The organism is Gilliamella sp. B2824 (assembly GCF_026536245.1).
Lineage (GTDB): Bacteria > Pseudomonadota > Gammaproteobacteria > Enterobacterales > Orbaceae > Gilliamella.
Genome location: NZ_JAFNON010000005.1, coordinates 115,343 through 198,346, shown reverse-complemented (window position 1 = coordinate 198,346; position 83,004 = coordinate 115,343). Strand labels below are relative to the sequence as shown.

72 protein-coding genes, 1 CRISPR repeat array and 1 other annotated feature are annotated in these 83,004 nt (G+C 35.3%); of the genes, 40 read left to right on the top strand and 32 right to left on the bottom strand.

Annotated elements, in window-relative coordinates:
• Positions 1–747 precede the first annotated feature (747 nt).
• The 17 genes from J3U56_RS06825 (at position 748) to J3U56_RS06745 (ending at position 18,917) form a co-directional block, all read left to right on the top strand.
• Positions 748–1,053: a phage holin family protein gene (locus J3U56_RS06825; protein ID WP_267334192.1), complete on the top strand. Its 306-nt coding sequence runs from the start codon at positions 748–750 to the stop codon at positions 1,051–1,053.
• 2 nt (positions 1,054–1,055) lie between these two features.
• A complete protein-coding gene (locus J3U56_RS06820; RefSeq protein ID WP_267367164.1) occupies positions 1,056–1,496 on the top strand; it encodes a D-Ala-D-Ala carboxypeptidase family metallohydrolase in 441 nt (146 codons plus the stop codon).
• Between the two features lie 708 nt (positions 1,497–2,204).
• A complete protein-coding gene (locus tag J3U56_RS06815) occupies positions 2,205–2,432 on the top strand; it encodes a phage tail terminator-like protein (protein WP_323849457.1) in 228 nt (75 codons plus the stop codon).
• Between the two features lie 20 nt (positions 2,433–2,452).
• A complete protein-coding gene (locus J3U56_RS06810; RefSeq protein ID WP_267334194.1) occupies positions 2,453–3,112 on the top strand; it encodes a phage tail protein in 660 nt (219 codons plus the stop codon).
• Positions 3,113–3,124: 12 nt separating this feature from the next.
• Complete coding sequence (locus J3U56_RS06805; protein ID WP_267334195.1) at positions 3,125–3,436, top strand: phage tail assembly chaperone; 312 nt, start codon at positions 3,125–3,127, stop codon at positions 3,434–3,436.
• A gap of 62 nt (positions 3,437–3,498) precedes the next feature.
• The gene (locus J3U56_RS06800; RefSeq protein ID WP_065798292.1) at positions 3,499–3,741 is read left to right on the top strand and encodes a DUF1799 domain-containing protein; all 243 of its coding nucleotides are present in this window, start codon (positions 3,499–3,501) and stop codon (positions 3,739–3,741) included.
• 377 nt (positions 3,742–4,118) lie between these two features.
• The gene (locus J3U56_RS06795) at positions 4,119–4,325 is read left to right on the top strand and encodes a hypothetical protein (protein WP_065798291.1); all 207 of its coding nucleotides are present in this window, start codon (positions 4,119–4,121) and stop codon (positions 4,323–4,325) included.
• A gap of 140 nt (positions 4,326–4,465) precedes the next feature.
• Positions 4,466–7,153: a phage tail tape measure protein gene (locus J3U56_RS06790; RefSeq protein WP_267367162.1), complete on the top strand. Its 2,688-nt coding sequence runs from the start codon at positions 4,466–4,468 to the stop codon at positions 7,151–7,153.
• 15 nt (positions 7,154–7,168) lie between these two features.
• Entirely contained in the window at positions 7,169–7,510 is a 342-nt protein-coding gene (locus J3U56_RS06785; protein WP_065634665.1) for a phage tail protein, read from the top strand.
• A 61-nt stretch (positions 7,511–7,571) separates the two neighbouring features.
• Positions 7,572–8,306 carry a phage minor tail protein L gene (locus J3U56_RS06780; RefSeq protein WP_267367161.1) on the top strand — a complete coding sequence of 245 codons (735 nt, stop codon included), beginning with the start codon at positions 7,572–7,574 and terminating at the stop codon, positions 8,304–8,306.
• 1 nt (position 8,307) lies between these two features.
• Entirely contained in the window at positions 8,308–9,030 is a 723-nt protein-coding gene (locus J3U56_RS06775; RefSeq protein ID WP_267367160.1) for a C40 family peptidase, read from the top strand.
• Complete coding sequence (locus tag J3U56_RS06770; protein ID WP_267367159.1) at positions 9,020–9,622, top strand: tail assembly protein; 603 nt, start codon at positions 9,020–9,022, stop codon at positions 9,620–9,622. Before J3U56_RS06775 ends, J3U56_RS06770 begins: the two co-directional genes overlap by 11 nt.
• Before the next feature lie 7 nt (positions 9,623–9,629).
• Positions 9,630–13,544: a phage tail tip fiber protein gene (locus tag J3U56_RS06765; RefSeq protein ID WP_267367158.1), complete on the top strand. Its 3,915-nt coding sequence runs from the start codon at positions 9,630–9,632 to the stop codon at positions 13,542–13,544.
• Positions 13,545–13,590: 46 nt separating this feature from the next.
• Complete coding sequence (locus tag J3U56_RS06760) at positions 13,591–15,435, top strand: hypothetical protein (protein ID WP_267367157.1); 1,845 nt, start codon at positions 13,591–13,593, stop codon at positions 15,433–15,435.
• Position 15,436: 1 nt separating this feature from the next.
• On the top strand, positions 15,437–15,967 hold the full coding sequence (locus J3U56_RS06755) for a tail fiber assembly protein (protein ID WP_267367155.1): 531 nt from the start codon (positions 15,437–15,439) through the stop codon (positions 15,965–15,967).
• A 507-nt stretch (positions 15,968–16,474) separates the two neighbouring features.
• Entirely contained in the window at positions 16,475–17,875 is a 1,401-nt protein-coding gene (locus J3U56_RS06750) for a hypothetical protein (RefSeq protein ID WP_267367154.1), read from the top strand.
• Positions 17,876–17,903: 28 nt separating this feature from the next.
• A complete protein-coding gene (locus tag J3U56_RS06745) occupies positions 17,904–18,917 on the top strand; it encodes an SPFH domain-containing protein (RefSeq protein ID WP_267367153.1) in 1,014 nt (337 codons plus the stop codon).
• Between the two features lie 405 nt (positions 18,918–19,322).
• Here the strand turns inward: J3U56_RS06745 and J3U56_RS06740 are convergent, their stop codons facing one another.
• The 3 genes from J3U56_RS06740 to J3U56_RS06730 form a co-directional block, all read right to left on the bottom strand.
• Complete coding sequence (locus J3U56_RS06740; RefSeq protein WP_267367152.1) at positions 19,323–20,849, bottom strand: glycoside hydrolase 43 family protein; 1,527 nt, start codon at positions 20,847–20,849, stop codon at positions 19,323–19,325.
• 41 nt (positions 20,850–20,890) lie between these two features.
• Positions 20,891–22,276 carry a glycoside-pentoside-hexuronide (GPH):cation symporter gene (locus J3U56_RS06735; RefSeq protein WP_416379606.1) on the bottom strand — a complete coding sequence of 462 codons (1,386 nt, stop codon included), beginning with the start codon at positions 22,274–22,276 and terminating at the stop codon, positions 20,891–20,893.
• Positions 22,277–23,493: 1,217 nt separating this feature from the next.
• Positions 23,494–24,906, bottom strand: coding sequence for an EmmdR/YeeO family multidrug/toxin efflux MATE transporter (locus J3U56_RS06730; protein ID WP_267367151.1), 1,413 nt, complete (start codon positions 24,904–24,906; stop codon positions 23,494–23,496).
• A 367-nt stretch (positions 24,907–25,273) separates the two neighbouring features.
• Here J3U56_RS06730 and J3U56_RS06725 point away from each other — a divergent pair, with 367 nt between their 5' ends.
• The 4 genes from J3U56_RS06725 (at position 25,274) to J3U56_RS06710 (ending at position 32,506) form a co-directional block, all read left to right on the top strand.
• Positions 25,274–26,233, top strand: coding sequence for a phospholipase D-like domain-containing protein (locus J3U56_RS06725; protein ID WP_267344029.1), 960 nt, complete (start codon positions 25,274–25,276; stop codon positions 26,231–26,233).
• Between the two features lie 165 nt (positions 26,234–26,398).
• Positions 26,399–27,118, top strand: coding sequence for an epoxyqueuosine reductase QueH (locus tag J3U56_RS06720; protein WP_065634654.1), 720 nt, complete (start codon positions 26,399–26,401; stop codon positions 27,116–27,118).
• Positions 27,119–27,410: 292 nt separating this feature from the next.
• Complete coding sequence (locus J3U56_RS06715; protein WP_267367150.1) at positions 27,411–31,685, top strand: acyl-CoA dehydratase activase-related protein; 4,275 nt, start codon at positions 27,411–27,413, stop codon at positions 31,683–31,685.
• 557 nt (positions 31,686–32,242) lie between these two features.
• Positions 32,243–32,506 carry an HPr family phosphocarrier protein gene (locus J3U56_RS06710; RefSeq protein WP_065634652.1) on the top strand — a complete coding sequence of 88 codons (264 nt, stop codon included), beginning with the start codon at positions 32,243–32,245 and terminating at the stop codon, positions 32,504–32,506.
• 114 nt (positions 32,507–32,620) lie between these two features.
• Here J3U56_RS06710 and J3U56_RS06705 read toward each other — a convergent pair whose 3' ends face one another.
• Positions 32,621–33,982 (bottom strand): APC family permease, encoded by a 1,362-nt coding sequence (locus J3U56_RS06705; protein WP_267334211.1) that lies wholly within the window; start codon positions 33,980–33,982, stop codon positions 32,621–32,623.
• 364 nt (positions 33,983–34,346) lie between these two features.
• Here J3U56_RS06705 and J3U56_RS06700 point away from each other — a divergent pair, with 364 nt between their 5' ends.
• Both J3U56_RS06700 and J3U56_RS06695 read left to right on the top strand, forming a co-directional pair.
• Positions 34,347–34,781, top strand: coding sequence for a PTS sugar transporter subunit IIA (locus J3U56_RS06700; protein WP_267367149.1), 435 nt, complete (start codon positions 34,347–34,349; stop codon positions 34,779–34,781).
• Entirely contained in the window at positions 34,774–36,183 is a 1,410-nt protein-coding gene (locus J3U56_RS06695) for a PTS fructose transporter subunit IIC (RefSeq protein ID WP_267349002.1), read from the top strand. The genes J3U56_RS06700 and J3U56_RS06695 overlap by 8 nt, the downstream gene beginning before the upstream one ends.
• A gap of 66 nt (positions 36,184–36,249) precedes the next feature.
• On the opposite strand, the gene J3U56_RS06690 is transcribed toward J3U56_RS06695, so the two are convergent.
• On the bottom strand, positions 36,250–37,932 hold the full coding sequence (locus tag J3U56_RS06690; RefSeq protein ID WP_267367148.1) for an amidohydrolase: 1,683 nt from the start codon (positions 37,930–37,932) through the stop codon (positions 36,250–36,252).
• Between the two features lie 148 nt (positions 37,933–38,080).
• Between J3U56_RS06690 and matP the strand changes: the two genes are divergently transcribed.
• The 3 genes from matP (at position 38,081) to cysB (ending at position 42,311) form a co-directional block, all read left to right on the top strand.
• Complete coding sequence (gene matP / locus J3U56_RS06685) at positions 38,081–38,545, top strand: macrodomain Ter protein MatP (protein ID WP_416379607.1); 465 nt, start codon at positions 38,081–38,083, stop codon at positions 38,543–38,545.
• A 30-nt stretch (positions 38,546–38,575) separates the two neighbouring features.
• Entirely contained in the window at positions 38,576–41,176 is a 2,601-nt protein-coding gene (gene topA / locus J3U56_RS06680; RefSeq protein ID WP_267367146.1) for a type I DNA topoisomerase, read from the top strand.
• A 163-nt stretch (positions 41,177–41,339) separates the two neighbouring features.
• Positions 41,340–42,311, top strand: coding sequence for an HTH-type transcriptional regulator CysB (gene cysB / locus J3U56_RS06675; RefSeq protein WP_267367145.1), 972 nt, complete (start codon positions 41,340–41,342; stop codon positions 42,309–42,311).
• 88 nt (positions 42,312–42,399) lie between these two features.
• On the opposite strand, the gene hisIE is transcribed toward cysB, so the two are convergent.
• The 9 genes from hisIE to J3U56_RS06630 all read right to left on the bottom strand — a co-directional run bounded on the left by hisIE (position 42,400) and on the right by J3U56_RS06630 (position 50,219).
• Positions 42,400–43,029 carry a bifunctional phosphoribosyl-AMP cyclohydrolase/phosphoribosyl-ATP diphosphatase HisIE gene (hisIE, locus tag J3U56_RS06670; protein WP_267334218.1) on the bottom strand — a complete coding sequence of 210 codons (630 nt, stop codon included), beginning with the start codon at positions 43,027–43,029 and terminating at the stop codon, positions 42,400–42,402.
• A complete protein-coding gene (gene hisF, locus J3U56_RS06665) occupies positions 43,023–43,799 on the bottom strand; it encodes an imidazole glycerol phosphate synthase subunit HisF (protein WP_267334219.1) in 777 nt (258 codons plus the stop codon). Before hisF ends, hisIE begins: the two co-directional genes overlap by 7 nt.
• On the bottom strand, positions 43,781–44,533 hold the full coding sequence (gene hisA, locus J3U56_RS06660; RefSeq protein ID WP_267334220.1) for a 1-(5-phosphoribosyl)-5-[(5-phosphoribosylamino)methylideneamino]imidazole-4-carboxamide isomerase: 753 nt from the start codon (positions 44,531–44,533) through the stop codon (positions 43,781–43,783). Before hisA ends, hisF begins: the two co-directional genes overlap by 19 nt.
• 2 nt (positions 44,534–44,535) lie before the next feature.
• The gene (gene hisH / locus J3U56_RS06655; RefSeq protein ID WP_065634642.1) at positions 44,536–45,123 is read right to left on the bottom strand and encodes an imidazole glycerol phosphate synthase subunit HisH; all 588 of its coding nucleotides are present in this window, start codon (positions 45,121–45,123) and stop codon (positions 44,536–44,538) included.
• Positions 45,123–46,190, bottom strand: a complete 1,068-nt coding sequence (hisB, locus tag J3U56_RS06650; protein WP_267367144.1) for a bifunctional histidinol-phosphatase/imidazoleglycerol-phosphate dehydratase HisB — start codon at positions 46,188–46,190, stop codon at positions 45,123–45,125. The genes hisH and hisB overlap by 1 nt, the downstream gene beginning before the upstream one ends.
• Before the next feature lie 8 nt (positions 46,191–46,198).
• Positions 46,199–47,257 (bottom strand): histidinol-phosphate transaminase, encoded by a 1,059-nt coding sequence (gene hisC / locus J3U56_RS06645; protein WP_267334222.1) that lies wholly within the window; start codon positions 47,255–47,257, stop codon positions 46,199–46,201.
• Positions 47,258–47,272: 15 nt separating this feature from the next.
• Positions 47,273–48,568 carry a histidinol dehydrogenase gene (gene hisD / locus J3U56_RS06640; RefSeq protein ID WP_267334223.1) on the bottom strand — a complete coding sequence of 432 codons (1,296 nt, stop codon included), beginning with the start codon at positions 48,566–48,568 and terminating at the stop codon, positions 47,273–47,275.
• A gap of 4 nt (positions 48,569–48,572) precedes the next feature.
• The gene (gene hisG / locus J3U56_RS06635) at positions 48,573–49,472 is read right to left on the bottom strand and encodes an ATP phosphoribosyltransferase (RefSeq protein ID WP_267334224.1); all 900 of its coding nucleotides are present in this window, start codon (positions 49,470–49,472) and stop codon (positions 48,573–48,575) included.
• A 37-nt stretch (positions 49,473–49,509) separates the two neighbouring features.
• Positions 49,510–49,635, bottom strand: a sequence feature (His leader region).
• Positions 49,636–49,826: 191 nt separating this feature from the next.
• The gene (locus tag J3U56_RS06630; RefSeq protein WP_267334225.1) at positions 49,827–50,219 is read right to left on the bottom strand and encodes an AsnC family transcriptional regulator; all 393 of its coding nucleotides are present in this window, start codon (positions 50,217–50,219) and stop codon (positions 49,827–49,829) included.
• Positions 50,220–50,326: 107 nt separating this feature from the next.
• Between J3U56_RS06630 and J3U56_RS06625 the strand changes: the two genes are divergently transcribed.
• Positions 50,327–50,878 (top strand): cysteine hydrolase family protein, encoded by a 552-nt coding sequence (locus J3U56_RS06625; protein ID WP_267367143.1) that lies wholly within the window; start codon positions 50,327–50,329, stop codon positions 50,876–50,878.
• A gap of 122 nt (positions 50,879–51,000) precedes the next feature.
• The gene (locus J3U56_RS06620; RefSeq protein ID WP_267334227.1) at positions 51,001–51,558 is read left to right on the top strand and encodes a hypothetical protein; all 558 of its coding nucleotides are present in this window, start codon (positions 51,001–51,003) and stop codon (positions 51,556–51,558) included.
• A gap of 458 nt (positions 51,559–52,016) precedes the next feature.
• Here J3U56_RS06620 and J3U56_RS06615 read toward each other — a convergent pair whose 3' ends face one another.
• Positions 52,017–52,430, bottom strand: a complete 414-nt coding sequence (locus J3U56_RS06615; RefSeq protein WP_267344049.1) for a DoxX family protein — start codon at positions 52,428–52,430, stop codon at positions 52,017–52,019.
• 140 nt (positions 52,431–52,570) lie between these two features.
• Here J3U56_RS06615 and J3U56_RS06610 point away from each other — a divergent pair, with 140 nt between their 5' ends.
• From J3U56_RS06610 to J3U56_RS06600, 3 genes are all read left to right on the top strand, one after another.
• On the top strand, positions 52,571–53,473 hold the full coding sequence (locus J3U56_RS06610; RefSeq protein ID WP_267367141.1) for a LysR family transcriptional regulator: 903 nt from the start codon (positions 52,571–52,573) through the stop codon (positions 53,471–53,473).
• Positions 53,474–53,602: 129 nt separating this feature from the next.
• A complete protein-coding gene (locus J3U56_RS06605; protein ID WP_267367139.1) occupies positions 53,603–54,484 on the top strand; it encodes a DUF4261 domain-containing protein in 882 nt (293 codons plus the stop codon).
• A gap of 74 nt (positions 54,485–54,558) precedes the next feature.
• On the top strand, positions 54,559–55,449 hold the full coding sequence (locus tag J3U56_RS06600; protein ID WP_267367137.1) for a DUF4261 domain-containing protein: 891 nt from the start codon (positions 54,559–54,561) through the stop codon (positions 55,447–55,449).
• Between the two features lie 133 nt (positions 55,450–55,582).
• On the opposite strand, the gene J3U56_RS06595 is transcribed toward J3U56_RS06600, so the two are convergent.
• The 3 genes from J3U56_RS06595 to J3U56_RS06585 form a co-directional block, all read right to left on the bottom strand.
• Entirely contained in the window at positions 55,583–55,867 is a 285-nt protein-coding gene (locus J3U56_RS06595) for a hypothetical protein (protein ID WP_267367135.1), read from the bottom strand.
• A gap of 233 nt (positions 55,868–56,100) precedes the next feature.
• The gene (locus J3U56_RS06590) at positions 56,101–56,928 is read right to left on the bottom strand and encodes a phosphoenolpyruvate hydrolase family protein (protein ID WP_065634629.1); all 828 of its coding nucleotides are present in this window, start codon (positions 56,926–56,928) and stop codon (positions 56,101–56,103) included.
• A gap of 12 nt (positions 56,929–56,940) precedes the next feature.
• Positions 56,941–58,149, bottom strand: coding sequence for a Tm-1-like ATP-binding domain-containing protein (locus tag J3U56_RS06585; RefSeq protein ID WP_267367134.1), 1,209 nt, complete (start codon positions 58,147–58,149; stop codon positions 56,941–56,943).
• Positions 58,150–58,332: 183 nt separating this feature from the next.
• On the opposite strand from J3U56_RS06585, the gene J3U56_RS06580 reads away from it, so the two are divergent.
• Complete coding sequence (locus tag J3U56_RS06580; RefSeq protein WP_267367133.1) at positions 58,333–58,965, top strand: TetR/AcrR family transcriptional regulator; 633 nt, start codon at positions 58,333–58,335, stop codon at positions 58,963–58,965.
• Positions 58,966–59,502: 537 nt separating this feature from the next.
• Here J3U56_RS06580 and J3U56_RS06575 read toward each other — a convergent pair.
• Positions 59,503–59,964, bottom strand: a complete 462-nt coding sequence (locus tag J3U56_RS06575; RefSeq protein WP_267367131.1) for a MarR family winged helix-turn-helix transcriptional regulator — start codon at positions 59,962–59,964, stop codon at positions 59,503–59,505.
• A 3-nt stretch (positions 59,965–59,967) separates the two neighbouring features.
• The gene (locus J3U56_RS06570; protein ID WP_267334234.1) at positions 59,968–60,399 is read right to left on the bottom strand and encodes a hypothetical protein; all 432 of its coding nucleotides are present in this window, start codon (positions 60,397–60,399) and stop codon (positions 59,968–59,970) included.
• A 763-nt stretch (positions 60,400–61,162) separates the two neighbouring features.
• Between J3U56_RS06570 and J3U56_RS06565 the strand changes: the two genes are divergently transcribed.
• Positions 61,163–61,492: a hypothetical protein gene (locus tag J3U56_RS06565; RefSeq protein WP_267349019.1), complete on the top strand. Its 330-nt coding sequence runs from the start codon at positions 61,163–61,165 to the stop codon at positions 61,490–61,492.
• A gap of 222 nt (positions 61,493–61,714) precedes the next feature.
• Here J3U56_RS06565 and J3U56_RS06560 read toward each other — a convergent pair whose 3' ends face one another.
• Together J3U56_RS06560 and crcB are read right to left on the bottom strand one after the other, a co-directional pair.
• Positions 61,715–62,113 carry a SulA-like leucine-rich domain-containing protein gene (locus J3U56_RS06560; RefSeq protein WP_267334236.1) on the bottom strand — a complete coding sequence of 133 codons (399 nt, stop codon included), beginning with the start codon at positions 62,111–62,113 and terminating at the stop codon, positions 61,715–61,717.
• A gap of 104 nt (positions 62,114–62,217) precedes the next feature.
• Positions 62,218–62,595, bottom strand: coding sequence for a fluoride efflux transporter CrcB (gene crcB, locus J3U56_RS06555; RefSeq protein WP_065634622.1), 378 nt, complete (start codon positions 62,593–62,595; stop codon positions 62,218–62,220).
• A gap of 428 nt (positions 62,596–63,023) precedes the next feature.
• On the opposite strand from crcB, the gene J3U56_RS06550 reads away from it, so the two are divergent.
• Entirely contained in the window at positions 63,024–63,638 is a 615-nt protein-coding gene (locus tag J3U56_RS06550; protein WP_267344054.1) for a riboflavin synthase subunit alpha, read from the top strand.
• Between the two features lie 104 nt (positions 63,639–63,742).
• Here the strand turns inward: J3U56_RS06550 and mmuM are convergent, their stop codons facing one another.
• The 4 genes from mmuM to mfd all read right to left on the bottom strand — a co-directional run bounded on the left by mmuM (position 63,743) and on the right by mfd (position 71,167).
• Positions 63,743–64,684 (bottom strand): homocysteine S-methyltransferase, encoded by a 942-nt coding sequence (gene mmuM, locus J3U56_RS06545; RefSeq protein WP_267367129.1) that lies wholly within the window; start codon positions 64,682–64,684, stop codon positions 63,743–63,745.
• Positions 64,677–66,074, bottom strand: coding sequence for an S-methylmethionine permease (gene mmuP / locus J3U56_RS06540; protein ID WP_267367128.1), 1,398 nt, complete (start codon positions 66,072–66,074; stop codon positions 64,677–64,679). The genes mmuM and mmuP overlap by 8 nt, the downstream gene beginning before the upstream one ends.
• Positions 66,075–66,166: 92 nt before the next feature.
• A complete protein-coding gene (locus J3U56_RS06535; protein WP_267367127.1) occupies positions 66,167–67,672 on the bottom strand; it encodes a YdgA family protein in 1,506 nt (501 codons plus the stop codon).
• 36 nt (positions 67,673–67,708) lie between these two features.
• Positions 67,709–71,167 (bottom strand): transcription-repair coupling factor, encoded by a 3,459-nt coding sequence (gene mfd, locus J3U56_RS06530; RefSeq protein WP_267367125.1) that lies wholly within the window; start codon positions 71,165–71,167, stop codon positions 67,709–67,711.
• Positions 71,168–71,323: 156 nt separating this feature from the next.
• Here mfd and lolC point away from each other — a divergent pair, with 156 nt between their 5' ends.
• The 3 genes from lolC to lolE are packed head-to-tail and all read left to right on the top strand — an operon-like array spanning position 71,324 to position 74,479.
• Positions 71,324–72,526, top strand: coding sequence for a lipoprotein-releasing ABC transporter permease subunit LolC (gene lolC / locus J3U56_RS06525; protein WP_416379668.1), 1,203 nt, complete (start codon positions 71,324–71,326; stop codon positions 72,524–72,526).
• On the top strand, positions 72,519–73,235 hold the full coding sequence (lolD, locus tag J3U56_RS06520) for a lipoprotein-releasing ABC transporter ATP-binding protein LolD (RefSeq protein WP_267367123.1): 717 nt from the start codon (positions 72,519–72,521) through the stop codon (positions 73,233–73,235). Before lolC ends, lolD begins: the two co-directional genes overlap by 8 nt.
• 2 nt (positions 73,236–73,237) lie before the next feature.
• Positions 73,238–74,479: a lipoprotein-releasing ABC transporter permease subunit LolE gene (lolE, locus tag J3U56_RS06515; protein ID WP_267367121.1), complete on the top strand. Its 1,242-nt coding sequence runs from the start codon at positions 73,238–73,240 to the stop codon at positions 74,477–74,479.
• A 54-nt stretch (positions 74,480–74,533) separates the two neighbouring features.
• On the opposite strand, the gene J3U56_RS06510 is transcribed toward lolE, so the two are convergent.
• Positions 74,534–75,292, bottom strand: a complete 759-nt coding sequence (locus tag J3U56_RS06510; RefSeq protein WP_267367120.1) for a rhomboid family intramembrane serine protease — start codon at positions 75,290–75,292, stop codon at positions 74,534–74,536.
• Between the two features lie 49 nt (positions 75,293–75,341).
• Positions 75,342–75,836 carry a GNAT family N-acetyltransferase gene (locus tag J3U56_RS06505; protein ID WP_267367119.1) on the bottom strand — a complete coding sequence of 165 codons (495 nt, stop codon included), beginning with the start codon at positions 75,834–75,836 and terminating at the stop codon, positions 75,342–75,344.
• A 314-nt stretch (positions 75,837–76,150) separates the two neighbouring features.
• On the opposite strand from J3U56_RS06505, the gene J3U56_RS06500 reads away from it, so the two are divergent.
• Positions 76,151–76,786: a hypothetical protein gene (locus J3U56_RS06500; RefSeq protein ID WP_267367117.1), complete on the top strand. Its 636-nt coding sequence runs from the start codon at positions 76,151–76,153 to the stop codon at positions 76,784–76,786.
• Positions 76,787–77,028: 242 nt separating this feature from the next.
• A CRISPR array of direct repeats spans positions 77,029–77,355; the repeat unit is 28 nt; unit sequence GTTCACTGCCGTGTAGGTAGTTTAGAAA.
• A 602-nt stretch (positions 77,356–77,957) separates the two neighbouring features.
• Here J3U56_RS06500 and J3U56_RS06495 read toward each other — a convergent pair.
• Entirely contained in the window at positions 77,958–78,539 is a 582-nt protein-coding gene (locus tag J3U56_RS06495; protein WP_267367116.1) for an IMPACT family protein, read from the bottom strand.
• A 60-nt stretch (positions 78,540–78,599) separates the two neighbouring features.
• Between J3U56_RS06495 and nfi the strand changes: the two genes are divergently transcribed.
• Both nfi and J3U56_RS06485 read left to right on the top strand, forming a co-directional pair.
• The gene (gene nfi / locus J3U56_RS06490) at positions 78,600–79,265 is read left to right on the top strand and encodes a deoxyribonuclease V (RefSeq protein ID WP_416379741.1); all 666 of its coding nucleotides are present in this window, start codon (positions 78,600–78,602) and stop codon (positions 79,263–79,265) included.
• Entirely contained in the window at positions 79,255–80,001 is a 747-nt protein-coding gene (locus J3U56_RS06485; protein WP_267334250.1) for a tRNA1(Val) (adenine(37)-N6)-methyltransferase, read from the top strand. The genes nfi and J3U56_RS06485 overlap by 11 nt, the downstream gene beginning before the upstream one ends.
• Before the next feature lie 24 nt (positions 80,002–80,025).
• Here the strand turns inward: J3U56_RS06485 and J3U56_RS06480 are convergent, their stop codons facing one another.
• The 3 genes from J3U56_RS06480 to J3U56_RS06470 form a co-directional block, all read right to left on the bottom strand.
• The gene (locus J3U56_RS06480; protein WP_267334251.1) at positions 80,026–81,426 is read right to left on the bottom strand and encodes a basic amino acid/polyamine antiporter; all 1,401 of its coding nucleotides are present in this window, start codon (positions 81,424–81,426) and stop codon (positions 80,026–80,028) included.
• 51 nt (positions 81,427–81,477) lie between these two features.
• Complete coding sequence (ddaH, locus tag J3U56_RS06475; protein ID WP_267334252.1) at positions 81,478–82,248, bottom strand: dimethylargininase; 771 nt, start codon at positions 82,246–82,248, stop codon at positions 81,478–81,480.
• Between the two features lie 410 nt (positions 82,249–82,658).
• Positions 82,659–82,892 (bottom strand): PTS glucose transporter subunit IIA, encoded by a 234-nt coding sequence (locus tag J3U56_RS06470; RefSeq protein WP_267349035.1) that lies wholly within the window; start codon positions 82,890–82,892, stop codon positions 82,659–82,661.
• Positions 82,893–83,004 lie beyond the last annotated feature (112 nt).

The window sequence follows — 83,004 nt, the reverse complement described above, 5'->3', positions numbered from 1 at the left end:
AACATTGCAGTGAAAATGCTTGACATTGCGCAAATAAGCATATATAATTAGTCCATAATCAAAATTTAAACGCATAAAAAAGCCCTCTAGCAATAGACGGGCTTTTTTGTTATGTGAAATATTTGCAAAATAGGATATTTGGCTAATTAAATTAATTTTGAATTTGAGTCGTTCGAAATAGGGTAATGCAAATATTTAGAGATTAATTAGGTAAATAATCAATAATATATTAAATTTTATTTGATAGTGTATTAATACTCTTAAATGATACCAAACATCTTAATTCATCAAGAAAACAAGATAATCTTTTGCGTATCAATCTTATTATTTACCTTTTATCGATTTCTACTTGCTACAACAGTAGCAATGATTTTGATGTAAATTAGTCTAATTGACATTATAAAAATGTTTATTGGTAAATATTTTATAATTTTGTCAATTTGTTATATGAAATTACTATTAAAAAAAGGAGGCGGCAACTATTTTTGATATTGCATGATTAGAAAATAGTAAAATATTAGGGATATTGGGTTCAATCGTTTATTACTCATTAAAATTAAATAATTTGTCTAATAATGACAAGATAAAGATTAAGAAATTCATAGTATTATGCATTATTTCTAATACATGTTCTTTTCAATAAAATTAACCTATCACATTGTTTTTATTAATTATCTTTCCTATTTTAAATAAACAAAATCAGCGGTTAAATTCAATTACCGTTGTTAACTTATATAAAGATTTATTATGCCTATAAAAGATCCTAACAACATTAATTGGTATGTTGTCATTTATTTAATGATTGTCACCTTATTGGGCTCATTAGCGAGTTATTGCTATCACGTGCTCAATGGCAACAAATTCAATGTCTGGGTGTTATTTGCACAAATATTTATTTCAATATTTGCCGGTCTATTGGTTGTACTGGGCGCAAGTTATTTCAACTGGGAATTTGAATTAGCAGGAGGCGTAGCTGGTCTAGCTGGTTGGTCTGGTGCAACCCTAATAAAAATACTCGAAGAAAAACTGTTAAAAAAAGCTAAAGGAGAATAACCGTGAAACTTACAGCAAACTTTAAATTAGAGGAATTTACTAACTCTCTATTAGCCAGCAGATTAAAGATAGATAATAGCGTGCCTACAGAGTTGATGCCTAATATTAAATTCACCGCTGCAAAGTTGGAATTAGTCAGACAAGCTTTAGGAAAGCCCATTATTATCACTTCTGGTTATCGTTGCCCTGCGCTAAATGCGCGTGTTGGTGGAGTCGCAACCAGTGCCCACACGCTAGGATTAGCCGTCGATTTTCATTCGTCTTTTGGTACACCTAAAGAAATTTGTCAACGATTAATCGATGCAAGAGTTGAATTTGATAAGCTTATTCAAGAACATAATCAATGGGTGCACATAAGTTTTAGTTCTACATCTAACCGTCAACAGGTGTTAACCGCGATAAAAAACAGTGGAAAAACAACATATGTAAATGGGTTAATCTAGTTACTACTCTTACTTTAACCTTATCAATTTTGCTCAGTGCTTAAATGAATTTTGTTAACAATAGATGTTGGTTATGTCTAGCAACTACAAAATTTTTTGAATGGAATCAATTAGTTTATTAATCAAGGGAAAGATAAGCCTGATACGCTGGTAAAACAAATAAGTATCGATATTTTACAAGACATCGTCTTCTACCCCCTTCGAATAACTCATCTCAAATTTCTTGAATTAGAAAATCATCAGACAGATTTTAGTCGACAATTTGAGTCCAATTGGCACGTATCATCTGATACTACAGAAGTAGAATTAGTTGATAAAGAAAATGTCAATTACATTGATTCTACTAACACTTCAAAATACTGCATGGCACAAATAAAAATATGTTTTGTGATGTGCAATTCATTTATATCACTAATCACATTCAAAATATTACTCGATTGGAATTTGATAATGTAAGACATACACCAAACAAAACGATCAGAAAAGCAATATTGAAAGCATAGATATATTCTAATAATAAACTTAGTAAAGAGGTAAAAATTGATTTTTGCCTATTTCGGCACGGCTTGAATCATATCTTGAAATAGTTGCAAAATAGGTACAATTATCCATTTTTGATAAAAATGTTACTATTCAACAGAACGATAATGCTTATTTAAGATCAACTTTATTACCAGCGATCACAACCTGTTTCGATTTGGACAGTGAATCAAGAGTTTATTAAGGTGTTTATCAGTACCAATCAATACGGGCAAATCAGATGCTTTGCGTATATGTGATGCGATTATTGCTCACTTCCCACTTAATTTAGAGTTAAAAAAAGACAATTTTGCGCTTTATATTAATTCTGTACCAAGTGCTTATCCTACTATAACGGATAAAACCACTTACACTATTCCCGTCAGTATGAATTATCTTGCTGACACTTTAATGTAATAAAATAAAGGAGTTAACACATGGGTTTTGCTTTACCTAATGGTGCACGAGTTTACGTGCAAAAATCAAAAGATGCTAAGCTTGATTTTAATCTAATTACTAACGATAAAGAGGCTGTCGTGACATTAAAAGCTGGGCATGGACTTAATGTTGATGACGAAGTTGTTATTGCTTCGTCATGGAATAAACTAAATAATGTTGTGGCACGAATTGTACGTGTTAATAATACCGATGTCACTTTAGGTAATATTAACACAAGTAATGTTAATGTATTCCCAGCTAACGAAGGCTTTGGTAGTCTTACTAAAATTACCGATTGGGAACGATTGCCACAAATTAAAGAAGTAGCCAGCGAGGGCGGTGAACAACAATTTGTACAAATTCAATTTTTAGAAGATGAAACAGAACGTCAATTACCGACGATAAAATCAGCTAAAACCAAAACTTTTACCATTGCTCATGATAGCTCATTACCGATTTATCCTTTACTACAAAGCTTAGATCAAACCAATGAAGTTGTGGCTATGAAAATGTATGTACCAAAAGCGAATGAAACACGTTATGACGCGGTGCGGGTTTCATTTGATCCAACACCAGAAACCACAATTAACGAAGTTGAAACAGTAAAAATTAGTACCACTGTTGAATCACCCGCTATTACATTTTATAAAGATAAATAAGGTGAATGGTCAATGGCAAAATTTAAATTAATTGCAGATCCCACTTTTAAATGCAAAGTGTTAATTGCTCGGCCTGGCCAAGAAGACGGATCAGTTGAGTTTACTTTCAAACATTATCCAGTCAATGAACTTGCTAAATTTGAAGATGAACTGAAAAATAATGGTGTTATTGATTTTATCATGAAAATTGTCGCTGGTTGGAGTTTAAATGATGAATTTAATCAAGACAATATGCAAATTTTATTAAATAACTATCCATCTGCTTCACAAGCAATTACAACAACTTACTATAAAGAATTATTTGGTCAACGCGAAAAAAACTAATTGAGCTTGTCACTGCGTTATATACGCCTGAACCTTCTCAAGATGAATTAGCTGCTTTTGGTTTGTCTGAGGATGATTATGATGGCGAATTTATAGAGATATGGCAGGATAATTTAGATTCATTTCGATTATTTAAAGCCATGTCAACGCAATGGCGTACAAGCATGAGTGGACTAATCGGGCTTGATTATAATTGCCTTCCTTGGGTGATGAAAGTGAATAATATTTTAGAAAGCGAAACGATTTTTCACGATATTCAACTAATGGAAAGCCAAGCCTTAAAAATAATTCATAAAACCAAATAACCGACGAAAGTCGGTTATCTAACACTTGTTATTTTTAATCTAAATAAGATAAGCGATAAGTCACATCTATTTATTCATAAATGAGCAATGGAAAAACGAATCGAAACGGATTTATTACCAATAAAAAATAGCATAATAAATTAATTTATTGATATTAAACAAATAAAGATTGTGATAACAAAATTGAAATAATCATATTAAAACAGCCTAGTGAAGGTGCGCAAACAAAAGTTATTGATTAATTTGCAATTTGTAAAATTGCAATAAACAATCAAATCTAAATTACAAATAGCAAAGTAAGCATACATAATAGAGCCATTAATGAATCAATCCATTTATTAGATTTATAGAAAATTAAGTTAGTTAAGGAAATAGAGATGAACAGAAATATTATTATTGCCGAATCAGATTTTGATAAGTTATATGCAAAATTAAGTCATATCACCGCTATATCTGAGTTATTAATTAGTGATATGGGCAATTCGCATTGGGCCGATGAGACTGTGCTAAATAGCATTTCAGCGATTTCAACCATATCAAATGAAATGCAAGATATAATAACCAAAAGACAAGAAATAAAGTAAGCACTATTATTGTTGGTAATAAATTCCTTAAATAATATTTAGCAACAGATTTAATTTAAGATTGGCTTCTCTATTTTAGTAGAACAACTTATTACTTAATAAACTCGCTTTGGCGGGTTTTTTTATGCCTGGAGAGTATTATGGCAGAACAAATTACATCGCTAACGTTAAAAATTAATGTTAAAAGCGTTACAGAAGTAAATAAAAAATTGGATGATTTTACGAAAAAAGCTGATGCAGCTACCGTAGCATCAGATAGATTCAGTAATGCACAGTTAATGATGAATAGTAAATTTTCTCAAATAACTAAAAGCATTGACTATAGTCGAATTAGTTTAAATGAGTATCAAAAAAGCTTAATTTTTAGCAGTAATACAACAAGAAGTTTAATAGAATTTAATGATAAATTATTTAAAAGCTTTAAAAATCAGATTGATAGTGTAAGAAATCTAACCTCAGCTTCGAAAGAGTTAAAAAATGCCAGAAAAGATCTTTCGGTAACAAACACAAATCAGAGCAAAGAAACCACTCCATCAGTCGGAAATAGTTTTGCTAATAAAATTAAAACCGAAATAGGTAAGTCATTTAATAACTTATTGACCACGATTAACCCAATAAATATTGGTATTTCTGCATTATCTAGTTTTTTAACAGGTTTAGTACCAAAATTATTCGAAACTGAATCAGCAACAGAAAAATTAGCCGCAGCACAAGATCGTTTAAATAAAGTATTGGACACAGATAAAAACACAGGATTTACTTTTTTATCTGATGAAATGATGAATTTACTTGGAAGAAATAGAGCGTTGGTTGAAGCCATGGTTAAATCAAGTAAAATAGATTTAGATACCATTATTTCAGTTATCAAACAACAATTGCATCATGATATAGAAAACGCGACAGATGGCTTAGTTGATCTGGTTAATTCAGCGAATTCAATGGGAATGAGAGCTGAAACAAATTTAAATTCAGTACTTAATAGTATAGATAAACTCAAATCCGGAAGCAAAATTGATTTGGATGAAATTGAAAATATTGAACTAAAAACAAAAAAATTAGCTGAATATTATGGAATGACTTATGAAGGCGCTAGAAGAGTATTAGAACAATTAGCTGATATAAGGTCTGAAACTGATTCAATCAAAGTAGAAGAAAAAATTAACAATTTAATAGAAGAACTAAGCCATCTTTACCTTACTTCCGAAAATAGTTCAAATAAATTCAAAATGTTGATTGATAGTTTGTTTGAAATTGAAAAAAAAGCGAACAATGCATCACTTAAACTAAAATCTTTAAAATTAATTACAAATTTAGAACAAGCACAAGATCCTAAAAAAAGCCCATTCTATCAATACGAAAGAATGATCATGAATCCACGTCAGCGTACAAAAGCTGAACTTGATGAAATGAATAGACTGGCAGATGCAGCTAATAAAATTTTTAAAAAAGATCAACCTGGTTATGTGACAGAAGATAAAAGAAACGCTGTAGCAGCTGCAATTGAAGCGAGTAATTCGAGCAGAGGAAATTCAACAACAAATTTATTACAAACATCCCAACAGCAAGAAATAAGTCTTAGAAATCAACTTCAAGAATTACAAGAGCAAAGTTTAGCAGTAGAAGCAATTACATCTGAACGTAGAAAATATCTGGATCTACAAAATCAAATTCAAGTATTAGAAAGCAGTAATAATAAAAAGAGACTTACTGAAGAAGAAAAATATGTTTTAGCGCACAAAGAAGCATTACTAACTCAGTATGCTAAAAATGCGGCTATTGGTGATGAGATTGCACAATACGAAGCAGCAGCCAAAGCTATTCAAAAAATGAAAGAATATACAGCAAATTTAACTGTTGAAGCGCAAATTAAACAAGCAACATTTGGTATGTCATCAAAAGATGCTGCAAGACAAGGTCAATTACAGCAACTTGATATAAATAAACAAAATGAGTTAGATAAAACAGCAGATCCAAGCCAGATAGAAAATTTAACAAAACAATATGATCAAGCTAAACAGACGTTACAAGAAAGTTGGCAGCAGGAAGATGCTAATCAAGGTAATTGGTTAATGGGGTTAAAAGTAGGACTTTTAGACTATGCCAACACTGCACAAGACGTATTTAGTGCAGCCAAAGGGTTTGCTCAAAATACAATTGGTTCTATGTCAGATATGATGACTCAATTAGTCACCACAGGAAAAGCAAACTTTAAAGATTTTGCGCGGACTATATTAACTAATCTCATTGAAATCATTAATAAATTAATACTTGCTAAAATTATTCAATCAGCAATGAGTTGGATGGGGTTTAGTGATGGTGGAGTAGGTAAAGCAACAGGTGGTCTCCAAAATGCATATAGTGGCGGTGAGATTCGCGGTTATGCAACCGGTGGTAATGTCGGATATGCACTTAAACCAGGTGGTTTTACCGGTCGAGGTAATAAATATCAACCTGCAGGAATTGTCCATAAGGGTGAGTTTGTTTTTACTAAAGAAGCAACAAAACGCATTGGCGTCGGTTCACTTTATGCTTTAATGAATGATAAAAAACAAGAGTATGCTAGCGGTGGATATGTAGATGTTGGTCAGGCTTCACCCATTGCTTTTACTCGTCAATCAAATCAATCAACAAGTGCTGTAAATGTATCGGCAAATATTGCTGTTAATATGTCATCAGAAAACAACTCAGCAACAACTACAACAAATAATATTGATGCAAAAGCTGTTGAGGCTCAAGTTGGTGCCGTTATACAGCAGCGCATGAATGAGATGATGAAAAAACTTGTTTCACCTGGTGGTGACTTATATAACGTGATGCATGCAAGGTAAGTGATTGGAGAGGTTATGGCAGTAGATAAATTTCAATGGAAAACAATGGGAAATCCAAAAGTTTCGGATCTATCCAATATTAATGAAATTAGTTTTGGTGATGGTTATACACAATTATCAAGTACGGGCATTAATAGTACTACAGAAGAGTGGCAATTGACTTATATGGGGCAACAAAGCGAAGTTAAACAAGTTCGCGCTTTTTTAAATTCTCATATTATCAAATCTTTCAAATGGACTAATCCCTATGGTGAAGAAAAGTTATACCGAGTCGTAAATAAATCTATCGAATCAGAATTTATGGGGGGAAATGTTATTTCACTATCATTCAAATTTATTCAGGCTTATGCACCATAAATTATTATTACCTATTCAATTAACCACCTTTAGGTGGTTTTTTTATGTCTGGAGAACATAAATGCCAATAACACAGGACTTACAAGCACTTGAAGGTAACGAGCTAATTCAACTTATTGAACTTGATGGAACAAAATTTGGATTAGATGAAGTCCTTCGCTTTCATGCGCATAATGTCTCATCAGAGGGTTGGGCCTCTTTTGTTGTTGATAATTTACCTTCTATTAAATGGCAAGGAAAAGAATACTTACCTTACCCTTACGAACTAAAAGGTCTTGAGTTAAGTAGCACAGGCGCCCAACCGACACCAACGTTATCAGTTGGCAATATTGAAGGAAAAGTGACAAGGCTTTGCTTGGATTATGCAGATTTAGTTCAAGCAAAAATCAAAATCCATACCACAATGGCTAAGTATCTGGATGCGGCCAATTGGATTAAAGGTAATCCAAATGCAGATCCAGCTCAAGAACGCGTACAACTATTTTATGTAAATAGTAAAAAAACAGAAACTAAAACTATGGTTGAGTTTGAGTTATGTTCACCTTTTGATATCCAAAATCTACAGCTACCAACAAGGCAAATTACCACTGTTTGCACTTGGTGTATGCGTGGCTGGTATCGAAGCGGTACTGGTTGTGATTATGCTGGTAATAAATATTTCACCCAAACTGGTGATCCAACGGATGATCCAGCAAAAGATGTATGTGGTGGACTTTTAAGAGATTGTAAAGCAAGGCATGGTAATGCTTCGCTTCCTTTCGGTGGTTTTCCAGCAGCTAATTTACAGAGTAAGTAATATGAGACAAAAATTATTAGATGCCATAAAAAATCATGCAGAGAGTCAATACCCAAATGAAGCCTGTGGATTGATTATTGATACGGGTAAATCACAAAAATATGTTCCTTGTCAGAATATTTCTGATAATCCTAAAGAACATTTTTTGATTGCTGCTGACGAACAGTTACAAGCCGAAAAGTTGGGCGAAATTATCATGATTATTCACTCTCATCCTGATGTTGTATCACTAGTTCCATCTGAATTTGACCGTATTCAATGTGATCATTCAGGTATTGAGTGGGGCATTATATCTGTACCCGATGGTGATTTTTGCACAATATCACCGCGCGTAAATCGAGATTATACCGGACGCCAATGGCTACTCGGGCATGCTGATTGTTGGTCACTGATTATGGATTATTATCAGCGAGAATATAATATTGATTTAAATAATTATTCGGTTCCAAGACAGTGGTGGGAAAGCGGAACAGAACATTTTTATGATGAAAATTGGCAAGCTGAAGGATTTGTTGCAGTCAACATCACTGAAATGCAAGTTGGCGATATCATCATGATGCGTATTGGTGCGCAAGTGACCAATCATGCTGCTATTTATGTTGGTGACAATCTTATTTTACATCATTTATACGGTCAATTATCGACTCGTACACCTTACGGTAAATATTTTCGAGATAGAACAGTTCGCATAGTACGACATAAGGAGTTATTTCATGCTCAGTAATTTAACACTAAAAGGTGCAATGGCTAAGCAGTTTGGTAAAAATCATCAATATGATGTACAAAATCTTAAAGAACTATTACGCGCACTATGTGCAACGATCAAAGGATTTGAAAAGTACATGTGTTCAGCACATTTAAAAGGTATTAAGTTCGCTTTTTTTGTTGATGGCAAAAATATTGGTATTGATGAGTTTGATATTAATGCGAATGGTAAAAACTATACGATTATGCCAGTCATACAAGGTGCAAAAAGTGGAGGCATGTTTCAAATTATTATTGGTGCAGTTGCATTAGTTGCAGCGTTTTGGACTGGTGGCGCCAGTTTAACTTTATTCGGTGCAACAATTGAAGCTGGAACAATTCTTGCGGGAATCGGGGTTAGTATGATGTTAGGGGGAATTGTGCAACTGTTGACTCCACAGCCTAAATTTAATGCAGGTAAATCATCGAGTGCCGAAAATAAACCCAATTATGGATTTGGTGGGCCAGTGAATACTAATGCTGTTGGCTATCCAGTGCCTGTTTTACTTGGTGAGCGTGAAATTGGTGGCGCGGTAATTAATGCCGGTATTTATTCAGAAGATCAACAGTAGGGGAGTTATGCAATTGATAGAAGGGCAAAAAGGCGGAAGTAAAAAACAACATACGCCATATGAACACCCAGATACTTTACTTTCAAATGCCAAACTTAAGGTATTATTGGCATTAAGTGAAGGTGAAATATGCGGTAATTTAACTGAACAAAATATTTTTATTGATAATACACCACTTGCTAATCCTGATGGCTCGCGAAACTTTAACGGTGTTTTTTGGGAGTTTCGTAACGGTTCACAAACACAAGACTACATTCAGGGTATTCCAGAAATTAGTAATGAACTGCGAGCTGGTTTTACAGTCAAAGCCGATAAACCGTGGGTGCGTGCATTTTCGAATTTAGATCTGGATGCAATTAGGATTAAATTAAGTTTACCAAATCATGTTAAATATCTCGATAATGGCGATACTTATGGCACTATTACACAATATGCAATTGATTTATCGATTGATGGTAGTCCTTTTATAACCGTTGTTAATGGGACTTTTTTTGGAAAAACAACATCCGAATATCAACGAGACCACCGGATTAATTTACCGAAAGCTGTCGATGGTTGGGCCATACGCGTTAGACGACTAACCCCTGATTCTAAATCGAATAAATTAATTGATGCATTTGGTGTTGCATCTTATGCTGAAGTGATCGATAGCAAATTACGTTATCCTAATACTGCATTATTATACGTAGAACTTGATGCAAGTCAGTTCAATGGCTCAATACCAAAAATTAGCTGTAAAGTTAAAGGTAAACTTATTCCTGTTCCCGATAATTATGATCCTGTATCAAGAACGTATTATGGTGTTTGGACAGGTGGCTTTAAAATGGCTTATACCAATAATCCCGCTTGGCTAGCTTATTACTTAATGCGCGATGAAATCACTGGAATGGGATTAAGAATTGATGCTAACATGCTTGATAAATGGACTATTTATCAACTGGGTCAGTATTGTGATCAGATGGTATCTGATGGACGAGGCGGTAAAGAACCACGTTTTGTTTGTAATGAATATATACAGAGTCAGGAAGATGCTTATACTGTTTTAAAAGATCTGGTGGCTTCATTTCGTGGCATATTATTTTGGGGTAATGATCAAATCTGTTTAACGGCGGATATGCCACAAGATGAACCTGATTTTATTTACCATCCCTCAAACGTTGTTGGAGATTTTACCTATTCAAGTGGTTCATATAAAAATCGCTATACATCATGTTTAGTGGCCTATTCAGATCCGGATAACCACTACTGTGACGATGTTGAACCCGTCTGGGATTATGACTTGATGCGTCGTTATGATGTTAATGTCATGAAGTTAACCGCTATAGGCTGTACATCGCAAGCCGAAGCCCAAAGGCGTGGCCGATGGGCTTTGCTTTCAAATGCGAAAGATGAAGTGGTTGCGTTTACTGTCGGATTAGATGGTTACATTCCTTTACCAGCTAGAATTATTGGTATCGCCGATCCCTCACGTTCAGGTAAAGAAAACGGCGGACGAATACAATCAGTTACCGGTCGAAAAATCACACTTGATAGGAAGATAGATTATCAAGCAGGAGATCGTTTAGTGATTAATTTGCCCGATGGTACCGCGCAAAGTCGAACGATTAGATCAATTAGTGAAGATCGGCAAACAATAACGGTGACTGCAAACTATAAAATAACACCTGTCGCTGGAGCGGTCTGGTGTATTGACAGTGATAATGTTGCTATTCAATATTTTCGGGTAACCTCGATATCTGCTGGCGAAAATGGTAAATTTAATATTACAGCAGTGCAACATGATCCGAATAAATTTAAATTTATTGATGAAGGCATTAGAATTGAGCCTAAGCCAATTACTGTGGTACCACCAACAGCGGTGTCACCGCCAAAAAATATTAGTGTTTTTGAAAGTAGCTATATCTCACAAGGGCTGTCTATTTCATGTTTAAATGCTCAGTGGGATGCCGTTGAAGGTGCAACAAATTATATTGCTCAGTGGCGAAAAGATAATTCATCTTGGAAAAATATTGGCAAAACTAATGGAACTAATTTTTCCATTGAAGGTGTATATTCTGGTACATATGATGTGCGTGTTCGCGCTGTTAATGCGCTTGATACATCATCACCTTGGGCATATTCACAATCAAAATTCATTAAAGGCAAAGTTGGAACACCTGAAAAACCTGTCGGCTTTAGCGCAAGTGATGATGTGATATTGGGTATAGATTTAACTTGGTCCTTTCCTAAAGGTGCGGGCGATACCAGCCATACTGAAATTCAATATTCCAACAATGAAAATGAAGAAGATGCAAGATTACTTTCTAATGTCAGTTATCCTAGTTGCAGCTATTCACAAATGGGACTTGCAATTGGTCAAACCTTTTTCTATCGTGCTCGTTTAGTTGATAAAATTGGTAATGTGAGTGATTGGACCGATTGGGTGCAAGGTATTTCTAGCACCAATACCAATGACTTAACCGATCACATTTTTGAGGAAATAAAAGAGACTGACGCATGGAACTCATTAGTTGAACAAACAAATAATAACACCAGCTCAATCACAGACCATACTACTATGCTGGCTGAAAATACACGTTTATCAATCGAAAATGCTAAGTCCATTATTGAAAACGCTTTAGCAAATGATGTTGATTCTCAAAGGTGGCGAAAAGAAATCGGTAATGCTCATGCTGAAATAAAAGAAACGAAAGCTTTGGTTGTAAATGAAAGTGAAGCAACCGCAGTTAAATTGACCGAAATCTCATCAAATTTAAATGGCGCGAACGCTTCTATCAATGAACTTAAACAAACGACTGTAAAACAAGGTGAATCGATTGAGTCTCAAAGTAACATTCTAACGCAATTATCATCATCAATAGATAGTGTAAATAATAGTGTTAAAAATAATGCAACAGCTATTAATCAAATGGATACAAAAGTTACCCAGCAAGGTAATGTAATTACTTCACAGGCTAATAGTATTAGCTCAATTAATACCCATATTGGTAATGTGTCTGCGCAAGTTAATGATGTGTCAAAAGCCATCCAAGACACCAACGGTAAATTATCTGCCTACCGCACAATGAGAGTGGAGATCGATAATAATGGTAGGCAGTATGTTGCAGGGATGACTATGGGCGTTGAAAATACCTCAGCAGGTATGCAATCAAATGTTATCTTCTTGCAAGACCGATTTTCAATTATGAACCATGCCAACGGTAACCCTCAAATGGTATTCACCACACAGGGCAATCAGGTAGTTATTAATGATGCAGTAATCGGTAATGGAACGATTACTAATGCAAAAATTAGAGATGCGTCAATTGATAGTGCAAAAATTGGTAATATCATTCAATCTGATAATTACCAATACGGAGTTTCTGGTTGGCAATTATTAAAAAACGAAGGGAAACTCACTGCGGTAAATGCCGATATAACAGGAAAGTTAAAGGCAACCTCAGGGGAGTTGAATAATGTTGTAATTAATGAAAACTGTAACATAAAAGGTGTTCTCAATGTTAATCAAATTAAAGGAAATATTGTTTCTGCTAAATTTTTCCAAAAAAAAGTTGGTTTGTACGAGCGTAATCCGAACGAAAATGAATTCGTTATGAGTATTGAAGGTAATGGATTACCGCAAACTTTAGCATTTCTTGGTGACATTAAAATTAATGTATACGACCAATTTTCCAGACCCCAAAATTATATCAGAGGTAATATCCGATTATTATTTAATAACCAATACCCATTTAGTTTAAATGAATTTTATCGTGATGGAAAAATTGAAAATTTATGCCTATCAATTCCTCCGTTTAGTTTAGGTGAACGGATCGATGTATCAGTAACAGTCAATAAACCAGATCAAGGAACATTCACATATATTTTTGGCTTTAATTCAGTGGTGTTGCTGACAAATAACTCTAGCGGGTTTATTGATTAACTAACAAAAATTATTAGATTTTTATATTCAAATTTCGAGGAATACTATGTCTTGGTACAAAACAGGTACAATCAATGTAACAAAAGGCAGTAACATCGTGACAGGGATTGGCACTAAATGGGCTAATCAGTTGTTGGGTATTTCTGCTGGTAGAATGTTATTGCTACAATCATCTAATCAAATTGAAATTTATGAGATAGCATCCGTACAGTCTGATACGCAATTAACGTTGGCAGATGATTATGGTGGAGAAAGTAAAACAGGGGTAATATATCAAATCCCTACATCACCAACTGTTTCAATTGAAAGTTTAGCATTACGTATTTCTGAAATGCTAAATTATTATCAAACACAACTTAATGCTTGGCAGACAATATTAACGGGTGATGGTAAAGTTACATTGACAGCACCTGATGGAAGCGTTGTTACAATAATTTCGCAATACTCTATTCAACAAGAACTTATTAAGCTTATTGAAGAAAGTAAAGTTTATGTTAGTGAGTCAGCAAAAAATGCAAGCAGCGCCCAAAAGGCAAGCACATCAGCAACAGATAGCGCAAATACAGCCAAAACAAGTGCTGATTCAGCTAATAAATCAGCAGCAGCAGCGAGCGTATCAGCTAAAAACGCTAGCGATAGCGCTAATTTAATTAAAACATCCGAAACTAATGCTAAAACATCAGCGAATGCAGCGGCTAAATCAGCATCAGATGCAAAGCAATGGGCTTCAACAGTAGATACATCGACATTTGTGAAAAAAACCGGAGATACCGTTACAGGTCAACTTACCTTTGAATACAAAGCGTGCGGTATCAAATTCAATTATGAAAATCCTGATAATGTAACAGTAATTCGCCCAACTGGAGACAATTTCTCATTTTATTTTTATGATGCAGGAAAAAAAGATTGGTTTACAAAGCTTAGGTATACAAAAGATGGAAACGCGTGGAGATTTGAAAATATTGATGATGTTGCAATTAATGGTAAATCCGCATTAAAAGTAGGCGACTATGGTATCGGCGGTCAAACGGGTGCTACTGTCAACAATTTTGATGAACGCTTGGTAGGAGGGTTTTATCAATGTAGGACATCCAATTTTCCTAATTTGCCACTTAACGGTAGGGATGATTCGGCAACATTACTTGCGTATCCTAGTAACAGCGAGCATTGGAAAGTCGAACAATTAGCTGTAGTTAATAACAAGATTCCTCGCATTTATTATCGCACAGATTCAAAAGATGATGGTAAGCAAAATTGGTATGAGGCAATAACGACGGCGAATGCTTCTGCCGATATTGTGGGAGCTATTCCAGCGGTTAAAACAGTTGTTAATAATACACCTACTTATATGATAGGTAGCCATGTGGTATTTAAAGATGCTATTGGTGACCAACGTTTAATGCCATTTCGACGTGATGAATTGCCATTTGGATGGTATTTTCGTAATGGCGATAATTACTTATTAAGTTCACCGCAAGGCAAGGTTTTAAATGGTTTATCTGCCAATTATAAAAACGACCATCGCATTACGATTAAAACTATAAATGGACAACAATATATTAATGTGCCAACGGCATTTTCTGCCGATGGGCGTGGTTTTTTTGAGCGAGCCGCTGATGGAGCTAGCCGACAAGTAGGTAGTGTTGAAGATGATGCTATCAGAGAAATTTGGGGACATTTCGACACTGGTGTTGTAACTAATCATTATAAATACGCACAAGGTGTATTTTCTGGGGGGGATGCAGTGAATCCAGAAAATGGTGGTGCATTTGCAAGTATGCAAGCCAAGACATACGGATATAATTTCAATGCATCACGAGTAGTACCAACAGCAAATGAAAATCGCCCACTTAACATTGGTATGACACCTGTAATTTACCTTGGAGTTTGATATGATTAATTATTATTATGATAATACAGCTGAACTAAAACCGTACACACATCAATTAGAGGCTAACGACGACACAATGCCACCTGACAATGCATTACGGATTGCTCCTGAGTTTAAAGATGGGTATTGTCCGTGTGAGCAAGATGGTAAATGGGTTTTAGTCAAAGATAACCGCGAAAAAACAGCCTTTAATATTGAAACAAAAGACGCTGTTAAAATTGACTACCTTGGTGAACTTAAAGCAGGGTTTACGTTACTTGAGCCATTCGAATTTTGTAAATGGAACGGGAAAAAATGGGTAAAAGATAAAGTGGCCGAAAATAACGCTACCATTGAACAAAATCAAGTTATGAAAAATTCACTAATAAATCAAGCTAACGAAAAAATAGCTATTTTGCAAGATATTATCGATCTAGATATGCAAGAATCTAATGAAGAGGAACAGCTAAAACAATGGAAAAAATATCGCATATTATTAACTCGCATTGATGTATCTGATACGAATATTTCCTTTCCAACTAAGCCCGAATAAATTAAACAAACACTACCAATTTTTTTCCATTCATCTTATCCATCCTTTTCTATAATTAAGCAGATAAGCTTTCTTTTAGATTACTCCTATAAATTATCTCGCTTTATTCATCCATATTTTGATGATAAACAATTGTTTGTAAGTGTCAGGGCATCATTCCTTTCAAAATTGGTAGTGTATTATTTGTTATCATTCATTTTTACACTTAAAATTCTCTACTACACTAACAGAATAATTATTAATTGATTTACTTGATCTCAATTGAGTCTCTATTTATCGATGTTTTGAATAACGTTACTTGTTTTTGTGATTAATTTTGTCACTTTGTTATTAAAATAAAAGTCATCGTTATTGCAGCAACTTTATTCAATCTGTTTTACAAATTTGCTGATGAATTAGGCAAGTTAGCGTTAAATTTAAACCTATATTTCAAGTGACACTCCCTTATTTAATCGATAAAATAGCCGATATTTATCCAAAATTAAATAATGATAAGAGTAAATAGGAATGGCAAAGCAAATCAAAATAATCAAGTGCCCAAATTGTGGTAGCATACAAAAAACTGAAATTAAACCCGATCATTATCGTTGTGAAAATTGTCATACTGAATATTTTTTAGATAGTGATGATATTAATGTTAATGTCACTTATGATAATAAACAAACTAATTTAGATAATGAGTATTTTGGTGATTTTAAATTAAAAATAATTGTTATTCTAGGCTGTATCGTGGTTGGTTGCGTTTGTGTTGGTTTGCTCAATATGTTTTTTAAATCGAAGCCTTCTTATGATGCCCCAGCCGCAACTACGCAAATACAACAAAATCAGACTACAACCACTAAATCAGTGTCGGCCAATCCGCAAATTGCGCAAAGTAGTGGTACATTGCGTGTTAATTATAATTTTTGCTCATTAGTTTTAGTCGATAATAAACCTTTTGTGATAGGAATCATTAATCGTTCCAATGGTTTACCCTATGAACAAAAGTATTATTTTACTGTGTATGATTTGCTTTCCGAAAAAATTGTGCAAGAAAGCCCAATTGCTAATGTGAAATTTGATAAGTTTGGTAAAGTTAATTGGACTTCATATGACTTTACTAAAGATAAAACCTATCTAGTTGCAAGCAAACGCACTGTTTTTTTACTTGATAAAAGGAATTTTACCCTAACTGATGTGACATCTTCGTTATTGCAAAATTACCCTCAATTTAATAAAGGCATTGCCTCAGTCAATATCACGACCGCACAAGGCGCCGTTGGTCACGTTTTACATATACTGACTGATGATGGGCAAAAGATCTATTATTTCCCTTTGCAGGATAAAGCTTTTGTTGATAATAATGATTTTTATATGACAATTAAAGATTTTGAGCGGAGTGCAGATGATACCAGTAAACACACTGCTTTTAGCTTTGCCAATAATTATGGTGAGGATTTTAAGTTAATTAAATTTACTTTTATTAGTCCTGATGGTAAAAGCCATTACACTTTTACATCAGCTAAAGTTGGTAATCAAAATACTGATGGTTCAGGCAAGTTTACTGATGCGGCAAACGCCTATAATTACAGTCTTCCTTATTACGATAATCCAAAATATCAACTGGTTTCTCATCAAAACCTTACTCCGGATAGACTTTATTTTAATCCTGAAATTATCTATTTTGACGATAATACATTAATTATAAAAACCAGAACTAGTGCAAGTCCCGATTCAAATTATAATTATCAACGATTGGATATTAATAACGGTAAAGTGATTTGGACATTATCAAGTGATGATATCACCATAAAAGAGATCATGCCTTTTAATGATGGATTTATCATTAAACAGAGTTGCGATAAGTATGCGCAAATAGCTTCTGATGGTACTATCATTAAAAAACTAACTTTAGTAAATGAAAAATAATAAGTATGACTAGTATAAGGAATATGATATGGGATTAGGCAACTTTTTTAAAAGACAACTAAAAACAGTAATAGAGTGGAAAAACCAAGAGCAAAATGTTTTATTTTATGAGTTTCCAACGCCAACTAATGAAGTAAAAAATGCCAGTAAATTAATTATCAATCCAGGACAAGGCTGCATTTTAGTTTATAAGGGTGAAGTGATCGATGTGATGACTAAATCGGGTATTTATGAACTTTCTACATCCAATCATCCTTTCATTACTAATTTAGTTAAAATACTGCAAAGCTTGGAAAGCGAACACAAAATGTATGTGTATTTTTTCCGTTTAGCAAGTTTGGTTAATCAAAAATGGGGCACATCAACGCCGATAAAATATATTGATAGTGTATATCAATTTCCAATTGAACTTGGTGCTTATGGAACCTATGCAATTAAAATTGAACAAGCTCAGCATTTTTTTACCGAAGTAGTAGGCAGTAAATCAGTTTATACCGCAAACGATCTGAGTCAATTAATGATTTCGCGTATCATTCCAACTATCACCTCACAATTAGCAACAGAAAGTTATTCTTATCAAAATATTGATTCACAATTAGTTAAATTATCGGACCAAATTAAACAGAGTTTGCAATCTATCTTTGGCAAATTAGGTCTTTTGTTAGAGGATTTTCAAATTGAGTCCGCCACATTTAGTGAAGAGACTTTAGAGCGCATTAGTAAAATAGCTAATTCAAGAACGGATGCATTATCTGCCAAAGAGGTCGGTTTAGATTATGTCGAGCATGAAAAACTCAAAGCATTACGCGATGCAGCTCAAAATGAAGGTGGACTGGCTGGTGCAGGTTTACAACTTGGTGCAGGTTTAGATTTAGCAAAATCGTTTGATTTAAATAAAAATAATGCCACAAATACCGCAGCGACGGCTAATAACGAACAAATTATTAACCAATTAAAACAGCTCAAACAACTGGTTGATGAAGGTATCTTGACTCAAGAGGAATTTAACGCGAAAAAGGCACAGTTATTGGATAAGCTGTAAACTAATATACTAATTACTAAAACTAGCATTTAATTTACCAATCATTTATGACTAAAATTTAATGATAAGAATATGCATTGGCCACTGGTTACTATTACACTAATCAGTGGTCAATTTATAAATAAGTGGTACTTAACGCATTGTTATTGCTTGCTATTTAAACAAGTAGTAATAATGATCGTTATAAATCGTGATGTTGATAATAGGCTCAGAATTTAAATTAAGAAATATTAGTCATTTATGCTTATTTAGCTGTAATAAATTTTATAACTCAATTACAATTTTTTGTATCATAAAGCTATAAGTTCATCTAGCTATATCGTTGTTTAACAGTGGTCTAATTTGACATAAATAGGTAATATCAAAAATAGTATATTTACTTTTGATATTACCTTGCATTGTGATCTATTTGGCAATAATTTCAAAATACTTGAATTTACCTTTACCACTTATTGCTTGTTTTGCTTCGCTGGCAGCAAAAATACCTACTTTCGCGCCAACCCATTTGCCTTTGCCTGCCGCAAAATCACGGCTGATCTTTTGCCACACTTTATTGGTATCTTGATAATAAAATTTGCAAATACCGTTTAATCCGACCTCAACTTTTAATTGGCAATTCGGTGAATCCAGTTCAGTAATTATTTCTTTATTTTCATCAACTATCCCAGCATCTTTCATCCAACCATATCGATAACATAAAAAATAGTGATGATTTTTATAACAAAGGGTTAGGGCCGCATAACGTTCGCCATAAATGATCAAACCTGCAAAATCACCCGAATTGTTTGTATTGAGCTCTAATGCAGTTTCAGCAGTAAATTGCCATGACGAAAATTTTTGTAATAACAAATTAGGAGCAAAATAGAGTGTTTGTTGTTTGTTATGTATTGGTAGTGGGTAACAATTTAACGTTAAGCCATCGCTCTGTTCTGCAAGCCAATTTTTTTGAGGATTGGCTTGCCATTGCCACTGTAAACCGATCTTGCCTTGCTTGAAGTCATCGCTCGTTTGCATGGTATAATCATCTGAATTACAAGTGGTTAATGGTTTTGGATATGACACAACAGGTTGACCGCAGTTATCATCGATGGCGGTTCCGATTCTTGGCCAATCATCATCACCCCAGTGCATTGGTTGTAGATGTACGATTCGTCCATATAAATTGGCATCCTGAAAGTGTACAAACCAGCATTGATTATTATCAAGTTCAACCCAGCCGCCTTGATGGGGACCGTTAATAGTGGTATTACCTTGAAATAAGACATTACGAGCAGTCCAAGGCCCCTCTAAGTGTTGGCTACGTAATACGGTTTGCCAACCGGTTTCAACGCCGCCAGCTGGCGCAAAAATATAGTACCAACCGTTTCTTTTATAGAGTTTTGGACCCTCAAGTGTTGGTAAGTCGGCTGTGCCATCATAAATAATTCTTCCATCGTCAATTAAAGCCGTGCCATCATTACTCATACGAAACAGCTGTAATTTATGCTTGATGCCAGAACGGCTTTGTGCAAAAGCATGAACTAACCAGGCTTGACCATCATCATCCCAAAATGGACAAGGATCTATCCAACCTAATGCGGGTTTTACGCAATGTGGTTTACTCCATTGCCCCCATGGGTTATGCGTATTACACATAAATATTCCTTCATCGGGCGTACTAAAAAATACCCAAAATTTTTGGTCATGATATCGAATAGATGGCGCCCAAACGCCTTTCCCTGGTTGCACACAATCATAACCCGGTAAATCAAGAGACGAAAATACATGATTTATAATTTGCCAATTCACTAAATCTTTAGAATGCAAAATCGGCAGTGCTGGCATATGATTAAAGCTAGATGAAACCATGAAAAAATCGTCTTTGACTCTGACAATATCTGGATCTGAATAATCAGCACAGATAATGGGATTGTTATAATAATCAAAACGCATATAATTACCTTTTACATTACGTTATTAACGTAACTTTTATCCTAGTTATTGTTTTCAATATTTTTTTGTTTGGCAAGTAAATCTTGTTGAATTTTTTCCATCATTTTGTCATCTAATTTATAAAAACGCATAAGCCACCAAAGTAACAAATATGAAAACGCAGGTCCTATAGTTAACAGCCCAATAATGCCCATCGTTGCAAGTGGCGTTTGCACATCCACACCAGCTTGATAACCCAATAAGCCTAAGCAAATACCAACCAATGCGCCCGCTATTGCCATACCCAATTTAAGTGCAAATAAGTTTCCAGAAAATGACAAGCCTGTAGCGCGTCGACCAAATTTCCATTCACCATAATCGGCTGCATTCGCCATCATATTCCATTTGAAGGGTTGATACATTGAATGGAAAAAACCGATTAAAAAATAAAGAGGGAATACTACAGCTAACCAAACTGGTGGAATAAAAAACATAATGACGCCAATTGCAAACAAAATTAAATTAATATTTTTAAATAATTGAATCGCGGTAAAACGTTTAGCAAAATATCCAGCAGCCATTGCACCTAAAATAGTGCCAATTACTGAGGTTGACACAAAAGCTGATTTCATCGCTGTTCCCGCTGCCGAGCTAATACCGCCCATCATTAAATAAGTTGCATAATAGAGTGTTGCTGAGCTACGCATCACCCCAGCCATGCTAGAAAAAAACGTAATAATAGCAACAATGCACCACTGATCGTTAGCTAGCAGACATTTTAAATCTTTTTTTATGCTGACATTTTTATCTTCAATGGGTGTTACGCGTTCTTTAGTGGTTGCAAAACAAAACACTAACATCGCAATAGCAATAATGCCCATTACTGCCATTGTCATTTGAAAGCCGAGTTGTTTATTCTCTTTACCAAACCAATCCACCAAAAATAGAGTACCGATTGACACCATTAGTCCAGCTGCTGATGAGATGGTAAAACGAAATGATTGTGCAGAAAGACGATCTTTTTCATCACGCGTAATGACCCCTCCTAGTGCACAATAAGGGATGTTAATAAAGGTATAGCATAGCATCAACAACGCATAAGTAATGTAGGCATATAAGAGTTTACCAGAGTAACCAAAATCAGGTGTAGTATAGGTCATGACTGCAAGCACAGCATAGGGAATGGCAAACCAAATTAACCAAGGTCGAAATCTTCCCCAGCGAGTTTTAGTTCTATCGGCTACCATACCGGTAATAGGATCGATAATGGCATCAAAAATTCGTGTTGCTAAAAACATGATTCCGACTGCGGCAGCTGATAGTCCATAAATATCGGTATAAAAGTAGGTCAAAAACATGGTGACTGATGAATAAACAATTCCACATGCTGCATCACCCATTCCAAAGCCTATTTTTTCCATGACTGATAATCTTTTATTATCCATCATCATCTCCTTATAATTATATATAAACACACTGTTTTCTAAACAGTTTTTAAGCATATTTGTTTCTATTTCGAATTATTGAAAATAAACAACGATGGATTGAGTGTATAAAATTCATTATCAAAACAATATTATGATTTTGCGTACTGAAATTACGATATATGGTTAATGTGATAAATATCACAAATTTTATTGTGATATTTAATTATCTAACCAATGATAAAAAGTAAATCTATGGAAAGTCATCTAATAAACAATTTGGTAATCAAAGGAATAATCGCACTTTTTTAACGCTATCAATCCTTGAAAATGAGTTATTACAAAAGTTAATTATTATAAATTTATGCTATTACAATTTTGGGGCATTATATTAATGTAGAAAAGTTTAGCTGTAACGATGCCTTGTGATTTAAAGTTAACCAATTCAATTGTTTAGGTAAATTACTTTCAAATTAACAAACAACCAAAAATTTTTGCCCATTTCTTGCTTATGCCAGACAATATGTTTTCAGTTGTTTCATCGCCGTGTATAAAATAGTTGTTTTCGACATGCTTATTTACAAGCCAATAAATACAGTCGGTAATTAATTTATTTTTTATTACTTAAAAGTTTTATTCAATTTATTTCACTAACAGTAGCAAGATTTTAATATCAACATTTGATTGGTAATGAAATACTAGAATTTTTTTAGAGGTTTATGGTGTTGTTAATTTTGAAACTCTTGGTAATGTACAGATAGTCGAAATGATGCCAAGATATAAACACAATTTGATATTGATATGATAACTCAACGTTAATCGATGTCTGCCATACCATACTTCGGATATTATTCACAAAAAATAGGGGTATTCATTGTGCTGCGTTACTAATGATATTTTGTTGGATTTTTATAATTTGAGTATATAAATTTGGTGGACTCCTGATCAACTTGTTACTCACGCAAAGCCCAAAACGATATTAGATTTAGATTGTTATTAACATGATGAAATTAAAATAGTAACAATACGCTTGATGAAAAAAGTTATTTAATTAAATAGTAATTTATTCAAAACGATAACTTATGCTACCTTCAAATTGGTTTTTACTCGTGGTAAATAATAAATTTTTGATAATAAAATTTAAACACCTTTAGCTAATAATTGTATAGTCGATGGTTAAATCCTAATTAAACCACTCGTTATCATGAACAATTAAAAAAGCTCAATGAGAAAACTTATAGTTAATTGTGTTTTTGATGTCGCCATAGCCATTTACCACTGACTAAGCGGTAGTAGAAGAATATACTTCTAATGATCCAATCAAGAAACATTCCAAACCACACGCCAATTACACCAAAGCCAAGATAAACACCAAATAGATAACCAACGACAATTCGGCACATCCACATACTACCAATTGCCACCCACATAGTATAACTGGCATCCTTGGCACCTTTAAACCCATAAGGTAACACAAAAGACGAAGCCCAAAATGGCGTAAATAGAGCATTTAACCACAGTAAATGTTTTGATATTTCGATAACTTCAGGATCATTGGTATAAAGTGAACTGAGTAGGCCAGCAAAGGGCATTGTCACAAATGCAATCAAACAGAGCAATATATTGGTAAATTGAAAAATAAATTTTAGTTGTCTGGTTGGTTGGTAGATTTGCCCCATACCAAGGCGTTTTCCAACTATAATGGTTGAGGTTGCACCTAAAGTTCCACCCGGTAAATTAAGCAGTCCTGCAATGGAAAAAGCGATAAAATTTGCTGCAATCGTTGACGTGCCCATACCGGCAACAAACGTTTGCGTCAGTAATTTGCCAACATTAAACATCACTGATTCAACACTAGCTGGAATACCGATGCTAAGAATATCAACCAAAATTCTAGCATTAAATGAATGAAAGTAACTTCTCAATGGAATAAAAAGCGCACGACTAGGTTTTATCGTCAAGACTAATAAGATAAAAAACATGCCACAATAACGCGATGTTGTTAAACCAATACCTGCACCAATAAAGCCAAAACCTTGCCAACTGCCAATTCCATAGATAAGTACATAACTAATCGAGATATTTAAAATATTCATAATGATGTTTAGGTACATGGGCAGTTTGGTATTGCCTGCGCCTCTTAATGCACCACATCCCACCAAAATAAACGCTAATGCAGGGTAGCCTAATACTGTTAATCGTAAAAATGTTAAGGTTAAATGTTTAACTTCGGGATCGGCTTTTCCAGCAATGATATCAACAATCCAATAGCCCGAGAATTCGACAAATCCAAATAATAGCACGGATACTAATACTAATAGGGTAATGGATTGTCTGGCAGCAAAAACCGCTTTTTTACGATTATGACGACCTAAGCTAAACGCAACTACTACAGAGGTTCCTAATGCTACTGCCATAAAAAATGACATGATAATCATATTAAAGCTTTCAGCTAAACCGACAGCCGCCATTTGCGCTTTACCTATCCAGCTAACTAAAAAGGTACTAAAAATACCCATCAATATCACTGAAAGATTTTCTATAAAGATTGGCATAGCTAATGGATAAATTTCACGCCATAGTAGCACACTATTTGAATGTCTTTTTTTATATAATTGCAGATTTTTTAAACGGTTAATGAGTTGAACATTCAATTGGAAGCCTAAATCTTATAACTGAAAATTATTGTGATAATTATAACTCCTTTATTGAACAAAAATGAATGTGTGTTTTAAAAAATAACATATTATAAAACTAACCTTTAATATATTTGTTGATGCTAAAAAGAATTAAATATAAGTTTGGATTAAGAACGCTATAGTTTAAATATGTTATTTTTTTCATCTTTTATGCTATTTTGATGACTGGTGAGGTAATAACACAGAGGGTAGCTGTTAATCAGTGTTTACTATTACTGATAACAGTTACCGATTTATTTCTAGCTCATTGCCAGTTAAAGTGTGGTAGTCTTGCTAGTTTTAGGGTAAAGCGCGTTAAGTCGAAAAAAAGATAAGGAAAAGTATGAAAATTCTTCATAATGATGATTTAGAGAATGCGTTATTGAAAAAGGGCAATAAAAAAATCAGCATTGTTTCTGCTTTTGCCAGTCATACCGAAATGATAGTAGAACAATTACTAGAAGATAATAGTATTAAGTTGGAACTGATTATCAGCACCATTAATGCTTTTAACTCGCCAGATTTTATTAAGTTTTGCCAGCAAAAAGCGCAAAATTGTGATAAATTCAGTTTTTATGTCGATTTTCGCTATAACCAAAGTGTCCATTGGAAACTCTATTTGATTCAATCTGAAGTAGAGACGGAAAAGGTGATTATTGGTAGTGCAAATTTTACTAACATAGGTATCGGCCTCAATCGTGACACATGTGTAATGATACAAAACAAAAATCTGTATGCAGATTATTTAGCTGATATCGAACAACTCAAACAATTACCAGAAGTGATAAAATCTAGTGATCAAAAATTTGATCGATATTTACAGAATTATAAAACCCTACATCAACGTATTACAAAAGCATCTATTCCAACTTTAGCCAATTATTTAGCAATAAATCCTATGATTGAATTAGGACTTTTGGTTTGGGATTCTTATTTAAGCGATGAGGATGAACAACTGGCTGAAGAAGTCGTCGCCAGAAAGCATCCAACTATAAAATTTGATATGAATCGCGATTGCTTACTGGTAGAAAAAAAATATGAAAAGGATTTTAGCGTAGATCAGCTAATTTTATGTATGAATAACCAAGGTAAAGAGATTGCGTTTTTTTATTGTCTAGGCATCTATCCTAGCCAATCACAACAATATGTGTTTCTTTTTAATTTTTCAAAAAAGGTCATTCGTCCATTTAAATTAAGTCGGTCACTTAAAGCTGCAATGGCAAAGCAAGCGGCAAGCTGGTGTAACAGCAATAAGCATAAGTTAACTTATGAAGATCTTTTAGCACTATGCGAAAATAGTTAACAAATATTGAACTCACTTTAGGTAATAAACTTGCCGGAAAGTTTAAGGGAATATATGTGTTTCAGTATAAAAATTGGCGCGTTTATCTTGACGTAAATCTATAACGCTATATTATAGCGACCAATAATGACTACTATCATCAAAATAATAAATAAATGAGCCCTCATGTTAATTAATGCGAAAACAATTCTTGATAAATTAAACCCACATAATAAAGTTAATTATGATTCCGTTTTAAAAGAAGTCATTGCCGATTGGCAGTCGGGTGCGGTTCGTCCTAAATTATTGATTCACAGCTGTTGTGCACCTTGTAGTACTTATGTATTGGAGTATTTAGCACAATATGCCGATATTACTATTTATTTTGCGAATTCTAATATTCATCCACGCGTTGAATATGAGTATCGAAGTGTGGTGCAACAAAAATTTATTGCTGATTTTAATCAAAAGACCGGAAATAACGTACAATTTTTAGAAGCACCTTATCAGCCAGCAGAGTTTATTAAGCAAGTTGGTCATTTGCGCGATGCCCCCGAAGGCGGTGAGCGTTGCCATATTTGTTATAAAATGCGTTTAGATTTGGCGGCAATTAAAGCGCAAGAGTTAGGATTTGACTATTTTGCAAGTGCATTGACGCTCAGCCCTAAAAAGAACAGTCAAAAAATTAATGAATTAGGATTTGAGATCCAAGAGATCTTTTCTGTTAATTATCTCCCTTCTGATTTTAAAAAGAACAATGGTTATAAACGGTCTATTGAACTTTGCAAAGAATATGATGTTTATCGTCAATGTTATTGTGGCTGTATTTTTGCTGCTAAAGCTCAAGGTGTCGATCTAAAAAATGTGATTACCATTGCTAAACAAGGTTTAGAAAAAGCACTTTAAGCCGTTGCAAACTCATTAGATTACTGATTATTTTATAATTGTTATGACCTATATTTGTATGATATAGGTCAGATTCCAGTTAGTTTTAGACAGAATTACAAATCACATCACGCCTTCTTAAGATAAATTATTATTGTGTATCGCTTTTGTTTTAGGGGATTTTTTATCCATCCCTATTAAAAAGAACTAAGATCTGGTTATAATGATTTATATAAAAATAAAATTAATAATTTGAGATTTATTACCAATTTTGTAATAAATTAAATCTAAATTAATAAAATGTGAGTTTATTATGTCAAAAATATATAGGCTCGGATTGGATGTGGGTTCCACTACAGCAAAATGCGTTGTGTTAGATGAACATGACAATTTTGTTTATACTAATTATGTACGCCATAATACGCATATTGTGGCAACAGTACTTCAATTGCTCAGTGAAATTAAACAGAAGCTTGGTGATGATATACGCTTGTCTGTAAAAGTGACGGGTTCTGCCGGAATGGGCATTTCCGAAAAAGCCGATATCGCCTTTATTCAAGAGGTGGTTGCAGCATCGGAAGTGGTACAACGCAAATATCCTGAAGTACGGACGTTGATAGATATTGGTGGTGAAGATAGTAAAATGATCTTCTTTTTTCCCGATCGACCACCCGATATTCGAATGAATGGTAGCTGTGCAGGGGGAACCGGCGCATTTATCGATCAGATGGCAACTTTGCTTAATACTCCCGTTCAGCAGTTTGATGCGCTTGCTCAAAATCATGACCAAATTTTTCCTATCGCTTCTCGTTGTGGTGTTTTTGCCAAAACCGATGTCCAAAATTTAATTAGCCGCAATGTCTCGAAAGAAAATATCGCTTATTCAGTTTTACATGCCGTATGTATTCAGCTAGTCAACACCTTGGCTCGTGGCTATGATATTGTGCCAAAAGTGATGTTAATTGGTGGGCCTTTCTCATTTATCCCAACATTAGGTAAAGCCGCACTAAATACGCTAAAATTAACAGATGATCAGGTTGTTACCACCGAACATCCGACCTTACTGTCCGCTTGGGGTGCTGCAATTCACATTATTGAGCGAACCGAGCTTTCGTTGACAGATTTTATTGCACGATTAAATGCTTCTACTCAAATTAAAGTTAATGAATCATTTAGATTAAAACCGTTGTTTAATGAGTCGTTGTCATTTGATAATTGGAAAAAGAAGCGCAAATATATCGAAATTGCTAGATGCAATTTAGCAGATTATCAAAAACAGAATGCTTTTTTAGGCATTGACAGTGGCTCTACTACCACCAAAATTACGCTTGTTAGTGAAGATAATGAGCTGTTATTTACGCATTATGCACCCAACAATGGTCAGTCAATTAGCGCCTTAATTCATGGCTTAACTAAATTAAACGATGAAATTACTGCATCAGGTAAGGAGATTATTATTGCTCGCACCGGTGTGACAGGTTATGGTGAAGAACTATTAAAAGCCGCTTTTGCTATTGATGACGGTTTGGTCGAAACCATGGCGCATTTTGCCGCAGCTAAACATATCGATCCTGATGTCAGTTTTGTGATGGATATTGGCGGCCAAGATATGAAAGCCATTTTTATTGCTAATGGTGTGGTTAATCATATCGAATTAAACGAAGCTTGTTCATCGGGTTGTGGATCGTTTATTGAGACTTTTGCCAAATCACTTAACTCTAATACTATTGATTTTGCTGATGCCGCGTGTCAATCTTCTAATCCATGTGATTTAGGAACGCGCTGCACTGTTTTTATGAATTCTAAAGTGAAGCAGGCATTGCGTGAAAATGCCACCATGGGTGATATTTCGGCAGGACTGGCGTTTTCTGTGATTAAAAATGCCATTCATAAAGTGCTGAAACTGCATGATATGCGTAAACTGGGCGATCATATTGTGGTGCAGGGCGGTACTTTTAAAAATCCTGCGGTATTTCGTGCGTTAGAACAGTTAACCGGTGCGCAAATTACCAGTTCTAATATTCCTGAGTTAATGGGAGCTTATGGCGCAGCGTTGGTCGCTAAAAACCATTATTTAGCGCACCCTACAGCTTCGCAATTTATTGGTTTAGATAATCTTCACAAAGCAAAAGACAATAAAGCTAAACCGTCTCGCTGCAAAGGTTGTGAAAATAAATGCGATATTATCATCTACCGATTTGCCAACGGTCAACGTTACTATTCGGGTAATAAATGTGAACGTTTTTTAAGTAATAATCAATATCGCGATAACAGCTCGTTTAATATGTTTGATTATAAAAATGATCTGCTATTTAAACGAACTAATGTGGTTAATGCCGAAGCTAAAATTAATATTGGTATTCCTCGTGTATTAGGGCAATATGAAAACTTCCCTTTTTGGCACACGTTATTGACTCAAAGTGGTATAAACGTGACACTTTCACCTTTTTCAACACAAAGTATTTATGAAAAAGGGGCTGGAACGGTAATGTCTGATAGCATTTGCTTTCCGGCAAAATTAGTGCACGGTCATATCATGGAGTTGATTGAACAGAAGGTCGATCGTATTTTTATGCCGATGGTTGTGTTTGAATCAGCTCAGTTTGACAATGCGGTTAATAGCTATAATTGTCCAATTGTCAGCAGTTATGCTGAAGTGATCCACAGTGCGATCAATCCCGAAGAAAAATTTCGCATTCCATTAGATTATCCCGTTATTAACTTTACCAATAGTAAGTTACTTAAAAAAGGCTGTATCAATTATTTAACTTCGTTAGGTATCGACAAAAAAGTTGCCGACAAAGCGTTTGAAGCTGCATTAATTGCACAAGCTGAGTTTAAACATGATTTATACAGTAAAGCGGTTGAAGTACTTAATAATGCCAAACAAACTGGGCGCTATGTGTTTATTTTAGCTGGACGGCCATATCATAGTGATAGTTTAATTAATCACAAAACGCCCGAAATTTTAAATGCGCTAGGCTGTGATGTTATTACCGAAGATTCGGTATTAGGTGCCATTCATCAATTATCGCCAGAACTGCAAATTTGTTCACAATGGAGCTATCCAAATCGTTTATATGCTGCCGCTTCATTTGTTGCACAGCAACCGAATAATATTCAATTTGTACAGCTCAATTCATTTGGTTGTGGGCCTGATGCGATTGTCACTGATGAGTGTAAAGCAATCTTAGAATCGAAGGGTAAAACTTGTACGATCATTCGTGTAGATGAGATCACCGCAACGGGTTCTGTCCGTTTACGCTTACGATCGATTATCGAATCAATTCGTATGAATCAACATCAACCATTGAAAATGATGGAACGTAAAAAAACGGCAGTTTTCAGTAAAAAGGATAAACAGCGTCGTACTATTTTAGCGCCATTTATTTCTGATTTTTATTCACCGTTATTACCGCCGATTTTTGCATTATCAGGTTATAAGCTAGAAACGTTACCAAAACCAGATAAAAGCTCGGTTGAGTGGGGATTAAAGTACTGTAATAACGAAATTTGCTACCCAGCAACGATTATTGTTGGCGATGTGATTAAAGCGTTACGATCGGGTAAATATAATCGTGATGAAGTGGCAATTGGTATCACGCAAACCGGTGGGCAATGCCGTGCGAGCAGTTATCTGTCGTTAATCAAAAAAGCCATGATTAGTAATGGTTTTGAAGATGTGCCGATTGTGTCACTTAGTACCGATAATATGAATGCAAGTGAACAACCTGGCTTTAAAATTAATTGGCTTAAAACTCTGCCAACCACCTTTTTTGCTATGTTATTTGCTGATTCATTATCGAAAATGTATTACGCGGTGGCACCTAGGGCCAAAGTGAAACAACAAGCTAATCAACTTAAAGAGCTGTACATTAGAAAGCTACAGCAGCTACTTAATGAGCAAAAAGGGCATAGAGCGATTTATGCGTTATTGGCTCAAGCTGTTGAGCATTTTAATCAGGTTGAAACCGTCAATAAAGATTGCCCACAAATAGGGATTGTTGGTGAAATCTATGTAAAATATAACAGCTTTGGCAATCAGCATAGTGTCGAATGGTTAGTCGATCAGGGAATTGAGCCAGTAATTCCACCTATGATTGAATTTTTTGCTCAAGTGTTTGTCAATTATGACAGTAATATTGATAATCATCTTTTACCAAAAAGTTATCTATCGTCATTACTGTTCTTTTTTGAAAAAGTGGCCCAACGCTATATCAATAAAACTAATCAGATTTTATCGGATTTTAAATATTATCAGCCGTTTCATAATATCCGTGATATCGCTAAAAAAGCCGAGCAAATTCTTAATTTAGCCAATCAATTTGGCGAAGGTTGGTTGATTCCAGCCGGTATTATGACCTTTGCTGAATATGGTATTAATAATGTCATTAGCTTTCAACCATTTGGTTGTATTGCTAATCATGTAGTATCAAAAGGGGTAGAAAAACGGATGCGTGATCTTAACCCTAAACTTAATTTGCTCTATTTAGATTTTGACGACGGTGCTGGTGAAGTCAATGTACTCAATCGTTTGCATTTTATGGTCAGTTCGTTAAAGTATACCCAATTGCAACGAATTGTTTAACTGATATAAATAAATTGTTATTAAGGGCTTTTAATATTAAATAAAGCCCTTATTAAGCATTCAAAACCAGAAACACTTTAGTTTTATTCTATTCAAAATCGTTATTCGCCTCTATCTATGATGAAATCATACCTAATTATTGTAACGTCATTTATTTAGATAACATGTTAATTTTAATTGTGTTAATTTCAATTATCGCGTAAAAATGAACAAATAGCTTCAATACAATTATTTGTATAGCTTTATTTAAGGAGCTGAAAAAGGATTGATCATATATGTTGATATTTAAAATTCTGGCAAAAATACAATTATAATCGATATATTACAGAGTCTATTCGTTTCTCTTTTTTGGGTGAATTGAATTTAACAAAATACTAAAACACAGATAAGCGTACAATTTCGCTATATAATTAATGTAAATTTCAGCCGATCATCGTGTAGTTAATTTTTTAATTTTTTTATCGAAATTTGTATGCAAAAAAAGAGCAAAATAACTCAATTTATGATATAAATACCATTCATTGTATTAACGTAAAGATATAAATAAGGACTTTAGTATGTTAAAAGAACAAATGGTAGTAAAAAATTCAACTGGTCTTCATGCTCGCCCTGTTACCACACTTGTTAAATTAGCAGGTCGTTACAAATCATCAATTGAACTTGTTTATAATGACAAAGCAATCAAATTAAAAAGCATGATGGGATTACTTGGTGCTGGCGTTAAAGGTGGTTCAACTGTTGAAATTATTTGTGATGGTGAAGACGAACAAGCCGCAATGGATGAAATTCGCGAATTATTTGCTAGTGGTTTTGGTGAGTAATCGGTTAAACAAATAGCCACGCTTACAAGATTATTATTCCGTCGACTTAGGTCGACGGAGTTGTTTTAAAAGGGCAGTAACTAGATACTTTAAAGTAGACCAATTTATAAGAACTTAATCTTTGATGATTGAATTTAATTCATGATGATCAATCGATGGCAATAAAGCAGTAAAGCCTTTAGTTAGATAAAGTAGATAGAAAAATCCAATTGCTAACCAAACTAAACCAACAATCATCGCCGTTGCATCAAGGCTGGTCCATAGCCATAGTGAAAGTAAAACACCAATCGCAGGCAATAATCCATATTTAAATAGCAGTAATGCTGTTTTCGCTTTTGAATCCCCTAAGTAACTTTTAATCACGCATAAATTGACAAAAGTAAAAGCCACTAATGCGCCAAAGCTTATCATCGACACCACTAAACTAAGATCTAATACCAGCGCTAACAATGAAAAACAGGCGACAAAAATAATCGATAAATAAGGTGTTCTATAACGAGGGTGAATTTTATAAAAGATTTTTTTAGGCAAAACACCTTCACGTCCCATAGCATAAAAAATTCTTGATACACTGGTTTGCGCTGTCATGGCTGATGCAAAAACACCAGTTAAGTATGCCGCTTGGAAGAAGTTATACATAAAATTACCGCCTAATTGGCTTATATCACCCACTCGACGAACGACGACTAAACTGGCTGTATCTTTATTATCTACAAAATCTGTCCACATAGGATATGCCAGATGAGCACAATACGATACGACTAGAAAAATACAGCCAGCAATTAGAACTGTCCAGATAATTGCTCTTGGTAATGATTTTTGTGCATCGTTAGATTCTTCGGCTAAAGTCGCTATGGCATCAAAACCTAAAAAGGCAAGACATAATATTGCCGCTCCAGACATTAAGCCACTAAAATCTCCTGCATTAACTTGCAGAGGTTTCATCATTGCCTCAGGGGTAAGATTAACATTAGTTAAAGTTAAAAAGATAAATAACCCTATAAAAATCATTTGTACAATAATCAATGTAAAGTTTACAGAGTTAATCAGTTTAATCCCTAAATAATTTAAAAAGCTTACACTGATTAATGAACCCAATACAAAAACATAAGCAGGAATGCTTGGAAATGCTTCATTCAGGTAGATACCTAAAACCAAATAATTCAATATTGGTAAAAATAGATAATCAAGGATTTGTGCCCAACCTACCAAAAATCCAACTTTTCCACCAAAAGTATGTTGTACATACGAGTAGGCAGATCCAGCAATCGGCAGTTTATTTGCCATTCGACAATAACTCAATGCTGTAAAAAAGATCATGGCTAAGGTGATGATATAGGCTATAGGTAAGTGACCATTACTATCAACAGTGACTTCCCCATAAGTGGTAAAGATCCCCAAAGGAACCATATAAGCTAAACCAAATGCAATCAATGCAGGTGTGGTTAAAACTCGTTTCATTTTTATTGCGGACATGACTTTGCTCCTCTGTCCCAAAAAACAATAAAAAACTACTAAGTATAGTTTTGCCTTTTTACCCGCTTAAAGCGGCAAGGAATTCTGCCACATTATGATAATTATGCAAGCTAATTTTTAGTAAAAAGGTACTAAAGCGAGCGATTTATAGACTTTAACACACATTAGTCATTATTTTTGAGCTGTTTACACTGGAATTGCTCGTTAAAACGTAAAATTGAATTGTGCATATTTGTGATCTTGCTCTAACTCTTGATAAGACAAAATTAGTGTCACCGAAAATAATTCATTGTATATTTAATAAACAGAGATCATAAAAATCAGTAAATTTAAATATCTATTTTTAATTAAAGAGGAGCGGTATATGCAGTCAATACCTGTTTTATCGGTTGAGCTTACCAGTGATATCGTTAATCAAAAATCATCGGTTATTCATTTAATGTCCAATGCCAGTCAAAACTATTTAACTAATGTTGAAACTTTTTTTGATGATGTGATGGCTCATGAGCAAGAGATGGAAACCGATGTGTTACCCGATGTTGCTTTGCCTCATGCAAAAAGTAGCGCAGTAAAAACGCCATTTATTGTGGTGGGGAAATATCTTGATGGCATCATTTGGAATAATGGTAACCAAGTGAAGTTGGTGATTATGATTGGTGCGCCAGAACATGCCAACAAGGCGCATTTAGCGATTATTGCTAAATTAGCAACTCATTTAGCGGATGATGATTTTATTGCAACTTTACTTAATAGTGATACCCAGTCATTAGTAGATAAAGTTCGAGGTTTGTATGAATAATAGTGCGATTGACAAAAAGAAGATTGTTGCAATTTGTGCCTGTACTGCTGGTATGGCTCACACTTATATTGCTAAACAAAAGATTGAAAATGAGGCAAAAAAACGGGGATGGGATTGTAAAGTAGAAACTCAAGGCGCAGCAGGTATTGATAATCCATTAACCGAACACGATTTAAAAACTGCAGATGTGATTATATTAGCCACTGATATTTCAATTGAAAATGCCGAGCGGTTAGAACCATATAAAAACGTCATTAAAGTAAGCACAGGCGAAGCCGTGAAAAATACGGTCAACATTTTCAATAATGCCGAACAAATGTCAACTAAAGTAGTAAAAGACAGTATTGGTAAAGAAATATTTCGTGCATTAAATACCGGAATCAGCAAATTTTTACCCGTTATTATTGCTTCAGGTATTCTTTTTTCGATTGTGTTAATGACAGGTGATGTAACCAACGATACGATTTTGCCAAGTAATCAGTTTTTTGCTGATTTACAGCAAGTAGCAATTTATGGTTTTGCTATGATGGTACCTGTGCTTGCAGCTTATATGGCCTATTCTATTGGCGGTAATGCGGCGTTAGCGCCTGCGTTTATTATGGGCTATGTAGTTAATAACCCAATTGGTGTTAATCATGTCAGTACAGGCTTTATTGGTGCGATGATTTTCGGTGTTTTAATTGGTTATTTTGTAAAATGGTTTAAAACCGTTAAAGTCCATCCTGTCATTGCATCAGTAATGCCAGTCATGATTATTCCAACAGTGACGATATTGGTGATGGCGCCCATTTATATTTACGGGCTATCTTACCCGTTAGATTGGTTTGTGAAAGCAATGGTTGCTACGTTAAAAGGCATGTCAGAAGTCAATGCAGCGTTTTTAGGCATTGGTATTGGTATTCTTGCTGCACTAGATATGGGGGGACCATGTAGTAAAGCAGCAACGGCCTTTACTTTGGCAGCTATGGCAGAAGGTGTTTATGGACCAAATGGTGTGTTCCGCATGTGCTGTGCAATTCCACCATTAGGCTTAGCGATTTCATCATTGATTATATCTCGTTCTAAATATACTAAAGAAGAAAAAGAGTTTGGCATTACCGCTTTCTTCTTATCATTAGCCGGTATAACCGAAGGTGCAATCCCATTTGCCGCTAAAGATCCAAAACGTGTAATTATCGCTATTGTTGTCGGTACGGCAGTGGCAGGTATGTTAGGGATGATTAATGGTATTGAGTCATTAGTAGCGTTTGGTGGGCTGGTTGCCTTGGGTGGCGTAACAAAAGGTGCAATGTGGTATATTATTGACATGTTTATTGGTGCATTGATTATTGCCGCAATATTGCATTTTACGAAAAAGAGAGCAGTAGAAAGTGCCGAGCCAATTGAAATCGAAGCTGAATAACTGTTTATCACGACGCTACCGTTGTGTTGGCGTCGTGATAAATAACTCGATTCTTTAAATGAACAATTACGATGCTTGATATACCGTTTTACCACCAACGATCGTTGTTAATACTTTAACATTTTGTATATCTGTTGCCGGTATGGTAAATGGATTACGATCTAAAATGATTAGATCGGCAAATTTGCCTTTTTCAATTGAACCAATGTATTGCTCTTGTTTCAATATATAAGCGGCTCCTATGGTTGCACAACGCAGCACTTCTGTTACTGTCAAATTTCGATCACTGTTTAAACGAGGGTGATCGGTATCTATTTGTCGGGTCATTGCCACTTGAAAATCGTACCATTCATTAAGGGGATCGATTGGCCAATCACTACCAAATGCACAATTCACACCAGCATCAATATATTGGCCATGTGCTTCTAATCCATTATAACGTTCTGGACCAAAAAGCGTATGATATTGTTCAACCATTGTTGCGCTGCATCCCGCCCATTGGAACGAAAACACCACACAAGCTTTTAATTTTTGATAGCGTGCAAATTGATGCGCAGCACTAAGCTCATTGTGAGCCGTACTTGGTCTTATATCCGCATCAGGCAATGCTTTTCGCATTTTTTCAATAGCATTGAGTACCACTTCAATTGCACCTTCTCCTACTGTATGCGTATGTGGGTGAAAGCCTGCTTTTGCTGATTCAAGAATTAACGCATCAAGCATTTCTGTTGAATAGTAAAGATCGCCGTAACGATCTTTTTCGTGTTCAAGTTGATAAGGTTTTAATAGCCGTGCCGTCATTAATGGTGCTTGCATAACCCCATCAACAAACAATTTAGTATGAGAAATTTTTATACCTGGTTTAGGTTGCCAGTTTTTATCATCATAATGATGAGCAAATTGCTTAACTTTGTCCAATAAAAGCGGAATTTGATCTATTGATGATACATCATCGGGTGGTAACTCATGTGCACCAAATAGGCGTATTGAAAGTGCGTCTTGTTGCTTAAGGGTCAAAAAAGCATCAGCAATGGTTTCAGTAATGCGAGCATCCATCACTGCCGTTACGCCTTGTTTATTCAGTTCTGCTTGTGATAATTTTGCAATATTCACCGCTTGCTGCTCGGTTAGCTTAGATATGCTGTCAAATGCACGCATCGCCGGCGCATCTTCTAAAATGCCATTAAGTTCGCCATTATTAGTTCGACCAATCTTACCATCTGATGGTTCAGGCGTATCTTTATTAAGACCAAATTTTTCTAATGCCAGACTATTGGCAACGAGTGTATGGCAATCATTTGAAAACAAAATTACCGGGCGCTGGGTATTAAGTTTATCAAGATCGAAACATGTAATATCGGTACCTATTGGCAACACTTCTTGACGTAGCCATCCTCGTACTTGTAACCAATTGGTATCATTATCGGTTGAGTCTTGATCTAAATATTTTTGAATAATAGCTAAAGTTTGGTCAACGGTTAAACTTTGATAATTTAAATTACAAGAAGAGAGTTGCATTCCCCCCCAAAAAGTATGCAAATGCGCATCTATAAGACCGGGAATCATCGTTTTTCCTTGTAAATCGTAAACTGTCGTATTATTATCGACATACTGACTGCTATTTATTTGTTGCGTGCTCCCCGTTGCAATAATATAGCCATTTTCGATAGCAATAGCCTGACAAACACTGTCTTGTTTGTCTGCAGTATAAATATAGCCATTAATATAAATAACATCAGCTTTAGCCATTATTGGTGATTTCCTTAAATCAAGTTCTAAATAAACGTGAACGATAGCAGATTTATAAAAAATTTGTCAAATGCAATAATTTTCTTTATTGTGTGATGAGATTATGCTACAACTACAACCTTTAGTTACAGCGTCACAAGGTGAAAAGATGAAATATCAACAACTCGAAAACCTTGAATGTGGATGGAAATGGCACTATCTTGTGAAAAGGCATTTAGAAGGCGAGTTGATTACTCGTTATATTGAGAAGAGCGCAGCTCAGCACGCCGTAAATGAATTATTACTTTTAGAACATAATCCAATAGGTGTTGTGCAATGGATAAAACAGCATCTAAACCCTGATTTAGATAATCGCATGAAGCAGACCATTCGTGCGAAACGAAAACGACATTTTAACGCTGAGCAACAAAATACACGAAAAAAGTCTATTGATTTGGAATTTTTAGTTTGGCAACGATTAGCTAATTTGGCAAAACGCCGAGGTTGCACGTTGTCACAGACCATTACACAACTTATTGAGGATGCTGAGCAAAAAGAGCAATATGCAACGAAAGTATCGACAATAAAAGATGATTTACTGTCATTACTTGATGTGAAACAAGACAGTAAATAACGTAAATTACAGGATAAAATAGGTTTAATTATGGGAAAATCCCTTGTTATTGTGGAATCACCTGCCAAAGCAAAAACAATAAATAAATATCTTGGCAAAGATTTTGTGGTTAAATCAAGCGTAGGGCATATTCGCGATCTTCCAGTAAGTGGCAGTAGCCATCGAGTTGAAAAAACCACAAAAGATAAAGCCGAAAAAAAAGTAAAACGTTCTGAAAAACAGGTTTTAGTTGATCGTATGAGTGTTGATCCGTATAACGGTTGGAAAGCTCATTACGAAATTTTACCTGGTAAAGAAAGGGTTGTTTCAGAACTAAAAAAACTCGCTAAAGATGCCGATATGATCTACCTCGCAACCGACTTGGATAGAGAAGGGGAAGCAATAGCATGGCATCTGAAAGATGTTATTGGCGGTGAAGATAGCAAATATCGTCGTGTGGTATTTAATGAAATCACCAAGACAGCGATCAAAAATGCGTTTAATCATCCTTCCATGCTTGATATGGATAGAGTTAATGCCCAGCAAGCCCGTCGCTTTATGGATCGCGTTGTTGGTTTTATGCTATCACCTTTACTTTGGAAAAAAGTTGCTAGAGGATTATCAGCAGGTCGTGTTCAATCGGTTGCCGTTCGACTTGTGGTAGAACGCGAGCGCGAAATTCATGCCTTTATTCCTGAAGAATATTGGGATCTTTTTGCTGATTTAAGTACAGCGAACAACGAGCAACTCACTTTACAAGTTACTCATTATCAAGATGAAGCGTTCGAACCTAAAGATAAAGTCGCCATTGATATTGCACTAGCTGAATTAAACAACAGCCAATATCAAGTGACCAATATCGAAGAAAAGCCAACTAAGAGCAATCCAACTGCGCCATTTATTACTTCGACCTTGCAACAAGCGGCGAGCACGCGCTTAGGTTTTGGCGTCAAAAAAACGATGATGCTTGCTCAGCGTCTTTATGAAGCTGGTTATATTACCTATATGCGTACCGATTCGACTAATTTGAGCCAAGATGCATTAGCCATGGTACGTGAATATATTGGCAAAAATTTTGGTGATAAATATTTGCCTAAATCACCAAATGTTTACAGTAGCAAGAAGAACTCTCAAGAGGCGCATGAAGCAATCCGCCCGTCAGACGTTAAATTACTGGCGGATAATATAAGTGATGTTGAAGCTGATGCGTGTAAACTTTATCAATTGATTTGGCGTCAATTTGTTGCCTGTCAAATGACTTCAGCCGAATATAACTCGACAACAATTACTGTTAAATCTGGTGATTTCTTATTAAAAGCTAAAGGACGTACCTTACGTTTTGATGGTTGGACTAAAGTGCAACCTCAATTGGCCAAAAATAATGATGATAAAATTTTACCCGCTGTATCAATTAACGATAAGTTGGGCTTGATTGCGCTTAATCCTAATCAGCATTTTACTAAACCACCAGCACGTTATAACGAAGCATCGTTAGTCAAAGAGTTAGAAAAACGTGAAATAGGTCGCCCATCGACTTACGCAACGATAATCTCAACTATTCAAGATCGTGGATATGTGCGTTTAGATAATCGTCGTTTTTATGCCGAAAAAATTGGTGAAATTGTTACTGATCGTTTAAATGAAAACTTCAATGATCTCATGAGTTATGACTTTACCGCGCGTATGGAAGATGCACTCGATCAGATTGCTAATAAAAAACAAGAGTGGCGAGAAGTGCTCGATCAGTTTTTTAGTGATTTTAGTAAACATCTTGAAGTGGCAGAGCAATCACCCGATAAAGGTGGTATGCAACTTAATCCTTTGGTGCTCACCCCTGAAATTAAGTGTCCTCATTGTGGGCGCGAAATGGGCATTAAAACAGCAGGAACGGGCGTATTTTTAGCGTGTTCAGGCTATGCACTACCGCCTAAAGAGCGTTGTAAACAAACGATTAATTTAATTCCTGAGCACGAAACTCTCAATATTTTAGAAGAGTCGGAAACCGCTGAAACCGATGCATTAAGAGCCCGTAAGCGTTGTCCAAAATGTCATACCGCAATGGATAGCTATTTACTTGATAATGAACGTAAATTACATATTTGTGGTAATAACCCAATTTGTGATGGCTTTATTGTTGAAAAAGGTCACTTTAAAGTAAAAAGTTATGAAGGTCCAATTATCGAATGTGAAAAATGTGGATCTGAGATGCATTTAAAATCAGGGCGTTTTGGGTTATATATGGGCTGTACTAATCCTGATTGTAAAAATACCCGTAAAATTTTAAAAAATGGTGATGTTGCGCCCCCTAAAGAAGATCCAGTCGATTTGCCTGAACTTAAATGTAGCAAATCTGACGCTCATTTTGTGTTACGTGATGGCGCATCAGGTATCTTTTTGGCTGCACATAATTTTCCAAAATCAAGAGAAACCCGTGCACCATTAATTGAAGAATTACAACGTTTTAAAGATCGGTTGCCCGAAAAGTTTATCTATTTAACGCAAGCACCGAATAAAGATCCGGATGGTAATCCTGCCATTGTTCGTTTTAGTCGTAAAAGCAAACAACAATATGTCACATCCGAAGTTAACGGAAAATCGACAGGTTGGGTGATGCAATACGTTGACGGTCAATGGATAAAGAGTAAAAAATAGGTCACAAAACCTAATATGTTTACCAAGTTGTTTTAGGTAATGCATGCGTTTTAGTATAAAAATGAGTTTACGTTTATGCTAAAGTGTGAAAGGAGTTATTTTGTCCCTTTACCTCTTTGTTAATCGAAAAGGTGAAGGGAATAAAAAGAAAGGAACCTTTGTCATGAAATTGCAACAACTGCGTTATATAGTTGAGGTTGTTAATAATGATCTTAACGTATCGTTAACATCAGAAAAGCTGTATACTTCACAGCCTGGTATTAGTAAACAGATTAAGTTATTAGAAGATGAACTTGGTGTGCAAATTTTTATCCGCGTTGGCAAGCATCTTTCCGAAGTCACTGATGTTGGCGAACAGATTATAACTTTGGCAAGAGAAATTCTAAATAAATCCAATGATATTAAAATTGTTGCCAAAGAGTATAGTCAGCCAAATCAAGGTACCTTGACCATCACCACCACTTATACACAAGCTCGTTATACACTTCCGGTTGTCATTCAGCAGTTCATGAAACAATATCCCAATATTACTTTACATATGGAGCAGGGTTCATCACCACAATGTTTATTGCAAGCGCAAACCGGACAAGCCGATTTTGCTATTGTGACGGATCTCTCTCAATTAAGTGAAGATATGATTGCACTGCCTTGTTACCACTGGAATCAGGCTGTGATAGTGATGAAAGATCATCCTTTAGCAAAAAGTCGTTTAATTTCGATTGCTGAGTTATCTAAATACCCATTAGTTAGTTATGATTTTTCGAATGATGGGTCTGATTTGAATCAGGCTTTTAATAAGGCTAATCAATCACCTAATATTGTGTTTAGTACAACGGATGCCGATTTGATTAAAACCTATGTTAAATTGGGGGTTGGTGTTGGTATTGTTGCAAAGATGGCAGTGAGTCAAAATGAGGATAATGATTTTGTGGTACTGAGTGCAGGGCATATCTTTCCTTATAGTACGACGTATATTGCATTTTCGCGTTCACTATTTTTGCGCAGTTACATGTATGATTTTATAAGACAATTTTCTCCACATTTAAATAAATCAACCGTTGATCGCCTTATTTTGTGCGAAAATAACGTTGATGTTCAAACTATGTTCAATGGGGTGAAATTACCGATTCGTTAATGAGATTGAAATAATAGCGCTATCTATTTAAGTCCGTAGTAATCAAATCAAATAAAGTGCGAAATCATTCGCACTTTTTCGTTTAGCACTATTTTTTATGGCGTGCTTTTAAAATACCTATCACATCTTGTAGTGATAGATTTTGATCTTGCAATAATACCAGTAAATGGTAAATCAAATCAGCTGATTCATTTTTTAACTCTTCTTTATCATGAACGGTAGCTGCTAAAGCAGTTTCAACGCCTTCTTCACCTACCTTTTGTGCAATCCGTTTTGTTCCATCATGATATAATTTAGCTGTATAGGATGATGTTGGATCAGCACTTTTGCGCGCTGCAAGCAACTGTTCTAGTTGAAATAAAAAACCCCATGTCGTTTGTGCCTGCGCAAAACAGCTGTTAGTGCCCGTGTGACAAGTTGGACCCACAGGATCAACTAAAATAAGTAATGTATCGTTATCACAATCGGTTGAAATGCTTTTTACATTTAAAAAATTGCCAGATGTTTCACCTTTAGTCCATAGACGCTGTTTAGTGCGTGAATAAAAGGTTACTTTGCCACTATTTTGTGTTTGTGTTAGTGCATCTTGATTCATATAGCCAAGCATTAAGACATCACCCGAGACATAATGTTGGATGATAACAGGCATTAAATTATCCACTTTTTGCCAATCAAGTTTGCTTAAGTCTAATTTGGTATCGGAATTTGGAATTAGCATAATCGAATTTCTACTCCATGTTGAGCTAAATACTGTTTAAGTTCACCAATATTGATAATTTGTTTATGAAAAACAGAAGCGGCTAAAGCGCCATCCACATTTGCGTCCCTGAACGCTTGTAAAAAATGCGCCATTGTGCCTGCGCCGCCTGAGGCAATTAAAGGCACATGACAAACATCACGCACAGCTTGTAGTTGTGTCAAATCGTACCCATTACGCACACCATCTTGGTTCATCATATTTAATACGATTTCACCAGCGCCGCGTTTTTGTACCTCTTTTACCCAATCTAAGGTAGTCCATTTGGTCGCAACTGTACGCTTTTCATCACCTGTAAATTGATAAACATGATAATGTTGAGATTGTTGGTCATACCAAGTATCGATTCCAACAACAATACATTGCACACCATAACAATCTGCTAATTCAGTAATTAAATCTGGATTAGCTAATGCGGGTGAGTTGATCGAAATTTTGTCGGCCCCAAATGTTAATATCTGACCTGCATCTTCAACCGTTTTAATCCCGCCAGCAACACAAAAAGGAATATCAATAACTTCAGCAACTTTTGCCACCCAACTTTTATCAACAACTCGACCATCAGATGAGGCTGTAATATCATAAAATACCAGTTCGTCAGCGCCTTCTTCGGCATATCTTTTCGCTAAAGGTACGATATCACCGATAATTTCGTGATTGCGAAACTGTACACCTTTTACTACTTGACCATTACGAACATCTAAACAAGGAATTATCCTTTTTGCCAGCATGAAATTGCCTCCTGAACTGTAAATTTACCTTCAAGTAATGCTCGCCCAACAATTACGCCTGCTACACCACTGTTTTGTAATGCTTTAACATCGTCTAATTGACCAATCCCACCAGAGGCTTGAAACTCGATTTGTGGGTATTTTTGACTAATTTCTTGGTATAATTCAACATTTGAACCGCTTAAGGTTCCGTCTTTCGAAATATCGGTACACAAAACATGCTTTAAACCAAATGGTAGGTAGTTATCAATAACTTGTTCAAGTTTTTGCTTTGAGTCCTCTTGCCAGCCATGTATTGCAACGTATTTATCGCCTTGGCTGTCAATTCGAACATCGAGTGCCAATACCAAAGCTTCAGGACCGTAATGCTCAAACCACTGTTTAACCATTTCTGGTTGCTTTATTGCTGTCGAGCCGATAACTACCCGTGCAGCGCCAGCATCGAGCAGGGCTGTGACATCTGCTTGTGTGCGAATGCCACCTCCGATTTGAACCGGTACGTTAACGCCACTTATTAACGTTTTAATCAAGGCTATCTGCCGTGCGTTTGGATCTTTGGCACCAGTTAAATCAACAAGATGTAGTAATTTTGCACCTTGCTTTTCATAAGACTGTAACCGAGTTAAAGGATCGTTACCGTAATTGCGTTTTTGATCATAATCACCTTGATGTAAACGGACAACTGAACCATCAATTAAATCAAGTGCCGGTATAATATTTGGAAATGTTGACATTGTTATATCTCCAAAAAGTTTTTTAGCAACGTTGCACCGACCGAGCCAGAACGCTCGGGATGAAACTGTACGCCGTAAAAGTTGTCTTTTTGTACGGCAGCGGTAAAGCTTTCGCCGTAATTGGTTTCTGCAATAGTTGCTGAGCATAATGGCATCGCGTATCCATGTACAAAATAAAAATAAGCACCATCTGGAATATCACGAAACAGATGATGTCCGGCTTTGGGATAGACCTGATTCCATCCCATATGAGGTAGTGGCAATCCACGATCAGGTATTTCAGTTACTGTTTCATGGATAATGCCTAAAGTATGAACATGCCCTTCATGGCTAAAATCAGCTAAAAGTTGCATGCCAAGGCAAATCCCTAATACTGGTTGGGTGCAAACTTTAATGAGATCAATTAAATCGCGATCTTTGAGTTTTTGCATTGCCGATGAAGCCGAGCCGACGCCAGGTAAAAGCAGTTTATCTGAATTAAGTACCACATTAGGATCAAGACTGATTATCGATTTATAACCTAATCGATCTATGGCATATTTTACTGATGAAAGGTTAGCACAACCGGTATCTAAAATGACAATATTCATTACAGGACTCCTTTTGAGCTTGGTAATCTGTCACTTTCAATCTTAATAGCTTGTTTTAATGTTCTGGCAAAAGCTTTAAACAAGCTTTCTACTTTATGATGATCGTTAACACCTTCAGTTTCGATATGTAAAGTAATTGCCATTGCATAACTTAGTGAGTAAAAAAAGTGTTCAACCATTTGTGTACTCATATCGCCAACTTTTGGTGTAGTAAAATGTGCCAAGAAAACAAGATATGGTCGGCCCGAGATATCCATCGCGCATTTTGCTAAACATTCATCCATTGGAATGACCGAAGCATAACGTGTGATACCCCGTTTATCACCTAGAGCTTGTTTTAAGGCTTCGCCTAAGGCAAGTCCAGTATCTTCAATAGTATGATGATCGTCAACATGTAAATCACCTTGTACTTGAATATTGAGTTTAATTCCGCCATGTGTCGCTATTTGATCTAACATATGGTCAAAAAAACCAATACCGGTGTTGATTTGACTACCACCTTGACGATCAAGCCAGACTTCAACTAAAATTTTAGTTTCTTTAGTATTACGTTCAACTTTAGCATAACGATCAGCTGTGGTTAGCCTTTGGGCTATTTCGCTCCAATTAAGTGTTTCGGGATTATAGTGCAATCCTTTTATTTGCATATTTTCGGCAAGTTGCATGTCGGTAAGTCTGTCACCAATTACATAACTATGCGCTTTATCTAATTTGCCACTGGTAAGATAAGGAAGAACCAGTTGTATTTTAGGTTTACGACACTGACAATGATCTTCAGGAAAATGAGGGCAGATCAAGACTTCTTCGAAGTTAACTCCTTGTGATGTAAAGATTTGCATCATTAAATTATGCGGTCCATCAAAATCTTGTTGCGGATAACTTTTAGTGCCAAGTCCGTCTTGATTTGTGACCATGACTAATTTAAAGCCTGCTGATTGGAGTTTAAGTAGGGCAGGAATAACATTAGGTTCAAAAGCCAATTTTTCAAAACGATCGACTTGAAAATCAATAGGTGGTTCGGTAATTAATGTACCATCACGATCAATAAATAAATATTTTTGTAACATTATTGCTCCTATTTTATCGCTTTGAGTGCTGATATTACAGCTTCACATTCGGCTTGTGTGCCAATAGATATTCGAATAATATTTTTTTGTCCAATGGATTTGCTTTGATCTCGCAAAATGATACCTTGATTCCAAAGGGTCTTAAATACATCTTTATCATCTTGGAATTTAACACATAAGTAATTAGATCGACTAGGATAAACTTTTTCAACAATCGATAATTGATTCAGTGCGTTTGCAAATTTTTCTTTTTGGTTATTGAGATTGATAACGTGAAGTTTCATGGTATTTATGCCGTCTTTACTTAAAGCTTGAGCGGCAATGTCTGCTACTGGGGTTGCTAACGGATAGGGAGCAATGACCTTTTGTAAAGCATCGATCACCGGTTTATTAGCGATGGTAAACCCGCAGCGTAATCCTGCCAAAGCAAATGCTTTAGATAAAGTCCGTAAAATCACTAAATGTGGATAGGTCGCTAACCATTTGATCACAGAAGATTCAGGCGAAAACTCGATATAAGCCTCATCAATAACAACTAGCGCGCGGTCTTTTGCCATATTAAGTAATGATTTAATATCATCAGGATTAATTAGGTTACCGGTTGGATTATTGGGTGAACAGACATAAATTAATTTTACGCTATCAAGATTTTGTTTAATTGCGTCAAGATCGAGTTGCCAATCTGCCTTAGTAGGGACTGTTTTGGTTTGAACTCCGAGTGTTTCAGCGCTAACTTGATACATACCATAAGTTGGCGGGCAATATAAAATACTATCTTGTTCTGGCTCACAAAATGCTCGCATTAATAGTTCAATCGCTTCATCTGCCCCTCGACTGACAATTAATTGTTCATTAGTGACTCCTGCATACTGCGCATATCGGCTAATTACCTGTTCAGGTTGTGGTTCTGGATAGCGATTTAAGGTTTGTTCAGTTAATTCAAAATGAGGCGCAACAGGGTATTCGTTAGCGTTAAGCCATACATCACCTTTACCACCAATACGACGGGCGGATTGATATGGGGTCAGTTTTTGCACATTCTTTCTGACTAGTTGATTAATGTCCATTGTTTATCCCTAATTTTACTTGGTTGTATTTAGTGTCGCTAATCGTAAACTAACCGCTTGTTTATGGGCGGTTAGCTGCTCTGCTTCTGCCATGAGTTCAACGGCATGACCAATCTCTTTCAACCCTTCTTGAGTGAGTTTTTGCACTGTCATACGTTTTTGAAAATCAGCTAGCCCAAGACTTGAGTAAGTTGCTGTATAACCATAAGTGGGTAGTACGTGGTTGGTACCCGATGCATAATCACCAGCAGATTCCGGCGACCAATCACCTAAAAAGATTGATCCAGCACTGTTTATTTTATCAACTAAGTCATCTGCATTTCGGGTTTGTATAATTAAGTGTTCTGGCCCATAGCGATTACTAATTGTTACACATTCTTCTAAATCTTTAGTCACAATCAAACGGCTTTCTTGTAAAGCTTTTTGGGCGATCTCATGTCGTGATAATGTACTAAGTTGTTTGTCCACTTCAGTAGATACTGCTTGAGCGATTTTTTCATCAGGGGTAAGCAAAACCACTTGTGAATCTGGGCCATGCTCTGCTTGAGATAATAGATCGGCTGCGATAAAGGCTGGATTTGCCAAACTATCAGCAATGACCAAAACCTCAGAAGGGCCCGCTGGCATATCAATAGCAGCACCATCAAGGCGTTGACTCACTTGGCGTTTAGCTTCGGTCACAAAAGCATTACCGGGTCCAAAAAGTTTATCAACTTTAGGGACGGATTCTGTGCCAAATGCCATTGCCGCGATAGCTTGGGCTCCACCTAATTGATAAATTTCACTTATGCCACAAAGTTCAGCAGCATATAAAATTTCGTCAGCGATTGGAGGGGGCGAACATAAAATTACTTTACGACATCCGGCAATTTTTGCTGGAGTGGCCAACATTAATACCGTTGAAAATAAGGGGGCTGAACCACCTGGAATATATAACCCTACTGAATCAATAGGTCGAGTGACTAGTTGACAATTTATGCCTGGCATCGTTTCAACATTGATGACAGGTTTAACTTGGGCTTGATGGAATTTTTTGATATTTGATACTGCTAACTGCATGGCTTGCTTCAATTCTTGATTGACTCGAGCAGTTGCCGCTTTTATTTCAGCTTCAGTTAATTTTATTTGTTTAATTTGGACTTTATCAAATTTATTACTAAGTGCTATTAGTGCCTTATCACCGTCTTGTTTTACTTGTTCTAAAATTGCCGTAACAGCCTGACTGATAGTATCTGATGCAGCAATGGCAGGTCGCATGAGTAGTGCTTGCTGTTGTTTATCTGAACATTGTTGCCAATATGAGATTTTCATTTTATTACTCCATCATTTTTTCAATTGGTAATACCAAAATAGAGCTGGCGCCTAATGCTTTTAGTTTTTCCATGGTTTCCCAAAACAGTGACTCACTGCTAACCATGTGCAGCGCAACTCGATTTTGTTCGCCTGTCAACGGGAGGATTGTTGGATTTTCCGCGCCAGGTAACAGGGCGACAACTTGGTCTAACACTTCAGTTGGAGCATGTAACATTATATATTTTGATTCTCGTGCTTGAATAACACCCTGAATACGTGTCATTATTTTATCGATTAAGGCTTGTTTGACTTGTGGCATTTCACCTTGTCGCTGAATCAGGCAAGCTTTAGATTGATAAATAATTTCAATTTCTCGTAGCCCGTTGGCTTCTAACGTGGCGCCACTAGAGACAAGATCGCAAATCACATCGGCAAGTCCAGCGCGCGGAGCGACCTCGACCGAACCATTTAGCAAGCAAGTTTTAAAGTTGACGTTGTATTGTGATAGATAACGACGCAATAAGTGTGGGTAAGTAGTGGCAATACGTAAATCATTTAAACATTCAGGGCCAGTATAATCAAAATCACGCGGCGCAGCGATTGATAAACGGCAGCCACCAAAATCTAAACGCCGTAATTTTTTATATTGTGGATTTTCACCTTCTGCTTGACGGTCTAGTACTTCTTCCTCTAAAACGTTTTCACCAACAATACCAATATCTACGACTCCATCAATTACCAAACCAGGTATATCATCATCACGAACACGTAAAATATCAATTGGCATATTTTCAGCAAAAGCAATTAAACGTTGCTCTTGAAGATTAATTTTAATACCACACTGCGCAAGCAATTTTTTTGACTCATCACTTAAGCGTCCCGATTTTTGCATAGCAATGCGTAAACGTGAATTATCCAACATATTTATTCTCCAACTTAACCAAAATTTATCAACTAAAAACAAAAAACCCTCGGAAGTTTGATCTTCCGAGGGTTTTCTATTTGCTTTTGCGTTATCACCGGAAGATCAAATGTCTTCCAGCACCTATCGCCCGAAGACTATTCAGGAATGATGATGGTGATGATGTTTAATAACTAAAGCGCAAAAACAATTCATAAAATAAACCAATAATTTAATTGACTATAAATACTGTTGTACAAAATATAACAGTTTTTGCTCACTGGCAACTGTTTTTTTAGTTTTGATCAAAAAAATCTAAAAAAAATTTACCTTAACGTCGATTTGACCTCTTTATTGTGAATAAACATGACCATTTTATAGAATATTTTTTAGCTGGTGGCTGACCTTATAACGACAAAAATATTCTATTTTTTCTAAAAAAGTTGTTAGTGTTTGGGGATCAAAACAGCTTTTTATAAAATAACAGCCATCTCCGGTAATTTTATAAAACTCAATTATTTCGCAATAAGATTTAATTAGCTGCTCGAAAGATTCAAATTGATTCGTGTTCATGTAAATAGTGATGAATTGCAGATGTTTGGTTTTTTCTTTGATTGTAAATTTTTCAATAATACCTTTAATTTGTAACTCTACTACTCGTTGACCGACTGCTTGACCAGACAGATAGATTTTTTCACCAATCTCTTTCCAGGATTGTCGACTGTTATTTTTAAGTTCATTTAAAATAGCTCGATCTTTTTTATCCATTTTTTCACGCTGAAAGTTAATTTATCTAAATGCTTTCAATACACTATGTTAGGCAATGACAAATTATCGCATAATTTAGTTGTATAAAACAATGACAGGAGAAAGCAGTGAAACAAGGATTAGTAATTATTGATGTACAAAATGACTATTTTCCGCAAGGTAAATTTACATTAGTTGATACTGAACGTGTGCTAAACAACATCTTAACAATACAAAAATATTTTTCCGAAAATGGCTTACCCATTTTTTATATTCAACATATTAAATTAGATCCTAATGCAGCTTTTTTTGCCAAAGGGAGTCATGGTGCCGACATTCACCCAGATTTGCTAGCTTCGAGCAATCAATATAAACAAATTATACAAAAGTCTTATCCCAATAGTTTTTTTCAAACCGATTTACAACAAAAATTACAGCAGCAAAATGTTAAACAATTAGTTATTTGTGGCATGATGAGTCATATGTGTATTGACTCCACGACGCGATGTGCCAGCGAATTAGGTTATCAACCAATATTGATTGATGATGCTTGCACTACTCGAGATCTTGATTTCAATGGTGAATGGATACCGGCTAAAACTGTCCATAACAGTTTTATGTCTGCTTTAATGAATTTTGCATCTGTAATAAGTTGTGAACAGTTTATTGAGATTAGTTAAAGTCATAGAATGAACAATTATTAAATCGATTCTTTTGATGTTTTTATTGAATTTTATTGTTGATTTGCAATGTGATATAATTTAACTATATGAAAAAAGGTTATTTATTATAAGAATTCGTCATGTTGCATCCTTCAGATCATACCGATAGCTATATATTCGTATGGCTGTTTATGTTTCCTTTCTTTTATTTACCGTATTTAAGTGCTTTTTTGTTTTTTGGGATTAGATATCATTGGTTTGTTAAATATTGTTTAGTCATTTTTATTGGTTTACTTTGCTTTGACTTGTTTGATTATATCTATATGGATATGGGTGTGATGGTATTAGTGCTGTTATCCATTTTTACTATTCTTTTTCCGATCACAATTCGATACCATCGTGCTAACAGATTAAATAAATCTAATAACTATAAAGTTGATTTGTATCGTTGTACTCAAGTTGCGACATTACTTATCATTGGATGGTTATCATACAGTCTATGTTATAGGGAATTTTCCCTTTTATTATTTCCAATAACAGGTATTCTTTTTGCCTTTGCTATTCGATATTATCAATTACATAGAAAAACGTACCAAGGTAAAAAACAGAAATTTTTTGATGTGATCTATTTTATCTTACCGTTTTTGTCTACATGCTTTTGGCCTATTTATCTGATTATCCCTACTATGATTGAGTAAACTTCCAAGTAATGAATGTTAACAAAGTAGCGGTTGGTCTTTTTTCTAACGATACGATTTATCGTGTTTATCCCAAGTAGGGTTATGATGCAAATTTTGGGATCAATTCTACTGATGTTTCAACTGTCAATTTTTGTGATTCGGTAACCACAGTAAATCAAAAAAATTATTATATTAACTCGGTAACATAAGGGGAGGATAAATCTTAGCAATTAAGCTTAAATTGTCCTATGATATTGCCCACAGTAATTGGGCATGAACAACGTGGTAAAGTGATTAAAAAAAGCGCACAAAGCGCACAAAATTGTTAGTGCTATTATTGAAGAGATGAGCGTAAATTAATTTCCTTAATATTTTCATTGCAACTGTATTAGGAAAGGCAATAAGCTTGTTGCTTAATTTTGCCTTTCCTTTGTTTTTTCTTATTAACTTTTTAGTTTAATTTATTGTTTGGTTTTTTATAGCAGATTGATTAATTGATACCTTTTAGAGAAAAGGCTAAAGCATCCAGTACCTAATAGCAATAAACTTAATGCTGTCATTGCCATAAATGCAGGGTATTCAAAGCCGCCCCCCGTATTTGTAAACATCCATCCATTTGCTGAATGAATATAAGTAATAACAATCATCTGAATTACGGCTAAAAAGCTGATTATGCGTGTGAAAATCCCTAACAATAATAAAACACCACTCCCAATTTCAAACAAAATAGTTAAATACCCCACAAAACCTGGAAAACCAAGTGACTCAAAATATTGGGCAGTGCCAGCAGGGGTAAACACAACTAATTTAGTAAAACCATGCGCTAAAAACATGACACCAAGCGTAATGCGTAAAATAAGTGAGGCTAAATCAATTCGATATTGTTTCATTTTATTTTTCCTATATGTTAACAATTATTATCATTTAAATGGTAAGTTCATCATAATGGTTATTTATTTGTAGATAAATAAGCTATTATGTGACTTATTGTCTCATTAAGTGGAACAATTACTTGACTAGGTGAAAATGGATGAATAAATCAAATAAATTTTTGGAGATGACAGTTTTTGTCACCGTTGTTGATTGTAACAGTTTTATTGAAGCAGCGGGTAAATTAAATTTGTCTAAACAAGCGGTATCGCGTTATATTCAAGCTTTAGAAGATCGCCTACAAGTAAGATTATTACAGCGTACAACACGTAATATGGTTGTAACTAATGAAGGGCAAACCTTTTACTGGCAAGCAAAAGCCATTATTAATGCTACAGCAGAAGCAGAAGAAAGTCTGAGTTTAAAGCAAGCTAGCCCACAAGGTATTTTACGAGTTAATGTTCCTGTTAGTTTTGGTGTTTTGCATTTAGCACCATTATGGCAAAAATTTAGCAAAAAATATCCTCAAATCATTTTAGATATCACTCTATCCGATCGCTTTGTTAACTTATTGGAAGAGGGATATGACCTAGCTATTCGAATTGGTAATTTAGACAATTCTTCTTTAATTAGTCGTAAATTAGCTACAACTAAAATGATTGTAGCCGCTTCTCCTGATTATATTGCTCATTATGGTATGCCAATAAATCCCGATGATCTTAAACAACATAAAATTATTATGTACAGTCACTGGGCAAAAAAAGAGCAATGGAATTTTTATCAAAATAATCGCTGTTATTCGGTAAATTTGAGTGCAAATGTCTATTGTAATAATGGCGATACATGCAGGCAAATAATACTTCAAGGTGGTGGTATCTCAAAGCAGCCTGACTTCATTATTGGTCAAGATGTTAAAGCCGGTCAGTTAGTTTCGGTTTTAACTAATTATTATGTTGAAGATTATAATATTTATGCAATGTATCCAAGCCGTAAATTATTGCCACTTCGTACTCGTTTCTTAATCGACTTTTTAATCAGTGAGCTTGAACAGGTACAGTGGTAAAGTTGTTGTTGAAAAAAACGATACTATTTGAAAAAAATAGATAAATAATATAAGGTATACATAAAAATGATTAAAGTCATATTTTGTTATAAATAATGTTATAACACAACAATGTATTAGGAAATTTTCATGAGTATTTTGTCTAGACTGTTTACTTTTAAAAAAAGTAATGTAGCGCAATCAGACAGTGCGATCATTGAAAATCCCGCTATAAAAAATCCGCTTTCATTAACTATTTTAGTTGATCGTACTCTCTCTTTTGATTTCAATAAATTAACTCGATCTCTAGGCAAAATTAATTCTTCAATGAAGAAAGTCAAGTTCCAGTCTTTGCCTTGTGGCAAGGGTGAAGCATTTAATGCTTTAGCGAGTTGGAACCAACACTTAATTAAAGTTGTTGGTTTTGATACGGCTTGCTCACCCGAGGTAATAAAGCAAAGTATTGAATTTGCCAAGGATAATCAAGATTTAATTCAAACGATTAAAAATCATAATAGCCATATTATCATCTCTTATCATGGCTATGAAGACGATCTTATTAAACAGTATTTGATATTAACGCAATTTGCTATTGGCTTTGAACATTTTAATATGGTAGGGCTACTTAACCTAAAGGCACAGACTATTTTGTCAACCCATGTGGTTAGTGCGTTAGTCGAGAGCGATAATGGGATTGAATTACTTTGTGAATGTTTACCCCTATTTTTTGTCGGTTTTAAAGCCATGAAAGTAGATATTCATACTGGCATCTGTATGCGAACTTATGGTGCTGGTCAGCTAGGATTTCCCGATTTTGCTGCGTTTGCTGATAGTTTTGATGAAACAGATAAATACCTAAATATATTCAATAATCTATTATTGTATTTGCATCAGACTCATGCAGAAATAGCAGCAGGGCATACTATCGAAGATGATCGCGGTAAAATAATGATTTTGCGTGAACCCTCAGCAGAAGAGGGCTTTTTAAAAGATGGAAGTTTGGTGTTAGTGGCGCAATATCGTAAAGTATAATTCTTAATAACATCCTGCACTAATGACAATTTAGTGCTTACTTTTTGATTGTGTAATGATAAAGGAAGGTATCAATGAATTTTTTTTCACGTCTTTTTGGTAAAAAAAACAAATCAATGTTAGAGTGTGGCACATTAGTGGCTAATCCAAATATTGAAAATCCCGTAAGCCTAAGTATTTTGTTTAAGGGCAAATTGGATTTTGATAAAAATCAATTAAAAGAAGCACTAGTTAAGATAGATCCTTCAATAAAAAATATCCAATATGAAACACCATTCAAGCAATTAGATGAAGGATGTTACTTGTTAATTGGTTGGGATAAACATGTTATTCAATTAATTGGTATGAATCATCCTTATCCTGCCAATCCGTTAGAGCCTTGTATTGCCACAGCACATTATAGTCAAGACATCAAAGAACAAGTTCGTCATCACGATAGTCATTTAATGTTATTTTATAAAGGCTATGAGCAAGATGTTTTTGAACAATATTTAGCATTGGCGCGTTTAGCAGCAAGTTTTGCAACGTTTAATGCGTTAGCCGTCGTAAATGAGCACGGTCATACTTCTTTACCAATTGAATCACTGTTAGAATTAGTTACTGATAAAGATGGAATTGATTTACTATCCACTTCTTTACCAACATTGTTCTGTGGGTTTGTTAAATATCAAGTGGAAAACGTCGACGGTGTTTGGATGCGTACCTATGGTGCCGATGCATTTGGGCTACCAGATTTTGCTGTATTAGCAAAAAGTCACGATGAAGGCGAACACTACTTTACGTTATTTAGTAATGTGCTCAATTATTTACGTGAAAGTGGCGCAACCATGGTTGCGGGCGATACAATGGAATGTGGCGATGACAAAATGATGTCTCTACGCGCACCAAATGATGATGAATATTTCTTAAAAGATGAAGGTAATGTGCTCGTTGTTGAAATCCATGATAGTCAAGTTAATTCTTAATTGAATGACTCACTCATTTGCGATGACATTATCAACGTAATGGTTTTTATCATTTTTAATTTCATTACCGATGATTAAATAACTTAATAAATCATTATAAATTTATGAAAAATGATATCACTTAGCATTGATATCATTTTTTCATGGTAATGACAATATCGCCAGGACTAAGCCGAATATGTTTGCCATGATATTGGTATTCTATCCATAAATTCGGATTGTTCGATTCACAATCATTCATGATTCGGAATTCACTGTAACCGGTGTGCTGATCCAAAATGGGCAAAATGTTGTCAATATGACCTTTAAAATCATGTTGATCGAGATAAATAATTAGCTGTTTTATTAACGCTAACTTTCGATCAAATACAGAATGATGTTTCTGATATGATTCAATAAAATTAAGAATGTCTAGCATTTGCTACCTTTATCTGAAGTTAAATCAAGTTATTATGCGTAGTTATACTTGGCCTTTTATCTGTTATCAATTATTTTATCAAATTTGATTAAATCTTTATCGCGATCTTTTGGATATTATGGCTATACGTATTTTATAAAGAATATTGCTTGAGGTATTTAATGTTAAAGTAACGGCTCTAGGATGATTGAGCCGTTCTTTAATAATTTTGTGCAGTTTTTGGCGATTATAGATTAACGACGAATCGCTTTAAATTGCTGGGTGGTCTGTTTTAGAGCAATTTCGGTCGGTAAACGTTCCATTGAGCTTGCACCATAGAAACCATTACAATCTGGACAATTTTGTAAAATATACTCAGCATCTTCAGGGGTTGCAATTGGACCACCATGACATAGTATGATGATATCAGGTCGAATTGCCTTCGCTGCTTTTGCCCATTGATTAATTAGTGGTACACAGTCAGCAAGTTTTAGTGCAGTTTCTGCCCCGATACTTCCGCCGGTTGTTAGTCCCATATGAGGTACTAAAATATCTGCGCCGGCTTTTGCCATATCAATAGCATTTTGTTCACTAAATACATAAGGTGTTGTCAGTAAATCTTTTTGATTTGCTTGACGAATCATCTCAACTTCTAACGCATACCCCATGCCTGTTTCTTCAAGATTTGCCCTAAAGTTACCATCGATTAAACCAACAGTTGGAAAGTTTTGTACGCCTGCAAAACCGGTTTCTTTTAATTTATCTAAAAACTGATCAAATTGACAAAATGGGTCTGTACCATTTACGCCAGCTAGCACAGGGGTATTTTTAACTACCGGTAACACCTCTTTTGCCATATCCATAACAATTTCGTTGGCATTCCCATAAGCAAGTAAACCTGCTAGCGAACCACGACCCGCCATACGATAACGGCCAGAATTATAGATAACAATGAGATCGATACCACCCGCTTCTTCGCATTTAGCCGACAATCCAGTACCAGCACCACCACCAATAATTGGTTGGCCTTTAGCTATCATATCGTGAAATTTTTTTAACAACTGTGCGCGTTTACTTGTCATAATTCTCTCCATTTATTTCATTATTTTTTTAAATTCGTTGATAATTAGATCACAAAACTGTGGTGAGTTTATGTGATAAGGAACTTTAATTAATCGTCTTTTTTCGGTGACCATATACGTTTTTTCGAACTCTTCAATAAAGGCTTTGTTAGCGTCTGGTGACCAAAACGCACCGCCTTTTATATCTAAGGCTGAAAATCCTTCTTCGGGGATGATAAAGGTGACATATCCTTGGCATTGGTTAAGTTTATTTGCAATCCAATTCGCCATTTGTTGATTTTCTTCTGGTGTGGTTCTCATTAATGTTACTTGCGGATTGTGTGGATAGAACAATCGATTTTGATATTTTTCAGGAATGGTATCAGGGCTTGCAAAATTAACCATATCGAGTGCCCCACAAGATCCAATATAAGGTATTTGGCTTCTAGCTATCGCATCAAACCGATTATCATCGCAAGCCAATACACCGCCAAATAAATAGTCGCATACTTCGGTTGTTGTAATGTCAAGCACGCCATGTAAAAGGTGGCTATCGGCCAATTTTTCCATTGCCTTTCCACCACTACCCGTGGCATGAAAAATTAAGCAATCATATTGATCATGAAGCTGAGCGGAAACAGATTGTACACATGGCGTTGTTACACCAAACATCGTTAACCCTATCGCTGGTTTATCTTCGACCACTTCTTGCTTTTTAAATAATATTGAACCAGCGATAAAGTTTGCTGCATTGCTTAAAATTTTTCTTGAGATAACGTTTATCCCAGCAATATCAGTAACTGAGTACATCATGGCAATATCACTAGCACCGATATAACCCGAAATGTCACCCGATGCCATGGTTGATACCATCAATTTAGGTATACCAATTGCTAATGACTGCATAGCCGGTGTAATTAATGCAGTGCCGCCTGAACCGCCCAACCCCAGTATTGCACCAATATCGTTTTGTTTAGATAAAAATAGCTCAAATGCTTTCGCCATTGCGACAATGGCTTTTCCTCTATCACCACAAAAAACAGCACCACTACCTTCAGGATGAAAACTAGCAATCAGACTGGCACTGACATCAGCCAGATGATTAAAAGCATGGGGCTGCGTTGATAAGTCGACAATTTTACAGCTTAAATTTTTTTCAGCGAGCAGTTTTTTAATATAAACAATCTCTTCCCCTTTGGTATCAAGTGTCGATGCTAAATAAATCATATTGTTAGATGTCATTTATCCCTCCTTTATGGATAAATTGAAATTCGATACTTCGACCTATGGGGTGATAGTCTGCCACATATTATAAATCAAAAATGAGACTTTAGTCTCATTTTTTTGTTAAATCATAAAATTTATTGAATACCGAAAATTGAAGTATGATATATACATTAAAAATGTAATTAGAAAATTGACCGTATGACTCATAACAGCTTAGCTTCATCACCTAAATATAGCGGTGTGAAAAAACGAACGTTTGATCGTTTAATCAATACTGCACTAAATGCCCTAGAGCAGGGGTGTGAACTGACGATTACTGAACTTGCAGATAAATCGGGCATATCTAGAGCCACAGCTTATCGTTACTTTCCAACTCAAAGCGACTTAATTGCTGCTGTTGTAGAAAGCGCATTAGAGCCGATCTTTAACTGGCAATCCGATAATCAAGATCCAGATCAACAAATATTGGATTTTTTAGCTTTTGCCTTTCCACAAATGTTAAAACATGAAGGGGCACTTCGTGCAGCATTAAGAATTTCATTACAACAATGGGCAGCAGAAAGAACGACTTTATCTCAACAAAGTGATAAATTAGTTCGTGGTAACCGGAAGGAAATTTTATCAACTATTTTAAAACCACTTAAATCTCAAATGCCTGAACAAATCTATAATAATGTTTTGCATGCAATTTCGGTAATTTATGGGTCAGAAATATTTTTAGTGCTGAAAGATATCTGGAAACTTGATAACCAACAAGTGGTGTCCTTATCACAATGGATGGCTAAAGCAGTCATTAATCAGGCTAAACAAGATGCGCTAAAAATTCAATAAACGCAGTATGCTAACAGCTCAACGCTCTAATTAATGGAACTACATTAAAGTGTGTTGAATCTGTTGATAATAATCTACACTAAAAGTGTAGTATCAGCGTAAAGAAAATGATGAAAAATGCCTTAGCCTTATCAGCCCTAGCAACGTGAGAACATCAACTTAGCTTAATTAAAACAAGCAAGTACGTTAAAAGCATATTGGAAAAAGTGCCTTATCTTTTATTCAGCAATAAAATTGAAAATAGTATTGAGTGTGTAATGCTGATTACCTCTAAACTTAAAGTGCTATGATTTATTATCCAGCATGTTTATATGTAGACCAACCTAAAATGACTAGACACAACTGGGCTTTTATCCGCAAAAATGCTAATAACAAGTAAAACGCTAGCACGCTAAAACTGAGTACAGATTTTTATTTAATAGTGATTGATGAAAAGGAGGGAAAAATTAAAAGTAAATCTGTGGGATTTGCCTCATCCGGTTGTTGTTGTTTTTAGTTGTTTAATCGACTATGGCTAACTTGTTATATAGCACAAGTTTAATGATTACCGTCTAACAATTTTGATAGCATTTGATGAAAAATTGGCGTGTTATTGCCCAATACTGAAAAAAATTGATTATCGATCACTTCCACTAAAGATACTGTTTCATTGGCTTTATCTAAACCACTTTGTGTCAAATTAATACGCTTTGCTCGGCTATCTTTGATTGAGGTCGATCGCTTTACTAACCCTTTTTTTTCTAAATTATCTAAAATTTGCGAAATTGTCATGACATCAATATTGGTTTTGGTCGCTAATATTACTTGGGTTATTTCGTCATCAGATTGGGATAGATAAGCAAGCGTTGCCAGTACAATAAATTGGGGATGAGTAATCGCGTATTTTTTTAGACATTGTTTGATTTTGGTCTGCCAGGACGAATAAGTGCGCATAAAGACAAATCCTAATGAGTCAGCGTCTTTTACAAATTGTGTACGAAACTTATTGTCCTGAATCATCATTTACCTTTCAACTAAATTTTTCAATGCATATGTTTTGTCAATAATATCATCAGACAGTTGTTTTATGAAATGATAAGATGCACTATCCGCTACGTTTTGATTAGGCTTTAATGATATTTCTGATTTTAATGCATATTGATTTGTTGCAATTGGCACAATTTGATGTGAAAAATAGAAAACGCCCATCTCTGGCATCATAAATTGTTCAGTAAATTCTTGATTAACGATAACCTTTGATAAAGTAACGGGCATTTCTGGTGTATTTTGTAATTTAAATATACCTTCTGCACCCGTTTTCATCTCACCGAATAATTTAAAATCCTCAAGATCGGTTTCCCACAATTTTCTTAAAGATAAATCAACATAATATTGCCATACGTGTTCAGGTTTAGCCGTAGTAGGGAGTAAAAACGAGGTTGTAATAGTATTCATAGTGTTCTTCCATGATTTTAATAAGTGTTATTATTATAAGTGTACATATTAAATTAGTAAAGTATATTTTTGGAATTTAGTATTATCAACAACGGAACGATTTTTTGTTATTCAATTTATTGAATACTAGCTAGATTTTTGCTGTAGCGATTTAATAGTCATTTATATTTTATGTTGAATCATCTCTGGCATACTCAGGTTTGCCTATCTGCACCTGTTATTTTGTTAATTAAGGCTTTTATAATGTAAATTAAATGGTTTTTATGGTGGAAAACTCTTGTAAAGAGTAATGGTTAAAAAAATGGTTAACATTTGATTTTAAATGTTTTATAGGTAGATTGCACGATAAGTGTCATGCATGTCATTATCCATTACATTTAATAAACAGTACTAAATAGCTGACAAGTATTGATTAATAGTTTTGGTTTTTAGCACTTTTATCGTAGAATGCCCAGCAATATTTTAACTATATATACCTAGTGATGAATCTAATTATGTTAAGCATTCATTATGCTAGTTAGACTTTCACTTTATCAAATCAGATTTGCTTTTAAACTTAGTAATTCGTAATAACATTATTTATTGATCAAATAAGACAAATATTAAGCTTATCAAAACCGTTGATTTTTGCTTAGTATTTAAAGCGATACATTTTAAATAGTACTTTAATATCAGTTGTAGATTATCCCTATTAATTTTATGTTCAACGTGAACTCAAAATGTTAGTTGTCAATTTTTTTTGAAATATCCTAGGAGATAAGCAATGAGAGAGGATAGTAGTATCTATAATGGTATAAGCCAAATTTTACTTAATGTCGCGCCAATAGAAGCGAAAAAAGTGATTATGAAAGCTAAATTTTTATCAAATGATCAGCGTTGCCATTATGAATATGATTATATCAACGATCTTAATGAAAGAAATTGGTTTACGACTCCAAGATATGTGAATTTAGGAATATTAAGTTATCTAATCAAATTAAGGCAATTTCACATCGATAATAATTTAACTAACGGTAAGACAATATGGACAGGATGTGAATTGATGATTGATTTAGATAAAAATAGAGTCAATATTAATTTTATGTACGATTAAATGCCCAAGCAACTAAAAAGATCCCAAAAAAAAGATCTTTTTAGTTGTTTAAACTCACCTTTGTATGATGATAACGCTATATTTATTGATTTAACTTTGTTTGCATAAAATGAATATTAGCAGTTAACTATGAATTTTCTTCAAGCTTGTCATTAAACAGCGAATAGTAAACTTAGTCATTTAATGACTAAATAAGGTTTTGCTGTGTAATACTCAAAATGATTAATGATATTGTGTCTGCTGTTGATATTGTTCATCATTAACTAATAATAAGCATGTATCACTATTTGATACCGCCTTTTGCAAGCGTTGTTTATCCTGTTCATTCAAATTATGAATACAAGCAGCAATATAGCTACAAGTTTCGCTTTGCAGGGCTTTTTCAATAGTTGCAATTAAATTTTCATTTTTCAAATTAGCCAATTGAATCACTTTTTGTTTATCAAGCCCAGCTGTATTAAACCATGAACGTTTTAGCATTGGTCTATCTGAAAGCCATAATTGCCATTTTTTGGCTTTATTTAATGATTTTAATAAAGATTGCTGTTGTTGTAATAATTGTTGAAAAGGTGATTCAAAATCAACCGCAATAAGTTGTGGAGTTGAATGTTCAATAAACATAATAACCTCTAAACTGTATTTATATACAGTGTATATTAATACAGTATTTTGCGGTTGTAAACTCTGTTTGATGATTCTTTTAAGGTAAATCTGTTTATATAAAATCAAGAGCGAAAATATTGATAAGATAAAATACCTAAAAAAGTCATTAATATTGAACCAATAACGTGAACAGCAATGGTTGTTAGTGCCCATGTTATTTTGCCTTCTTGTATAAAGTTAACTATTTCGGCTGAAAATGTTGAAAAGGTAGATAACCCCCCACAAAAGCCAGTAATAACCAGCAGTCGCCATTCTGCTGAAAGATGACTATGTGTAAAAAATGCAATAGCAAAACCGATAACGTAACCCGCAATCAGATTAGACAGTAAAGTACCAATAGGAATGGCAAAGGCAATCACATTTAATTTTAATGATAAAAACCATCTTAATAATCCTCCAGCCACGGAACCAACCGAAATAGCTAAAATAAGTTTTAACATATAAAGATCCTTACAAATTCGATAGTTTTATTTAATGATATTTTATCTGTTTTGTTGACAAATGTGGTTAACTATAACCGAGATCATAACAAAATGTATACCTTGGGTTATAATCTTATTATTAGCTAAGCAATTAAATTGTATAAGACTTTATTTCAATGATTAGGATCACTAATTCAATGACAATCAAGGCAAATAGCTGCCTACAAATAAGCCATTCTATTTAGTGAATTCATGACTATTTTCAGTTAAAAATGTGCAGTTAATTTTATTTTTGTAACATAAATGGCTCATGGATTGGTGGCAAACTGTTTAAACATATTATTCTATTTGGCTTTCAAATTAAGTTAACTATGCTAATTCTAGCTAATTTTGTCCTAAATAAGTTAAAATAATATCGAATAACCGTTTTTTATTAAGGATACATTATGTTTACAGGAATTGTGCAAGGTGTGGGGCAAATTATTGATATTATCGATCACGATAAACTGCGCACTTATAAGGTCAAATTGCCTGATGAGCTAAATCACAATTTGAAAATTGGCGCGTCTATTGCCAATGATGGTTGTTGCTTAACTGTGACCGGTTTTGAACAAGATTGGGTGTCGTTTGACATTATGCAAGAAACCTTAGCACTTACTACATTGGGCGCTAAAAAAATTAATGATTACGTGAATATTGAGCGTAGTGCAAAATATGGTGATGAAATAGGAGGGCATGTTATGTCCGGACATATTTCTTGCGTGGCAACCATTACCAATATTCAAAAAACAGCAACTAATTGTCAAATGACTTTAGCTATGCCAGCCCAATTTATGAAATATGTACTCTATAAAGGATTTATTGGTGTTGATGGTGCCAGCTTAACTGTTGGTGATATACAGCAAAATTGTTTTGATTTACATCTTATTCCTGAAACATTAGCAATCACCACGTTAGATAGCAAAAAAATAGGTGATCATGTCAATATTGAAATAGATTCGCAAACACAAGCAATTGTCGATACCGTTGAACGAGTTCTAGCGGCAAGAACTCAAAACTAAGCCAATTTAGTGTTGATATAAACCCATCAAATCCCAATTGATGGGCGATAAACGTTACAATATTCAACTATAACATTGAGCAATAGGTTTATAAGCTCAATGGTTTATTGACGATTTAATAACGCTGTTATTTCTACAATATCCTTTGGTGTGGTTTGGCAACACCCACCGATTAATTTCGCCCCGAGTTTTGTCCATATATCAATTTGATTTGCAAAGGTACAGCAATGTTGATGGTTTTTATGCCATTGCTTGGTGGTAGGATCGTATTGCTCACCAGAATTAGGATAAACAATAATAGGCTTAGTTGTCAGCTTACTCATTACCGCTAATGCTGGCGTGACTTTTTCTAACGCAATGCAATTAATGCCAACACTTACAATCTGATCAACGTTGTTTAGATAGTTAATCACCTTTGATATTGGGGTACCATCACTTAAATGATTTTCATCTTTTAACGTTAAAGAAAACCAACAAGTTATCGTTGGGAATTGTGCAATAAGCTTGGTTAACGCTTGAATTTCGGGAAAAGAGGGTAACGTTTCACAAGCAAGAATATCGACTTTTGCCTCAATTAACGCTTTAATTCGATCCAAATGGAATTGAATAAATTGCTGTTCAGTTAGTTGATAATCGCCCGTATATTCTGAACCATCGGCCAAATAAGCACCATAAGGGCCAACTGATCCTGCAATCAGGAGTGGCTTGTTATCAGCTAGCTCATTTAAATAACGTTGTTTGGCTTGCTTAGCAAGTTTAACACTTGTTTTGATTAAGGCTATGGACTGTTTTAAATCAATCCCTTTTTTGGCAAACCCGAGCGGAGTAGCTTGATAACTTGCCGTGATAGCACAATCAGCGCCTGCTTTAAAATATTCATAATGGACTTGACTAATTAATTCGGGTTGCTCAATAAGCACTTTAGCAGACCACAAACTATCATTTAAATCACATCCACGGCGTTGTAATTCGCTGGCAAGCGCACCATCAATAACAATGTATTTTTTCTGCTTTAACAAAGCAGCTATTGGATTACAACTATTCATTGGCATGACTCTTTTTTTGGTATTTTTCGGTAAAATGATGTGCAATAAAACAAACAATAACAAAAGGAATACCACAATATAATGCAATACGCTGCTCTGGATCGAACGCAAGACCCACACAGGCAATTAAGCATAATATAAAACCTAATATAGGTACAATTGGGTACAATGGGGCTTTATATTTTAGTGTTTTTAGCTCAGCGACTGAAAGTTGTTTTCTAAAAAAGTAGTGTGAAGCACAAATGCTTAACCACACTGCAACTACGGCAAAACCCGAAATAGCAGTTAGTGCAACAAATACCGTGTCGGGCGCAATAACACTTGAAAATAGTGCTAATAACCCACCTAGCATACTGACTGCGATAGCAATAGTTGGAATGCCTTTTTGGGTTAATTTGCTAAAGCATTTTGGTAGTGTACCTTGATTTGAAAGTGACCAAAGCATACGTCCTGATGCATATAGCCCAGAGTTTGCTGCTGACAAAATTGCAGTTAAGATAACAAAATTAAATAGGTCAGCTGCATAAGGTAAACCAATATTTTCAAATACCATAACAAATGGACTTTTAATTACGCCAGCTTGATCCATCGGTAATAACGCGGCTAACACAAAAATAGTGCCAACAAAAAAGATAATCAATCTTAAAATTGTGGTTTTAATTGCTAGCGGTATGCTCTTTTCAGGATTATGTGTTTCGCCAGCAGCAATGCCTATTAATTCGGTCCCAGAAAAAGCAAAATTAACTGAAACCATCGTCATAATAATCGGAATAATGCCATTTGGAAACCAACCATTGTCAGTTATATTATGTAAAAAAGGTGCTGGCATGTCGTTTTTCATTGGAATAAAGCCAAATATTGCAGCTGAGCCAGCAATAATAAAGATGATAATGGTGACCACTTTAATGATTGAAAACCAAAATTCACTTTCCGCAAAAAATTGAGCGGTAATAATATTTAGAGCAAAAATCACGACACAGAAAATTAGACACCAAATCCAAACCGAAACAGTAGGAAACCAATACTGCATACATAGACCAGCAGCAGTAAAGCTTGAACCTAGTGCTACAGTCCAAGTTAACCAATAAAGCCAAGCAACAGTGTAGCCTGTTCCTGGACTGATAAATCGCGACGCATAAGTATGAAATGCGCCCGTTTCGGGCATGGCAACAGCCAGTTCGCCAAGACATAGCATGACTAAATAAACCACCAATGCGCCAATTAAATAAGCGATGATTGCGCCAACTGCGCCGGCCGTTGCGATAATATAACCTGTATTAAAAAATAACCCTGTACCAATCACGCCCCCTAGCGATAGCATTATTAAATGCCGAGTTTTCATGGTACGTTTAAATTGATTTTCGTTGTGAGATGGGGAGTTTGTGTTCATAACCTGTTTTTGCTCAATGATTTAAAAAAACATTGCGCCAGAATTGACCGGCGCAATAGCTCATCTGTTATCAGATTTTATGTAATAGGTAATTATAGATTATTTAAAAATTCATCTTTAGCAATTGTTTTACCATTCACTAAAACCTCATCTTTATCTTTAGAAAAATCTATGTCAGAGAATACACCTTTAGTGTTGCCGTTATTAAATACGAATGCATCAGAACCACTTAAGAACATTTTTGCCATGATTTGAACTGTTTGATTAGCTTTAGATAGTTGATCTGCGGTGACTTCGTTGCTTTTCGGGTTATCCATTTGTGCAGCAAAACGCGCCATAACATCAAATGGTGCATGTAGGCTAAATTGCAAAGCATTAATATTATCAATATCACTGATGGTTAAATCATCACTGTCAACACCAGAAATATCAATATTTGCGGTCATATTAATATCGCCACTAGCATTGTGAAAATTAAACTTATTTAACGTTACTTTAGTATTAACTGGATTGCTAGAAGCGTCACTGTTGTAACTATAAGATTCATTTATATTTGAAAAAATGAATCTTTTATCAACACCTTTAAAATCCAGATCTAAAAGGGTTGAGCCTAAGTTTTGTTGACCTAAAATGATAGAACCAATTGTTGATTTTGTTGAACCATCGACAGTATTGGTTGAGTTAACTACAGATTTTTGCTTGAAATCAAATTTTTGCAGTTCAACTTGTGACATTATATTTGAATATTTGCCTGTTGGTATAAAGGTAAATTTATCAAACGTTGTTTCGATATCCATATTAACATCATTCGAATCAATGACACCTTTGCTATTGACATTACTGACTTCAACATTGCCCTGTATATCAAAATCATCCATAATAGTTTTAAAATTATCAAAGCTAATCTCGTAATTTATCTTGCCTTTTTCACTATTTGGTTGTGCTGATAATTTTAATTTATTTAATGAAATTGAACTTTTATCATTTAATTGATAAACAAATTTGTCTAAATTGGCCGTACTTTTAATGCTTGATGCATCACTATTACTTTCAAATGTATAGTTTCCTTCAGAAAGATCGAGTTTACCGTCAAGCCCATCCCATTGGGCATTTGTCATGGTAATGGCTTTATTTGCCAATGCAACAGTCAAATATTGACCATAACTTACACCTGCATGCCCTGTAATCAGTGGCTTGTTACCAGCAAGTTTCCAAAGCTCAGGGTAAGCCTGTTCGGTCATGGTATAATCTATCCAAGCCATCTGTGGTGTTAAACAACCTTTGCTTAGGGCGGCAATTGGGAAAGGACCATGGTGGATAGTAATATCATCGTTAAATAAATTGATGCTATCATTAGGGGAATCGATAGGCGATAGGGTAATGGTTAAATGCATTTTTGTTGAAAAAATATGCTTTTCATAATTGCTGTAAGCAAATTTTACGGTAAAGTCATCTTGATATTTATTGGCAATTTCTGTTATTTGCTCTAACTTACTATCGATGTTAGTTTCAATGATATTACCTGTATACCATGCTGTGCCAACGTATCCAATTCCTAATATTGCAATAATACCAACTGCCAGTGTGCTTTTTTTCATTATATTTCTCTTTTAAATTAATTATGAATTATGTTGTTAAGCTTGATGTTTAGCAAAATCAACCAATAAATTTTTAATATATTCAATACGTTCAAGACGTTGTAATTCTGATTTCAACAATTTTAATCGATTTGTGCCTTCTAGGCGATAATTTTTTGGCGCTTTTTGAATCATTTCTATTAAATAATCGACCGAAATTTTATTGTTAGCGCCAAACTCGATGAAACCGCCTTTTTCACCCAATTCAATTTTAGTAATGCCAAGTTGGCTTGCATGATGACGAATTTTAGTAATGTCTAATAAAAACAAAACAGCATCGGGTAATTGACCAAAGCGATCGCGCATTTCCACTTGAATATCGGTTAACTCATCTAAATCATCGACACTTGCGATACGTTTATACAGGGATAGACGTGTGTTAACATCGGGAATAAAATCATCAGGAATTAATGTTGGTAAGCGTAATTCTATCTCGGTTTGTTGATTATTCAGTAAAGATTCAAGTGTTGGTTCTTTACCTTCTTTTAATGATTTAACGGCATCTTCAAGCAATTCGATATACAAATTAAAGCCAATGGTCTCAATTTGCCCACTTTGATCACTGCCGAGCAATTCACCGGCACCACGAATCTCAAGATCGTGCGTTGCGAGGGCAAAACCTGCACCTAGATCTTCTAATGTGGCGATAGCGTCAAGCCGTTTTTTAGCATCTTTACTGAGTAATTTAGGATGCGGCGTTAACAGATAAGCGTAAGCTTGATGGTAAGAACGCCCAACGCGTCCGCGCAGTTGGTGTAATTGTGCCAGACCAAATTTATCTGCACGTTCAATGATAATGGTATTGGCGTTAGGAATATCAATACCTGTTTCGACAATAGTTGTGCAGACTAGAAGATTAAATCGTTGATGATGAAAATCATTCATTATTCTTTCAAGATCGCGTTCATGCATCTGTCCATGACCAATTGCAATTCGGGCTTCCGGTACCAGTTCGGCTAGTTTTTCAGCAACAGCTTCGATATCTGATACATCATTATGTAAATAGTAGATCTGACCACCACGTAAAATTTCTCGTAAAATGGCTTCACGAATAACTAAATCGTCGTATTCCCGGACAAAGGTTTTTACAGCTAAACGGCGAGCTGGTGGCGTTGCAATAATCGAGAGATCGCGCATACCACTCATTGCCATGTTAAGCGTTCTAGGAATTGGCGTTGCGGTCAATGTTAAAATATCAATATTGGCTCGCATAGCCTTGATCCGCTCTTTTTGTCGAACCCCAAACCGATGTTCTTCATCAACAATAAGTAAGCCTAAATCTTTCCATTTCACGTCTTCTTGCAGTAATTTATGTGTGCCGATGACAATATCTACTTTGCCTTCAGCCAGTGCTTGAATTACCGCTTGTTGCTGTTTTGCTGTTTTAAAGCGGGATAAACTTTCAATACGTATTGGCCAATTGGCAAAACGATCGCAAAAATTTTCGTAGTGTTGCTGTGCTAATAGCGTTGTTGGCACTAAAACAGCGGCTTGTTTATGATTGATTACCGCTAAAAAAGCAGCTCGAATGGCAACTTCGGTTTTGCCAAATCCTACATCCCCACATACTAATCTGTCCATAGCATAAGGGGAGCACATATCACCAATAACAGCACCAATGGCATTTTGTTGATCTTCCGTTTCTTGATAAGGAAAAGCTTCACAAAAGAGTTTATATTGTTCACGATCTTGTTTAAATTCAAAACCAGGTTTGCTTTCACGCTCAGCATAGATATCGAGTAATTCAGCTGCCACATCGCGGACTTTTTCAGCCGCTTTTTGCCGTGCTTTACTCCACGCATCGGTACCTAGTTTATTTAAGGGCGCGTTTTCTTCATCGCCGCCTGAATAACGACTAATTAGATTCAGCGACGAAACAGGTACATAAAGTTTAGTCTCGTTAGCATAGAGTAAAATTAGATATTCTGCTGTAATACCACCGGTTTCAAGTGTGGTTAATCCTGCATATCGTCCAACCCCATGTTCTAAATGTACCACAGGTTTACCCGGTGTTAATTCAGCTAAACTACGAATTAAAGAATCAGTATTGATTGATTGTTTCGACTCTTTTTTACGGCGGATAATTCGTCGTCCTAGCAATTCGTTTTCAGTAATAAACGCAAAATTGTGCTGTAAATCTATAAACCCTTGTTCACTTGCGCCAACGATGACACAAAAGCGATCATTTATATTGTCTAGTTGATCTAATTGGGTAATTGTTGTGGGATAAATACGTAGACGACCAAGTATTTCTTGAAGCGCTTCTTTACGTCCTTCTGATTCGACCGAAAATATAATTTTACCCGCAAACTCTTTATTAAATTGTTCAAAATGAAAATAAGGATCTTTATGTTGAATTTGTATTGCAACATCAGGCAATGCACTAAAAGGTAAGTTAATATTTTTAGTTGATTGATTAACGGCTTCGTTTGCTACAATAAGTCGCGGATAATGTTTAAATTGCGCAAATATTTCATCGGTTTTAGACCAAATAACCGAGGGTGATAATAGTGGACGCATTGGATCAACTTGGCGACTTTCGTATCGCTGATTAATGTCTTGCCAATATTTATTGGCAAACTGTTCAATATTTGCCGTATTAATAATCAAAGTATTATCTAAAAAATATGAAAACAGCGGCACCAACGGCTCATTAAAAAATAACGCTTGCCAATATTCAATACCTGTTGGTAGGATGTTTTTACTGACTTGCTGATAAATGCTTTCTGGCTCAAGTCTTACTGCAAATTGTTCACGCCATTGACTACGAAATAGCTCAATAGCTGCTTTATCAAATGGAAATTCATGTGCAGGTAGCAGTTGAATTTGCTCAATTTCTTCAAAAGTGCGTTGGCTTTCAACATCAAAAGTTCGAATGCTATCAATCTCATCATCAAAAAAATCAATACGATAAGGTTTATCACTGCCCATTGGAAAAATATCAAATAATGCGCCGCGTGTGGCATATTCACCATGTTCCATTACTTGACTTACTGAGCGATAACCCGCATTTTCTAATTGTAAACGTAGGTGTTCACGGCTTATCTGCAGACCTTTTTTCATCATGAATACATGCCCACCTAAAAAGCTTTGTGGGCAGACTTTTTGCATTAATGTATTAATCGGTAAGATCAGGGCACCTTTGGTTAAATGACCAAGGTGATATAAGCAAGATAAGCGTGCCGATACAATGTCTTGATGTGGGGAAAAACTGTCATAAGGTAAGGTTTCCCAATCTGGGAAAAAAATAGACGGAAAGGGCGAAAATTGTTTTAGTTCTTCGTGTATGCGTGAGGTTTGCTGCATATCATCGGTAATAATCACCACTAATCCGTTATGAGCTTGAATTGCTTGCGCACAAAATAGTGATAAAGCTGAGCCAACTAGTTGACCACAGTGTTTTATGTCCCCAGGTTTTTGTGGAATAAGTGTTGATAGATTGATTGTTTTAGGCATAGGAATTTTTTTTGATATCAAAAAAAGTTATCGAAGGATTATAGCGTAATTACGTGGTTGTTTTCTATAACTGTTTAATCCTGTATGATAAGCAAATTCTACTTAACGAGTAAACTTTATTAAAAGTTTTAGGTAATATAAACGTTTATGTCAAAAATATTTCGCCCATTAGTTTTTTATATTGGCTTACGCTATGTTTATGGTCAAAAAACAGATGGCTTTGGTCGTTTTGTCTCGTGGTTATCGATGATAGGGATTATGCTAGGTTCGATTGGCTTAATTGTCGTGTTGTCGGTAATGAATGGGCTTGAAAATCAAATGCAAAATAGTATTTTGAAATTTTTTCCTCAAGCACAAATTACTTCAACGCAAGGTCGAATCGATCCTAATCTCACACCAAGTACGCTTTTTAATAGCATTAAGGGCGTCAATCGAATCACACCATTAGTGACTGGCGATGTAATATTACAAAGTGAACAAAGTATTACCGTAAGCACATTAATGGGCATTACAGCGGAAGATGAAGATCCTATCAATGATTATATTTATAGTGGCTCGATAGCTGATCTACAAGCTGGGCAATATAACGTAATTTTAGGGCAAACATTAGCAAATCAATTAGGGGTGACAGTCGGTGATAAAATTCGTTTAATGGTCACCGATGCCAGCCAAATTACCCCAGTAGGGCGCATCCCTTCTCAGCGTTTATTCAATATTGTTGGGTTATTTTCGGTCAATCATGATATCAATCAAGCGCTAATTTATATTAACCAATCCGATGCAAGAAATCTGTTACGTTATCCCGCTAATATGATTACAAGCTGGCGTCTATTTTTAGATAACCCTCTAAATATCGCAGCGGTAACAAATACGCCTTTACCCGATGGTTTGATATTTAATGATTGGCGTGCCAAACGCGGGGAGTTATTTCAGGCTATAAAAATGGAAAAGAATGTGATGGGATTATTGATAAGCTTAATTGTTATTGTCGCTGCATTTAATATCATCACTTCGTTAAGTTTATTAGTGATGGAAAAACAAGGTGAAGTTGCAATCCTGAAAACTCAAGGATTATCACGATTTAAAATTATGCTGATTTTTATTATTCAAGGTGCCAGTTCGGGCGTGATGGGGACTTTATTAGGCAGTATTATTGGTCTAATTCTTGCTTTGAATTTAAATGAACTTATGCAAGTTTTGGGATTATCATTTGCAGGTATTGAGTTACCTTCGTTGGTTGAACCATCACAAATTATATTTATTATTATTGGATTGCTTATGTTATCGCTAATTTCAACTATCTATCCTGCTTATCGTGCAGCCAATATTCAACCTGCCGAGGCTTTACGTTATGAATAATTCAGAAAGACTACTTTGCGCTAAAAATCTTTATAAAACCTATAAAGAAGGCAAAATGGTGACCGAAGTGTTAAAAAATGTATCATTTGATATCTATCGTGGCGATATGTTAGCTATTATTGGTAGCTCAGGATCGGGGAAAAGTACACTTTTACATTTACTTGGTGGCTTAGATAAGCCAACATCTGGCGAAATCTTTTTTAAATCACAACAGCTTAATCAATTGTCTGAAGTGCAAAAAGCGCATTTACGTAACCAAGAAATTGGTTTTGTTTATCAGTTTCATCACCTTTTACCGGATTTTACTGCACTTGAAAATGTGGCGATGCCGTTATTAATTGGCGGTGTTTCGGCTAACGAAGCTAAAAAACGGGCAATGGCAATGTTAGAATCGGTTAACTTAGTGAAACGAGCAAACCATCGACCGGCTGAACTTTCGGGTGGGGAACGCCAACGAGTCGCTATTGGTCGCGCATTAATCAATAATCCTGCATTAGTGATGGCTGATGAACCAACAGGAAATCTGGATAAATCAACTGCCGATACTATTTTTGATTTGTTAATTCGTTTAAATCGTGAACATGGCACCGCTTTTTTAGTTGTCACGCATGATTTAAGTTTGGCAAAAAAATTAGATAAACAGTTAACTATGAGCGATGGGCAATTGTTGAGTAATTGTGAGTCAGACAAACCGTTACTGGAAAATTAACTATGAATTTATCATTATTGACGGCTATTAAATTTCGAAAAGGTCGTCGTAAAAGTGGCATGTTATCTTTAATTTCGATTATCTCAACCCTGAGTATTGCTATTGGCATTGCTGCTTTAATAATTGGTTTAAGTGCGATGAATGGCTTTGAACGCGAATTACATAATCGTGTTTTATCGGTTGTTCCGCATGGACAATTATATCCACAATATGGCAATTTAGAACAATGGCGTCAGGTGCAAAAGGAGTTAAAAGAAAATAAGAATATTGTTTCAGCAGTGCCTTTTGTCAATTTTACTGGTTTGATTGAAAATGGTAGCAAACTTGGGGCGGTTGAAGTGCAAGGTATCGATCCTGAACAAGAAAGCCAAACAAGTGCGCTGCCTAAATTTGTATTGAATAACAAATGGCAAGAATTTAAATCTGATAGTCAACAGGTGATTATTGGTGCAGGATTAGCCAAAACATTATCAATTAAAGAGGGCAGCTGGGTTTCGTTATTGCTTCCAGTATCAACCAATGGCTCAACTCAACTTAAACAACCAAAGCGCGTACGTTTACACGTTGTTGGTATTTTAGATTTGAGTGGTAGCTTAAGTAACAATGTGGCTTTAGTGCCTCTAGCTGATGCACAAAAGTTGCTAGACATGGGTGACAGTGTCACGGGGGTTATGATTAATGTCGATAAAGTATTCGATGCAAGCCGTATTATTGCTCAAGCTGCATTGGGTTTGGATATGAATTTGTCTTTTAATAGTTGGGAAAACGCTTATGGCTTTATGTACCGAGATATTCAGATGATAAGACAAATCATGTATTTGGCGATGATTGTGGTTATTGGCGTTGCTTGTTTTAATATTGTATCTACACTTGTTATTGCTGTGAAAGATAAACAACGTGATATTGCTATACTTAAAACGCTTGGTGCAACCAATGGTCTGATCAAACATATTTTTATTTGGTATGGCATTATTTCTGGATTGATTGGGAGTTTAATGGGCGTAATATTAGGTGTTGTAGTTGCATGGCAATTATCAAATATTATGAAAGTAGTCGAATCACTGATGGGACATAAAATTTTAAATAGCCATATCTATTTTGTCGATTTTTTACCCTCAGAAATTCATTTTACCGATGTCGCAATAGTATTTGTTACAGCTATGTTATTAAGCTTAGTTGCGAGTTATTATCCAGCTAAGCGAGCTTGTAAAGTTGATCCTGCTCGTATTTTAAATAGTTTTTAGCGATTTACTTTCATTACAAAAGCGCGGTATGAAATGAATCATTCGCGCTTTTTTTCAGTCATTTTTATGATATAGCTCCAGATATTTGTAAAATAACTCTTCATATGGGGTTAATTCATAGACCAATAAAACGAATATAGCCGCTACAATTACAAGTAAAGTTAAAAGCAGTATCATGCCTAATTTACTTGGATAATGGGCCAATTTAAGACAAGTAAAGAAAGCAAAGCTTATGATAAATCCGCTAATCGCGCCCGCTACATGGGCAATATTATTAATAGACGGTAACAATCCCAGTCCTGCGGTTAAGACTAAACTAATTAAGATAGCTTTGATTGGCATCTCTTCGAAATTAGTTTTAAATACTAAACTATAAGCTAATAGTGAGGTAATAACACCAATAATGGCGCCCGACGCACCGCAGCTAACTACATGTTGATAAAGTAAAAAAAAGTCACTGATTAAGTTACCAAACAAACCGGAAAACAAGTAGATGCCAATATACACAAAAGCTGGTATGCGTTTTTCTAAAATAGGGCCTACGCTCCATAAGGCAAGTATGTTCATTACTAAATGTGTCAAATCAGCATGCACAAACATACTGGTAAATAAGCGCCAATATTCATGGTAAAATAAGGTTAATTCCGCATTATCTGCTCCCCAAAGAATAAGGAATTGTTCATCAGTCATATAGGTTAATGTAGTGAAACCTAATAATCGTGATACCACAAAATAACCCACATTTAACATTATTAAAACATTTGTGATTTTAGCTTGTGATGTAAGTATTTTTAATACATTGACTATGCGCATTTAAAAAAGATCCTTTATAACAGTAGGGAATAATAAGCAGTGATGAAAATCAGGACAATCGCTTACCAAGTATAATTAAGTCACGTTTGATCCCATCAAGCTCTGCAATATTAGGAAATAGCCCCCATTGTTGATACTGCATTTTTTTAAACAACGCTAAGCTTGGAATATTATGACCAAATATATAACTCATAATAGCGGTTATTCCTACTTTTTGAGCAAATTCCTCAATGTGCTCGACGGCTTTTTGCCCAATTTGTTGACCACGAAAATTTTGATGGATATAAAGGCTAATTTCGACTGTTTTATTATAGGCGGGTCGTCCATAAAAGGATGACAAACTAACCCAACCGCATGGTTGATTATGGTATTGAATTAACCAAAGCGGACGGTTTTGAGGATTATGTTGTTCAAACCATGCCACTTTGCTTTGTACTGAAACAGTTTCTGTATCAGCTGTCACCATGCGGCTAGCAATGGTTGAATTGTAGACATCAACGATAAAAGGTAAATCAGCTAAAGTGGCATCGCGGTAGGTGATCATATTTTCAATTATTAAAAACTATTTTCACATCATTGTAATGAGATTATCTATATCAAGCAACTAGTGAATTGTACTAATCTATACTGAAAAAATGAACAAAAATACTTTTCAAGATGATTGCTTATAACAAAGAGTTTCGCAGTAAATAATCGTTATATAATGATTAAATTGTTTATATTTTTTAGTCAACAGAACAACCAGTCAAAAAATTCAATAGCCATTTTCGCAAAATAATATTATTTTATGGAAAATATTTTGATTTTTTACAAAAAAGACAATTAAAATCTAAATAAAATAGTAATAAGGAAAAAATAATGAAAAAACAGGTAAAAGAACCCTATATTGCTTTTGATCCTGAACAGGCAACATTTTTATTTGATCGCCATTTTAAATTACAATCACGCGATGAAATCCTCCCCAAAATTGCTAAAATGATTCACCACATGTTTCTCCCTAAAAAAAGGTTTTTATGTTTAGGTGGATCGATCGTTACTTTTATCCTCGTTGTTTTAATTACGGCAACATTTGGTCTGCCAATGAAAATGATGACTAGTGTGGCATTTATTATTATGCTCTTTGGAATTGGTATGGTGTTCTCTTTAATTAGTCATTATATTGCGGTCTTTACCGAAATAAGACGATTAAAAAAACTTTACAAAAATGCACAATGGCCATGTGAGTCATACTGTGCTTTTTATGAAGAAGGCTTCTATTATAAAGCAATGGACATGGAAGGGGTTTTCTACTGGGATGACTTTATGTGTATTATGGTAACGCATGAAGTACTCTCTTTCAACTTTTGCCCAGCCGAAACACCAAAAGGCAAAGAAATGAAAAAATTCTACCCGCGCTTAGATACCTTTTATATGTTCATTCATGGCGATCGACAAATACTCGAATTGATGATAATCCTTAGCCAACAAATTGGTGATCTGGTTGAGTTTAGGTAGACATGGGGGATTTTGGGTTAGTCTAGCTTTTGGACGTAATTATCGTTATGAAAAAACATTAAACTATTTACGTCCGAAATTCTACCTAATCCAAATTTATGCGAGTTTTTAACCCTTTTTTTTGACCTTGTTTTAAATCAAATAAAATCAATAAATTACAAATTCATCAAAAAAAAGGGTTTGAACCACCCAAAACACTATTTACCTTTGCCCAAACAAACTTTATAGTAATCGACACGCTAGTTCACTGCCGTGTAGGTAGTTTAGAAACTCACAAGTTAGAAAATCATTATTAAAATACGTTCACTGCCGTGTAGGTAGTTTAGAAATGAAAAAAAATTGGAGTTAATATATGGTTAATGTTCACTGCCGTGTAGGTAGTTTAGAAATATCCTATTAATTTAAAATCAATTCTCACGCTGTTCACTGCCGTGTAGGTAGTTTAGAAATGTGGATAATGCAAAAAAACAAACATCTTTCAGTTCACTGCCGTGTAGGTAGTTTAGAAATGGTGAAAGAGTGGAGAATTACTAATGAAATTGTTCACTGCCGTGTAGGTAGTTAAACAGACTAAAAGCTTACTCAAAAATTCAATGACAGGCGTGCGTTGTTGTATAGCGTTCCTAAAATGACAGAATCTTATTAAAAGATCTAAAATTTTCACTCACCAATACAAAAATAAAAATGGATAAATAATCCGTTGGGTTTATTAAAGTTAATATTTACGCAATGATAAAGTGCCGACAACCGCGCGCGGTGTATGCCAAATAGGGATGGTTGGCAACACGACTTTGTTAGCAACAAATCAGCAAACTACACAACGCGAAGAACAAGGGACGTTGCAGCCCCCTTTCTAGCATTTTGTGGCGCAAATTTTTATGGAAAAAATTTGAACAGATGATGGTTCGAAGAGGTAAGTATCCTAGATGACACAGGTAGCTTCGGGGGATTTTGCACAAATATCCCAATTCGGGCGTTTTTACTGAAAAGAAAAATCAGCCAATTATTAGCGCCCCAGAAATTAAGAATTAAAGAAACGAATTTCTTAATAAATGGAAACAATTCTTTCTTAGATGTTGAAGTAAAGTGGGCATTTTAGTATCAACCTCAACATCGTCAAACCATTAATGTCCTAAATCATAAAAAATAGTAACATAACATTTTCAGAATGTTATTTCTCTATCACCACTCTACCACGTGTTATATCACTGATATTTTTTTGTAATGTTGTTATTTTATCTTGGGTGATTGCTAAGCTAACTTCTACGCCTTCGGCGTCAAAATCTTGATGTTCGATAATGGCATCAAGTTCTTTTAGGCGATTTTCAATAATCGGCCATTCGTTATAGTAGCAGTGAAATTGCAGAGGAATACGGGTTATGAGTTCGATCAACTGGGCTTGTTGTAAGCAGTGGCTGGCGCTGCCACCGTAAGCACGAATTAATCCACCTGTACCTAATTTTATGCCACCAAAATAGCGCGTAACCACTACCACGACTTGATCACAATCCTGTCCTTCAATTGCTGATAGAATTGGGCGACCTGCGGTGCTGGTGGGTTCGCCATCGTCATTAAAGCGGTAGTGTTGACCGATTTTCCATGCCCAGCAGTTGTGTGTAGCATTAATATCGCTAACTTGTTCAATAAATTGGCTTGCCTGATCGGCAGTGATGACGGGCGCAGCATTGACGATAAAACGGCTTTTTTTTATTTCTTCAGTCAATTCAACTGGATTTGTTAATGTATATGGCATACTAATTCTGTTAAAATCACTTTATTGCCGATAATAATACCCAGCAGAATAAAAATGTCTATCAATTTAGCACAATTAAAGCAATCCCAGCAACGCTTAGCCAATCAGGTAAAAATGGTTGATGATTTTAATCCCGCAATAAAGTTAGTGGGGGGGACCGATGTTGGATTTGAAGATGATGGTAATGTCACGCGAGCGGCTATTGTCATTTTAACTTATCCTGATTTTAAAGTAGTTGAGTATCATATTGCACGCTTAAAAACTGAATTTCCTTATATTCCCGGTTATTTATCGTTTCGTGAATATCCCGCTTTACTTAGCGCTTGGCAGCAAGTGAAGCATAAACCGGATCTTTTGTTGGTCGATGGTCAGGGTGTTGCGCATCCAAGGCGTTTGGGTATTGCCAGCCATTTAGGATTATTGTTAGATATGCCAACTATTGGTGTGGCAAAAAAACGCCTATGTGGTCAATTTTCGCCGATCGCTAAAATAGCAGGTCAAGTTACCCCATTAGTTGATAAGCAACAACAAATTGGTTGGGTGTTACAAAGTAAAAATAATTGTAATCCACTATTCATCTCATCTGGTCATCGTGTTAGCCAAGATAGTGCGTTAAAATGGGTTAATCTATGTTTACGTGGTTATCGTTTGCCTGAACCGACGCGTTGGGCTGATGCTATTGCTTCGAATAAACCGTTATTCAAAAAGAGTCTTGATGCCAAATAATCATTTATCACTCAAAAAAGGTGGTTTTACCTTTAAACATTTTTTTGTCGCTCATGATAAAAGCCCAATGAAAGTAACAACCGATAGTTGTTTATTAGGCGCCTGGGCACCGATTACACATGCACCTAAACAGGTACTTGATATTGGCACGGGTTGTGGTGTGATTGCTTTAATGTTAGCCGCGCGCCTTATTAATCGTGATTGTCAGATTGATGCTATTGATATTGATAAACAGGCTGTAAACCAGTGTCAGCAAAATGCCTTTTCTGCTGATTTTAGCAAGGTTAACGCCATTGAGGGAGATATAAATCAATTTAGAATAGAGTCATCTGGTTGTTATGATCTGATTGTTACCAATCCTCCCTATTTTGAATCTGCCGTTGATTGCCGTGATCGCCAAAGGCAACTGGCTCGCTATACTGAAAGTTTGAGCTATCAACAGCTGCTTGATGTTGTAAAACGGTTATTAAGCATAACGGGTAGGTTTTGTTTGGTTTTGCCTTATCACTTATCCAATCAATTTAAGTTATTAGCAAAGTCTAATCATTTATATTTACAGCAAGAACTCAAAGTTAAGTACTCTGCCAACAAATCCTTTTCTTTGTCATTAATGACTTTTGCTTTTCAGCCTTGTGATGCTGTTTTGGAACAGCATCTTTGTATGCGAGATGAGGATGGGCGCTATTCCGATGATTTTCGAGCTTTATTGGTCGATTTTTATCTGTTTCGAAAATAACGCTTGATAATTCGTTTAATAGCTTTACATATAAAAATATAGAATTGCAGTCATCCCTAATATGACAATAGTTAAGGCATAGATTTTGTCGTGTAAAAAACTAAAAGCTGGGAGTGATCGTTGTTTTCGTGCATAGAGATAAAATAATAAACCTACACTGTATAAAATCATAGAGAGCAATAAGTAAACAATGCCTCCAGCATAAATCAACCAAAATCCATAAATTGAACCAATACTACCAATAAAAATTAAGTCGGTTTTTCGTTGTTTAACCGCCAATTTAAAAACAAATAGCGCCGAAAGTAAGTAGGGGATTAGTACCATTGACGTTGAGAGTTGAATTAGGGTGTTATAGCCAGATTGATAGAAGTGGGCAAGAATGATTAAAACACTAATTAGCGCGGTAGTTAGCCACAATGCATTAACAGGCGTGCCGTTTTTATTGATCTTACCAAAATAACTCGGTACAGTGTGTCTGTTACCATGTCCGGTTAAAAATAGCATTTCGGCTGCAAGTAATAACCAAGAGAGTAACCCACCACTGACCGAAACAATTAAACCAATATTTATAAATGTCGCTCCCCAACTGCCAACCACTCGTTCGATCACCCAAGCCATGGATGGATTTTTCATTTCGGCAAGTTCTTGTTGGGGTACGATTCCTAGCGATAAAACCGAAACACATACTAATAATAGGCTAGTGATTGCAAAGCCGAAAAAGGTTGCTCGGCTAATGCTTAAAATTGTTTTTGCCCGTGACGCATAAACCGTCGCACTTTCGATACCTAAATAAACCCATACCGTGTAAAGCATGGTATGTTTGACCTGATCGATGACCGATCCTAATTGTGGTGTTCCCCAAAAATTGGTGTTAAAGGTATCGATTTTAAATGCAAGAATCACGCAAATAATAAACAAACCAATGGGCACAATTTTAGCCAATGTGACTAAACAATTTAATAAAAATGCGCGATAAATTCCCTTTAAAATAAAAGTATGGACAATCCATAAAAAGACCAAACCACCCATGACAGCAGGCAATGTGGTACCATTGCCAAAAAAACGCAAACAGTCAAACGAGCCTAATGCACTGAATAAAATGACTAAATAGCTGGCACAAGACATCCAGGCGGATATCCAATATCCCCATGCTGCATTAAAGCCGATATAATCACCAAAACCTTCACGGACATAACCGTATAATCCATCATTGATCTTGTAAAATCGAATCGACAAATATTGAAAGATTCGTGTTAGCATTAACATGCCAATTAAGGTTATTACCCAAGCAATTAAAATCGAACCAGCCCCCGATGCTTCGGCCATATTTTGCGGCAAACTAAAAATACCACTGCCAACAATACTGCCTACCACTAACAAGGTTAGTGGCAAAATACCAAGTTTTGTTTTTGTAGGTGTATTCATGTTGTTATCTTTTTTAAAGGGTTAAAAATAGCGTCATTTAATACATCAACATTAAAATCGTAATGACATACAGCTGACGCCACCGTCAACCTTTCGATATTCAGAGGTATCGACTTCAATGACTTGATAGCCTAATGCTTCGATTTTTGCTTTTGTGATCGGATAACCGGCTGGCATAATGACGCGATCATTAACCCAAATACAGTTAGCGGCATAACTTTCTTGTTCAGGGATCTCAATGATATTAAGGTGTTGAAATTCCGGCTTAGTGATAAATTCGCCTGCTGCAAGTAAATTATTATTTTCCAAATAGGCTAGGCCTGTTTTTAAATGGAGAACCTTTTCTAAAGTGACAACCGATCCTGTCATACCATATTTTTTTAATATGGCAATCATTTGATCGGCACCAGCTTGATTGGTACGCGCCGATAAACCAATATAATAATGATCACCAACCATCATAATATCGCCAGCTTCAACCGTTCCCGGCGCTGTAATGGCTTCGACTTTATTTGGATAAAAACGTTCAATGGTATCGGCAATGATAGTTGTTTCATCTCGTCGACTTTCAGCGCCCGGTCTTGTGATTATTGCACAATGCGGCGTACAAAGTACGGCATCTTCAACAAATACAGAATCAGGAAAACGTTCATCAGCGGGAAGAATGGTGATGTCAACATCGCATTGCTGTAAAGCGCGAATGTAATCATTATGTTGATTTAAGGCTTTTTGATAATCGGGTTTACCTAAATTAGCTGACGTTAGCCCATTAATTAGTGATTTAGCGGGTGTTCTGGCAATAATATGACTAAATTTTTTCATTTTCTATTTATTTCCTTTTTTAATAATTATGCTTTATTTTTGAATAATAATTCACATTAAGCGCTTAATCAAGTATTAATGTGATTTTTTATGCAATTATTTTATTTGTTTGTCAGTAATGAAGTTTACGATTGTGACTTTGACGGGTTTTTTAATGATAAAACGTAACAATTTTGTTATTTGAGTGCTTGGTTTTGTGATCCTTAGCTTAGCTTTGCTTTGATAGCATCATTAATCGATCATGGCTAATCATTGTTGGCTAAGGGTATTATAATTGTCATAAAATTATTACGGTTGGTTATCGCAATTGATGTTAACAAATTAATTATATTCTTCTTTTTTAAGCTATTGATATCGTGTTAAATAAGTTATCGCCTTTTTTAATTTTGTCGCCAGTATTGATAAGTGTGTTAAACTATTTGCACTTCCAGTGCGACTGTTTCTTGTCCAATATGAATCAGTAATTTAATACCTAATTTGGATGTTAAACTCATGGCGTGTTTGGTATGAAATAGCTCACATTCTCTACCACCAAAAGGCGCATAAACGATGACTTTAAGTGGCTCGATGACAACACTTTTATCAACAACTTTTTCAGAAAAGATAGTGCCAGGCACTTTGTTAATTGATTCAACTGCCCTCAATTGGTAAATAGATGTCTTATTGGTTGATTGTTTGTAATGTAACAGGGTATGTTTTGAACTATCTCATTGAGTATTTGTTCTGTAGGGGGGGTATTAACTAATTTATTATGCA

Bases quoted from the DNA above. Each gene is read 5' to 3' on its own strand.
- ddaH (WP_267334252.1), bottom strand. From the start codon at position 82,248: ATGAAAAAATTTAGTCATATTATTGCCAGAACACCCGCTAAATCACTA.
- hisA (WP_267334220.1), bottom strand. From the start codon at position 44,533: ATGTCAACATTTCCAAATATTATACCGGCACTTGATTTAATTGATGGT.
- J3U56_RS06605 (WP_267367139.1), top strand. From the start codon at position 53,603: ATGAGTATTTTGTCTAGACTGTTTACTTTTAAAAAAAGTAATGTAGCG.
- J3U56_RS06790 (WP_267367162.1), top strand. From the start codon at position 4,466: ATGGCAGAACAAATTACATCGCTAACGTTAAAAATTAATGTTAAAAGC.
- J3U56_RS06760 (WP_267367157.1), top strand. From the start codon at position 13,591: ATGTCTTGGTACAAAACAGGTACAATCAATGTAACAAAAGGCAGTAAC.
- mmuP (WP_267367128.1), bottom strand. From the start codon at position 66,074: ATGAACACAAACTCCCCATCTCACAACGAAAATCAATTTAAACGTACC.
- hisIE (WP_267334218.1), bottom strand. From the start codon at position 43,029: ATGCTAATTCCAAATTCCGATACCAAATTAGACTTAAGCAAACTTGAT.
- J3U56_RS06745 (WP_267367153.1), top strand. From the start codon at position 17,904: ATGGGATTAGGCAACTTTTTTAAAAGACAACTAAAAACAGTAATAGAG.
- J3U56_RS06780 (WP_267367161.1), top strand. From the start codon at position 7,572: ATGCCAATAACACAGGACTTACAAGCACTTGAAGGTAACGAGCTAATT.
- J3U56_RS06740 (WP_267367152.1), bottom strand. From the start codon at position 20,849: ATGCGTTTTGATTATTATAACAATCCCATTATCTGTGCTGATTATTCA.
- J3U56_RS06505 (WP_267367119.1), bottom strand. From the start codon at position 75,836: ATGATCACCTACCGCGATGCCACTTTAGCTGATTTACCTTTTATCGTT.
- J3U56_RS06705 (WP_267334211.1), bottom strand. From the start codon at position 33,982: ATGTCCGCAATAAAAATGAAACGAGTTTTAACCACACCTGCATTGATT.
- J3U56_RS06595 (WP_267367135.1), bottom strand. From the start codon at position 55,867: ATGCTAGACATTCTTAATTTTATTGAATCATATCAGAAACATCATTCT.
- J3U56_RS06810 (WP_267334194.1), top strand. From the start codon at position 2,453: ATGGGTTTTGCTTTACCTAATGGTGCACGAGTTTACGTGCAAAAATCA.
- mmuM (WP_267367129.1), bottom strand. From the start codon at position 64,684: ATGAATAGTTGTAATCCAATAGCTGCTTTGTTAAAGCAGAAAAAATAC.
- J3U56_RS06560 (WP_267334236.1), bottom strand. From the start codon at position 62,113: ATGTTTATTGAACATTCAACTCCACAACTTATTGCGGTTGATTTTGAA.
- J3U56_RS06620 (WP_267334227.1), top strand. From the start codon at position 51,001: ATGTTGCATCCTTCAGATCATACCGATAGCTATATATTCGTATGGCTG.
- hisF (WP_267334219.1), bottom strand. From the start codon at position 43,799: ATGCTGGCAAAAAGGATAATTCCTTGTTTAGATGTTCGTAATGGTCAA.
- J3U56_RS06590 (WP_065634629.1), bottom strand. From the start codon at position 56,928: ATGACAAGTAAACGCGCACAGTTGTTAAAAAAATTTCACGATATGATA.
- J3U56_RS06630 (WP_267334225.1), bottom strand. From the start codon at position 50,219: ATGGATAAAAAAGATCGAGCTATTTTAAATGAACTTAAAAATAACAGT.
- J3U56_RS06750 (WP_267367154.1), top strand. From the start codon at position 16,475: ATGGCAAAGCAAATCAAAATAATCAAGTGCCCAAATTGTGGTAGCATA.
- J3U56_RS06580 (WP_267367133.1), top strand. From the start codon at position 58,333: ATGACTCATAACAGCTTAGCTTCATCACCTAAATATAGCGGTGTGAAA.
- J3U56_RS06570 (WP_267334234.1), bottom strand. From the start codon at position 60,399: ATGAATACTATTACAACCTCGTTTTTACTCCCTACTACGGCTAAACCT.
- crcB (WP_065634622.1), bottom strand. From the start codon at position 62,595: ATGTTAAAACTTATTTTAGCTATTTCGGTTGGTTCCGTGGCTGGAGGA.
- J3U56_RS06485 (WP_267334250.1), top strand. From the start codon at position 79,255: ATGCCAAATAATCATTTATCACTCAAAAAAGGTGGTTTTACCTTTAAA.
- J3U56_RS06565 (WP_267349019.1), top strand. From the start codon at position 61,163: ATGAGAGAGGATAGTAGTATCTATAATGGTATAAGCCAAATTTTACTT.
- J3U56_RS06690 (WP_267367148.1), bottom strand. From the start codon at position 37,932: ATGGCTAAAGCTGATGTTATTTATATTAATGGCTATATTTATACTGCA.
- J3U56_RS06795 (WP_065798291.1), top strand. From the start codon at position 4,119: ATGAACAGAAATATTATTATTGCCGAATCAGATTTTGATAAGTTATAT.
- J3U56_RS06600 (WP_267367137.1), top strand. From the start codon at position 54,559: ATGAATTTTTTTTCACGTCTTTTTGGTAAAAAAAACAAATCAATGTTA.
- J3U56_RS06495 (WP_267367116.1), bottom strand. From the start codon at position 78,539: ATGCCATATACATTAACAAATCCAGTTGAATTGACTGAAGAAATAAAA.
- J3U56_RS06585 (WP_267367134.1), bottom strand. From the start codon at position 58,149: ATGACATCTAACAATATGATTTATTTAGCATCGACACTTGATACCAAA.
- lolE (WP_267367121.1), top strand. From the start codon at position 73,238: ATGAATTTATCATTATTGACGGCTATTAAATTTCGAAAAGGTCGTCGT.
- J3U56_RS06785 (WP_065634665.1), top strand. From the start codon at position 7,169: ATGGCAGTAGATAAATTTCAATGGAAAACAATGGGAAATCCAAAAGTT.
- J3U56_RS06500 (WP_267367117.1), top strand. From the start codon at position 76,151: ATGAAAAAACAGGTAAAAGAACCCTATATTGCTTTTGATCCTGAACAG.
- J3U56_RS06480 (WP_267334251.1), bottom strand. From the start codon at position 81,426: ATGAATACACCTACAAAAACAAAACTTGGTATTTTGCCACTAACCTTG.
- J3U56_RS06775 (WP_267367160.1), top strand. From the start codon at position 8,308: ATGAGACAAAAATTATTAGATGCCATAAAAAATCATGCAGAGAGTCAA.
- J3U56_RS06770 (WP_267367159.1), top strand. From the start codon at position 9,020: ATGCTCAGTAATTTAACACTAAAAGGTGCAATGGCTAAGCAGTTTGGT.
- hisD (WP_267334223.1), bottom strand. From the start codon at position 48,568: ATGAAAATCTCATATTGGCAACAATGTTCAGATAAACAACAGCAAGCA.
- topA (WP_267367146.1), top strand. From the start codon at position 38,576: ATGGGAAAATCCCTTGTTATTGTGGAATCACCTGCCAAAGCAAAAACA.
- J3U56_RS06720 (WP_065634654.1), top strand. From the start codon at position 26,399: ATGTTAATTAATGCGAAAACAATTCTTGATAAATTAAACCCACATAAT.
- mfd (WP_267367125.1), bottom strand. From the start codon at position 71,167: ATGCCTAAAACAATCAATCTATCAACACTTATTCCACAAAAACCTGGG.
- J3U56_RS06535 (WP_267367127.1), bottom strand. From the start codon at position 67,672: ATGAAAAAAAGCACACTGGCAGTTGGTATTATTGCAATATTAGGAATT.
- J3U56_RS06510 (WP_267367120.1), bottom strand. From the start codon at position 75,292: ATGCGCATAGTCAATGTATTAAAAATACTTACATCACAAGCTAAAATC.
- hisC (WP_267334222.1), bottom strand. From the start codon at position 47,257: ATGGACATTAATCAACTAGTCAGAAAGAATGTGCAAAAACTGACCCCA.
- J3U56_RS06575 (WP_267367131.1), bottom strand. From the start codon at position 59,964: ATGATTCAGGACAATAAGTTTCGTACACAATTTGTAAAAGACGCTGAC.
- J3U56_RS06695 (WP_267349002.1), top strand. From the start codon at position 34,774: ATGAATAATAGTGCGATTGACAAAAAGAAGATTGTTGCAATTTGTGCC.
- cysB (WP_267367145.1), top strand. From the start codon at position 41,340: ATGAAATTGCAACAACTGCGTTATATAGTTGAGGTTGTTAATAATGAT.
- J3U56_RS06715 (WP_267367150.1), top strand. From the start codon at position 27,411: ATGTCAAAAATATATAGGCTCGGATTGGATGTGGGTTCCACTACAGCA.
- matP (WP_416379607.1), top strand. From the start codon at position 38,081: ATGAAATATCAACAACTCGAAAACCTTGAATGTGGATGGAAATGGCAC.
- J3U56_RS06725 (WP_267344029.1), top strand. From the start codon at position 25,274: ATGAAAATTCTTCATAATGATGATTTAGAGAATGCGTTATTGAAAAAG.
- hisH (WP_065634642.1), bottom strand. From the start codon at position 45,123: ATGAATATTGTCATTTTAGATACCGGTTGTGCTAACCTTTCATCAGTA.
- J3U56_RS06710 (WP_065634652.1), top strand. From the start codon at position 32,243: ATGTTAAAAGAACAAATGGTAGTAAAAAATTCAACTGGTCTTCATGCT.
- hisB (WP_267367144.1), bottom strand. From the start codon at position 46,190: ATGTTACAAAAATATTTATTTATTGATCGTGATGGTACATTAATTACC.
- J3U56_RS06735 (WP_416379606.1), bottom strand. From the start codon at position 22,276: ATGATGGATAATAAAAGATTATCAGTCATGGAAAAAATAGGCTTTGGA.
- J3U56_RS06825 (WP_267334192.1), top strand. From the start codon at position 748: ATGCCTATAAAAGATCCTAACAACATTAATTGGTATGTTGTCATTTAT.
- J3U56_RS06805 (WP_267334195.1), top strand. From the start codon at position 3,125: ATGGCAAAATTTAAATTAATTGCAGATCCCACTTTTAAATGCAAAGTG.
- J3U56_RS06550 (WP_267344054.1), top strand. From the start codon at position 63,024: ATGTTTACAGGAATTGTGCAAGGTGTGGGGCAAATTATTGATATTATC.
- J3U56_RS06700 (WP_267367149.1), top strand. From the start codon at position 34,347: ATGCAGTCAATACCTGTTTTATCGGTTGAGCTTACCAGTGATATCGTT.
- lolD (WP_267367123.1), top strand. From the start codon at position 72,519: ATGAATAATTCAGAAAGACTACTTTGCGCTAAAAATCTTTATAAAACC.
- J3U56_RS06765 (WP_267367158.1), top strand. From the start codon at position 9,630: ATGCAATTGATAGAAGGGCAAAAAGGCGGAAGTAAAAAACAACATACG.
- J3U56_RS06615 (WP_267344049.1), bottom strand. From the start codon at position 52,430: ATGAAACAATATCGAATTGATTTAGCCTCACTTATTTTACGCATTACG.
- J3U56_RS06755 (WP_267367155.1), top strand. From the start codon at position 15,437: ATGATTAATTATTATTATGATAATACAGCTGAACTAAAACCGTACACA.
- hisG (WP_267334224.1), bottom strand. From the start codon at position 49,472: ATGTTGGATAATTCACGTTTACGCATTGCTATGCAAAAATCGGGACGC.
- J3U56_RS06610 (WP_267367141.1), top strand. From the start codon at position 52,571: ATGAATAAATCAAATAAATTTTTGGAGATGACAGTTTTTGTCACCGTT.